The sequence below is a fragment of the Acidipropionibacterium timonense genome, assembly GCF_900605005.1.
GTDB lineage: Bacteria > Actinomycetota > Actinomycetes > Propionibacteriales > Propionibacteriaceae > Cutibacterium > Cutibacterium timonense.
In genome coordinates, this window is the sequence record NZ_LR027558.1 from 1,989,096 (window position 1) to 2,077,244 (window position 88,149).

85 protein-coding genes, 4 tRNA genes and 1 pseudogene are annotated in these 88,149 nt (G+C 68.5%); 16 read left to right on the forward strand and 74 right to left on the reverse strand.

All coding sequences use genetic code 11. The features are described 5' to 3' along the window. Positions 1-139 precede the first annotated feature (139 nt). The 11 genes from rpsD to secY all read right to left on the reverse strand — a co-directional run bounded on the left by rpsD (position 140) and on the right by secY (position 9,721). Positions 140-745 carry a 30S ribosomal protein S4 gene (gene rpsD, locus E0E30_RS09375; protein ID WP_130866042.1) on the reverse strand — a complete coding sequence of 202 codons (606 nt, stop codon included), beginning with the start codon at positions 743-745 and terminating at the stop codon, positions 140-142. 32 nt (positions 746-777) lie between these two features. Further along, entirely contained in the window at positions 778-1,182 is a 405-nt protein-coding gene (gene rpsK, locus E0E30_RS09380; RefSeq protein WP_130866043.1) for a 30S ribosomal protein S11, read from the reverse strand. A gap of 64 nt (positions 1,183-1,246) precedes the next feature. Further along, positions 1,247-1,621 carry a 30S ribosomal protein S13 gene (gene rpsM, locus E0E30_RS09385; RefSeq protein WP_130866044.1) on the reverse strand — a complete coding sequence of 125 codons (375 nt, stop codon included), beginning with the start codon at positions 1,619-1,621 and terminating at the stop codon, positions 1,247-1,249. A 394-nt stretch (positions 1,622-2,015) separates the two neighbouring features. After that, positions 2,016-2,129 (reverse strand): 50S ribosomal protein L36, encoded by a 114-nt coding sequence (gene rpmJ / locus E0E30_RS09390; protein WP_130866045.1) that lies wholly within the window; start codon positions 2,127-2,129, stop codon positions 2,016-2,018. Positions 2,130-2,221: 92 nt separating this feature from the next. Then, positions 2,222-2,443, reverse strand: a complete 222-nt coding sequence (gene infA / locus E0E30_RS09395) for a translation initiation factor IF-1 (RefSeq protein ID WP_002514837.1) — start codon at positions 2,441-2,443, stop codon at positions 2,222-2,224. Positions 2,444-4,078: 1,635 nt separating this feature from the next. Further along, positions 4,079-4,297, reverse strand: coding sequence for a hypothetical protein (locus tag E0E30_RS09405; protein ID WP_130866046.1), 219 nt, complete (start codon positions 4,295-4,297; stop codon positions 4,079-4,081). Then, positions 4,294-4,650, reverse strand: coding sequence for a DUF1707 SHOCT-like domain-containing protein (locus E0E30_RS09410; protein WP_130866047.1), 357 nt, complete (start codon positions 4,648-4,650; stop codon positions 4,294-4,296). The genes E0E30_RS09405 and E0E30_RS09410 overlap by 4 nt, the downstream gene beginning before the upstream one ends. A gap of 39 nt (positions 4,651-4,689) precedes the next feature. Continuing rightward, positions 4,690-6,819, reverse strand: a complete 2,130-nt coding sequence (locus E0E30_RS09415) for a prolyl oligopeptidase family serine peptidase (protein ID WP_130866048.1) — start codon at positions 6,817-6,819, stop codon at positions 4,690-4,692. 166 nt (positions 6,820-6,985) lie between these two features. Next, entirely contained in the window at positions 6,986-7,825 is an 840-nt protein-coding gene (gene map / locus E0E30_RS09420; RefSeq protein ID WP_130866839.1) for a type I methionyl aminopeptidase, read from the reverse strand. Between the two features lie 7 nt (positions 7,826-7,832). Beyond that, on the reverse strand, positions 7,833-8,402 hold the full coding sequence (locus tag E0E30_RS09425; protein ID WP_130866049.1) for an adenylate kinase: 570 nt from the start codon (positions 8,400-8,402) through the stop codon (positions 7,833-7,835). After that, on the reverse strand, positions 8,399-9,721 hold the full coding sequence (gene secY, locus E0E30_RS09430) for a preprotein translocase subunit SecY (protein ID WP_130866050.1): 1,323 nt from the start codon (positions 9,719-9,721) through the stop codon (positions 8,399-8,401). The genes E0E30_RS09425 and secY overlap by 4 nt, the downstream gene beginning before the upstream one ends. Before the next feature lie 151 nt (positions 9,722-9,872). Here secY and E0E30_RS09435 point away from each other — a divergent pair, with 151 nt between their 5' ends. After that, a complete protein-coding gene (locus E0E30_RS09435) occupies positions 9,873-10,460 on the forward strand; it encodes a hypothetical protein (protein WP_130866051.1) in 588 nt (195 codons plus the stop codon). A gap of 160 nt (positions 10,461-10,620) precedes the next feature. On the opposite strand, the gene E0E30_RS09440 is transcribed toward E0E30_RS09435, so the two are convergent. The 14 genes from E0E30_RS09440 to rplN form a co-directional block, all read right to left on the reverse strand. Further along, positions 10,621-12,339, reverse strand: coding sequence for an ABC transporter family substrate-binding protein (locus tag E0E30_RS09440; RefSeq protein ID WP_130866052.1), 1,719 nt, complete (start codon positions 12,337-12,339; stop codon positions 10,621-10,623). Positions 12,340-12,581: 242 nt separating this feature from the next. Continuing rightward, positions 12,582-14,714, reverse strand: a complete 2,133-nt coding sequence (locus E0E30_RS09445; RefSeq protein WP_130866053.1) for an ABC transporter ATP-binding protein — start codon at positions 14,712-14,714, stop codon at positions 12,582-12,584. Continuing rightward, on the reverse strand, positions 14,711-15,724 hold the full coding sequence (locus E0E30_RS09450; RefSeq protein ID WP_130866054.1) for an ABC transporter permease: 1,014 nt from the start codon (positions 15,722-15,724) through the stop codon (positions 14,711-14,713). The genes E0E30_RS09445 and E0E30_RS09450 overlap by 4 nt, the downstream gene beginning before the upstream one ends. A 14-nt stretch (positions 15,725-15,738) precedes the next feature. Continuing rightward, entirely contained in the window at positions 15,739-16,722 is a 984-nt protein-coding gene (locus E0E30_RS09455) for an ABC transporter permease (protein ID WP_130866055.1), read from the reverse strand. 335 nt (positions 16,723-17,057) lie between these two features. Further along, a complete protein-coding gene (rplO, locus tag E0E30_RS09460) occupies positions 17,058-17,498 on the reverse strand; it encodes a 50S ribosomal protein L15 (RefSeq protein WP_130866056.1) in 441 nt (146 codons plus the stop codon). A gap of 2 nt (positions 17,499-17,500) precedes the next feature. Continuing rightward, positions 17,501-17,683, reverse strand: coding sequence for a 50S ribosomal protein L30 (rpmD, locus tag E0E30_RS09465; protein WP_130866057.1), 183 nt, complete (start codon positions 17,681-17,683; stop codon positions 17,501-17,503). Beyond that, positions 17,680-18,330 (reverse strand): 30S ribosomal protein S5, encoded by a 651-nt coding sequence (gene rpsE, locus E0E30_RS09470; RefSeq protein ID WP_130866058.1) that lies wholly within the window; start codon positions 18,328-18,330, stop codon positions 17,680-17,682. Before rpsE ends, rpmD begins: the two co-directional genes overlap by 4 nt. 23 nt (positions 18,331-18,353) lie before the next feature. After that, entirely contained in the window at positions 18,354-18,737 is a 384-nt protein-coding gene (gene rplR / locus E0E30_RS09475; protein WP_130866059.1) for a 50S ribosomal protein L18, read from the reverse strand. A gap of 2 nt (positions 18,738-18,739) precedes the next feature. Continuing rightward, positions 18,740-19,282, reverse strand: coding sequence for a 50S ribosomal protein L6 (gene rplF, locus E0E30_RS09480; protein ID WP_130866060.1), 543 nt, complete (start codon positions 19,280-19,282; stop codon positions 18,740-18,742). A 31-nt stretch (positions 19,283-19,313) separates the two neighbouring features. After that, entirely contained in the window at positions 19,314-19,721 is a 408-nt protein-coding gene (rpsH, locus tag E0E30_RS09485) for a 30S ribosomal protein S8 (RefSeq protein WP_130866061.1), read from the reverse strand. 210 nt (positions 19,722-19,931) lie between these two features. Next, positions 19,932-20,117, reverse strand: coding sequence for a type Z 30S ribosomal protein S14 (locus E0E30_RS09495; protein WP_130866062.1), 186 nt, complete (start codon positions 20,115-20,117; stop codon positions 19,932-19,934). Between the two features lie 7 nt (positions 20,118-20,124). Then, entirely contained in the window at positions 20,125-20,763 is a 639-nt protein-coding gene (rplE, locus tag E0E30_RS09500) for a 50S ribosomal protein L5 (RefSeq protein WP_130866063.1), read from the reverse strand. Continuing rightward, on the reverse strand, positions 20,760-21,128 hold the full coding sequence (gene rplX / locus E0E30_RS09505; RefSeq protein ID WP_130866064.1) for a 50S ribosomal protein L24: 369 nt from the start codon (positions 21,126-21,128) through the stop codon (positions 20,760-20,762). The genes rplE and rplX overlap by 4 nt, the downstream gene beginning before the upstream one ends. After that, positions 21,129-21,497 carry a 50S ribosomal protein L14 gene (gene rplN, locus E0E30_RS09510; protein ID WP_130866065.1) on the reverse strand — a complete coding sequence of 123 codons (369 nt, stop codon included), beginning with the start codon at positions 21,495-21,497 and terminating at the stop codon, positions 21,129-21,131. It abuts the gene before it with no gap. A 937-nt stretch (positions 21,498-22,434) separates the two neighbouring features. Here rplN and E0E30_RS09515 point away from each other — a divergent pair. Next, positions 22,435-23,109 carry a trimeric intracellular cation channel family protein gene (locus E0E30_RS09515; protein ID WP_130866066.1) on the forward strand — a complete coding sequence of 225 codons (675 nt, stop codon included), beginning with the start codon at positions 22,435-22,437 and terminating at the stop codon, positions 23,107-23,109. A 121-nt stretch (positions 23,110-23,230) separates the two neighbouring features. Here E0E30_RS09515 and rpsQ read toward each other — a convergent pair whose 3' ends face one another. The 11 genes from rpsQ to rpsJ are packed head-to-tail and all read right to left on the reverse strand — an operon-like array spanning position 23,231 to position 28,804. Next, positions 23,231-23,503, reverse strand: coding sequence for a 30S ribosomal protein S17 (gene rpsQ, locus E0E30_RS09520; RefSeq protein WP_130866067.1), 273 nt, complete (start codon positions 23,501-23,503; stop codon positions 23,231-23,233). Positions 23,504-23,505: 2 nt separating this feature from the next. Beyond that, positions 23,506-23,739 carry a 50S ribosomal protein L29 gene (gene rpmC / locus E0E30_RS09525; protein WP_130866068.1) on the reverse strand — a complete coding sequence of 78 codons (234 nt, stop codon included), beginning with the start codon at positions 23,737-23,739 and terminating at the stop codon, positions 23,506-23,508. After that, positions 23,739-24,158 (reverse strand): 50S ribosomal protein L16, encoded by a 420-nt coding sequence (gene rplP, locus E0E30_RS09530; RefSeq protein ID WP_130866069.1) that lies wholly within the window; start codon positions 24,156-24,158, stop codon positions 23,739-23,741. The genes rpmC and rplP overlap by 1 nt, the downstream gene beginning before the upstream one ends. Positions 24,159-24,160: 2 nt before the next feature. Beyond that, complete coding sequence (gene rpsC, locus E0E30_RS09535; RefSeq protein ID WP_130866070.1) at positions 24,161-24,976, reverse strand: 30S ribosomal protein S3; 816 nt, start codon at positions 24,974-24,976, stop codon at positions 24,161-24,163. A 1-nt stretch (position 24,977) separates the two neighbouring features. After that, on the reverse strand, positions 24,978-25,442 hold the full coding sequence (rplV, locus tag E0E30_RS09540) for a 50S ribosomal protein L22 (RefSeq protein WP_130866071.1): 465 nt from the start codon (positions 25,440-25,442) through the stop codon (positions 24,978-24,980). 18 nt (positions 25,443-25,460) lie between these two features. Beyond that, positions 25,461-25,742, reverse strand: coding sequence for a 30S ribosomal protein S19 (gene rpsS, locus E0E30_RS09545; protein ID WP_130866072.1), 282 nt, complete (start codon positions 25,740-25,742; stop codon positions 25,461-25,463). 15 nt (positions 25,743-25,757) lie between these two features. Next, entirely contained in the window at positions 25,758-26,594 is an 837-nt protein-coding gene (gene rplB / locus E0E30_RS09550) for a 50S ribosomal protein L2 (protein WP_130866073.1), read from the reverse strand. A gap of 20 nt (positions 26,595-26,614) precedes the next feature. After that, complete coding sequence (gene rplW, locus E0E30_RS09555) at positions 26,615-26,923, reverse strand: 50S ribosomal protein L23 (RefSeq protein ID WP_130866074.1); 309 nt, start codon at positions 26,921-26,923, stop codon at positions 26,615-26,617. Further along, on the reverse strand, positions 26,920-27,813 hold the full coding sequence (rplD, locus tag E0E30_RS09560; RefSeq protein ID WP_130866075.1) for a 50S ribosomal protein L4, sunset domain variant: 894 nt from the start codon (positions 27,811-27,813) through the stop codon (positions 26,920-26,922). The genes rplW and rplD overlap by 4 nt, the downstream gene beginning before the upstream one ends. Continuing rightward, positions 27,810-28,481 carry a 50S ribosomal protein L3 gene (rplC, locus tag E0E30_RS09565; RefSeq protein WP_130866076.1) on the reverse strand — a complete coding sequence of 224 codons (672 nt, stop codon included), beginning with the start codon at positions 28,479-28,481 and terminating at the stop codon, positions 27,810-27,812. The genes rplD and rplC overlap by 4 nt, the downstream gene beginning before the upstream one ends. 11 nt (positions 28,482-28,492) lie before the next feature. After that, positions 28,493-28,804, reverse strand: a complete 312-nt coding sequence (rpsJ, locus tag E0E30_RS09570) for a 30S ribosomal protein S10 (RefSeq protein WP_130866077.1) — start codon at positions 28,802-28,804, stop codon at positions 28,493-28,495. Between the two features lie 677 nt (positions 28,805-29,481). On the opposite strand from rpsJ, the gene E0E30_RS09575 reads away from it, so the two are divergent. Beyond that, complete coding sequence (locus tag E0E30_RS09575) at positions 29,482-29,982, forward strand: hypothetical protein (RefSeq protein ID WP_130866078.1); 501 nt, start codon at positions 29,482-29,484, stop codon at positions 29,980-29,982. Between the two features lie 67 nt (positions 29,983-30,049). Here E0E30_RS09575 and gltX read toward each other — a convergent pair whose 3' ends face one another. Next, complete coding sequence (gene gltX, locus E0E30_RS09580) at positions 30,050-31,453, reverse strand: glutamate--tRNA ligase (RefSeq protein ID WP_245306673.1); 1,404 nt, start codon at positions 31,451-31,453, stop codon at positions 30,050-30,052. Between the two features lie 166 nt (positions 31,454-31,619). On the opposite strand from gltX, the gene E0E30_RS09585 reads away from it, so the two are divergent. From E0E30_RS09585 to E0E30_RS09605, 5 genes are all read left to right on the forward strand, one after another. Continuing rightward, entirely contained in the window at positions 31,620-32,402 is a 783-nt protein-coding gene (locus tag E0E30_RS09585) for a class F sortase (RefSeq protein ID WP_130866080.1), read from the forward strand. 51 nt (positions 32,403-32,453) lie between these two features. Beyond that, positions 32,454-34,136, forward strand: a complete 1,683-nt coding sequence (locus tag E0E30_RS09590) for a glutamine--tRNA ligase/YqeY domain fusion protein (RefSeq protein WP_130866081.1) — start codon at positions 32,454-32,456, stop codon at positions 34,134-34,136. A gap of 116 nt (positions 34,137-34,252) precedes the next feature. Further along, entirely contained in the window at positions 34,253-36,229 is a 1,977-nt protein-coding gene (locus E0E30_RS09595) for a 5'-nucleotidase C-terminal domain-containing protein (protein WP_130866082.1), read from the forward strand. Between the two features lie 86 nt (positions 36,230-36,315). Beyond that, positions 36,316-36,849, forward strand: coding sequence for a mycothiol transferase (locus tag E0E30_RS09600; RefSeq protein WP_130866083.1), 534 nt, complete (start codon positions 36,316-36,318; stop codon positions 36,847-36,849). Positions 36,850-36,868: 19 nt separating this feature from the next. Then, positions 36,869-38,593, forward strand: coding sequence for an alpha/beta hydrolase (locus E0E30_RS09605; RefSeq protein ID WP_459348732.1), 1,725 nt, complete (start codon positions 36,869-36,871; stop codon positions 38,591-38,593). A 158-nt stretch (positions 38,594-38,751) separates the two neighbouring features. Here E0E30_RS09605 and tuf read toward each other — a convergent pair whose 3' ends face one another. The 11 genes from tuf to rplJ form a co-directional block, all read right to left on the reverse strand. Beyond that, positions 38,752-39,945: an elongation factor Tu gene (gene tuf / locus E0E30_RS09610; RefSeq protein WP_130866084.1), complete on the reverse strand. Its 1,194-nt coding sequence runs from the start codon at positions 39,943-39,945 to the stop codon at positions 38,752-38,754. 205 nt (positions 39,946-40,150) lie between these two features. Then, entirely contained in the window at positions 40,151-42,244 is a 2,094-nt protein-coding gene (gene fusA, locus E0E30_RS09615; protein ID WP_130866085.1) for an elongation factor G, read from the reverse strand. A gap of 142 nt (positions 42,245-42,386) precedes the next feature. After that, positions 42,387-42,857, reverse strand: coding sequence for a 30S ribosomal protein S7 (gene rpsG / locus E0E30_RS09620; protein WP_130866086.1), 471 nt, complete (start codon positions 42,855-42,857; stop codon positions 42,387-42,389). A 3-nt stretch (positions 42,858-42,860) separates the two neighbouring features. Continuing rightward, positions 42,861-43,232 (reverse strand): 30S ribosomal protein S12, encoded by a 372-nt coding sequence (rpsL, locus tag E0E30_RS09625; RefSeq protein ID WP_130866087.1) that lies wholly within the window; start codon positions 43,230-43,232, stop codon positions 42,861-42,863. Between the two features lie 333 nt (positions 43,233-43,565). After that, entirely contained in the window at positions 43,566-43,883 is a 318-nt protein-coding gene (locus E0E30_RS09630; protein WP_130866088.1) for a hypothetical protein, read from the reverse strand. 640 nt (positions 43,884-44,523) lie between these two features. Then, complete coding sequence (locus E0E30_RS09635; RefSeq protein WP_130866089.1) at positions 44,524-48,405, reverse strand: DNA-directed RNA polymerase subunit beta'; 3,882 nt, start codon at positions 48,403-48,405, stop codon at positions 44,524-44,526. A 173-nt stretch (positions 48,406-48,578) separates the two neighbouring features. After that, the gene (rpoB, locus tag E0E30_RS09640; RefSeq protein WP_167853925.1) at positions 48,579-52,061 is read right to left on the reverse strand and encodes a DNA-directed RNA polymerase subunit beta; all 3,483 of its coding nucleotides are present in this window, start codon (positions 52,059-52,061) and stop codon (positions 48,579-48,581) included. Positions 52,062-52,244: 183 nt separating this feature from the next. Then, positions 52,245-53,429 (reverse strand): hypothetical protein, encoded by a 1,185-nt coding sequence (locus E0E30_RS09645; RefSeq protein WP_130866091.1) that lies wholly within the window; start codon positions 53,427-53,429, stop codon positions 52,245-52,247. Between the two features lie 4 nt (positions 53,430-53,433). Then, positions 53,434-53,922, reverse strand: coding sequence for a hypothetical protein (locus E0E30_RS09650; RefSeq protein ID WP_130866092.1), 489 nt, complete (start codon positions 53,920-53,922; stop codon positions 53,434-53,436). Between the two features lie 171 nt (positions 53,923-54,093). After that, a complete protein-coding gene (gene rplL / locus E0E30_RS09655; protein ID WP_130866093.1) occupies positions 54,094-54,483 on the reverse strand; it encodes a 50S ribosomal protein L7/L12 in 390 nt (129 codons plus the stop codon). Between the two features lie 13 nt (positions 54,484-54,496). Next, positions 54,497-55,111 (reverse strand): 50S ribosomal protein L10, encoded by a 615-nt coding sequence (gene rplJ, locus E0E30_RS09660; protein WP_130866094.1) that lies wholly within the window; start codon positions 55,109-55,111, stop codon positions 54,497-54,499. A gap of 826 nt (positions 55,112-55,937) precedes the next feature. Here rplJ and E0E30_RS09665 point away from each other — a divergent pair. Then, complete coding sequence (locus tag E0E30_RS09665) at positions 55,938-58,679, forward strand: GNAT family N-acetyltransferase (protein ID WP_130866095.1); 2,742 nt, start codon at positions 55,938-55,940, stop codon at positions 58,677-58,679. A 23-nt stretch (positions 58,680-58,702) separates the two neighbouring features. Beyond that, complete coding sequence (locus E0E30_RS09670) at positions 58,703-59,893, forward strand: acetoin utilization protein AcuC (RefSeq protein ID WP_210115813.1); 1,191 nt, start codon at positions 58,703-58,705, stop codon at positions 59,891-59,893. Between the two features lie 28 nt (positions 59,894-59,921). Here E0E30_RS09670 and E0E30_RS09675 read toward each other — a convergent pair whose 3' ends face one another. Together E0E30_RS09675 and E0E30_RS09680 are read right to left on the reverse strand one after the other, a co-directional pair. Beyond that, positions 59,922-60,695: an SDR family NAD(P)-dependent oxidoreductase gene (locus E0E30_RS09675; protein ID WP_130866096.1), complete on the reverse strand. Its 774-nt coding sequence runs from the start codon at positions 60,693-60,695 to the stop codon at positions 59,922-59,924. Between the two features lie 11 nt (positions 60,696-60,706). Beyond that, positions 60,707-61,906, reverse strand: coding sequence for an acyl-CoA dehydrogenase family protein (locus tag E0E30_RS09680; RefSeq protein WP_130866097.1), 1,200 nt, complete (start codon positions 61,904-61,906; stop codon positions 60,707-60,709). 258 nt (positions 61,907-62,164) lie between these two features. Here E0E30_RS09680 and E0E30_RS09685 point away from each other — a divergent pair, with 258 nt between their 5' ends. From E0E30_RS09685 to E0E30_RS09695, 3 genes are all read left to right on the forward strand, one after another. Continuing rightward, positions 62,165-62,746 (forward strand): TetR/AcrR family transcriptional regulator, encoded by a 582-nt coding sequence (locus tag E0E30_RS09685; protein ID WP_130866098.1) that lies wholly within the window; start codon positions 62,165-62,167, stop codon positions 62,744-62,746. 118 nt (positions 62,747-62,864) lie between these two features. Further along, on the forward strand, positions 62,865-64,598 hold the full coding sequence (locus E0E30_RS09690; protein ID WP_130866099.1) for an AMP-binding protein: 1,734 nt from the start codon (positions 62,865-62,867) through the stop codon (positions 64,596-64,598). 145 nt (positions 64,599-64,743) lie between these two features. Then, a complete protein-coding gene (locus E0E30_RS09695) occupies positions 64,744-65,268 on the forward strand; it encodes a MarR family winged helix-turn-helix transcriptional regulator (protein ID WP_130866100.1) in 525 nt (174 codons plus the stop codon). Positions 65,269-65,330: 62 nt separating this feature from the next. Here E0E30_RS09695 and E0E30_RS09700 read toward each other — a convergent pair whose 3' ends face one another. The 18 genes from E0E30_RS09700 to E0E30_RS09785 all read right to left on the reverse strand — a co-directional run bounded on the left by E0E30_RS09700 (position 65,331) and on the right by E0E30_RS09785 (position 79,972). After that, on the reverse strand, positions 65,331-66,107 hold the full coding sequence (locus tag E0E30_RS09700) for an enoyl-CoA hydratase (protein WP_130866101.1): 777 nt from the start codon (positions 66,105-66,107) through the stop codon (positions 65,331-65,333). Then, a complete protein-coding gene (gene mmsB / locus E0E30_RS09705) occupies positions 66,104-67,000 on the reverse strand; it encodes a 3-hydroxyisobutyrate dehydrogenase (RefSeq protein WP_130866102.1) in 897 nt (298 codons plus the stop codon). The genes E0E30_RS09700 and mmsB overlap by 4 nt, the downstream gene beginning before the upstream one ends. A 26-nt stretch (positions 67,001-67,026) precedes the next feature. After that, a complete protein-coding gene (locus E0E30_RS09710) occupies positions 67,027-68,076 on the reverse strand; it encodes a 3-hydroxyisobutyryl-CoA hydrolase (protein WP_130866103.1) in 1,050 nt (349 codons plus the stop codon). Then, positions 68,073-69,578 carry a CoA-acylating methylmalonate-semialdehyde dehydrogenase gene (locus E0E30_RS09715; RefSeq protein ID WP_130866104.1) on the reverse strand — a complete coding sequence of 502 codons (1,506 nt, stop codon included), beginning with the start codon at positions 69,576-69,578 and terminating at the stop codon, positions 68,073-68,075. The genes E0E30_RS09710 and E0E30_RS09715 overlap by 4 nt, the downstream gene beginning before the upstream one ends. Positions 69,579-69,693: 115 nt before the next feature. Then, a complete protein-coding gene (locus tag E0E30_RS09720; RefSeq protein ID WP_130866105.1) occupies positions 69,694-70,896 on the reverse strand; it encodes an acetyl-CoA C-acyltransferase in 1,203 nt (400 codons plus the stop codon). Positions 70,897-71,540: 644 nt separating this feature from the next. After that, the gene (gene rplA, locus E0E30_RS09725) at positions 71,541-72,239 is read right to left on the reverse strand and encodes a 50S ribosomal protein L1 (protein ID WP_130866106.1); all 699 of its coding nucleotides are present in this window, start codon (positions 72,237-72,239) and stop codon (positions 71,541-71,543) included. A gap of 119 nt (positions 72,240-72,358) precedes the next feature. After that, the gene (rplK, locus tag E0E30_RS09730; RefSeq protein WP_130866107.1) at positions 72,359-72,790 is read right to left on the reverse strand and encodes a 50S ribosomal protein L11; all 432 of its coding nucleotides are present in this window, start codon (positions 72,788-72,790) and stop codon (positions 72,359-72,361) included. Positions 72,791-72,979: 189 nt separating this feature from the next. Then, the gene (gene nusG, locus E0E30_RS09735; protein WP_130866108.1) at positions 72,980-73,888 is read right to left on the reverse strand and encodes a transcription termination/antitermination protein NusG; all 909 of its coding nucleotides are present in this window, start codon (positions 73,886-73,888) and stop codon (positions 72,980-72,982) included. Between the two features lie 24 nt (positions 73,889-73,912). Beyond that, positions 73,913-74,521, reverse strand: coding sequence for a preprotein translocase subunit SecE (gene secE / locus E0E30_RS09740; protein ID WP_130866109.1), 609 nt, complete (start codon positions 74,519-74,521; stop codon positions 73,913-73,915). Between the two features lie 70 nt (positions 74,522-74,591). Beyond that, positions 74,592-74,664: transfer RNA gene (locus E0E30_RS09745), tRNA-Trp, on the reverse strand. Positions 74,665-74,782: 118 nt separating this feature from the next. After that, a complete protein-coding gene (locus E0E30_RS09750; RefSeq protein ID WP_245306563.1) occupies positions 74,783-75,964 on the reverse strand; it encodes an LCP family protein in 1,182 nt (393 codons plus the stop codon). A 120-nt stretch (positions 75,965-76,084) separates the two neighbouring features. Beyond that, positions 76,085-77,356, reverse strand: a complete 1,272-nt coding sequence (locus E0E30_RS09755) for an aminotransferase class I/II-fold pyridoxal phosphate-dependent enzyme (RefSeq protein ID WP_130866110.1) — start codon at positions 77,354-77,356, stop codon at positions 76,085-76,087. A 67-nt stretch (positions 77,357-77,423) separates the two neighbouring features. Beyond that, entirely contained in the window at positions 77,424-78,569 is a 1,146-nt protein-coding gene (locus E0E30_RS09760) for a UDP-N-acetylmuramate dehydrogenase (RefSeq protein WP_130866111.1), read from the reverse strand. Continuing rightward, positions 78,566-78,976, reverse strand: a complete 411-nt coding sequence (locus E0E30_RS09765) for a MaoC family dehydratase (RefSeq protein ID WP_130866112.1) — start codon at positions 78,974-78,976, stop codon at positions 78,566-78,568. Before E0E30_RS09765 ends, E0E30_RS09760 begins: the two co-directional genes overlap by 4 nt. Then, entirely contained in the window at positions 78,973-79,419 is a 447-nt protein-coding gene (locus tag E0E30_RS09770; RefSeq protein ID WP_130866113.1) for an FAS1-like dehydratase domain-containing protein, read from the reverse strand. The genes E0E30_RS09765 and E0E30_RS09770 overlap by 4 nt, the downstream gene beginning before the upstream one ends. A 117-nt stretch (positions 79,420-79,536) precedes the next feature. Further along, positions 79,537-79,707 (reverse strand): 50S ribosomal protein L33, encoded by a 171-nt coding sequence (gene rpmG / locus E0E30_RS09775; RefSeq protein WP_130866114.1) that lies wholly within the window; start codon positions 79,705-79,707, stop codon positions 79,537-79,539. A gap of 55 nt (positions 79,708-79,762) precedes the next feature. Next, positions 79,763-79,837 (reverse strand) — tRNA-Met (locus E0E30_RS09780). Between the two features lie 62 nt (positions 79,838-79,899). Then, positions 79,900-79,972 (reverse strand) — tRNA-Thr (locus E0E30_RS09785). Between the two features lie 140 nt (positions 79,973-80,112). On the opposite strand from E0E30_RS09785, the gene deoD reads away from it, so the two are divergent. Further along, entirely contained in the window at positions 80,113-80,823 is a 711-nt protein-coding gene (gene deoD / locus E0E30_RS09790; RefSeq protein ID WP_130866115.1) for a purine-nucleoside phosphorylase, read from the forward strand. Between the two features lie 71 nt (positions 80,824-80,894). On the opposite strand, the gene E0E30_RS09795 is transcribed toward deoD, so the two are convergent. Together E0E30_RS09795 and E0E30_RS09805 are read right to left on the reverse strand one after the other, a co-directional pair. Then, positions 80,895-80,975: transfer RNA gene (locus tag E0E30_RS09795), tRNA-Tyr, on the reverse strand. A gap of 1,630 nt (positions 80,976-82,605) precedes the next feature. Continuing rightward, entirely contained in the window at positions 82,606-83,574 is a 969-nt protein-coding gene (locus E0E30_RS09805) for a carbamate kinase (protein WP_130866116.1), read from the reverse strand. A 152-nt stretch (positions 83,575-83,726) separates the two neighbouring features. Between E0E30_RS09805 and E0E30_RS09810 the strand changes: the two genes are divergently transcribed. Together E0E30_RS09810 and E0E30_RS09815 are read left to right on the forward strand one after the other, a co-directional pair. Further along, the gene (locus tag E0E30_RS09810) at positions 83,727-84,221 is read left to right on the forward strand and encodes a YajQ family cyclic di-GMP-binding protein (RefSeq protein WP_130866117.1); all 495 of its coding nucleotides are present in this window, start codon (positions 83,727-83,729) and stop codon (positions 84,219-84,221) included. A 183-nt stretch (positions 84,222-84,404) separates the two neighbouring features. Continuing rightward, on the forward strand, positions 84,405-85,292 hold the full coding sequence (locus tag E0E30_RS09815) for an exodeoxyribonuclease III (RefSeq protein ID WP_130866118.1): 888 nt from the start codon (positions 84,405-84,407) through the stop codon (positions 85,290-85,292). A 3-nt stretch (positions 85,293-85,295) separates the two neighbouring features. On the opposite strand, the gene E0E30_RS09820 is transcribed toward E0E30_RS09815, so the two are convergent. The 4 genes and pseudogenes from E0E30_RS09820 to E0E30_RS13935 all read right to left on the reverse strand — a co-directional run. After that, the gene (locus E0E30_RS09820; protein WP_130866119.1) at positions 85,296-86,216 is read right to left on the reverse strand and encodes an enoyl-CoA hydratase/isomerase family protein; all 921 of its coding nucleotides are present in this window, start codon (positions 86,214-86,216) and stop codon (positions 85,296-85,298) included. Between the two features lie 5 nt (positions 86,217-86,221). Then, complete coding sequence (gene mptB / locus E0E30_RS09825) at positions 86,222-87,763, reverse strand: polyprenol phosphomannose-dependent alpha 1,6 mannosyltransferase MptB (RefSeq protein WP_167853967.1); 1,542 nt, start codon at positions 87,761-87,763, stop codon at positions 86,222-86,224. Between the two features lie 23 nt (positions 87,764-87,786). Continuing rightward, positions 87,787-87,951, reverse strand: a complete 165-nt coding sequence (locus E0E30_RS13930; protein WP_411914000.1) for a 4Fe-4S binding protein — start codon at positions 87,949-87,951, stop codon at positions 87,787-87,789. 90 nt (positions 87,952-88,041) lie between these two features. Then, positions 88,042-88,119, reverse strand: a pseudogene (locus E0E30_RS13935) (hypothetical protein); the annotation flags it as partial. Positions 88,120-88,149: the final 30 nt, after the last annotated feature.

The window sequence follows — 88,149 nt, forward strand, 5'->3', positions numbered from 1 at the left end:
CATGGTCTCGAGTGGCGGGGAAAGCCCGCCCATGGTTTCGAGTGGCGGGGAAAGCCCGCCCATGGTCTCGAGTGGCGGGGAACCCCCGCCGGGGGGCTGCTCCGCCCGGCGCCGACATCGCGACGCCGGGCGGCTCAGGTCACTTCGAGTAGAGCTCGACGATGGCCTGCTCGTTGACGTCGATGGTGATCTGCTCACGGGTCGGCAGCTGGTGGACGAGGATGCGGCCCTTGTTGGGACGCACCTCGAGCCAGGCCGGCACCTCGCGGGACTCGAAGGTCTCCCGGGCGACGACGATCGGGTGGAGGTCCTTCGACTTCTCCCGCACGTCGATGATGTCGTGGCCGGAGACCCGGTACGACGGGATGTTGACCTTCTTGCCGTTGACGAGGAAGTGGCCGTGGCTCACGAGCTGGCGGGCCTGACGACGGGTGGAGGCCAGCCCGGCGCGGTACACGACGTTGTCCAGGCGCGACTCGAGGATCTGGAGCAGGACGTCACCGGTCTTGCCCTGGGCGCGGTCGGCCTCCTCGTAGTAGCGACGGAACTGCTTCTCGAGGACGCCGTAGGCGTAACGAGCCTTCTGCTTCTCACGAAGCTGGAGGGAGTACTCGGAGTCCTTGGTGCGACCGCGTCCGTGGACACCCGGGGGGTACGGACGACGCTCGAACGACTTGTCGTTGCCGACGAGGTCGGTCCCGAGGCGACGGGACTTCTTGGTGAGTGGGCCGGTGTAACGGGCCATGATGTATCAGTCCTTTGTGCTCTCGGAGGGGGTCAGACGCGGCGGCGCTTCGGCGGACGGCATCCGTTGTGCGGAACCGGGGTGACGTCGGAGATCGGGCCGATCTCCAAGCCGATGGCCCCGAGAGAACGGATGGCGGTCTCACGGCCGGAGCCCGGACCCTTGACGAAGACGTCGACGCGCTTCATGCCGTGCTCCATGGCACGACGCCCGGCGGCCTCGGCGGCCATCTGGGCGGCGAACGGCGTGGACTTGCGCGAGCCCTTGAAGCCGACGGTGCCGGCGGAGGCCCACGAGATCACCGCACCCGAGGGGTCGGTGATGGCGATGATGGTGTTGTTGAACGTGCTCTTGATGTGCGCCTGGCCGGCGACGACGTTCTTCTTCTCCTTGCGGCGCACCTTCGGTGCGGCGCTCCTGCGGCCTGCAGTAGCCATGTGAATTGCTCCTGGTTGAGTGTGATCTGCACGGAAGGTCAGCGAGGGGCCCGGGGGCCGTCACTCACTTGGCCTTCTTCTTGCCGGCGACAGCCTTCTTCTTGCCCTTGCGGGTGCGGGCGTTGGTCCGGGTGCGCTGACCACGAACAGGCAGACCGCTGCGGTGACGGCGTCCCTGGTAGGAGCCGATCTCGATCTTGCGACGGATGTCGGCCGACACCTCGCGGCGAAGATCACCCTCGACCTGGTAGTTGGCCTCGATGTGGTCACGCAGGGCCACGAGCTGGTCGTCGGTGAGGTCGTGGACGCGGATGTCACCGCTGATCCCGGTGGCCGCGAGGGTCTCCAGGGCGCGGGTGCGTCCGATGCCGTAGATGTAGGTCAGTGCGACCTCGAGGCGCTTGTCGCGCGGCAGGTCCACTCCGATGAGGCGTGCCATGGTGGCATCCCTTCCTGGTTGTCGACCCCGGATGGGGCCGCGAAGGTGTCCGACGTGGAGCGTCCCCATCACCTGGCGGCGCTGGACGGGATCTGCCCGTCCGACGGGGCCCCGGCCTTCGTCCGGGGGTGGTGACCCGAGTCCGTGCTCGATGGGTTCGAGCTGGGTCTCGGGGCGTGCGTCCACATGTGTCCGGTGAACTCGGGTGGCCCCGGTTCGCCGGTGGTGACGATCCATGCGGGTCGTCACCGGTTCTTGAGTTGTTCTTCAGTTGTCGACCGCGCCCACCTGGCTGGTGGGCCTGACGGTGGACCTCAGGGGTCGAACCCCTGCATTCCTGCTGGTCACCCGGTCATGACCGGAGATGGCCTGCGATCCCGTCCGCGGCGAGGGCTCAGCCCTGGCGCTGCTTGTGGCGCGGGTTCTCGCAGATGACCATCACGCGACCGTGGCGACGAATGACCTTGCACTTGTCGCACATCTTCTTGACGCTCGGCTGAACCTTCATCGAGCTTCTCTTTCGCGTAACGGCCCCGTGGAGGGCCTGGATGGTGTCGTCGGGTCATCCCGACGACGTGGTCCGGTGCCGGACGGCGTCGATCACTTGTGGCGATAGACGATGCGGCCGCGGGTCAGGTCATAGGGAGACAGCTCGACGACCACCCGGTCCGACGGCAGGATTCGAATGTAGTGCTGCCGCATCTTGCCGCTGATCGTGGCAAGGACACGGTGTCCGTTCTTCAACTCGACCCGGAACATGGCGTTCGGCAGGGCCTCCACCACGGTTCCCTCGAGCTCGAGAGCTCCCTCTTTCTTGGCCATTGCGTCCAATCCGCTCGACGATCACACCCGCTCCGGGCATGACTGGTCTCCGAACACACGGGACCGAGGGTCAAGATTACCTGTTCGAGCCGGCGTCCCCAAATCGGCGACGAGACTCACGTAAAAGGTCCGGATGCGGCAGCACGTGCCTCAGATGAGGATGTCCGCGTACTGACGGTGTAGGCCCGGGCCATGGATCGGGAGCTGTCGATGGCCGCACGCCGTGAGATCACCAAGAAGTACGCCCACCAGTACCGGGCCGCATCGAAGAAGGACAAGTCGGTGCTGCTGGACTCCCTGACCGCCACCACAGGCTGGACCCGTGACCACGCCCGCCGCGCGATCCGGGCAGCCCTGACGCGGAAAGGTGCCGCGTCCCAGCAGAAGCGCCGGCCCCGGCCCCGCAAGTACTCCTACGACGCCGTGAAGGTCCTCCAGCACGTGTGGAGCGTGACGGGTCAGCCCTCCGGGAAGTACCTGGCCCCCGTGATGGACGACACCCTGAACAGGCTGGAACGCTTCAAGGAGTTCGGGAAAGTCACCCGCCGGGCCACCCCCGCGGTGCTGACCGAACTGCGCTCCATGTCGGCGGCCACCATCGACAGGTACCTGAAACCCTTCAAGGACGCCGCCTACCCGGCCGCCGGCCTGTCAGCCACCCGACCCGCCCCTCACATCCTGCGTGCCGCGGTGCCCCTGCGCACCAGCCTGGACGGGCCGATCACCGATCCCGGGCTGGTAGAGGTCGACACCGTGGCCCACTGCGGCCACACCCTGGTCGGGGAATTCCTGTGGACCTTGTCGGCCACCCTGCCCGTCTCCGGCTACACGGTCCTGACCACGGTCAAGAACAAGGCATTCGTCCACATCGGGGCCGGCATGGACCGGATCGTCGACCAGATGCCCGTGCCCGTGGCGGAGGTCCACGTCGACAACGGGTCGGAGTTCATCAACTGGGGCCTCATCGACTGGGCGAAGGGCCACGACATCGCGATGTCCCGCTCGCGGCCCTACAAGAAGAACGACAACGCCCACGTCGAGCAGCGCAACGGCGACTGGGTCCGCCGCCACGCCTTCAGATACCGCTACGAGACCGCAACCGAGCTTCAGCTGCTCAACCAATTGTGGCCCCTGGTGATGGCNCGGCCCTACAAGAAGAACGACAACGCCCACGTCGAGCAGCGCAACGGCGACTGGGTCCGCCGCCACGCCTTCAGATACCGCTACGAGACCGCAACCGAGCTTCAGCTGCTCAACCAATTGTGGCCCCTGGTGATGGCCCGCAAGAACCACCTACTACCCTGCGTCAAGGCCATCGGCTGGACCACCACCTCCGCGGGGCGCAAGAAGCGGGTCTACGACAAGCCCAAGACCCCTTACCAGCGGCTGGTCGACTCCCGTGTCCTGGACCCCGCCACACGGGCCCGCCTGGCAGCCGAGCACGACAGGCTCAACCCCGCCGATCTGGCCCGGCGGATCACCGACATCCAGAACCAGCTCATCCGCCTAGCCGAACGTCGCACCCAGACCGACCAACCCGCCGCCTGACTCATCTCCATCCGGACATTTCAGCTGAGGCAAGCGCTGCGCTCATCCGGACATCTTGACATGAGGCAAGACGATCGGGCGGACGAGTCAATCGTGGTGGTGCCGGGCCCTCGCGATGACCAGTCCGCCGAGGAACGCGACCACGGTCGCCATGATCCAGATCGGCAGGGGCGACCTCACCCCCGCGAGCACGTCGATGAGCAGGTACGCCCCGGCTGAGAGCGCAGCGAAGACGACGGCGAACCCCAGGGTCCACCCGGCGCGTCCTCGTCCGGTCGTCCCAGCTCCCCTCCCCCACGGACTCATAGGAGGATCGCCAGCAGGACGACGAGGATGACGAGCGCCCCGGCCCCGGCCAGCGCGAAGGGGACGAGGTTGCGCGGCCTGGCCGGCGTCAACTCCCCGGGAGCGACCGGGGCCCGGTCCAACCCGGACGGCTCGGCCGCGGTCGGAGTGGGGAGCTGCTCGACGACCGGGGCGAGATCGCCCAGGCGCGCGGCGGCGAAGACGGCGTCCAGACAGCGCCGGTAGGAGTCGTCGTCGAGCTGACCGGCGGTATAGGCGTCGTTGACCCGGGTCACCAACGCGGTGCGCTCGGCGTCGTCGACCGGGTCGTCACGGCGGGCGACGTACTTGGACGACGGTGGCAGGGCGCGCATGTGTCCAGAGTACGTGGTCGAGCCGCGCTCCGGGACGGATCAGGTGGGGACGACCAACCCCGTGTGATGGGCCGCGAAGGCGAGCTTGTCGGCGATCTCGGCGACCCGCGAGGCCCTGGGGCGTCCCGCCCCGTGCCCGGTCGAGTGGTCGATCCGGGTGAGGACCGGCGCCTCGCCGCCCTGGGCGCGCTGGAGGGTCGCGGTGAACTTGTGGCTGTGCGCCGGGACCACCCGGTCATCGTGGTCGGAGGTGACGACGAGGGTGGCCGGGTAGTGGGCCCCCTCGACGACCCGGTGCAGCGGCGAGTAGGCGAGCTCGACCTCGAAGTCGTGCGGGTCGTCGGGGTCGCCGTAGTCGGAGGCCCAGGCCGCACCGGAGGTGAACCGGTGGAAGCGCAGGATGTCGAGCACCCCGACCTCGGGCAGGGCGCAGCCCAGCAGATCCGGTCGCTGGGTGAGAACGGCTCCGGCCATGAGGCCACCGTTGGAACGGCCCTCGATGGTCAGCTGGTCCGCCCGCGCGTCCCCACGCCGGATGAGGTCCTCGAGGACGCCGATGTGGTCGTCGAAGACGTGCTGCTTGTGGTCCCGGATGCCGTCCTCGTACCAACTGCGGCCGAACTCTCCCCCACCGCGGGCGTTGACGACGGCCACCGCACCGCCGGCCTCGAGCCAGGCCTGGAAGGTGGGGTTCCACGAGTTGGCGACGGGCACGTCGAAGCCGCCGTAGCCGTAGACGAGGGTCGGCAGCGGTCCGGGCTTCCCGGCGGGGCGCATCCACCAGTACGGCACGGCGGTGCCGTCGGCGCTCGTGGCGCGACGGCGTTCCGTGACGATCTCGGTCGCGGCGCGCTCGGGGGACGCCGACCGGGCGGCCGTGGGCAACTCGGTGAGGGTGCAGGTGGCGGTGTCGAGGCGCCAACGATGGAATCGACGAGTGGGATCGGAGGTGCCGATGAAGACCTCCGGGACGGCCGGGTCCTGGGCCGACAGTTCGCACTGGCCTCCGGGGACGTCGAGATCGGCGACCCGGTGACCGGCCAGGTCCCAGACGCTCACCCTCGGTTCGACGTCGATGGTGTGGACGAGGACGAGCCTGCCGCCGGCCAGGGCGGAGCCGGCCAGGTGGCCCTCCTGCGCGGGGACGACCTCGCGCTGCTCGACGTGGCCGGAGCGGGCGGACGTGAGGTCGACGGCGATGATCCGGCCGCGCTCGTCGGTGTCGTCGGTGCGCACGAGGAGCTGGTCCCCGTCGAACCCGACGACCTCGCGCAGGGCGTCGTCGGCCGGGAAGATCTCGAACGGGTCACCGAGCACGGCACGGCCGACCGCGTCCGGGGTGCACCGCCACCCTCTCAGCCGCGCGGTCCTGGCCGTCCCGACCTGGACGGCCGCCACGACCCATCCCGTTCCGGTCGGGCGACCGGAGTCGTCGACGTCGACGCCGACCCACGGCCAGTACATGACCCCGGCGCCGTCCCCGCCCGGGGTGAGGTCGACGGCGGGGGCATCCTCGTCGACCCGACGAACGACGAGGTGCGGGTCCCCCGCCGACTCGACGACGGCACGGTCCCCGGACTCCTCGACGGGGAAGTCGAGGACGAGGAGCGACCGACTGTCGGGCAGCCAAGCGGGGAAGCTGAACTTCGTGCGGATCCCCGGCAGCCACGAGCGGCCGCCCTCGGTGAGGGTCGAGGTGAGGTCGCGGCAGTGGAAGGTCGTCCAGTCCGAACCGGCCTCCGAGACGACCCAGCACAGGGTCGACCCGTCCGGGCTCACCGCCGCGGACTGGAACGACGTCGTGTGATCCTCCGACCAGTGCTGCGGGTCGAGGACGACGACTCCACCGTCGACGACCTCCTGCCAGCTGTCGGCGCCGACGAGGAGGGGCTGGTCGCGCCGACCGTCCTCACGGACCATGAGGTGGCGACCACCGCTTCGACCGGGCAGATGATCGACCGGTTCGGAGAGGATCTCGTCGACCCGAGCGGCGAACCATGAGCGACCGGGCAGGTCGGCGAGGCGAGCCTCGGTGAACGCCCGCTGCTCCTCGACCCAGGCGATCGTCTCGGGCGAGTCGGCGTCCTCGAGCCACCGGTACGGATCGGCGATGAGGTGACCGTGCAGGTTCTCGACGACGTCGTCGCGTCGGGTGTGCGGGTACTCCATGGCCCCACCCTAGTGAGGCGCCAGCCCCGGGACGCCATCAGCGCCCTTCGGTGACCGCAATGTGGCTCGGGACGGCCTCGTCGCCTCGCAAGGACCCGGTGCGCCCCGGTTCGCGCCACATTGCAGTCATGGGACGGGGCCACCACCGCCGTCCCCCGAGCGATGCTCAGTCCAGGGGTGCGAACACCGCCCCGCCGGCCTCGAGCTCCGCCTTGCCGCCGTCGGGCTCGGTGAGCACCCACAGGCCGCCCTCGGTGACGGCCACGGTGTTCTCCCAGTGGCTCGCCCACGACCCGTCGACGGTGCGCACCGTCCAGTCGTCGTCGAGGACGTCGTTCTCCTCGCTGCCGAGGGTGGCCATCGGCTCGACGCACAGGCACATGCCCGTGCTGATCCGCGGTCCCCGCCCCGCTCGGCCCCAGTTGGGCACGTCGGGGTCCATGTGCATCTCGGTGCCGATGCCGTGGCCGGTGTACTCGCGGATGATCCCGTAGGGCCGCTCCCATGACTCCAGCGAGGCCTGCACGGCCGCCGACACGTCGCCGATCCGATGCCCGGGCGCGATCTGCCGGATCCCCGCCCACATCGCCTCCCGGGTCCGCTCCGAGAGCAGCCGGGCCTCCTGCGACACCTCTCCGACGAGGAAGGTCCGCGCCGCGTCCCCGTGCCAACCGTCGACGATCGCCCCGTAGTCGATCGAGACGATGTCCCCGTCCCGGAGTTCACGCTCCCCCGGCATTCCGTGGACGACCACCTCGTTGACACTGATGCAGGCCACCCCCGGGTACGGCTGGATACCCCAGTCGGCGCCGTAGTGGAGGAAGTTCGACGTCGCGCCGTGGCGGGCGAGCACCTGCCGCCCGATCCGGTCGAGATCGCCGGTCGTGGCGCCGGGCACCGCGGCCCGCCCCATCTCCTCGAGTCCCTCCGCAACGACCAGACCCGCACGACGCATCGTGCGGATCTGGTCGGCGGTCTTCAGCTGTATGCGTTGACGACCCAGGATCACGGCATCAGCCCCGGGCGTCCAGGGCGGCGAAGATGCGCTCGCGCACCTCGTCGATCTCGCCGACGCCGTCCACCGACACGAGCAGCCCCGCCTTCTCGTAGTGGCTCAGCAGCGGCTCGGTCTGCTCGGCGTACACCTTCATCCGGTTGCGGATGGTCTCCTCGTTGTCGTCGGTGCGGCCCTCGATCTGGGCCCGCTTGAGCAGCCGCGCGGTGAGCAGCTCGGGGTCGACGTCGAGGCTGACGACGGCATCCAGGGCCAACCCGGAGCCCTTGAGGTAGGCATCGAGGGCGTCGACCTGGTGGAGGTTGCGGGGGTAGCCGTCGAGGAGGAAGCCGGTGGCGGCGTCCGCCTGGCCGAGCCGGTCGACGACGATCTCGTCGGTCACCTCGTCGGGGACGAGGTCGCCGGCGTCCATGATGGCCTTGACCTTCCTGCCGAGCTCGGTGCCGTTCTTGATGTTGGCCCGGAAGATGTCGCCGGTCGAGATCGCCGGGATGCCGTAGTGCTCGGCGATCGATCCGGCCTGAGTTCCCTTGCCGGCGCCCGGGGCGCCCACGATGAGCAGTCTCATGATGTGAGGAATCCTTCGTAGTGTCGTTGCTGCAACTTGCTCTCGATCTGCTTGACCGTGTCCAGCGCCACACCCACGACGATGAGGATGCTCGTGCCACCGAACGGGAAGTTCTGGTTGGCGTGGAGGAAGACGAGGGCCAAGGTCGGAATCATCGAGATGAGACCAAGGTACAGCGATCCCGGCGCCGTGAGGCGCGAGAGCACGTAGGCGAGATAGTCCTCGGTGGGCTTGCCCGCCCGGATGCCGGGGATGAAGCCCCCGTACTTCTTCATGTTGTCGCTCATCTCGACCGGGTCGAAGGTGATGGCCACGTAGAAATAGCAGAAGAAGATGATGAGGAGGAAGTACGCGGCGTTGTAGATCGGGTGGTCACCGCGGATGAAGTACTTGCCGATCCAGACCGCGGCCTTCGTCTGCGGCCGGAAGGTGGCGTAGAGCACCGGCAGGTAGAGGATCGACGAGGCGAAGATCACCGGGATGACGCCGGACTGGTTGACCTTGAGCGGGATGTACGTCGTGGTCCCTCCGAACATGCGCCGCCCGACCATCCTCTTGGCGTACTGGACGGGGATGCGACGCTGTCCCTGCTCGATGAAGATGACCGCCGCCATGACGGCCAGACCGACGACGAGCACGAGGCCGAAGATGAACCATGCGTGGGCCTGGCCGGCGCCATTGCGCGAGACCTTGATCTGCCACAGCGAATCGGGGAAGCGGGCGGCGATCTGGGTGAAGATGAGGATCGACATGCCGTTGCCGACACCGCGGTCGGTGACGAGCTCACCGAGCCACATGACGATGGTCGTGCCGGCGGTCATGGTGAGGATCATGACGATGACCGTGAAGATCGACTTGTCGTAGACGACCGGCAGCGAGCAGCCGCGGAAGAGGGTGCCGGAGACGGCCATCGTCACGAAGGCCGTCGCCTGGAGGATGCCCAGGACGAGGGTGAGGTACCGGGTGTACTGGGTGATGGTGTTCTGCCCGGAGGCCCCCTCCTTCTTGAGGGTCTCGAGCCGCGGGATGACGACGGTGAGCAGCTGCAGGATGATCGACGCCGTGATGTACGGCATGATGCCCAGCGCGAAGATCGCCAGCTGGAGCAGCGCACCGCCCGAGAAGAGGTTGATCATCGAGTACAGGCTGGCCGCCGACCCGGCGGAGGTCTGCGTCTGGCAGGCCCGGATGTTCGCGACGTTGACGTTGGGGACCGGGATGACCGAACCCAACCGGAAGACTGCCAGGATGCCCATCGTGAAGAGGATCTTCCTGCGAAGGTCCGGTGTCCGGAAGGCATTGGCGAAGGCGGAAAGCATCCGAGCCCTCTCCCATCATCTCGTGGTCATGACGCCGGCTGCGCGGGCAGGTCGACTGCGACACACGCGGCGGCTCGGGTAGCCTATCAACTCCGTACGAGCGCGCCACATCCTCGGCCCGCCCGGTTGCGCGTACGACCCAGGAGACATCATGCGTCCGCCCGTCATCATCTCGTCCCACGCCGGTCGGATCGGTTCGACGGTCGTCGCGGTGCTCAGCCTGGGCGTCGTGCTGTGGGACTGCACGAGGATCGGCCTGGGGCCCGGCCTGCGGGCCCTGCCGACGGCCGGACTCTTCGTCTGGCTCGCCTGGCTCTTCTGGGGCCTCTCGTCGGTGCGCATCGATGACGAGGGGGTCCACGTCATCAACCAGCTTCGCATCTGGGACGTCCCCTGGGCGGCGCTCACCGACGTCTCCCCGCGATGGGGGTTGTCGCTCACCGGGAGCGCCGCCGACGGACGGTCGCGCACCGTCTCGGCCTGGGCCGCCGGGGCCCGCGGGTCCATGGGCCGCCTGGCTGCCGGTGGACGGTCGGACGTCCACACCACCCCGGAGATCATCGCGGGGGCGGAGCGCCCGGTCCGGGTGAGCCTCGATGCCGCCGACGCCGCCCACCTCATCGAGCTCGAGAAGCTCGAACGCGTGACGGACGACTCCCCCGCGGCCCTCACCGTGCACCCCAACTGGATGACGATCGGCGTCTCGGTGCTCATCGTCGTCGCGGCCCTTCTCGTCTGATACCCAGGGCCTCGGCCCGATTCCCCCCGACTCGCAGACCCGCTGACTCGCGGACCCGCCGCCTCGCGGCCGACGCTCGGCGACGCCGTCGTCGTCCGACAGGAACGGGGGCGGCCCGGCCGAACCGGACCACCCCCGTCCTCACGTGACGAGCCTCAGATCACTTCTGGAAGCCGATGTCCTCGGTACGGGTATCCTCGAAGGTCGACGAACCGAAGTTCGCGAGGTTCTTCGGGACGGCCACGAACTGGATGCGACGGTACAGCGGGAGGGTCATGACGTTGTCCCAGATGTACTTGTCGGCCTCGTTGGTGAGCTCCTGACGCTTGGCGACGTCCATCTCGCTGTCGATCTGCGGGATGAGCTTCTCGATCCGCGGATCGACGAGCTGGCTGAAGTTCGACTCCGACGGGGTGGTCTTGCCCTCTGCGGAGGCACCGTAGATCTGGCGGACATTGGCCATGGGGTGCGGCGTGCCGACCCAGGTGAAGGCCATGACGCCGAAGGAGTGCGAGGTGAGCACCTTCTGCATCGAATCGGACGGGGTGTTGACGAGGTTGACCTTGACGCCGATCTTCTGCATGTCCTGCTTGAGCAGCGCGCCCTCGTTCTCCGAGGTCGGCACGCCGGTGAGCATCGCGTAGTTGATGGTGAGGGTCTTGCCGTCCTTGACGCGGTAGTCACCGCTCATCTTCCAGCCGGCCTCGTCGAGCTGCTTCTTGGCGGCCTCGGGGTCGTACTTGAAGTCGCCCGAGTTGTCCTTGTAACCGGCCTGGCCGGGCATGAAGAAGTGGTTGCCGAGCATGACGGTGCTCGCGTCGATCGGCAGTCCGGCGAAATCGGAGCGGGCGATGGCCTCACGGTTGATGCCCTTGACGATGGCCTGGCGGACGTTCATGTCCGTGAGGGCGGAGTCCTTCGTGTTGAAGGTGAAGTGACGCCACTGCAGCGAACCGGCCGCGCGGAGCTCGCCATCAGCACGCTTCTTGGCCGACTCGTAGCCGTCCTTGGTGATGATGTTGTTGACGACGTCGATCTCCTTGTTGGCGAAGCCCTTCGTCATGGCGGCGGTGTCCATGGCGCGGAAGGAGGCGGTGTCGAGCTTGGCCTTGTCGCCCCACCACTTGTCGTTGCGCTTGAGGTAGAGGGTCTTCTGCGCCTGGTCGACGTGGTCGAGGGCGAAGGGACCGGTCATCCACTCGTTCTTGTAGGTGTTCCAGCCGGAGTTGAAGGTCTTGGCGTCGGAGCAGCCTTCCTTCGGCATAACCGAATTCCAGGTCGCCGTCCAGTCCGGGTAGGTGGACTTGTACTTGATGACGACGTCGGTGTCCGAGGCACCCTTCTCGATCGAGGTGATCTGGTTGAAGCCGTCGGAGGTGGCGTTCTTGAAGGCCGAGTCGGAACCGTTGTTGGCCTTCCACGTGGCGACGTAGTCGGTGTAGTCGATGGTTCGGCCGTTGTTCCACTTGGCGTTGGGGTTGAGGTGGAGGGTGACGGTCTGCTTCTTGTCGGCGACCTTGACGTCGTAGGACTTGAGGAAGTTCGTGTTGGCCTTCGGCGTGGCGTCCTTGCCGATGTCGACGTTCTTCACGCCGACGAAGGGCCAGATGAGCGAGTTGAGGTCGGCCGTGTTGTTGGCGACGTTCCAGCCGTTCCATGCGGTCGGCAGGGTCTCGATGGTGAACCGGACCGTGCCGCCGTCCTTGACCTGGTCGCGGGACTTGAGGTTGAGGGCCTCCAGCGGGGCGGACGCGCTGGTCTGCGTCCCGGTCGCCGCCTTCGAGGCCTCATTCCCGGACGAGTTCTTCTGCCCACACCCGGTCAGGGCCAGCGAGCCGACTGCCAGCAGTGCGATCGATGCTGATACGGACTTGCGCACCGTTACCTCCGTTTGGTCTCAAGGTCGACCGGACGGCCGACCGTGTCACTCAGATGCTCACAGCCTGACACAGCTTTGACAGGTTGTGACCACGTGGAGCCTCCGGAGCGGGAATTGTTATCGGACCGTGACACAGTCTTGATCGTTCCGAGACCTGACCCGGTGCCCACCGCCCCGATTCCTCACATGACAAGGCCCTGCGGGGCGCATGTGGCGTCCCGCAGGGCCTTGTCGGGTCGAACTCAGAAAACCTCGACGGATTCCGGGTAGTGGCAGGCGACTCGGCGGTCCTTGTCGGCATTCGGGTACCCCAGGTCCGGCCGCGTCTCACGGCACTTGACCTGCTGCTCCGGCGACAGGATCTTGAACTTCTGGCACCTGGTGTGGAAGTGGCACCCGCTCGGCGGGGCCGCCGGCGAGGGCAGGTCCCCCTCGAGGACGATCCGGTTGCGGGCACGCTCCTTCTGCGGATCGGGCACCGGGATGGCCGACAGCAACGCCTGGGTGTAGGGGTGCATCGGGTGGTCGAAGACCTGGCTCACCTCGCCGAGCTCGACGATCCGGCCCAGGTACATGACGGCGACCCGGTTGGCGATGTGCCGCACCACCGACAGGTCGTGCGCGACGAAGAGGTACGACAGCCCGAGCTCCTCGCGCAACTGCTCGAGGAGGTTGAGGACGCCGGCGCGGATCGAGACGTCGAGGGCCGAGACCGGCTCGTCGAGGACGAGGAGCTTGGGCTCCAGGGCCAGCGCCCTGGCGATGCACACGCGCTGCTTCTGACCACCCGAGAAGTTCCGCGGGTAGCGGTTGGCGTGCGCCGGCTCCAGACCGACGAGGTTCATGAGGTACTCGATGCGCTCGTCGATCTTGTCCTTGGGGTACTTGTTGTACTTGAGGGGCTCGGCGAGGATGTCGTGGATCGGCATGCGTGGATCGAGCGACGCCATGGGGTCCTGGAAGACGACCTGGAGGTCCTCACGCACCTTCCTCCGGTCACCGCCCCTGAGCTGGGCGACGTCCTTGCCGAGGACGACGATCCTGCCCGACTCGGGGCTCATGAGCTCGAGGACCGACATGATCGTCGTCGTCTTGCCGCAACCGGACTCACCCACCAGGCCGAGGGTCTCGCCCTCCTTGATCTTGAAGGAGATCCCGTCGACGGCATGGACCGTCCCGACTCGCCTCTTGAAGACCGCCCCCTTCATGAGCGGGTAGGTCTTGACGAGGGAGTCGAGGACGAGGACGTCCTTGAGGGCCTCTCGCTCGGCCAGTTCCAGGGCGCGCTTCGAGCGGAACCGGGCGCCCTCCGGACGCGGGTACACCTCCTCGTAGCGCTTGTCGACCAGATCGCCGACCCGGACGCAGGCCGACACGTGCTGAGGCAGGTCGGTCGGCTCGAGAGGCGGCTCGGCCACGCGGCAGGCGTCCACCGCCATGGGGCAGCGCGGGGCGAAGGGGCAGCCCGGAGGCAGGTTGAGCAGGGAGGGCGGATTGCCCTCGACCGGGGTGAGCGGCTCCTCCTTGTCGAGGTCCGGGCGAGGCAAGGAGCCGAGCAGACCGATCGTGTAGGGATGGCGCGAGTGGTAGAAGATGTCGTTGACGCTGGCGGCCTCGACGATCCGCCCGCCGTACATGACAGCGACCTGGTCGGCCAGTCCCGCCACGACACCGAGGTCGTGGCTGATGAGGACGACGCCGGCGTGGGTCTCACGCTGGGCCACCCGCAGCAGGTCGAGGATCTGGGCCTGGATCGTCACGTCGAGGGCCGTCGTGGGCTCGTCGGCGATGATGAGGTCCGGGTCGTTGGCGATGGCCATGGCGATGACGACGCGCTGGCGCATGCCGCCGGAGAACTCGTGCGGGAAGGCCTTGGCCCGAACCTCCGGGTTGGGGATGCCGACCATGTCGAGCAGCTCGATCGCACGCTTCCAGGCGTCCTTGTCGGACATCTTGTCGTTGTGGATCTGCAGGGCCTCCACGATCTGGTCGCCGACCGTGTACACCGGGGTGAGCGCCGAGAGCGGGTCCTGGAAGACCATGGCGACCTTCGTGCCACGGACGTCGGACATCCAGTTGTCGCTGCGCCCCAGCAGTTCGGTCCCGTGGAGCTTGATCGACCCCTCGACGTGGGCGTTCTCGTCGAGCAGGCCCATGACGGACATCGACGTCACCGACTTGCCCGATCCGGACTCACCCACCAGACCGAGCACCTCGCCGGCCCGGACGGTGAGGTTGACCCCACGAACCGCGTGGACGACGCCGTCTTCGGAGGGGAACCGGACGTTGAGGTCGCGGACCTCGAGGACGGGGACCCCGTCCTTGCGCGAGGGCAACTCGTCCGACTCGAAGGTGACCTTGTTCTTGTTGCTCATGCCTGACCACCAGACTGGGAGGAGGGATCGATGGCGTCACGCAAGGCGTCGCCCAGGAAGTTCACGCTCAGCAGGAGGATGACGAGCACCCCGGCCGGGAAGAGGAAGAGCCAGGGGGACGTCGTCGCAGCCGTCATGCCGTCGGCCAGCAACGTGCCCAGTGAGGTCTCGGGCTTCTGGACGCCGAATCCGAAGAAGGACAGCACGGTCTCACTCATGATCGCCGAGACGACACCGAGGGTGAAGTCGATGATGAGGTAGCTGGCGATGTTCGGCAGGACGTGCTTGACGATGACCGTGAACGGCGGGACCGACATGAACCGCGCCGCGTGGACGTAGTCGAGGTTGACGACCGAGAGGGTCATGGCGCGCACGACGCGGGCCGACAGCATCCAGCTGAACACCGTCAGCAGGATGATGAGGATGATCGTCGAGCTCTTCGAGGCCGCCGAGTGCTGGGCGATGACGGCGATGATGAGGAAGGACGGCACGACGAGCAGCAGGTCGATGAACCAGAGGATGACCTTCTCGGTGATGCCGGAGAAGTAGGCCGCGGCGGCACCGATCATCGCGGCGAGCAGCTCGACGAAGAACGCCACCGAGAAGCCGATGATGAGCGACTTGCGCAGACCTTCGACGGTCATGGCGAAGAGGTCGAACCCACCCTGGCTCGTGCCGAACCAGTGGACCGAGCTCGGAGCGGCCAGGAAGGCGTAGTTGTCGACGACCCAGTAGTCCCAACGGGCCACCATTGGACCGATGAGCGCCAGGAGGATGACGAGCAGCAACCCGACGGTGCCGATCTTGGCACCGGTCGAGCGCCAGAAACGACGGAGGACCAGTTGTCCGCGCGACAAGTGCTTGGCGTCCTTCTGATTGCGACCGACCTTCTTGGCGGCACGCTCGTCGAGAGCGACGGCGGTGCCGGCGTCGGATCCCTGGACGGTGCCGTGGGGGCCGCTGGAGGGGGTGTTGAGTTCGAAACTCGGGTTGTTCGAGGGATCAGTCATGATGGCGGCCTTCCTCACCGCGCCCGGACACGGGGATCGATGATGGCGATGAGAATGTCGGACAACAGTGCGCCGGTGAGCGTGCAGGCCCCGGAGAAGGCGACGACGGCCACCGTTCCGTTGATGTCCTGCTGCTGGATCGACTGCACCGAGTACGACCCCATCCCGTTCCACGCGTAGACCTGCTCGGTGACCGCGGCACCGGTGAAGATGAGGGCGACGCCGAAGGCGAAGTAGGTGGCCATGGGGATGATGGCGTTGCGCAGCGCGTGGTGGCGGACGGCGTTGCCCTTGCGCAGGCCCTTGGCCCGGGCGGTGCGCACGTAGTCGGCGCCGAGGGTGTCGAGCATGAGGTTGCGCTGGTACCGCGAGTAGCTGGCCAGGCTGAGGGCCGACAGCGAGATCGTCGGCAGCAGGAGGTGCTGGGCCCGGCTCAGCAGCGCGGCACCGAAGTAGTCCCCATGGGCACCCGTCTCACCGATGAACTGGAAGAACTGCGTCCCGGTGGCCTGGTTGAAGTTCGTCGCACCCATCTGCAGGAGGACCGCCAACACCATCGTCGGGGTCGAGATGAGCAGGAGGCAGATGAACGAGACGATGCGGTCGGACCACTTGTACTGGCGGACCGCGCACCAGGCGCCGACGAGGACGCCACCGACCATGCCGATGATCGTTCCCAGGGTGACCAGTCGCAGGGACACTCCGATGCGTGTGCTGAGCAGGGAGTTGATGGAGTCACCGTGAGGGGTCCAACCCCAGTTCCAATGGAGGAAGACCATCCGCAGCCAGCGCTCGTAGCGCACCCACATGTTGGTCTCGGGGTTGATGTTGTACTGGGTCAGCGTCTGGTTGACGGCAGCCCAGTTGAGTTTGGGGTTCGTCCGGTCGAAGGCATTGCGCGGGTCCAGTGCAGCGGAAGCGACCAGATAGGCCAGGGACACGGCAATGAAGAGCAACACAACGTAGTTGACCAGACGTCGCAGCAAGTACTTGAGCACGAGCGTCCTTTCTCGGATGTCGGTCTCACCCTGGGGAAGCCCTCACCGCGCCGCTGCAGGCACACTCGGTCGGCTCGTCAACCCCCCCATGGCCCAGGACGCCGACCTTGCCAGCAGGCCCTTGACCGCGGGTGACGCGTCGGATCCGGACGCACCGGACCCAACGTTGGGGCTGATATTACACACGAACTCACCTACGCCTACCGACTGAAACAGAATCGTGACATTCCACGGCAATCCGCGCTCAGATCTTCACGGAAACCGCGGCAGGGCGAGAACTCCTTGTGAGTTCTCGCCCTGCGTGGCGTGTCGCCGAGCTGCCTCGGCGTCACCGGTCAGCGTGCCGTGAGGCTGCCGCCGGCCTTCTCGATCTTCTCCTTGGCCGACTTCGACCAGGCGTCCACGGACACCTCGAGCTTGACGGTGATCTCGCCGGTGCCGAGCACCTTGACGAGCGCGTTGTCACGCACCGCGCCCTTGGCGACGAGGTCATCGACGGTCACCGTGCCACCCTTGGGGTACAGCGCGGCGAGCTTGTCGAGGTTGACGACCTGGTACTCGGTGCGGAACGGGTTCTTGAACCCGCGCAGCTTCGGCATCTGCATGTGCAGAGGCATCTGGCCGCCCTCGAACCACTCGGGCACGTTCTTGCGCGCCCCGGTGCCCTTGGTGCCGCGGCCAGCGGTCTTGCCCTTGGAGCCCTCACCGCGGCCCACGCGGGTGCGGGGACGATTGGCTCCGGGGGCGGGCTTGAGGTCATGCAGCTGAATGGCCATGGTCAGTCCACCTCTTCCATGGTGACGAGATGGCGCACGGCGTTGGCCATGCCCCGGATCTCGGGACGGTCTTCCTTCACGACCGAGTCACCGGGACGACGCAGCCCGAGGGTGCGCAGGGTCTCGCGGTGCTTCGGCTTGGCATTGACGCCGGACTTGTGCAGGGTCACCTTGATCTTGCTCATCGCTGGGCCCCCGCCTTCTCTTCGACGCGGGCGGCCGCGGCGGCCTCGTCGGCCTCCTTGCGGGCACGCAGCAGGGCCGCCGGGGCGACCTGCTCGACCGACATGCCGCGGCGACGGGCGACCTGCTCGGGCTCCTCGAGCTGCTGCAGCGCCTCGACCGTCGCGTGGACGACGTTGATGGCGTTGGACGAGCCGAGGGACTTGGCCAGGACGTCCTGGACGCCGGCGCACTCGAGGACCGCGCGGGCCGAGCCACCGGCGATGACACCGGTACCGGGCGAGGCCGGGCGCAGCAGGACGACGCCGGCGGCCTTCTCACCGATCACCGGGTGGGTGATGGTGCGACCGACCAGCGGCACCTTGAAGAAGTGCTTCTTGGCCTCCTCGACACCCTTGGCGATCGCCGCGGGCACCTCCTTGGCCTTGCCGTAGCCGACACCCACGGTGCCCTCGCCGTCGCCCACCACGACCAGCGCGGTGAAGCTGAAGCGACGTCCACCCTGGACGACCTTGGCGACGCGGTTGATGGCGACGACCCGCTCGAGGTACTGGCTCGCCTCCCGCTCGTTGTTGTTGCGGCCACGACGGTCGTCACGGCCACGACGCTCACCACCTGCACCGCCACCGCGGCGCTGGGTTCCACTCATCGTTGCTCACTTACCTTTCGTGGTCAGAAGTCGAGACCGGCCTCGCGGGCCGCATCGGCCAGCGCTGCGATCCGCCCGTGGTACTGGTTGCCACCCTTGTCGAAGACGACCTTCTCGACGCCGGCAGCCTTGGCCCGCTCCCCGATGAGGGAGCCGACGCGGGCGGCCTTGGCCGACTTGTCCCCGGTCATGGCCCGCAGCTCGGGCTCCATGGTGGAGGCCGAGGCCAGCGTGTGACCGGCGACGTCGTCGATGACCTGGACGAAGACGTGCTTCGCCGAACGGGTGACGACCATGCGGGGACGCTCGACCGATCCGAAGATCTTCTTGCGGCCGCGGGCCTGACGACGCGCACGAGCGGCGGCGCGGGAAGCCAGGTTCTTGCGAACACTCAGGGAGCTTGCCATCGTCACTTACCTGCCTTTCCAACCTTGCGGCGCACGTTCTCGCCGAGATAGCGGACGCCCTTGCCCTTGTACGGCTCGGGCTTGCGGATCTTGCGGATGTTCGCGGCGACCTCGCCCACGGCCTGCTTGTCGATGCCCTGCACCGAGAAGTGGGTCGGGTTCTCCACGACGAAGGTGATGCCCTCGGGGGCGTCGACGATCACCGGGTGCGAGAAGCCGAGGTTGAACTCCAGCTGCTTGGGGCCCTTGGACAGGACGCGGTAGCCGACGCCCTGGATCTCGAGCTTCTTCTCGTAGCCATCGGTGACACCGATGACCATGTTGTTGATGAGGGTGCGGGTGAGCCCGTGCAGCGAGCGGTTCTGGCGCTCGTCGTCGGGGCGGCTCACGACGAGCTGACCCTCCTCGTCCTTGCTCACGGCGATGGGCTTGGCGACGGTGAGGCTGAGGGTGCCCTTGGGACCCTTCACCTCGACGTCCTGCCCATCGAGCTTGACCTCAACACCGGACGGGACGGTGATGGGGAGCCTGCCAATGCGCGACATTACTTACTCCTTACTACTGTCTCGTTGCCGGTCACCAGACGTAGGCGAGGACTTCCCCGCCCACGGACTTCTCATGGGCCTGACGGTCGGTCAGGAGACCCTGGGAGGTCGAGATGATGGCGATGCCCAGCCCACCGAGGACCTTCGGCAGGGCGGTCGACTTCGCGTAGACGCGCAGTCCGGGCTTGCTGATGCGGCGGACGCCAGCGATGGAACGCTCGCGGTTCTCGCCGTACTTGAGCGTGAGGGTGAGGGTCTTGCCGACCTCTCCCTCCTTGGGCTCGCTGACGATGTAGTCGGCGATGTAGCCCTGCTCCTTGAGGATCTCGGCGATTCCGGCCTTGATCTTGGAGTGGGGCATGCTCGTCGACTCGTGGAACGCCGAGTTGGCGTTGCGCAGACGGGTCAGCATGTCTGCGATCGGATCAGTCATGGTCATGGCTGCTTCGGCCTCTTTCTCGCACCGGTTTCCGGCCCCGGCTTCATCCTCCGGGTCGGACCTGGTGCGTCGTACAGGTGTGGGGTGGCGGACGCCGTCCGCCGTGGGCCTGTGGCCCCGGACCGCCGGACCGCTCGCAGCGGTCCCCGGTCCCCGTGGTGGTGGCCACGTGGGTGTCGTCGTCGGGATCGCCCGACGACGACCTGACGATCACCAGGACGACTTGGTGACGCCCGGGAGCTCGCCGGCGTGAGCCATCTCACGCAGGCACACGCGGCACAGACCGAACTTGCGGTAGACCGAGTGCGGGCGCCCGCAGCGCTGGCAGCGGGTGTAGGCGCGCACACCGAACTTCGGGGTGCGGGCCGCCTTGACCTTGAGAGCTGTCTTGGCCATCAGAGCCTCACTTCTTCTTCTTGGCGTAGTAGGCCGGGCCGCGCTTGGCGCGCGCCTTCTTCGGATCGTCCTTGGCCTTGAACGGGAAGCCGAGGTGCTTGAGCAGCGCCTTGCCCTCCTCGTTGGTGGCGGCGGTCGTCACGAAGGTGATGTCCATGCCACGGACGCGGTCGATCTTGTCCTGGTCGATCTCGAGGAACATGACCTGCTCCGACAGACCGAAGGTGTAGTTGCCCTTGCCGTCGAACTGGTTGGAGTTGAGGCCGCGGAAGTCGCGAATACGGGGCAGCGCCAGGGTGAGCAGGCGGTCCGCGAACTCCCACATCCGGTCACCACGGAGGGTGACGTGGCAGCCGATGGGCTGACCCTCGCGCAGCTTGAACTGGGCGATGGACTTGCGAGCCTTGGTGACCTGCGGCTTCTGACCGGTGATGGCCGTGATGTCGCGGATGGCGCCGTCCATGACCTTGGAGTCGTGGGCCGCGTCACCGACACCCATGTTCACGACGATCTTCTCGAGACCGGGGATGAGCATGGGGTTGGCGTACTTGAACTCCTCCTGGAGCGCCGGGACGATCTCCTCGCGGTAGCGCTTCTTGAGGCGGGGCAGCTCGTGCGTCGTCTTCTCGGGGGCGTCGGTGCTCACTTGGACTCCTCCTTCTTGAGGTAACGGACGCTGCGCTGGGCCGCGTACTCGGAGCCGTCGGAGCGACGCTTGGTGACGTCCACGCGGCGATGGCCGACGCGGGTCACGACGTCCTTGCCGTCGATCTTGGTGACGAGCTGGACGTTCGACACGTGGATCGGGGCCTCGGCGCTGATGATGCCGCCCTTGGTGGTGCCACCCTGACCGTTCGGCATGTCACGACGGTGGTGCTTGCGGATGTTGACACCCGAGACGACGACGCGCTGACGGGCCGGGTCGACCGACAGGACCTCACCGATGGTGCCCTTGTCGTTGCCGGCGATGACCTTGACTCGGTCACCCTTGCGGATGTTGAGGGACTTCACTCAGATCACCTCCGGGGCGAGCGAGATGATGCGCATGAACTTGTGGTCGCGCAGCTCACGGGCGATCGGCCCGAAGATGCGGGTGCCGCGGGGCTCGCCGTCGTTCTTGAGAATCACCGCGGCGTTCTCGTCGAAACGGATGTACGAGCCGTCGGGGCGACGGTGCGACTTGACGGTGCGGACGACGACGGCCTTGACGACCTCGCCCTTCTTGACGTTGCCGCCGGGGATGGCGTCCTTGACGGTGCACACGATGGTGTCACCGAGCCCGGCGTAGCGACGCTTGGATCCACCGAGAACACGGATGCACAGAAGTTCCTTCGCACCCGTGTTGTCGGCGACCTTGAGTCGCGTCTCCTGCTGGATCATTGATTTCTCCTTCGTCCCGCTGGTTCCCCGTGGGGCCTGGTGGAACTGTTCGAATCGAACCTCCTGGATTTTGCCAGGAGGCAGCCCGTACCTCGGGGGCACGCGGCATCGCCCGCGAGAGGTCCCACAGCGCGTCAGCAGGAGCGTCAGCGCGGGCACAGTCGCAGGGCAACTTGGTCAGCATACCTCAGATCCGACCTGGGAGCGAATCCTGGGAGGGGTCCCCGGATCACCCTCGAGCGCACCTCACCGGTCTCCCGACGCATCCCCGAGGCGCGGCCCTCATCGGGGCGGGCCGACCGGACACCCCGGCACCCATGGGGACCAGCGGACACCCGGCACCGCTGGCGGCCAGCAGGCATCCCGGCAACATGCGGCCAGCGGAGACCCCGGCACCCAAGCGGCCAGCGGAGACCCCGGCACCGCTGGGAACCGACCTGGCGCCAGGACGTCCACTCCGCTCCGGAAACCACCAACCCCAACCCACCTGGCGCCAGAACCTGCACCCAGCGCCCGAAATACCAGGAGCAACGTGCATCCTCCGGAGCAACGTCACCCCCGAGAGCCCGACGCTGACCGTTTCCGGCGCAACGTCACCCCCGACAGAGGCATGGAGGCCCCCGGGCATCGGGGCGACCCCGAGCATGCAGCCCCCGGTATCGAGGCCACCCCGAGCATGCAGCCCTCGGGTATCGAGGCCCCTGACATGGAGCTCCCGGGCATGGAGGCCACCCCGGACCTGGAGGCCGGCCCGCCCCGGAGACCGGCCCGGGCGTCGAGACCGGACCTGGAGGCCGGCCCGTCCCGAAGCGCCCAGCGTGGAACCAGCCCGTCCGTGGGGACCCGCCCGGACGTACGACCGGCGCGACCGGACGCTCCCCCACCGGCCCTTGTATCCTGCCGACGGCCGCAGACCCAGAACGCCGGGAGGGACGCCATGGACATCGCCGAAGCCATTCGCATCCTCGATCTCGTCGGCGTCTTCGCCAACGCCATCCTCGGCGGGATGATCGCCCGGAAGGAGCGCCTGGACGCCATCGGTTTCCTCACCCTCGGCGTCCTGTCGGGTCTGGGTGGCGGAATGCTGCGCGACGTCCTGCTCCAGCACGGACTCCCCTCGGCCCTGGCCGACCCCACCTACCTCGTCGTGTCCATGGCCGGGTGCCTCCTGTGCTACCTGGCCCGGATCAGCCGGCGTACCTGGGACCTCGTCTGGCCGACGATCGACGCCGTCGCCCTGGGAACCTGGGCGGTGGCGGGAACCTCCAAGGCCCTCGCCCAGGGGCTGCACTGGCTGCCGGCGATCCTCATGGGCACCATCACCGCGGTCGGCGGCGGGGCGATCCGTGACATCGCCGTGCGCCGGGTGCCGAGCGTCTTCGGCGGCAACACCCTCTACGCCACCTGCGCCATCGCCGGCTCGGCCCTCTACGTCGTCATGGCCCGGCTCGGCCTGCCCGGCCCGGCGGTCCTCGTGGCGACGGTCTTCGGCGCCGCCTTCGTCCTCGTCGCCCGCTGGCGCGGCTGGGTCCTCCCCCAGGACTGGCAGGGCTGGGAGGCACGACGGCTGCGCGCAAGGATCCCGGCGAGGGTGCGCCGACGCGACGAGTGAGCGGCCGGGCACCGTCCGGCTTCCAAGGAACACGAACGGCCCGCCCCCGAAGGGACGAGACTGCACACGACGACGAACGGCCCGCCCCCGAAGGGACGGGCCGTGTCGTCAGATCGTCAGATCACTTGGCCTTCTCGACGATCTCGAGCAGACGCCAGCGCTTGGTCGCCGACAGCGGACGGGTCTCCATGACCCGCACGCGGTCGCCGATGCCGGCCTCGTTCTTGTCGTCATGGGCCTTGAGACGGATGGTCTTGGTCATGACCTTGCCGTACAGCGGGTGCTTGACGCGGTCCTCGACCGCCACGACGATCGTCTTGTCCATCTTGTCGGACACGACGACGCCCTCGCGCACCTTGCGGCGGGTCCCCCGCTCAGCAGTGTTCTCGCTCATGGTCACGCCTCCTTCTGGGTGTCAGGGTCGTCGACGATGTTGAGGTTGCGCTCCTGGAGCACGGTGTAGATCCGGGCGATGTCCTTGCGGACCTCGCGCAGACGAGCCGAGTCCTCGAGCTGGCCGGTCGCCGACTGGAAACGCAGCCCGAACAGCTCCTCCTTGAGGTCGCGGACCTTGCCGCGCAGCTCCTCACCGGAGAGCTGACGCAGCTCAGCAGCCTTGAGCTTTGCCATCAGTAGGCACCACCTTCACGAGAGATGAAACGGGTCTTCATCGGCAGCTTGTGGATGGCCAGACGCATGGCCTCACGGGCCACCTCCTCCGGCACACCCGAGAGCTCGAAGAGCACCCGGCCCGGCTTGATGTTCGCGATCCACCACTCAGGCGTGCCCTTGCCCGAACCCATGCGGGACTCGGCGGGGTGCTTGGTCATGGGGCGGTCGGGGTAGATGTCGATCCACACCTTGCCACCACGCTTGATGTAGCGGGTCATGGCGATACGAGCGGCCTCGATCTGACGGTTGGTCAGGTAGCCACCCTCGAGGGCCTGGATCCCGTAATCGCCGAAGGCGAGCTGGGTCCCACCCTTGGCAGCACCGGTCCGCTTGGGGTGGTGCTGCTTGCGGTACTTCACACGACGAGGAATCAGCATTCTCAGGCTCCTGCGTTCTCGGTCTGCGGGGCAGTGGCCTCGGCCTGGCCCTCGGGGCCATGGGCGGCCTCGGTGCGACGGCGTCCTCCGCGATCCGGACGATCGCCGCGACCGCGACGAGCGCCTCCACGGGGACCACGGTTGCCCTGGTTCGCCTGGCGGGCCGCCTTCTGGGCCGCACGCTCGGCGCGGGTCCCGGTGACGTCACCCTTGTAGATCCACACCTTGACGCCGATCCGGCCGAAGGTCGTCCGGGCCTCGAAGAACCCGTAGTCGATGTCGGCACGCAGGGTGTGCAGAGGCACGCGGCCCTCGCGGTAACCCTCGGAACGGCTCATCTCGGCGCCGCCCAGACGGCCGGAGCACTTGATGCGGATGCCCTTGGCACCGGCGCGCATGGCGGACTGCTGAGCCTTGCGCATGGCGCGGCGGAAGGCCACGCGGGCGGCGAGCTGCTCGGCAATGCCCTGGGCGACGAGCTGGGCGTCGGTCTCGGGGTTCTTCACCTCGAGGATGTTGAGCTGGATCTGCTTGCCGGTGAGCTTCTCGAGCTCACCGCGGACCCGCTCGGCCTCGGCACCGTTGCGCCCGATGACGATGCCCGGGCGAGCGGCGTAGAGGAAGATGGTCACGCGCTCGGAGCGACGCTCGATCTCGACGGACGAGATCCCGGCGCGCTCAAGGTTCTTCTTGAGCCACTCGCGGATCTTGACGTCCTCACCCACGAGCTCGGCGTACTGCTTCTCGGCGTACCAGCGGGTCTTGTGATCGGTCGTCACACCGAGACGGAAACCATGGGGGTTGATCTTCTGGCCCATCTCAGGCTCCCTTCTCGGTCTCGGTCTTGACGGTGGTGGCAGGACGGCCCTTCTTCGCCTTCTTGGGCTCGGGGCGGGCGTCCTTGGGCTCGACGACGACAGTGATGTGGCTGCCGCGCTTGAGGATGCGGCTGGCCGATCCCTTGGCGCGGGGCCGGATGCGACGCATGGTCACACCCTCGTCGACGAAGGCCTGGGAGATGTAGAGGTCGTCACCGCGCAGACCCTCGGTCTGCTCGGCGTTGGCCATGGCCGAGGCGATGACCTTGCGGACCGGCTCGGCCGCGGCCTGCGGCGCGAACTTGAGCATGTCGACGGCGTCGGCCGCGTCCATGCCGCGGACCAGGTCGACGACGCGACGGCACTTGGTCGGGCTCATCCGGATGTGACGCGCGATGGCGTACGAACCGGGACGATCCCCGAGCAGGGCGGCGCGACGGCTCGGTCGGCTCTCATTGGTGCTCATGAATCAGCTTCCCTCTCGTCAGCGCCTGCGCGCCTTCTTGTCGTCCTTCACGTGACCCTTGAACGTCCTCGTCGGGGCGAACTCGCCGAGCTTGTGCCCGACCATCGACTCGGTGACGAAGACCGGGACGTGCTTGCGACCGTCGTGCACGCCGATGGTGTGGCCGATCATGTCGGGGGTCACCATGGAGCGGCGCGACCAGGTCTTGATGACGTTCTTCGTGCCCGCCTCGTTCTGCGCATCGACCTTCTTGGCCAGGTGCTCGTCGACGAAGGGGCCCTTCTTCAGACTGCGTGGCATGTCTCAGACTCCCAATCAGCGCTTCTTGCCGGACTTGCGGCGACGCACGATGAGACGGCTGCTCGCCTTGTTCTTGTTGCGGGTGCGGCCCTCGGGCTTGCCCCAGGGGCTCACCGGGTGACGGCCACCGGAGGTGCGACCCTCGCCACCACCGTGCGGGTGGTCGATCGGGTTCATGACGACGCCACGGACGGTCGGGCGGATGCCCTTCCAGCGGCTGCGTCCGGCCTTGCCCCAGTTGATGTTCGAGTACTCGGCGTTGCCGACCTCGCCGATGGTGGCGCGGCAGCGGACGTCGACCATGCGCATCTCACCGGAGGGAAGGCGCAGGGTGGCGTACTTGCCCTCGCGGGCGACAAGCTGGACGGAGGCTCCGGCGGAGCGACCCATCTTGGCCCCGCCACCGGGGCGCAGCTCGACGGCGTGCACCGTGGTGCCGACCGGGATGTTGCGCAGCGGAAGGTTGTTGCCGGGCTTGATGTCGGCCTCGGGGCCTGACTCGACGACGACTCCCTGGGCGATGCCGTTGGGGGCGATGATGTACCGCTTCTCGCCGTCGGCGTAGTGGAGCAGGGCGATGCGCGCGGTCCGGTTGGGGTCGTACTCGATGTGAGCGACCTTGGCCGGCACGCCGTCCTTGTCGTACCGCTTGAAGTCGATGAGACGGTAGGCCTGCTTGTGACCACCACCGATGTGACGGGTGGTGATGCGGCCGGTGTTGTTGCGTCCGCCGGTCTTCGGCTTGGAGACCAGCAGGGACTTCTCAGGCGTGGAGCGGGTGAGCTCCGCGAAGTCCGACACGCTCGAGCCGCGGCGGCCCGGGGTGGTCGGCTTGTGCTTTCGGATAGCCATAGGAATTCCTTGTCTCTCGCTCAGGCGACGGGGCCGGAGAAGATGTCGATCCGGTCACCCTCGGCCACCGTGACGATCGCGCGCTTGGTGTCGGGACGCTTGCCGAGCCCGTAGCGGGTCCGGCGGGTCTTGCCCTTGCGGTTCATCGTGTTCACGGACGTGACCTTGACGCCGAAGATCTCCTCGATGGCGATCTTGATCTCGGTCTTGTTGGCGGTGGGCTTGACCAGGAACGTGTAGGTGTTCTGGTCCAGGAGCCCGTAGCTCTTCTCGGAGACGACCGGGGCGAGGATGATGTCCCGGTGGTCGCGGATCTTCAGCTCGCTCACTTGGCGTCCTCCTTGTCGGAGTCGTTCTTGACGGCGTTGACGAAGCCGGCGGCCTCAGCGGCCTCGGCGGTGCGGAACCAGATCTCCGCGATGGTGCGGCCGTACCAGGGGGACGTCGGGGTGTGGAACTTCATGGAGTCCTCGTTGCCCTTGATGTCGAACCCGGCGGGCGGGTTGTCACCGCGGAAGGAGTCGGCACCGAAGGGGTGCAGCTCGGCGACGTCGGTCTCGGGAACCTCGTCCTCGACGGCGACCTGCGGGGCGTCCCCGAGGAAGGCGTCCAGGGCGGCCTTGGTGAAGACGACCGTGCGGGCGTTGACGACGTCGTAGGTGTTGAGCTGGTCGACCGACAGGACGTGCACCGACGGCAGGTTGCGCACCGACAGCCACGAGGTGACGTCGGAGCGGTCGAGCACGACGAGCAGCTTGGACATGTCGGAGACGGCACCGAGGACGGCCTTGGCGGACTTCGTCGACGGGGTCGTGCCCTCGACCAGGGAGCTCAGGACGACGATCCTGCCGTCACGGGCGCGGTCGGACAGGGCGCTGCGCAGGGCGGCGGCGACCATCTTCTTGGGGGTGCGCTGGGCGTAGGAGCGGGGCTGCGGTCCGTGGACCGTACCGCCACCGACCCACTGCGGGGCGCGCGTGGAGCCCTGGCGGGCACGACCGGTGCCCTTCTGACGCCACGGCTTCTTTCCTCCGCCGGACACGTCGCCGCGGGTCTTCGTCGCATGGGTGCCCTGACGGGCTGCGGCGAGCTGGGCCACGACGACCTGGTGGACGAGCGGGATGTTCATGTCGACGTCGAAGACCTCACCGGGCAGGTCGACCGAGCCGGCCTTCTTGCCCTTGGTGTTGACGACGTCGATGGTCTTGGTCTCGTTCATGCGGCATCCCCATTCTTGGCGGCCTTCTTGGCGGCGCTGCGGACGACGACGAGGGACCCCTTCGGGCCGGGGATGGCACCCCGGACGAGGATGAGCCCGCGCTCGGCGTCGACCGAGTGGACCTCGAGGTTCTGGACGGTGACGCGCTCGGCGCCCATGCGACCGGCCATGCGCAGGCCCTTGATGACCTTGCCTGGCGTGGAGCAGCCGCCGATGGAGCCCGGCGAGCGGTGCTTGCGGTGCACACCGTGGGTGGCGCGCAGACCACCGAAGCCGTGACGCTTCATGACACCGGCGGTGCCCTTGCCCCGGCTGGTGCCGGTGATGTCGACGAAGTCGTCCGCCGCGAAGATGTCGGCGGTGATCTCCTGGCCGAGGGTGTACTCGGAGGCGTCGGCGGTGCGCAGCTCGACGAGGTGACGACGCGGCGTCACGCCCGCCTTGGCGAAGTGCCCGGCCTCGGGCTTGGTGACCTTCTTGGCCTTGACGGCGCCGAAGCCGAGCTGGACGGCGGAGTAGCCGTCGGTCTCGGGGGTGCGCACCTGGGTCACCACGCAGGGACCGGCCTGGATGACGGTCACGGGGACGAGTCGGTTCTGCTCGTCCCAGAGCTGGGTCATGCCGAGCTTGGTGCCCAGCACGCCCTTGACAGTGCGTTCATTGGTCATGGTGCTCAACCTCACGGAAGCTTGATCTCGATGTCGACGCCGGCCGGCAGGTCGAGTCGCATGAGCGAGTCGACCGTCTTGGGGGTCGGGTCGAGGATGTCGATGAGCCGCTTGTGGGTGCGCATCTCGAAGTGCTCGCGGCTGTCCTTGTCCTTGTGGGGCGAACGGATCACACAGAACACGTTCTTCTCGGTCGGCAGCGGCACCGGGCCGGCGACCTTCGCACCCGTCCGGGTCACCGTGTCGACGATCTTGCGCGCCGACGAGTCGATGACCTCGTGGTCGTAGGCCCGCAGCCTGATGCGGATCTTTTGTCCCGCCACAGTTGTTCCTTCTACTCGTCCCTGTCGCATGTCCGAGTCGGGTTCTCCGACCTGGCACGCCCAGAGGGTTCCGGCATGGGCTGCGCGTGGCACGCACCCCGTGTTGTAGATCCACGGTGAACTCCTCGGTCAAGGAATCCACAGGGGCTCCCGTCGCCCCTGCCACCGACCCCCGTGGTCGGGCGTGTCGCACTTCGAGGGCGCCGCAGACCGCAGCTTCACCAGAACCAGACCGTGAACACTGTGGATTTGTCGGCACTGCCGAAGGGACCCCTGCCAGGTGGTCTCCACCGACGCGGATCCGCCGTGGTGGCGGTACCTCGTCGTTGACGTGGTCAGGGCCACGATCCCCCACGTCCGGATCCCGGGGACGGATCCCTGGGGCCGGGGCGCGACGCACCGGTGCCCTGTTCGGAGCAACTGGAACAGTCTGTCACAGATCCTCGGGGCGACCAAATCCCGACGGTGACGAACCCGCGTGGCCCGCCGGCCCGGCGCGCGGGCCGATCCTTCCGGCACCCGGCGCAGCCCGCGGTATGTCCGACGGTCGACTTTGGTGAAATCCCATACGCCTGAGTGAACAGTCGATCACGCCTTGAGATCTTCACTTGGCGTTGTCGCGCCGGCTCCCGTACAGTACGTCACGGATGATTTTCGTTTCCCGTCAGGAGAATCCCATGGTTGATGCCGTCGACAACAATCGCTCCATCTCGCGGCGTACCGTGGCGACCGGGCTCGCTTGGTCGGTCCCGGCGGTCGTGGCCGCCTCGACCTTGCCCGCGTTCGCCGCCTCCACGCCCACCCTTGAGGTCAGTGGCGGCACGAAGAAGGCAAGCGGCAACAACTGGGTGTCCCTGAGCCTCGACTCGTTCACCGCTGTCGTCACTCCGGCCACCGGGACCGTCTCGAACCTCGTCATGACCTTCACCCTTCCGGCCAGCGGGCTGACCATTAGCCGCTACGACACTGCAGCGTGGGTGCTCAGCTCGTCGGGCACCCAGTACTCGTTCACGTATCGGGGCCAGTACACGACCTCCGGCAATATGCAGATCACCGTCACGCCGCTCTCCTTCACGACGAGCCAGTACAAGAGCAAGGACTATGGCACCGACGCCTCGGTGTCGGCCACGGCCGTCGTCGACGGGACGTCGGTGAAGGCCACCGCACAGTCCCTCTGATCCCACAGGCGTCGCACTTGGTCCGGGAGTGGACCGGACCCGTCGGCCGCCTGCTGACCCGGTCATCTCAGCGGGCGGCCAGGACCTCCGCGAACCGACGCATCCTGGCCAGGGTGGAAGGCTTCCCGAGGATCTCCATCGACTCGAACAGCGGCGGCGACACCCGGGAGCCGGTGACGGCGACCCGCACCGGGGCGAAGGCGAACTTCGGCTTGATCCCCATACCCTCGCACAGGCTGGCCCGGAGGGCGGCCTGGACGGCGTCGGCACCGAACTCGTCGAGTCCCTCGAGGGCCTCGATCGCGGCGGCCTGCACCTGTGGGGCGTCCTCCTTGAGCTTGGACACCGAGTCGGCGTCGAACTCCAGCTCGTCGTCGCCGACGAGGAGGTACCGCAGCTTCGGGACGGCCTCCGACAGGAGGGTGAGACGCTCCTGGATGAGCGGGACGCCGGCCCGGATCCGCTCCAGCCCGGCCTCGTCAACGCCGTCGAGCTGGCCGGCGCCACGGGCGTGGTCGATGATCCGGTCGGCCAGATCGTCGACCGACAGAGAGCGGATGTACGTCCTGTTGAGCCAGTCGAGCTTGGTGACGTCGAAGACCGGACCGCCGGTCGAGATGTTCGCCCAGTCGAAGCGCTCGACGAAGGACTCGAAGGACTCGACCTCCTGCCCCTCGGCGACCGGCGGGTAGGCCAGCAGCTGGAGGAAATTGCGCAGCGCCTCGGGCAGGTAGCCCTGTTCGCGGAACCACAGCAGCCTGGCCGCGGGGTTCTTGCGCTTCGAGATCTTCGACTTGTCGGTGTTGCGCAGCAGTGGCATGTGGGCGAACCGGGGGGCCTGCCAGCCGAGCCAGTGGTACAGCAGCAGGTGCTTGGGGGTCGACGAGATCCACTCCTCACCGCGCACCACCGTGTCGATGCCCATGAGGTGATCGTCGACGACGACGGCCAGGTGGTAGGTCGGGAAGCCGTCGGCCTTGAGGATGACCTGGTCATCGGGGTGCGGGGCGTGCATCTGGCCGCGGATGAGATCGTCGAAGGTGAGCTCGACGTCATCGGGGACGAGCATCCGCACCACCGGGGTCGGGGTGAACCCGGGGAGTTCGGCCCGCTCCTGTTCGGTCATGCCCAGGCACAGCCGGTCGTACCCGGTCTCCGGCGACCTGGCCGCCGCCCGCTCGGCACGCAACTGGGCCAGCCGCTCCTGGGAGCACCAGCACCGGTAGGCGTGACCGGACTCGATGAGCCGGTCGACGAAGGGACGGTAGGTGTCGAGCCGCTCCGACTGCGTGTACGGCGCGTACGGCCCGCCGACCAACGGGCTCTCGTCGGCGTCGAGCCCGAGCCAGGCCAGGGTGTCGTAGATCTGCTGCTCGGACCCCTCGACGAGCCGGTTGCGGTCGGTGTCCTCGATCCGCAGGACGAACTGCCCGCCGGTACGACGCGCCCACGCCTTGTCGAAGAGGGCCATGTACGCGGTGCCGACGTGAGGATCACCGGTGGGCGAGGGGGCGACGCGGGTACGGGCGGGGCGAGCTGCGGTGTCAGTCATGATGGCCCAAGACTATCGACGCCGGCCGACACGACGACAGTTCGGTGTGCGGACCATGGCCCCTCCGGCATCTAGGGTGTGCCCCGTGAGCCAGCCCCCACGCCCCACACCGGACCACCGAGACCGTCGCACCGTCGTCGCCACGGTCTCGGCCCTGGCCGTCCTGCTCGTCGTCGGCATCGTCATGGTCTGGGTCCTCGGACGAGGACGCCTCACGACCGCCCAACCCCATTTCCCGGCGACCCCTTCGGCCGCGGCGAGCTTGGCGACGCCCTCGTCCTCCAGCCCGACCCCCAGCCCTGCGAAGGCCTCGTCGACCTCCGGTGCCGGCACCTCGGGGAACGGCGCCTCCGACGGCTCGGGATCCGGGGACTCCGGTTCGACCGCCTCCTGTGCGACGACCGGTGGAGCCCTGACTCCCTCGAGCATCCGCATCCCGTCGATCGGGGTCCATGCCTCCGTCACCCCGGTGGGGCGCGGGTCCGACGGGGCACCCAAGGCTCCCCCGCTGAGCGACAACGAGAACTTCACCTGGTACCGCTCGAGCGCCGCCCCGGGCTCGGGCCAGGGTCTGTCCCTGCTCATGACGCACACCTACCATGCCGGCGGGGCGACGGGGAATGCCATCCATGCCGGGCTGCGCCCGGGCGCCCTCATCCGGGTCTCGGACGGCTCGCGCACCCTCTGCTACCGGGTGAGCGGCACCCGCAAGATCTGGGTCTCCTCCTACTCCAGCGCCGACGAGAACTTCATCTACAGCAGCTCGGGGGCTCCCAGGATCGGGATCCTCATCTGCTGGGACTGGAACCCGCGCACCCGCGAGTGGGACTCCCGCGAGGTCTACACCGCCACGGCGACGTACCACTGAGCCGAACCACCCCCACCTCACCGGCCGTCGAGGTTCGATAGGGTTCGCCCCATGGCAGAGCTGACCGGGTCGGATTTCATTCATGACGTCGTCCGTGAGGACGTCGAGGCGGGAACCTACGGCGGTCGTGTCCAGACCCGCTTCCCACCCGAGCCCAACGGCTACCTGCACATCGGCCACGCCAAGGCCATCGTCACCGACTTCGGCGTCGCGGAGGACTTCGACGGGGTGTGCAACCTGCGCCTCGACGACACGAACCCGGGCACCGAGGAGCCCGAGTTCGTCCGGTCGATCATCGACGACATCGCCTGGCTCGGCTACACCCCCGGTCGCGTCGTGCACGCCTCCGACTACTTCGACCAGCTCTACGCCTGGGCCCGGTACCTCATCGAACAGGGCAAGGCCTACGTCGACGACCAGGACGGCGAGACGATCTCCGCCCAGCGCGGAGGCTACGGCCGGCCCGGCGTCGAGAGCCCCTTCCGCGACCGCCCGGCCGCCGAGTCCCTCGACCTGCTCGAGCGGATGCGCGCCGGCGAGTTCCCGGACGGGTCGCGCTGCCTGCGTGCCCGGATCGACATGCAGAGCGAGAACATGTGGCTGCGCGACCCGGTCATGTACCGCATCCGTCATCTCAGCCACCACGCCACCGGTGACCACTGGTGCATCTACCCCACCTACGACTGGGCCCACGGACAGTCCGACGCCATCGAAGGGGTCACCCACTCCCTGTGCTCGCTGGAGTTCAACAGCCACCGTCCGCTGTACGAGTGGTTCCTCGACCAACTCCCGCTGGAGGGCGCCGCCCCCAAGCAACGTGAGTTCGCCCGCCTCGAACTCACCCACACCATCACCTCGAAGCGCCGACTCAAGAAGCTCGTCGACGACGGCGTCGTCGAGGGGTGGGACGACCCGCGCATGCCCACCCTGCGCGGAATGCGGCGCCGCGGCTACCCGGCCAGCGCCATCCGCGAGTTCTGCACCGCCGTCGGCACGACGAAGAACACCTCGACCAAGGCCATCGAGGAGTTCGAGTCCTTCGTCCGCCGCGACCTCAACGCCACCGCCCAGCGGCGGATGGCCGTGCTCCACCCGCTCCGGCTCGTCCTCGACGGCTGGCCCACCGACGACGAGGGGCAACCCGTCGTCGAGCACTTCGAGCTCACCAACAATCCCGAGAACGAGGCCGACGGCACCCGGAAGGTCCCGTTCAGCGGCACCCTGTGGATCGAGGCCGACGATTTCCGTGAGGTCCCGCCGCCCAAGTACTTCCGACTGTCCCCGGGCCGTGAGGTGAGACTGCGCGGGGCCTACCTCGTCACCGCCACCGACGTCGTCAAGGACGACGAGGGGAGGGTCGTCGAGGTCCACGCCAGTTACGACCCGGAATCCCGCGGCGGCAACGCTCCGGACGGCCGCAAGGTGAAGTCGACTATGCACTGGGTGAGCGCCGGGACCGCGGCCGAGGCGACAGTCGTGCTGTACCAGCGTCTCTTCACCGCCGAGATCCCCGGTCAGCGCACCGGCGAGGCCCTCGACGACCTCAATCCGCACTCCCGCGAGGTGCTGTCGGGTTGTCGGGTCGAGCCCGCGCTCACCGACGCCGCCCCGGGGGAGGTGGTCCAGTTCGAGCGCCTGGGGTACTTCGCCGCCGACCCGACGACGCCGATGCTCTTCCACCAGACGGTGGGGTTGCGTGACGAGTGGGCCCAGCTCCAGAAGCGCAAGGGCTGAGCGTCCACCAAGACGTCACGAGAAACACACCCGATGGTCATGCAGAATGCACCTGTGGGCGCCATGATGAGGGTCGCAGACGTCCGCCTGCACACCCGACTCACAGGAGCCCTCCCATGCGCTTGCGCCACCTGGCCGCCATCGGCGCCGCAGTGGCCATGGGCCTGTCGGCGTCGCCCATGACGTCGACCGCCCAGGCCGCCCCGACCGATTCCGGCGACCTCACGATCCTCTCGACGACCGACATCCACGGCCACGTCTTCAACTGGGACTACTTCAAGGACGCCGCGTTCGCCGACAGCACCAAGGGCTCCAGCTCGGCGCCCCTGGGCATGAGCCGGGTCTCGACCATCGTCAAGGACGTCCGCGCCCAGCGCGGGGCCGATTCCGTCGTCACCCTCGACAACGGCGACATCCTCCAGGGCACCCCGCTGACCTACCTGGCCGCCAAGCAGCCCGACACGCTCGCCTCCGAGGACGTCATGGCGCGCGCCTTCAACCTCATCGGCTACGACGCCGTCAACACCGGCAACCACGAGTTCAACTACGGTCTGGGCCGACTCGATTCCTTCGCCAAGCAGCTCAAGGCTCCTCTGCTGGCGGCCAATGTCGTCGACACCGCCACCGGCAAGCCCCTCGACGGAGCCACGACGATGCTCACCCGCACCGTCGCCGGCCATCAGGTCAAGGTCGGCGTCGTCGGCGTGACGACCCCCGGTTCGGCCGTGTGGGACAAGGCGAACCTCGACGGCAAGGTCGACTTCCTCGACCCGGTGACCACAGCCGACCAGTACGCTGCCTCGCTGCGTGCCGCCGGGGCCGATGTCGTCGTCGTCCTGGCGCACATGGGTCTGGACGAGACCAACCCGTCCCCGATCTACAAGAACCTGCCAGAGAACGCCGCCACCTCGATCGCCCAGAAGGTGCACGGGGTCGACGTCGTCATCGACGGCCACACCCACCAGGACGTCGTCTCGACCGTCGTCGACGGCGCCTCGGGGCACAAGGTCCTCATCACCCAGCCCGACTACTGGGCCCGCTCGGTCTCCGACGTCAGGATCCCGCTGAGCTTCGCCTCCGGCAAGGCCGCCGTCAACTACGGCTCGGTCGCGACCTGGGCCACCGCCAAGTACACCCGGGACGTCGCCGAGGACTCCTCCTTCGCCTCCGACCCGGTCCTCGCGACCGACCACAAGGCGACCGTCTCGTACGTCAACTCGGTCGTCGCGAAGTCGACCACGGCCATGTCGACCGAGAAGTCGATGGTCGAGGACACCCCGATCCTCGACTTCATCGGCTCGGTCGAGGCCAGGACGGTCGCCGACAAGCTCAAGGGCACCAAGTACGAGGGCATCCCGGTCATCGCCCAGGTCTCGCCCTTCTCGCGCACGGCATCGTTCCCGCAGGGCGACGTCAAGATCAAGGACATCGCCGGGCTGTACGTCTTCGACAACACCCTGGCCGGCATCGAGCTCACCGGGGCCCAGCTGCGTGACTACCTCGAGTACTCGGCCCGATACTTCCGTCAGGTGTCCCCCGGCGCCACCGTCAACCCGGCCCCGCAGGCCGACGGCGGCGACACCCAGGCCGTCGTCGACGGCAAGACCATCTGGGACTACAACTACGACGCCGTCACCGGGGTCACGTACTCCATCGACATCTCCAAGCCTGTCGGTCAGCGGATCCTCGGGCTGAGCTGGCAGGGCAAGCCGGTCACCGATGACCAGAAGTTCATCATGGCCATCAACAACTACCGGATGAACGGCGGCGGCGGATACCCGCACGTCACCTCCGCCCCGGTCGTGTGGAACGAGATCCTCGAGATCCGGCAGCTCCTCATCGACTCCGCCTCCAAGGCGGGCACGATCGACCCCAAGGACTTCTTCGTCAAGGACTGGTTCCTCACCACCACCGGCGAGACCTGGCCGGCCGGGGACGGGACGACGCCGACCCCGACGCCGACCAACCCCGGCACCCCGAGCAAGCCCGGCGAGCCCAGCCAGCCCGGAAAGCCCAGCCAGCCCGGAAAGCCCAGCCAGCCCGGAAAGCCCAGCCAGCCCGGAAGGCCCGGACTGCCGCACACCGGCGTCTGAGTCTCCCCTCGGCATCACGACGGGACCCCCGGCCCTCCCCGTGGCCGGGGGTCCCACCCTTTCCCCCGACGTGCGAGCATGAAGCCATGAACGACACCACCATCGTCCTCCAGGACCTCCTGTCACGCCTCGTCAGCTCGGCGAACGAGGTGTGCACGGATCTGTCCGAGGAGACGGCTCGATTCCAGATCGTGCCGGGGACGAACACCATCTGCTGGTTGCTGTGGCACTCGGGCCGCTGCATCGACGCGCAGATCCATGACGCCCTCGGCGGGGAGCAACTGTGGACCCAGTGGGCGCCCAGGCTCCACCTGCCGCTGCCCGTGGGCCGCCTGGGGGCCGGGGCCATCGGCTACGGTCAGGACCCTGCCGACGTCATCCACGTCGTTGCCCCGGTGGCCGACCTGCACGACTACCTGCTGGCCTGTTGCCAGGAACTGGCCACCCTCATCGAACCGCTCACGGACGACGACCTCGCGCGAGTCGTCGACCGACACTGGGATCCCCCGGTCACCCTCCAGGTGCGCATCGTCTCGATCCTCGTCGACTGCCTCGAGCACCTGGGACAGGCAGCGTACCTGCGCGGCGTCGTCGACCGCATGGCCCCGCGCGCGGCCTGAGAGCGGGGAGTCGGTGACCGTGGCGATCGACGAGGCCGGACGACGACGTCCGGCCCACTCGCCGCTGGGACGCGACCTGGCCCAGCGGGTGCTGCGTCATGCCTCCGTCGTGGGGCTCGTCACCGGTCTCTTCGGTCTGTGGACCGCGCTGACCCCGAGCCTCGTGCCACGGACGTGGTGGATGCTCATGCTCAACGTCGCCGGCTCGAGCCTCCTGTTCTACCTGCTCGGCGCCCTCATCGGCGCGCTCTGCCGCTGGTTCGCCGATGTCATCGATCTGCGGGTGAGCGCCTCCCCCGTGGCGGTGCGCCGGCTGCGGTGGACCGGCTACCTCGTCCTGGCGGCGATGACGACGTGGATGTGGTTCTGGAGCATCCAGCAACAGCGAGCCCTCACCCGCACCGTCGGACTACCGCGCGGCGTCTGGTTCGTCCAGACCATCGGTGTCGCCACCGGCCTGGTGTGTCTGGTCGGAATGGTCATGGCCGGCCGCGCCGTCGGCCACGGGGTGCACCGGCTCTACAACGGCGTCCACCGACTCATCGCCCAGCCGATCCTGGCCGGGCTCGTCGTCGTCCTCGCCCTGGCGATCGTGCTGTGGGCGACGAACAACGTCGTCGTGCGCGTGGGCGCCAACGCCGTGGCCCACGAGATGCAACGCATCAACGACACCACCGCACCGGGGCTCGCGGCGCCGACGTCCTCCCTGCGCTCGGGCGGGCCCGGATCCCTGGAGAGCTGGTCCTCCCTGGGCCGTCAGGGTCAGGAGGTTGTCGCCAACGGCCCCACGGCAGCCCAGATCGAGGCGGTGACCGGCCGACCGGCCAAGGAGCCCATCCGGGTCTACGCCGGTCTGGCGTCGGGCCGCAGCTTCACCCAGGAGGCCCACGGGGTCCTGGCCGAGCTGCTGCGCACCGGCGCCTTCGGGCGCAAGGTCCTCGTCGTCCAGAACGGCACCGGGTCGGGCTGGCTCGAGGAGTGGTCGGTGGCGGCCGTCGAGTACCTCACCGACGGCGACTGCGCGACGGCGTCCATGCAGTACAGCTACCTCGGCAGCGTCGGGGCCTTCCTCCTCGACCGTGACTCGCCCCGCGACGGAGCCACCGCGCTCTTCTCCGTCATCCACGACTACTGGGCCACCCTCGACCCGGCGACCCGTCCGAAGCTCTACGTCAGCGGCGTCTCCCTGGGCTCCTACGGGGGTCAGGCCGCCTTCCGGGACGCCGCCGACATGCAGGCGAAGGTCGACGGAGCGGTGTGGGCCGGGACGCCCGGGTTCACCCCGATCTGGCAGAGCCTCACCACCTCCCGACGCCGTGGGTCACCGCAGATCGCCCCGGTCATCGACAACGGCCGGTCGATCCGGTTCGCCACCTCTGCCGACGAACTTTCCCATGACCACTGGGGAGCCCCCTACGCGACGTGGAGCGGCCCACGGATCGCCTATCTCCAGCACGCCTCCGACCCCGTCGTCTGGTGGTCCCCCGACCTCATCTGGGCCGAGCCCGACTGGATCCGCGAACGGGCCGGTGAGGACGTCAACCCGGCCATCTCGTGGACGCCGTGGTCGACCTTCTGGCAGGTCACCGCCGACATGGCGGTGTCGGTGTCGACCGCCGGCGGTCACGGGCACAACTATCACGGGGAGTTCGTCGAGGTCTGGCGTCAGGTCCTCGACATCGACCGCGAGGTGCCGACACAGGCGATCATCGACGCCATCCCACGCACGACCCACGAGCGCTGATCGGCCGGAGCCCATGCCTCCCGGGGGCCCCTCGGACCGGCGCACGCCGCCCGGGCGCGCCCTGCGCACCACGACGGCGGGATGCGCCCCGCTCCCCCGTACAACGTCACAGTGCCCGCCCCTTGCGGGACGGGCACTGTCGCGGATCTCTCAGGACGTCACTTGAGGATCTTGGTGACGCGGCCGGCGCCGACGGTACGGCCACCCTCGCGGATGGCGAACTTCAGCTGCTCCTCCATGGCGATGGGGTGGATGAGGTGAACCGTCATGTCGGTGTTGTCGCCGGGCATGACCATCTCGGTGCCCTCGGGCAGCTCGACGGTGCCGGTGACGTCGGTGGTGCGGAAGTAGAACTGCGGGCTGTAGTGCGAGAAGAACGGCTTGTGGCGGCCGCCCTCCTCCTTCTTCAGCACGTAGACCTGGCCCTCGAAGTCGGTGTGCGGGGTGGTGGAACCCGGCTTGCAGAGGACCATGCCGCGCACGACGTCCTCCTTCTTGGTACCACGCAGCAGGACGCCGACGTTCTCACCGGCGCGACCCTCGTCGAGGATCTTGCGGAACATCTCGACACCGGTGACGGTCGTCTTCTGGGTCTTGTCGTGGATACCGACGATCTCGACCTCCTCGGAGGTGCGGACGACGCCGCGCTCCACACGACCGGTCACGACGGTGCCGCGGCCGGTGATGGTGAAGACGTCCTCGATGGGCATGAGGAACGGCTTGTCGAGGTCACGCTCGGGCTGCGGGATGTACTCGTCGACGGCGTCCATGAGGTCGAGGATCGACTGGGTCCACTTGGGATCGCCCTGGAGGGCCTGGAAGGCCGAGATGCGGACGACGGGGCAGTTGTCGCCGTCGAACTCCTGGGCGGTGAGCAGCTCGCGGACCTCCATCTCGACGAGCTCGATGAGCTCGTCGTCGTCGACCATGTCGCACTTGTTGAGGGCGACGACGATGGCGGGGACGCCCACCTGACGGGCGAGCAGGACGTGCTCACGGGTCTGCGGCATCGGGCCGTCGGTGGCGGCGACCACGAGGATGGCGCCGTCCATCTGGGCAGCACCGGTGATCATGTTCTTCACGTAGTCGGCGTGCCCGGGGCAGTCGACGTGCGCGTAGTGACGCTTCTCGGTCTGGTACTCGATGTGGGCGATCGAGATGGTGATGCCGCGCTGGCGCTCCTCGGGGGCCTTGTCGATCTGGTCGAAAGGCGACTCCTCGTTGAGGTCCGGGAACTTGTCGTGCAGCACCTTGGAGATCGCCGCGGTGAGGGTCGTCTTGCCGTGGTCGATGTGTCCGATGGTGCCGATGTTGCAGTGCGGCTTGGTCCGCTCGAACTTGGCCTTTGCCACTGGGGCTCCTTCTGGAATGTCGCCCGCTGTGCGCGGGGCGCGTCTGTGTGGGAATCCGTGGGTGGATCCCACGGACGTCTTTCTGGACGGCCCCCGACCAGAGGTCAGGGAACTCATCCAAGTTTGCTCATCGGGGCGCCCCCAGTCAAACCGGAGGGCGCCCCGACAGGCTCAGGCCATCACCTCAGGGGTGACGATCCAGGTGTCACTTGCCGCCGTTGGCCTTGGCGATGATCTCCTCGGCGACGTTGGCCGGGCACTCACCGTAGGAGTGGAACTCCATGGAGTACGAGGCCTGCCCGGAGGTCTTCGACCGCAGGTCGCCGACGTAGCCGAACATCTCCGAGAGCGGGACGAGGGCGCGCACGACCTTGTTGCCGTGCTCGTCGGTCATCTCCTGGATCTGTCCACGACGCGAGTTGAGGTCGCCGATGACGGTACCGAGGTAATCCTCGGGGGTCGTCACCTCGACGGCCATGAGGGGCTCCAGCAGGCCGGGGTTGGCCTTGCGGGCAGCCTCCTTGAAGGCCATCGAACCGGCGATCTTGAAGGCCATCTCGGAGGAGTCGACCTCGTGGTAGGCGCCGTCGAGGAGGGTGACCTTGATGTCCTCGACGGGGTACCCGGCCAGGACGCCGAACTGCATGGACTCCTGGACGCCGGCGTCGACCGAGGGGATGTACTCCTTGGGGACGCGGCCGCCGGTGACGGCGTTGACGAACTCGTAGCCGAAACCGGGCTCCTGGGGCTCGATCGCGATGATGACGCGGGCGAACTGGCCGGAACCACCGGTCTGCTTCTTGTGCGTGTACTCGAACTTCTCGACCGGCTTGCGCAGGTTCTCGCGGTAGGCCACCTGGGGCTTGCCGATGTTGGCCTCGACGTGGAACTCACGCTTCATGCGGTCGATGAAGACGTCGAGATGGAGCTCGCCCATGCCGGCGACGATGGTCTGGCCGGTCTCCTCGTCGGTGTGGACGCGGAAGGTCGGGTCCTCCTCGACGAGACGCTGGATGGCGTTGGCCAGCTTCTCCTGGTCGGCCTTCGACTTCGGCTCGATGGCCTGCTCGATGACCGGGGCCGGGAAGGTCATCGACTCGAGGATGATGGGGTTGGCCGGGTCGCACAGGGTCTCACCGGTGGTGGTGTCCTTGAGGCCCATGACGGCGCAGATCATGCCGGCGCCGATGGAGTCGATCTCCTCACGCTTGTTGGCGTGCATCTGGTAGATCTTGCCGATGCGCTCCTTCTTGCCCTTCGTGGCGTTGAGCACCTGGTCGCCGGCGTGCAGGACGCCGGAGTAGATGCGCACGAAGGTGAGCTTGCCCAGGTGCGGGTCAGAGGCGATCTTGAAGGCCAGGATCGACAGCGGCTCCTCGTCGGAGGGATGACGCTCGATGGTCACCGACTCGTCGCCGGGCTTGAAGCCGTCGATGGCGGGCACGTCGAGGGGGGACGGCAGGTAGTCGACGATGGCGTCGAGCAGCGGCTGCACACCCTTGTTCTTGAACGAGGTGCCACAGGTGACGGCGGTGAAGGCCGAGGCGAGGACACCACGACGGATGGCGGCCTTGAGCTGCTCGATGGTCACCGACTCGGGATCCTCGAGGTAGAGCTCCATGAACTCCTCGTCGTTCTCGGCGACGGTCTCGAGCATCTCCGCGCGGGCGGCCTCGGCGGCGTCCTTCATGTCGGCCGGGATGTCCTCGGTCTCATAGTGGGCACCGAGCTCGGTCTCACCGCGCCACAGCTTGGCGTTCATCTCGACGAGGTCGATGATGCCGATGAACTGGTCCTCGGCACCGACCGGCAGCTGCAGCAGCACGGGGATGGCGTGCAGGCGCTCCTTGATCGTCTTGACGCAGTGGTCGAAGGAGGCACCGGTGCGGTCGAGCTTGTTGACGTAGCAGATGCGCGGGACGCCGTACTTGGCCGCCTGACGCCACACGGTCATCGACTGCGGCTCGACACCGGCGACGCCGTCGAACACGGCCACGGCGCCGTCGAGGACGCGCAGCGAGCGCTCCACCTCGACGGTGAAGTCGACGTGCCCGGGGGTGTCGATGATGTTGATCTGGGTGTCGTGCCAGAAGGTCGTCGTCGCGGCGGAGGTGATGGTGATGCCGCGCTCCTGCTCCTGCTCCATCCAGTCCATCGTCGCGGCGCCGTCGTGCACCTCGCCGATCTTGTAGGACTTTCCGGTGTAGTAGAGGATGCGCTCGGTCGTGGTGGTCTTGCCGGCATCGATGTGGGCCATGATGCCGATGTTGCGAACCTTGCTGAGATCAGTGGTGGCCACTGTGTTCAACCTCGAATCTTAGGGTGAGTGGTCTGGGCGGAATGATGCTCCACGTGAATGAACCGCAGGTGAACCAGGTCACCAGGGTTCGGGCTGAGGACATGGTGGAGCCCCCTCGCCACGAGTGGGAGGGGGCTGACGATCACCAGCGGTAGTGCGCGAAGGCGCGGTTCGCCTCGGCCATCTTGTGGGTGTCCTCGCGGCGCTTCACCGAAGCACCGAGGCCGTTCGAGGCGTCGAGGATCTCGTTCATGAGTCGCTCGGCCATCGTCTTCTCGCGGCGATCACGCGAGAAGGAAACGAGCCAGCGCAGGGCCAGGGTGGTCTGACGGGCCGGCTTGACCTCGACCGGAACCTGGTAGGTGGCGCCACCGACGCGGCGGGACTTCACCTCGAGGGAGGGCTTGATGTTGTCGAGAGCGCGCTTGAGGGTCTGCACCGGATCGGTGTTCGTCTTGGCACGGCACCCCTCGAGGGCGGTGTAGACGATGTCCTGGGCAACGGTCTTCTTGCCGTCGAGCAGGATCTTGCTCACGAGCTGGGAGACCAGCGGCGACCCGTAGACGGGGTCGACCATGACTGGGCGCTTGGGCGCGGGTCCCTTACGAGGCATGGATCACTTCTCCTTCTTGGCGCCGTAGTGGCTGCGCGCCTGCTTGCGGTTCTTGACACCCTGGGTGTCGAGGGAGCCGCGGACGATCTTGTAGCGGACACCCGGGAGGTCCTTGACGCGGCCACCGCGCACGAGCACCATCGAGTGCTCCTGGAGGTTGTGCCCGATCCCGGGGATGTAGGCCGTGACCTCGATACCCGAGGACAGACGCACGCGGGCGACCTTCCGCAGAGCCGAGTTCGGCTTCTTCGGGGTCGTCGTGTAGACGCGCGTGCAGACGCCACGGCGCTGCGGGGAGCCCTTGAGGGCAGGCGTCCTGTTCTTGCTCATCTTGTCAGTGCGGCCCTTGCGGACCAGCTGCTGGATTGTAGGCACCGGCTGGTATCTCTTTCCGTCATGTGTGGGTAAGAATCCCTGGCTGCGCACCCACTCGCCCGGCGCCGGGATCACCGCTGTCCCTCGCTCTGGGTGTCATGGGTACCGTGCGAACTCCGCACGGACGGACCGGACTCGCAGCAACTCGAGTGGTCGTGACGCCATGCCAAGGCACGCACAAGTGTCCGGTCGAACCGGACACGCGTTAACAGGGTATCTCCCGGGTTTCAGGGGGTCAAACTCAGCGACGCTGCGAGGAGGCGCACCGGGGGGCGCCACGAAACCCCATGGAGGTCAAACTCCACAGATGAAAAGCGCTGCGTCCGCAGCTCCTCAGGCACCCGTTCGAGGAAGGGCCACCGGGCGAGACACAGGAGCACCCACGCCGCCCGCAGCCAGGAAGCTGCCATGGCCCTTGTCGTTGACCTGTCCACTGATCGTTCCGTTGACGCGAAGGCTGCCCATGGCATGCATGGAGGGGAAGACGATCGGCGGAATGCTCACCGTCCCACCCTCAATCTTCGGCAGGACGATGGGACGTCCACTGACGTCGGGAAGGGCGATCGTCCCGCCCTTGACGGTCGGCAGGATGATGGGGCCAGCGCTGACGTTCGGCAGGTAAACGGTGCCGCCACGAATCTCCGGAGGCACGATGCCGCGATGGTGAGGCGGCAGGCTGACGCCGACACTCACATGCACCGATGCACGATGAGTCGGGCGGGCATCCGCAGTGGCCCGGGATGTCGGAACGGGAACGGGAGCAACCTGGTGCGCACTTGCCCCCGGAGCCGTCCCTACGAAAACGGCCAGTCCCAAGCATGCTGCAACCATCCCCGTCAGAACTGTTCGCTTCATCCCGCTATCCCCTCGTAACACAGCAAGCACCTTAGCAGGCGTACCACCGCAGTCTACGCCTCCAATCACGCCTCGCCAGTCCGTCGTAGTACCACCGAACGGCGCACCGATCCGGCCTGCGCTCCAGACGGCTGATCAGTAAACTTGGCAGCAGCCTGGCCCCTCGACGCCCCCGCCGACTGACCACCATGCTGGCCACCGGCAACCCAGGTGTCAGTCACAGGTTCAGAAACGACGGCCTTGCCAGCGGAGATCGCAGCTTGCCGATCCCCCGCATGAACATGCAGAGATCCTCCCCGGCCCCGTCACCTCGACAAAGTCGAGATCAATAACACCGAAGTCAAGGGCGACGACACCCTGACCTACGTTCAGGCCTCATACAAAAGCCTCTCCTCCCCACGTGGGGAGGAGAGGCTTTCGCAGCCGGGTCCTAGCCTCAGCTCAAATCACCCAGATCCAGATCGTCGAGCGGAACAGCCGCGCCCGACCCCGAACCGAAGTCGTAGTCGAACGGGTCGTAGTTCATCGTGAACGCAGCAGCCTTGGCTTCCGCGGTCGGCTCCACCCTCATGTTGCGGTAGACCTCCAGGCCCGTTCCGGCCGGGATGAGCTTGCCGAGGATGACGTTCTCCTTGAGGCCGACCAAGGTGTCCGTCTTGCCGTTGATGGCGGCATCGGTGAGCACCTTCGTCGTCTCCTGGAAGGAGGCAGCCGACAGCCAGGACTCGGTGGCCAGCGAGGCCTTCGTGATGCCCATGAGCACCGGACGACCCTCAGCCGGGCGACCACCCTCGGCGACCGCCTTGCGGTTGGAGGCCTCGTAGTGCGGCCGGTCGACGAGCTCGCCGGGCATCATCGTCGTGTCGCCCGAGTCGATGACCGTGATACGCCGCAGCATCTGGCGGATGACGATCTCGATGTGCTTCTCGTGGATCGGGGCGCCCTGGGTGGCGTACACCTTCTGCACCTCACCGACGAGGTGCTCCTGCACCTTGCGGACGCCGGAGACACGCAGCACGTCGTGCGGGTCGAGGGTGCCGGCCATGAGCTGCTGACCGGCCTCGACGCGCACCCCGTCCCGGATGACGTGGTGCCTGCCGTCGGCGTCGAACTCGAGGCGGGCACGACGCGGCAGCGGGTACTCGACGTCCTCCTCGCCGTCGTCCCGGACGAGGACGAGCTTGCGACGCGACTCGGAGTCGTCCAGACGCAGGACGCCGGAGGCCTCCGCGATGGGCGACTTGCCCTTGGGCGAGCGAGCCTCGAAGAGCTCGACGACGCGGGGCAGGCCCTGGGTGATGTCGTCCCCGGCCACACCACCGGTGTGGAAGGTACGCATCGTCAGCTGGGTCCCGGGCTCACCGATCGACTGGGCGGCGATGATACCGACCGCCTCGCCGACGTCGACGAGCTTGCCGGTCGACAGGGAGCGGCCGTAGCAGCGGGCGCAGCAGCCCTGGGCGGCGGCGCAGGTGAGCACCGAACGCACCTTGATCTGGGGGATGCCCGCGGCGATCATCGCCTTGATCTGCTCGTCCCCGAGGTCGGAGTTGGCCTCGACGACGACATTGCCCTGGGCGTCGACGGCGTCGGCCGCCAGGCACCGGGCGTAGACCGCGGTCTCGAGGCCGTCGGCCGGCACGAGGGTGCCGGTGCCGTCGTCGACAGCGATGGTCTTGGGCATGCCACGGGTCGTGCCGCAGTCCTCCTCGCGCACGATGACGTCCTGGGAGACGTCGACGAGACGACGGGTGAGGTACCCGGAGTCGGCGGTGCGCAGAGCGGTGTCGGCCTGACCCTTGCGGCCACCGTGGGTCGAGATGAAGTACTCGAGAACGGTGAGGCCCTCACGGAAGTTCGACTTGATGGGTCGGGGGATGATGTCGCCCTTGGGGTCGGCCACGAGGCCTCGCATGGCGGCGATCTGACGCATCTGGGTCATGTTCCCTCGGGCACCCGAGTGGACCATCATGTAGATGGGGTTCGTCTCGGTGAAGTTCGCCTCCATGGCCTCGGTGAGCTCGGCCGTGGCCTCGGTCCAGATCTGGATGAGGTCCTGACGACGCTCCTCCTCGGTCACCGCGCCGCGCTCGTACTCCTTGTCGACCTTCCCGGCCCGCTTCTCGTAACCGGCGAGGATCTGCGGCTTGGTGGGCGGGGTCTGGACGTCGCCGATGGACACGGTGACACCCGACAGCGAACCCCAGCGGTAGCCGATGTCCTTGAGGTTGTCGAGGACGTGGGCCACCTCGAGCTGGCTCATCCGCTCCGACAGGTCGTTGACGATCCGGCCGATCTGCTTCTTGCCGACGAGGTAGTCGACGTACGGGTAGTCGTCCGGCAGGACCTCGTTGAAGAGAGCCTGGCCCAGAGTGGTGTCGAGGATGACCGAGCCGTCGGCGCGCACCGTCTCGCCGTGCGGCGGGACGACCCCGGTCAGACGCAGCTTGATCCTGGCGCCGACCTCGAGCTCGCCCAGATCGTGGGCCATGATCGCCTCGGCCAGGGAGCCGAACGCCCGACCCTCACCCTTGAGGCCGTCGAGGGCCATGGTGAGGAAGTACGCGCCAATGATCATCTCGTGGCTCGGCAGGGCGACCGGGCGGCCGTCGGCGGGCTTGAGGATGTTGTTGGTCGAGAGCATGAGGATGCGGGCCTCGGCCTGGGCCTCGGCGCTCAGCGGCAGGTGCACGGCCATCTGGTCACCGTCGAAGTCGGCGTTGAAGGCCGAGCAGACGAGCGGGTGGAGCTGGATGGCCTTGCCCTCGATGAGCTGCGGCTCGAAGGCCTGGATGCCCAGACGGTGCAGGGTGGGAGCACGGTTGAGCAGGACCGGGTGCTCCTTGATGACCTCCTCGAGGACGTCCCACACGACCGGACGCTGGCGCTCGACCATCCGCTTGGCCGACTTGACGTTCTGGGCGTGCTCGAGGTCGGCCAGGCGCTTCATGACGAAGGGCTTGAAGAGCTCGAGGGCCATGGTCTTGGGCAGACCGCACTGGTGCATCTTGAGCTGCGGGCCGACGACGATGACCGAACGGCCCGAGTAGTCCACGCGCTTGCCGAGGAGGTTCTGGCGGAACCGGCCCTGCTTGCCCTTGAGCATGTCGGACAGCGACTTGAGCGGACGGTTGCCCGGACCGGACACCGGACGGCCACGTCGACCGTTGTCGAAGAGCGAGTCGACGGCCTCCTGGAGCATCCGCTTCTCGTTGTTGACGATGATCTCGGGGGCGCCCAGGTCGAGCAGCCGCTTGAGGCGGTTGTTGCGGTTGATGACGCGACGGTAGAGGTCGTTGAGGTCGGAGGTGGCGAAGCGGCCACCGTCGAGCTGGACCATGGGTCGCAGGTCCGGCGGGATGACCGGGACGGCGTCGAGGACCATGCCCTGCGGGGAGTTGCCCGACTCGAGGAAGGCCTGGACGACCTTGAGCCGTTTGAGGGCGCGGGTCTTCTTCTGGCCGCGGCCGTTCTTGATGACCTCACGGAGGTTCTCCGACTCGGCCTCGAGGTCGAAGTCGGCGAGACGACGCTTGATCGCCTCGGCGCCCATGGAGCCCTCGAAGTACTTGCCGAAGCGGCTGCGCATCTCGCGGTAGAGCACCTCGTCGCCCTCGAGGTCCTGGACCTTGAGGTTCTTGAAGCGGTCCCAGACGGCGTCGAGACGGTCGAGCTGACGCTGCGAGCGCGACTCGATGACCTTGAGTTCCTTCTCGGCCCCGTCCTTGACCTTGCGGCGGGTGTCGGCCTTGGCCCCGTCGGCCTCGAGCTGGGCGAGGTCCTCCTCGAGCTTGGCCCGACGGGCCTCGAGCTCGGAGTCACGACGCTGCGCCAGGTGGGTCTTCTCGGCCTGGATCTTGGCCTCGAGGCTCGGCAGGTCGCGGTGACGGGCCTCCTCGTCGACGGCGGTGATCATGTAGGCGGCGAAGTAGATGACCTTCTCGAGGTCCTTGGGGGCCACGTCGAGCAGGTATCCCAGACGCGAGGGCACCCCCTTGAAGTACCAGATGTGGGTGACCGGGGCGGCCAGCTCGATGTGCCCCATCCGCTCACGACGGACGTTGGAGCGGGTCACCTCGACGCCACAACGCTCGCAGATGATGCCCTTGAAGCGCACCCGCTTGTACTTGCCGCAGTAGCACTCCCAGTCCCTCGTCGGGCCGAAGATCTTCTCGCAGAAGAGTCCGTCGCGCTCGGGCTTGAGCGTGCGGTAGTTGATGGTCTCCGGCTTCTTGACCTCGCCATGGCTCCACTGACGGATCTGGTCGGCGGTCGCCAAGCCGATCTGCAGTCGGTCGTAGTAGTTCGTGTCCAGCACGGTGTGTCTCTTTCCCCCACTACCGGTGGGTGGTAGCCCCTCCCTGCCCAGGAGGAGTTCCAGTCGGGGTCAGCGTGACGGCGGGTTGTCCAGGCCCGTCGTCACCCCCTTCGGTTCAGCTTGTGTGGATGAGTCGTGGAAGGCCCGGCGGCGTCACCGCCGGGCCGCCGTCGTCAGTCGGCCAGGGCGTTGTCGGCACCGGGGCGTCGCGACAGGTCGATGCCCAGGTTGGAACGGGTGTCCTCGTCGGGTTCGCGCAGGTCGATCTCCTGACCCTCCGAGTTGAGCACCTCGACGTTCAGGCAGAGCGACTTCATCTCCTTGACGAGCACCTTGAAGGACTCGGGGATGCCGGGCTCGGGGATGTTCTCGCCCTTGACGATCGCCTCGTACACCTTGACGCGGCCGGGCACGTCGTCCGACTTGATGGTGAGGAGCTCCTGGAGGGCCCAGGCGGCGCCGTACGCCTCCATGGCCCAGACCTCCATCTCACCGAAGCGCTGGCCACCGAACTGCGCCTTGCCGCCCAGGGGCTGCTGGGTGATCATCGAGTACGGGCCGGTCGAGCGGGCGTGGATCTTGTCGTCGACGAGGTGGTGCAGCTTGAGCATGTACATGTAGCCCACGCCGACCTCCTTGGGGAACGGCTCGCCGGTGCGGCCGTCGAAGAGTCGGGCCTTGCCGTCGCTGTTGACCAGACGGTCACCGTCGCGGTTCGGGTGGCCGTTGTTGAGCAGACCCTGGATCTCGGTCTCGGTGGCGCCGTCGAAGACGGGGGTCGCCAGACGCGAGTTCTCGGGGACGTCGACGAGGCCGACCTCACGCAGCCGCTCGGCCCAGTCCCCCTCGACCTGGGTGATGTCCCAGCCGGAGTGGGCGATCCAGCCCAGATGCATCTCGAGCACCTGGCCGACGTTCATGCGCGAGGGCACGCCCAGCGGGTTGAGGATGATGTCGACCGGGGTGCCGTCCTCGAGGAAGGGCATGTCCTCGACGGGCAGGACCTTCGAGATGACGCCCTTGTTGCCGTGACGACCGGCGAGCTTGTCACCGACGGTCACCTTGCGCTTCTGGGCGACGTACACCCGGACCATCTGGTTGACGCCGGGCGAGAGCTCGTCGTCACCGTTCTCGGCGTCGAAGATGCGCACGCCGATGACGACGCCCTCCTCACCGTGGGGCACCTTGAGGGAGGTGTCGCGCACCTCGCGGGCCTTCTCACCGAAGATGGCGCGCAGCAGCCGCTCCTCCGGGGTGAGCTCGGTCTCGCCCTTGGGGGTCACCTTGCCGACGAGGATGTCGCCGGTGCCGACGTGGGCACCGATGCGCACGATGCCGTTCTCGTCGAGGTTGGCGAGCATGTCCTCGGAGACATTGGGGATGTCCCGGGTGATCTCCTCGGCGCCCAGCTTGGTGTCGCGGGCGTCGACCTCGTGCTCCTCGATGTGGATCGAGGTGAGGATGTCGTCGGAGACGATCCGCTGGGAAATGATGATGGCGTCCTCGTAGTTGAGGCCCTGCCACGGCATGAAGGCCGCCAGGACGTTGCGTCCCAGGGCGAGTTCGCCGTGGTCGGTCGAGGGGCCGTCGGCCAGCGGGGTGCCGACCTCGACGCGCTGTCCGGCCTTGACGATCGGGCGCTGGTTGACGCAGGTGCCGGCGTTCGAGCGGCGGAACTTCTCCAGCCGGTAGGTCTGGTAGGTGCCGTCGTCGCAGGCGATGTCGATGAGGTCGGCCGAGACCGACAGCACCGTTCCGGCCTTCTCGGCCAGGGTGACGTCGCCGCCGTCGACCGCGCAGTCGTACTCCATGCCGGTGCCCACGTAGGGGGCCTCGGTACGGATGAGCGGCACGGCCTGACGCTGCATGTTGGCGCCCATGAGGGCTCGGGAGGCGTCGTCGTGCTCGAGGAAGGGGATGAGCGAGGAGCCGACCGACACCATCTGACGCGGGGAGACGTCCATGTAGTCGACCTCTTCGCCGGGCACCTCGTCCGGGTCGCCGTGGCGCTTGCGCACGAGGACGCGAGCATTGGCGAAGTGACCGTCCTCGGTGAGGGCGGCGTTCGCCTGGGCGATGATGTGGCGGTCCTCCTCGTCGGCGGTGAGGTAGTCGACGTCGTCGGTCACCTGGCCGTCGATGACCCGGCGGTACGGGGTCTCGATGAAGCCGAAGGCGTTGACCCGGGCGAACGAGGCCAGGGAGCCGATGAGGCCGATGTTCGGGCCCTCAGGGGTCTCGATCGGGCACATGCGGCCGTAGTGGGACGGGTGGACGTCACGGACCTCCATGCCGGCACGGTCGCGGGACAGACCTCCGGGGCCCAGGGCCGACAGACGACGACGGTGGGTCATCTCGGCCAGCGGGTTGTTCTGGTCCATGAACTGCGACAGCTGGGAGGTTCCGAAGAACTCCTTGATCGCGGCGGTCACCGGGCGGATGTTGATGAGCGTCTGCGGGGTGATGGCCTCGATGTCCTGGGTCGTCATCCGGTCGCGGACGACGCGTTCCATGCGCCCCAGGCCGGTACGCAGCTGGTTCTGGATGAGCTCGCCGACGGTGCGCAGACGACGGTTGCCGAAATGGTCGATGTCGTCGGGCTCGACGATGACGTCCTCACGATCCTCCCGCGGCAGGGTCTCCCGACCCTCGTGGAGGGCGCAGATGTAGTGGATTGCCGCGACGATGTCGTCGATGGTGAGCACCTGCTGGTCGAAGGGCAGCGAAAGGCCGAGCTTCTTGTTGATCTTGTACCGACCGACCTTGGCCAGGTCGTAGCGCTTGGGGTTGAAGTAGTAGTTCTCGAGGAGCTGCTGGGCGGCGTCGCGGGACGGCGGCTCGCCGGGACGAAGCTTCTTGTAGATGTCGAGGAGCGCCTGGTCCTGGGTGTCGACGCCGTGGTCCTTGTCGAGGGTCTGGCGGATCGACTCGTAGTCGCCGAACTCCTCGAGGATGCGGTCGGCGGTCCAGCCGAGGGCCTTGAGGAAGACGGTGACGTTCTGCTTGCGCTTGCGATCGAGGCGGACGCCGACGGTGTCACGCTTGTCGATCTCGAACTCCAGCCAGGCTCCGCGGCTCGGGATGACCTTGCAGGTGTAGACGTCCTTGTCGGAGGTCTTGTCGGGGGTGCGCTCGAAGTAGACGCCCGGGGACCGGACGAGCTGCGAGACGACGACGCGCTCGGTGCCACCGATGATGAAGGTGCCCTTGGGGGTCATGAGCGGGAAGTCGCCGATGAAGACCGTCTGCGACTTGATCTCGCCGGTCTCGTTGTTGGTGAACTCCGCGGTGACGAACAGCGGCGCCGCGTAGGTGCTGTCGCGATCCTTGCACTCGTCGAGGGTGTGCTTGGGATCCTCGAACCGATGATCCCGGAACGACAACGACATCGTCTCCGAGTAGTCCTCGATGGGCGAGATCTCCTCGAAGATCTCCTCCAGACCGGACTTGGTGTTGACGTCGGTGCGCCCCTGGGCCAGGGCCTCCTCGACGTGGGCCTGCCAGATCTCGTTGCCGACGAGCCAGTTGAACGACTCGACCTGCAGATCCAGGAGGTTGGGCACCTCGAGCGGTTCATGAATCTTGGCGAAGGAGATTCGTCCGCTCTGGGGGGAGATGACGTTGGTGTTCTTCGACGCGATGCGCGTGGCGGCCAATGTGCGGTCCTTCCGAGAACTCCTGCTACCGGCCGGGGGATCGACCGGTTCGGGGCATGACGAGCCGCCCATGTCAAGCATGGGCAGTCCGCTGGCTATGGGGCAAGGAGTGAGTCTACGACACTATCACAGACAATGCAACCACGATCAGGGCGACCCAGCCATCGGAGGAAGACGAGGGGCTCACCCGACGAGTTCTCGCCACAGCCCGAGGAGCAACGGATCGACCGGCGTTCCGACGTACGGGTGATACCACCCTTCGATCACATGACCAGCCAAACAGTTATTCCCGACCTGGCGGGGTGTGTCGTCGCCCGGAGCCCACCACAGGGTCGTTGTGATCGGTGCGTCCCCTCTTTCGCGGCGTACCACGGTGGCACTGTGGTACTCTTGGACCCGGTCAGCCGGGCGATGTGCCGGCAGCAATGGGCCATGGTCGATGATGACGAGGTGGTCACCCTCCGCACTGCGATGATGCAAGGAGCGATGAGGACGAGCCGTACTTCCCCACCCAGCAAGGATTTCGGCGTCAGTGACGATGAGAGTCGCACCGGGGTCCAGTTGTGCCCGGCCCTCAGCGGTGGACCTGACGGTGAGCAGTGCACAGGTTGGTAGCGCCGGGGCACGGAGGCGACGCAACTGGCCGTTGACGATCTCAGCCACCGGATCACCGGCCACTTCCCCACACAAGATCTTGGCCCCAGCCACGTCCTCGGTGACGAGGGTGGGATGGCCGACGTGGGTCCGACCCAAGGTCACACCATTCCAACCCTCCGGTAGGCCAATCCCCTCGGGAACGGAGTCGACGGCCTCCAGATCAGCGGGGTCCTGCCACCAGTCATCACAGATGCCGGCACATTCGCGCATGACGACACTGCCGCCTCGACGACCGACGACCAGCAGGTATTCTGCCGGGGCTCCTTGCGGAACCGGGATCGGTAGATGGGCACCGGCCCACTCGGGATCCTCGGGGAGGGTGACCGAACCCTGGTTCTCGGGCAGGTCCTCGGAGGACTCCTGGCACCACTGACTCGGCACGGCACGGATGAGGGCTGCCAGTATCTCCGCGAGCTCCCCCTCGGGTTCGACGACCAGCCACGGCAGGGCCGGGCACCCGGACGGTAGGACCCGCACACCGGATTTGTCCCACACGACGAGGATCGGCCCTTCCCCACCCAGCAGAACTCCCCCACAGCCCAGATTTCCGTCGCTGGACCGCCAGTCGTCCAGCGGGCCAAGGACGACAAGATCTCGGCCACCAGCAGTGACCACCCCAATGGGATCAGCCCCACAGACGCCAGACCCGCGCAGCCAGTCGACCTCAGGGCCACCAGCCCAAGGCCATTGCTCAATCCTTGTCCCGGTCATGACGTCACCCCGCGATCGCGATCATTTTCCCGCGTAGCGGAACACCGCTCGCGGTAACAGACACCACGAGGTCAGACTTACCACGTGGATCACCCTTTTTGACTTTCCACGCGCTGCCACCGTGGCCAGCGGTATCCTTGTCAATCCAGTACTGCTTCTTGGGCTCTTGGTACGCTGTCCGCCCCTTAACCTTGACCGAGAACTTACCAACGTCTACTCGATTAACTTTGCCAGGGACCACCAATCGCATGGGCAAAACAACCGATCCGCCCCCAGCGCATGCCGGAAACACCTGCCCCCGCGTCGATATGGTCCCGGTCCTGGCCACTTCGACCGGTGCTCCAGCCGGATTGCACGGCATCGCCCCAGACGGCACCATCCTCATGGGCTCGCTGTCGATAACCGGAGGCTCGCTGGCTTGAGCCATCGGTATCACTGCTGCGCTCATCGCCAGGACAGCTGTAGCAAGCCCTCCAATAATGGTCTTTCGCATTGTCCCTCCATCGCTTATAGACATCACCGAAGCTCCCTGAGCCGGAGCATCGGTCAGCTTGCTGGGAATACATCCCATCTCGGTCAGGGAGAAGACTAAAATAGGATTGCGCCGCCCCACAAGGGGGCGGCGCAAAGCTTTCAGTCGCCACTTCGGGCGACCCTCACCGGGTCACTTGAGGCTGACGGTGGCGCCGGCGGCCTCGAGGGCCTCCTTGGCCTTCTGGGCATCGTCCTTCTTGGCCTTCTCGAGGATCGGCTTCGGGGCGGCCTCGACGAGGTCCTTGGCATCCTTGAGGCCGAGGCTGGTAAGAGCGCGGACCTCCTTGATGACCTGGATCTTCTTGTCGCCGGCGGACTCGAGAATGACGTCGAACTCGTCCTTCTCCTCCTCCTCGGCGGCGGCCTCGCCACCGGCGGCCGGGGCAGCGGCAGCCACGGCGACGGGGGCGGCGGCGGAGACGTCGAAGGTCTCCTCGAACAGCTTCACGAACTCGGAGAGCTCGATGAGGGTCATCTCCTTGAAGGCGTCAAGGAGCTCTTCGTTGCTGAGCTTCGCCATGATGGGCGTCCTTTCACTCGTTGGTGTTGTCCTGGGCGGCGGACGCCTCAGGGGTCTCGGTTGTCTTGGGCTCCTGGTCGGAAGCCTCTCCAGCTCCACCGATCACGGACGGATCAGCAGCAGCCTTCTCCTGCAGGGCGCCGAGGCCGCGGGCGGCCTTGGACGGCAGGGCGTTGAAGACCACAGCGGCCTTCGTGAGATTGGCCTTGAGGCCACCGGCGAGCTTGGCGAGGAGAACCTCGCGGGACTCGAGATCGGCGAGCTTCTTGACCTCGTCGGCGTCGAGGACTCGTCCGTCCATGACGCCGCCCTTGATGACCAGGAGCGGGTTGTCCTTCGCGAAGTTCTTCAGACCCTTGGCCGCAGCGGCCACGTCACCGTTGATGAAGGTGAGGGCGGTCGGGCCGACGAGCTGCTCGTCGAGTCCCTCGATGCCCGCCTCACGAGCGGCGATCCGGGTCAGGGTGTTCTTCGCAACGGCGTAGGTGGCGTCACTCCCCAGCGAGCGCCGAAGATTCTTCAGCGCAGCCACGGAGAGACCGCGGTACTCGGTCAGCACGGTCGCGTCGGCCGAGGAGATCTTCTCCTTGAGCTCCGCGACCGCGGCTGCCTTGTCAGGCCTAGCCATTGGGTCTCCTTCCCACTTCTCGTACTGAGCGCAGCCGGAGGACCGGCCGCACCGATGCCGCAGACCCTGCACATGAAAAGAGCCCCGGAGCGCAGGCTCGACGGGGCGACCCCTGGGAAGGGGCTCGTTCGTGTCACCTGCGCGGGCCATCACATGGATGCTTGACGGGGAGAACCCGACCAGCGGTCTTCGGCTTGGGCGACTCTACCCGCCGCGACGGCGTCGACCAAATCACGCCGCCGTGAGCACTGCCCGAGAGTGAGCCCCTGCCGAGCTCGCCGACTCCGCCGATGACCGGGCTACCTGTCCCCCCGCGGTCGCCCCCTGACGCCCCGGGGCCATCCCTCGCGCGTCAGAGAGCCAGTCGGAGAGCCAGAGGGCGACCTGGTCGCCGTCCCCGGGGGCCACCCGTCGATGGCGCGGTGAGCGGCACTGGATGCTGCCGCCCTCCCCCACTCGGGGGCCACCCTCAGCGGGCATGGACGTGGCGCCCNCCACCACCAGGGGTATCGTCGGCAGCGTCAGGTGTGTATAAGAGCCACACCCGGGGGCACCTCGCTCCGGAAACGGTCCCGCCGCCACCCCCACCCACGACCACGCTCCGGAAGATCCACCTCGCTCCGGGAATACAGGGCGCCGAGTGCAGGTTCTGGCGCGAAGTCGGACAGGGGCGACGCCGGCCGACGACATCCGGAGCTGGGTGCCTCCCACGGCACAGGGCGCGCACCCACGCTCGACCCGAACCGGCCCATTCGACGCCGCGTTCCCTCGGGCCCCCTCGGTCAATGGCCCCTGCGGCGGGGTCCGGTTCGGGTAGCGTGGACCCATGACAGAGACGTCACCTCCCGACGCCCCTGCGCGTCAGCCCCCGACCGGGTCGCACGGGACCGGGATGCCTGCGTCGTGCGCGAGAGGACCGGCCCACTGGCAGGCCGACGTCGTCCTGTCCGACGGCGGCACCGCCCACCTTCGCCCCCTCGGCCCATCGGACCGGCAGGCCATGGTCGAGCTGTGGTCCCGGGTCTCGGACTCCTCGAAGTACCTGCGCTACTTCGCCGCCCACCCCACCCTGTCGGACGCCGACCTGGACGCCCTCACCGTCCTCGACCATCACGACCACGTCGGCCTGGCCCTCACCCTGGGCCCCCGGATCATCGCGGTCGCCCACTTCGACGTCGTCCCGCAAGCCCCCCAGCGGCCCGGGGAGCGGGTCGGCGTCATCTCCTTCCTCGTCGAGGACGCCCATCAGGGCCGCGGAGCGGCCAACATCCTCCTGGAGCACCTGTCCCAGGTCGGCCGGGAGTGCGGCGTCGATCGGTTCTTCGCCGAGATGCTCACCCAGAACCGCACCATGGTGCAGGTCTTCCTGCGCGGCGGGTACTCACTCACCCGCGAGCTCGAGGACGGCAACATCGTCGTGTCAGTGGAGCTCGACCCCACGGAGCGCTCGCGGGAGGTCATGGAGCAGCGGGAGCACCGTGCCGAGTCGAGCGCCATCGCCGCCCTGGTGAGTCCCTCCTCGATCGCCGTCGTCGGATCAGCCACGCAGATGGCCCCCGTCGTCGGCTCCCTCACCTCGGGCGGGTTCGCCGGACGTCTGGCGGTGAGCCTGCACGGCGCCGACGTCGAGTCCTGCCCCGCCGACGACCTCGCCGCGATCGACGGTGAGGTCGACCTCGTCGTGGCACGGGTCACCGCGGACCAGACGACGCCGCTGCTACGGGCCGCCGCCGATCGCGGGGCCAAGGGCCTGGTGCTGCTGGCCGGGGACTCCTGGGCGCCGTCGGTCGACGACTCCGATCGTGAGCTCATCGGCCTGGCCCGTTCCCTGGGCGTGCGGGTGCTGGGGCCACGGTCCCTCGGCATCGTCAACACCAGTGCCGGGGTACGGCTCAACACGACCCCCATGCCCATGCCGCGCGGAGGGTCGGTCGGCCTCTTGGCACAGTCCTCCGGCGTCGCCACCGTCGTCCTCGGCCTGGCCCTCGACCATGACCTGCCGCTGTCGACCTTCATCGCCACCGGCACCCTCGCCGACGTCACCACCAACGACGTCATGCAGTTCTGGTGCGACAACGAGGCCACCGGGGTCTGCCTGCTGTCGCTGGACTCGGTCGGCAACCCTCGCAAGTTCTTCCGCATCCTGCGGCGGCTGACGTCGGTCAAGCCGGTCGTCGTCTTCACACCGTCACGCGCCCTGGGCTCGGCCCGACCCGACCGCGCGACGGTCCTGCCGCAGGCACCGGCCTCGGCGATCGACCAGGTCATCGGCCGGACCGGGGCCATCGTCGTGGACCGGCGCGGGGCCATGGTCGACGTCGCCTCGATCCTCTCGCGCCAACCGGCCCCGCGCGGGCCGCGCCTGCGGTTCGTGACGAACTCGTCCGGGTTGGCCGAACAGCTCGTCGCCTCGGCCCGGCGCTTCGGCCTGTCGGCTCCCGAGCCCGAGGTCGTCGCCGGACCCCAGGTGCCCGACGGGCTCGCGGCCGCGACCCGCAGGGCGTTGTCCGATCCCGAGGTCCACGCCGTCGTCACCGCCGCCATCGAGGTCGTCGACCCGGTCCTCGACCAGACCAGACCGCTGCTCGAGCAGATCGCCGCGTCGACCGATGGCGTCCCGTTGGTCGCCGTCCTCACCGGGGCACCGTCATCGACCCGCTCGACGTCGGCATCGGCCTCGCGGCTGCCGGTGTTCCACGCCTACGCCGACGCCCTCGAGGCCATCGGGCTCATCGTCGCGGCCGACGCGCGCCGGGGCGATCCACCGGACGGGCCGACCGCGCTGGGCGACGATGTCGCCGGCGCCCGGCGCGTCATCTCGGACCTGCTCGAGGCGGACCCCCGGGGCCGGTTCACGACCCATGAGGAGAGCGCCGCGATCCTGGCGGCCTACGGCGTCGAGCTGCTCGACCGGACCCACGTGTCCAGCCTCGAGGAGGCGGTCTCCGCGGCGGCGGCACTCGGCTGGGACGTCGTCCTCAAGTCGGCGTCGACGATGACCGGTCGGGCCGACACGGTCTTCACCCACATCGAGGACGCCGACTCCATGGCCCATGCCTGGGCCGCCCTGCATCGGGCCGCGGTCGATCTCGGAATGAGCGACGAGGACCCGGCCCGGAGGGATGTCTCCCGGCTCGACGCGTCCCGGCTCGATCCTGTCGTCCAGGCCGTTGTCGGACCGGGAACGGCGCTCACCGTCCGTGCCCTCGAGGACGCCGTCCTGGGACCGATGGTGAGCGTCGGGGTGGCCGGGGCGCCTGCCGAACTGCTCGACGACCTGGCCTGGGCCGTGCCACCCCTGGGACGGCGGGCGGCGATCGACCTGGTGAACTCGCTCGGCGCCGCGCAGGTGCTGCACGGGCACGGCGGCACCCGCCCGGTCGAGGTCGACGCCGTCGCCGACGTCCTCAGCCGGCTGAGCCGGCTCAAGGATGACCTCCCGTCGGTCGTCGACCTGCGACTCGACCCGGTCATCGCCGGGGTCGAGCGGGCCTGGGTGCTCTCCGCGCGGATCCGCGTCGCGCCGCGGCCCGACGAGCGCGACCCTCTCGCCCGCAGGGCGACATGAGCGAGCACGGCACGCAGGGCGACATGAGCGAGCACAGCCCGCAGGGCCACATGACCGCCGCCGCCGGGCCCCCCGCGCGGGCCGTCCTCGTCCACGACGAGATCCTCACCCGCTACAACTTCGGTCCGGCCCACCCCATGGGGCCCGGCAGGGCGCGGTTGTCCATCGAGCTCGCCGCCCAACTCGGACTCCTGGCACACATCGCCATCCGCCCGCCTGCCCGATCCGACCCCGAGCTGCTCGAGGCCGTCCACGCCGGTGGGTACCTGGCAGCCCTCCGGACCGGCGCCGACCATCCCGAGTTCGGTCTGGGGACCGAGGAGAACCCCGTCGTCGCCGGCCAGGCGCAGGTCGCCGAACTCATCGCCGGCGCCACCGTCGAGGCCGCACGCATGGTGTGGTCCGGGTCCACCTCCCGCGCCGTCAACATCTCCGGTGGCCTCCACCACGCCATGCCGTCCTCGGCCTCGGGGTTCTGCCTCATCAACGACGCCGCCGTGGCCATCACCTGGCTCCTCGAGCATGGCGCCCGCCGCGTCGTCTACCTCGATCTCGACGCCCACCACGGAGACGGGGTCGAGAAGATCTTCTGGGACGACCCGCGGGTGTTGACGATCTCGATCCACGAGTCCGGCCTCACCCTCTTTCCCGGCACCGGCTTCTCCCGCGACATCGGCGGCCCGTCAGCGCTGGGGACCGCGGTGAACATCCCCGTCGCACCGGATGTCCCGGACGAGGAGTGGCTGCAGGACCTGCACGCGGTCGTCCCACCGCTGCTCGCGGTCTTCCGACCGCAGATCATCGTCAGTCAGCACGGGGCCGACCCGCACCGGGCCGATCCCCTCACCCATCTCGAGCTGAGCATGGACGTCATGTCCCTGGCCTGCCGCAGTGTCGCCCGCTGGGCCGACGACTTCGCCGGGGGACGGTGGGTGACCCTGGGCGGGGGCGGCTACAACCGCGACTCGACGGCACGCCTGTGGACCCATCTCATCGCGGCTGCGGCGGGGGTCGAGGTGGAGCCGGCCACCCCCACCCCCGCGCTGTGGCGCGAGCAGATCGGGCCGGGGGCGTCGTCAACCATGGGCGACGACGGCGCCCCGGACCTGCGCGACCGGTTCCGACGCGACCGGCTCGTCCCGGACGAGCGCAGTCGTGCCCTCGTCGAGACGAGCCGGGCGGTCTTCCCCTACTGGGGGCTGCAGCCGTTCTGACCAGCAGCCCCCGCACGCGCGGCGGCGGTCAGCGAGGTGGCATCCGCAGGGCGCCGTCGAGCCGGATCGTCGTCCCGTTGAGGTAGTCGTTGCCGACGATGGACACGACGAGGTCCGCGTACTCCGTGGGCCGGGCGAATCGCCTGGGGAAGGGCACGTTGGCGGCGAGCTCGGTGCGGAAGGCCTCGTTGATCCCCTCCATCATGGGGGTCCAGGCGATTCCCGGGGCGATGGCGTTGACGCGCACCCCGGCACGCGCCAGGTCGCGGGCGGCGGTGATGGTGAGAGCGTGCACCCCACCCTTCGACGCCGCATAGGCCGCCTGACCGACCTGGCCCTCGAAGGCGGCCACGGACGCCGTCATGACGACGACACCACGTTGACCGTCCTCGTCCACCGGATCGTGGGCAGCCATGGCCTCGGCCGCCCGTGACAGGACGTTGAAGGTACCGATGAGGTTGATCCCGATGGTTCGGGAGAACAGCGCCGGGTCATGCACCCCGTCGCGGCCGAGAATCCGCGCCGACGGGGCGATGCCGGCGCAGCAGACGGCCACCCGGATCGGCGCGACGGCATCGGCCCGGGACACCGAGCTGGCGACGGCGTCCGGGTCGGTGACGTCGGTGCCGAGGTAGCGGATCCGCGGGTCGGCGTCCGCCCCGAGCCGCTCGATCGCCGCCGGCAGGTCGAGGACGGCGACCGACAGTCCCTCGTCGGCGAGCCGGGCGGCGGTCGCGGCCCCGAGTCCGGAGGCACCTCCGGTGACGAGGGCGCTGGCGGGGGCGATGGAGGACAGGTCCATGGTTCTTCCGATCAGACGAAGGCGGAGACGCCGGTGAGGGCTCGACCGACGATGAGGGAGTTGATGTCGTAGGTGCCCTCGTAGGTGTAGAGCACCTCGGCGTCGTTGAACATCCGGGCCATCCGGTAGTCCGAGACGATGCCGTTGCCACCGAGGATGCTGCGCCCCAGGGCCGCGGACTCGCGGGCCAGCCGGGTCGCCGTCGCCTTGGCCATGGCGGCGTGCGACATCTCCATGCGGCCCTGCTCCTGGAGCCAGGCCACCTGCGCCATGAGCGAGAGGCTGGCCGACGCGTTGGACGCCATCTCGGACAGCTTCTGCTGGACGAGCTGGAACCTCGCCAGTGGCTTGCCGAACTGCACCCGGCTCAGGGCGTAGTCGCGGGCCACCTCGTACATGCCCACCTGGAGACCGGCGGCCTGCCAACCCACCCAGGCCCGGGACTCGCGCAACGCGACGTTGGCCTGGGACCACGAGGTGATCCCGGGCAGGACGTTCTCGTGCGGGACGAGGACGTCGTCCAGGACGATGTCGGCGTTCTGCATGATCCGCAGGCCGGTCTTGCCGGTGATCTTGGAGGCGCTGAACCCCGGCCGGTCGGTCTCGACGATGAGCCCCATGACCCGGCCGTCGGCGGCGTCCCGGGCGAAGACGATGGCGAAGTCGGCGAAGGTGCCGGCGCCGATCCACCTCTTGGAGCCCGAGACGATCCATCCGTCGGCCGTCCGGCGTGCGGTCGTCGCCAGGCCGCCGGCGACGTCGGACCCGTGATCGGGTTCGGTGAGCGCGAAGCAGCCGACCTTGGTGAACCTGCTCAGCCCGGGCAGCCAGGTGGCCTTCTGCTCGGGCGACCCGAAGGCGGCGATCCCGCCGAGGACGAGTTCGTTGTGGATGCCGACGAGGGCTGACAGGCTGACGTCCGCCCGCGTGATCTCGGCCCAGATGAGGCCGCGCAGGAGGCGGTCGTCGGTCGTCGTCATGAGGTCTCCCAGCCCCTGCTCCGCCAGGGCGGGAAGCAGCTGGAAGGGGAACTCCTCGCGATCCCAGTACGGCCCGACGACGGGGACGACGGCGGCGTCGAGGAACTCGCGCAGTCGCTCGAGACGCTCCCGGTGGGCGGCAGGCAGACGATCCGCGACGGACATGAGGTCGCCGGGGAGCTCGGCAGGCAGGTCGACGGCCGGGGCCGTACGATCAACGGTCAGGGTCATGGGAGGTCCTTTCGGTCGCGTGGCCGGTCGCCGGTCGGTCGGCCCGTCCGGTGAGCGGGCCGACGTCGCTTGGTGCGGGCTCCCTCGACCCCCACCGAGTTGAAGAACAGTGGGATCAATCCACGCGGCCGTCGCCGCTGTGAGATTCATCATACAGTACGATCGTAGACACTTTCGTACTTGACCGCCAGAGGTTGACGGAACTTTTTTCGCCATCCCCCGACAGACCCCGGAGCTCCCGGGAGCGCAGGACGTGCCATGACCGAGAACCAGCCCACCCGCCTGACCACCCCGCGACAGCGCGAGGTCTTCACCACCCTCCTCGACGCCTTCCTCGACGAGGGGCTGTCGTGGTTCACCGTCGACGCCGCCGCCGCGCGCCTGCACTGCTCGAAGTCGACCCTCTACGCCCTGGGCCGCACGGGCGACGACATCGTCCGCCGGGTGCTCGTCGCCTTCTTCAAGGACGTCACCCGGCGCACCGAACGCTCACTCAACACCCATCCCGACCCGCTCAACTCACTACTGGCCTACTTCGACGCCATGGGGGCGGCCATGACGCCGGCGTCACCGGCCTTCATGAAGGACGCCGCCTCCATGCCCGTGGCCCGCGAGGTCTACGACACGAACACCCGCGCCGCCGCCCGGACCATCGGCGACCTCATCGCCGCAGCCGTGGAGTCCGGGGAGTTCCGGCCGGTGCCCGTCGACTTCATGACCGGCCTCATCACCGCCGCCCTCGAGCACATCCAGCAAGGAGCCACCGGGTCCCTCGAGGTGTCCCAGGCCTACTCCGAGCTGGGTCGCCTCGTCGTCGACGGCCTGGCCGCCAGGACGTGACCGATCGCTGCCAGAAAAATCCCGCCGGGGCATTCCATTTCGTTTGATGCCAAAGTACAGTGAGTGTGACGAAGTTCACAGTTGACCTTCGACCAGACCCGGAACAGGAGCATCATCGATGACCACCACTGCCTCCGAGAACACCCGGCGCTTCCTGGCGGCGCGTGACGAGCTCGTGCGCTTGCGCACCGACTACGAGGCCGCCCGCAGCCAGTTCGAGTGGCCCCGCTTCGAGCACTTCAACTTCGCCCTCGACTGGTTCGACCATCTGGGCACCGATCCGGCGTCGAAGGACCGGCTCGCCCTCGTCCTCGTCGACGAGGACGGCACGAGGACCACCCGAACCTTCGCCGAGCTGTCGGCCCGCAGCACGCAGATCGTCGCCTGGATGCGGTCGATCGGGGTGCGTCGCGGGGACCGGGTCGCCGTCATGCTCAACAACCAGGTGGAGCTATGGGAGTCGATGCTGGCCTGCATCAAGGGCGGGATGGTCATCGCGCCGACCACTGTCATGCTCGGCCCCGAGGACCTCACCGACCGCACCCAACGGGCCGAGATCTCGTGGGTCATCGTCAACGCCGCCAATGCCGGCAAGTTCGCCGACGTCCCCGGCGAGTTCACCCTCATCCAGGTCGGCGGGCAGGGTCCCGCCCAGTCGACCCACCCGACGATCGACTACGCCGACTCCCACTCCGGCCCCACGGAGTTCACCCCGGAGGCCCCGACCGGCGCCGACGACACCCTCCTGCTCTACTTCACCTCCGGCACGACCTCGCGGGCCAAGCTCGTCGAGCACACCCACACCTCGTACCCGGTCGGCCACCTGTCGACGATGTACTGGATCGGGCTGGAGCCCGAGGACGTCCACATGAACATCGCCGCCCCGGGCTGGGCCAAGCACGCGTGGTCGAACTTCTTCGCCCCCTGGATCGCCGGGGCGACGATCTTCCTCTACAACTACGCCCGCTTCGACGCGATCTCGCTCATGAAACACATGGAGGACAACGGGGTGACGAGCTTCTGCGCCCCGCCCACCGTGTGGCGGATGCTCATCCAGGCCGATCTCACGACGATGACACGGCCCCCTCGCAAGGCCGTCGCCGCCGGCGAACCCCTCGATGCCGAGGTCATCTCGACCGTCGAGAGGGCCTGGGGGCTCACCATCCGCGACGGCTTCGGACAGACCGAGACGAGCGTCCAGGTGGGCAACGCCCCGGGTCAGCCGGTCAAGCCGGGCTCCATGGGACGGCCACTGCCGGGCATGGGCGTCGTCCTCATCGATCCGGTCACCGATGAGCTCGGCGACCAGGGCGAGATCTGCCTGTCCCTCGACCCACGCCCGGTCGGCCTCACCCCCGGCTACTACGGCGACCCGGAGAAGAACGCCGACGCCTTCCGCAACGGCTACTACCACACCGGCGACGTCGCCCGGCGCGACGAGGACGGCTACATCCACTACATCGGACGCAGCGACGACGTCTTCAAGGCCAGCGACTACCGGCTGTCGCCCTTCGAGCTCGAGTCGGTCGTCATCGAGCATCCGGCCGTCGTCGAGGTCGCCGTCGTGCCCTCCCCCGATCCCATCCGGCTGGCCGTGCCCAAGGCCTACGTCAGCCTCGCGGCGGGCTGGGAGCCCACGGCCGAGACGGCCGAGTCGATCCTGCGGCACTGTCGGGAGCGACTGGCGCCGTACAAGCGGATCCGCCGACTCGAGTTCGCCGACCTGCCCAAGACCGTCTCCGGCAAGATCCGTCGGGTCGACCTGCGGGCCCGCGAGAAGGAGCTGCACGCCGCCGACGGTGGGGCCACGACCGTCGGCCAGGAGTTCAGCGACGCCGACATCAAGAGTTGAGACGCTGACATCGGGAGCTCGGCGCGGGCCAACGACGCCGGTGCCGGTCGGGGATGACAGGATGGACCCCCGGCCGGCACCGGCGTCCGGTTCCCGGATGACGCCCGGGAACGGCCCGGGCCCGCCGGCCCGACCCAGGATGACCATGAGGAGGACGCCCGTGACGGTGCTCGAGGACCCCATCGCCGAGGCAAGGAGGCAGTGGGAGGCGCACGGTTGGAGCGACGCCGCCCCCGGCATGGCGGCGGTGACCTCACTGGTGCGCGCCGCCCACCTGGCCCAGGCCAGGGTCGACGAGGCCCTCAAGCAGGTCGACATCACCTTCGCCCGGTTCGAGCTGCTCACCCTCCTCATGTTCAGCCGCCGCGGGGCGATGCCGATGTCGAAGGTGAGCGCCCGACTCCAGGTGCATCCGGCGTCGGTCACCCACGCCGTCAATCGACTCGTCGCCGACGGCCTGGCCGAACGGATCCCGGACCCCACCGATGGGCGCGGCGCCCTCGTCGCCATCACGGACCAGGGGGTGGCCCTCCTGCGCGAGGCCACTCCCCTGCTCAACGACGTCTTCACCAACCTGGGCATGGCGTCCGCCGATCTCGAGCGGATCGTCGGGCTGTGCACGGTGTTCCGACATGCCCAGGGGGACGGGACGGCGGCCCAGCAGCCCTGATCGGCGGCGGACACGGCGGTGCCCCGGACCGTGGTCGGCCCGGGGCACCGCCGTCCGTCAGGTCAGGAATTCGTGAACCGCGGGTCCCGCTTGGCGACGAAGGCCGCCATCCCCTCCTTCTGGTCGTGGGAGGCGAAGAGGGCGTGGAAGAGGCGTCGCTCATGGGTGACGCCCTGGGCCAGGGTCGTCTCGAAGGCGGCGTTGACGGCCTCCTTGGCGGCGATGGCGGCCACCTTGGAGCGGGAGGCGATGGTCGTGGCCACCTCGAGCGCCTGGTCGAAGAGCTCGTCGGCCGGCACGACCCGGGCCACGAGCCCGGCGGCCTCGGCCTCGGCAGCCCCCATCATGCGTCCGGTGAGGCACAGGTCCATGGCCTTGGCCTTGCCGACCGCCCGGGTGAGACGCTGCGACCCGCCCATGCCGGGGATGACGCCGAGGTTGATCTCGGGCTGACCGAAGCGGGCGTCATCGGCGGCGATGATGAGGTCGCACATCATGGCGAGCTCGCAGCCTCCCCCCAGGGCGTACCCGCCGACCGCGGCGATGGTCGGGGTGCGCACCCGGGTGAACTCCTCCCATCCGGCGAACCAGTTCGACAGGTACATGTCGGTGGCGCCTCGCTCGGCCATCTCCTTGATGTCGGCTCCCGCGGCGAAGGCCCTGGCCGACCCGGTGAGCACGATGGCACCGATGGCGGGGTCGGCGTCGAAGGTGCGAGCCGCCTCGCAGACCTCGCGCATGGTGGCGTCGTTGAGGGCGTTGAGGGCACGCGGGCGATGGAGGGTGATGAGGCCGACCCGGCCGCGGGTCTCGACGAGGATGTTCTCGAACTCGCTCACTGCTGGCCTCCCGACCGCTCGCGGATGGACTCGATGATGCCACCGAAGTCGCGTCCGGCCCCCTCACCGGCGGCGTAGTCGCGATACAGCTCGGCGGCCAGTCGACCCATCCGGGCGTCGGTCCCGGTCTGGTCGATGGCCGACAGGGCGAGCCCGAGGTCCTTGGACATGAGGGCGCCGAGGAATCCGGGCGGGGCGAAGCCGCGGTTGGCCGGGCTCGTCTCGACCTGACCGGGCACCGGGCAGTTGGAGTTGAGGGCCCAACAGGAGGCGGTGGCGTGGGAGGCGACATCGAAGAAGACGTCGTCGCTCACGCCGAGCGACTCGGCCAGGACGAAGGCCTCGCTCACGGCGATCATCGTCACCCCGAGGACCATGTTGTTGCACAGCTTGACGGCCTGGCCGGCGCCGACTACTCCGCAGTGGACGATGGTGCGGCCCATGGCCTCGAGGGTCGGGCGGGCCGCCTCGAGGTCCTCGTCGTCGCCGCCGACCATGAAGGTGAGCGTGCCCTGGGTGGCTCCGGTGATGCCCCCGGAGACCGGCGCGTCGACGAACCGGCCGCCGGCTGCCCGGACGAGCTCACCGGCCCGGCGGGCCTGGGCGACGTCGATGGTCGAGGAGTCGATGAAGAGCGCTGACGGTGCCGCCTCGATGAGGCCGCCCTGGTAGGAGTCGAGGAGGATCGCTCCGTTGGGGAACATCGTCACGACGACGTCGGCCCCGGAGGCGGCCTCGGTGCCGCTCGGGCAGATGGTGACCCCGTTGTCGCGAGCCCGTTCCTGGGCGGCCGGGACGGGGTCGAAACCGCGGACGTCGTGGCCGGCGCGCACGAGGTTGGCGGCCATCGGGCCGCCCATGTTGCCCAGGCCGAGGAATGCGATGGTGGACATGGGTGTCTCCTTGGGGTCGGGGCCGGTCAGGGCCGCGGGTCGTCGGCGAGCCGGAGGGGCTCGATGGTGGGGTCGTCAAGGGGGCCGAGGATCGCCTCGACCTGCGCGGGGTCGACGTCGTCGAGGGTCGCCGGGTCCCATCGGGGCTGGCGGTCCTTGTCGACGAGCTGGGCACGGATGCCCTCGGCGAAGTCGCCGCGGCGCTGGAGGTGGAGGGACACCGCGAACTCGGCGTCGAGGGCCGCGGCCAGGTCGAGCCCGGCAGCCCGGCGCACGTGTGCCAGTGTCACGGCCAGTGCCGTCGGGCAGTTGCGTCGCAGGCGCTTGGCGGCGTCGGCGGCCCAGCCGGGGCCGAGACCGTCGAGCCGGGAGAGGATCTCGAGGAGGTCCGCCCCGTCGTAGGTCGCCGCCAGCTCGGTCCGGTCGACCTCGAACGACGGGCTGGCCGCACTCGCGTACCGGCTCACGACGTCGGCGTCCCCGGTGTGGCACAGCTCCTCGACGAGGGAGGACAGGTGCTCACGCGGGACGTGGACGTCGGCCATCCCGGCCTCGATGGTCTCAGCGGGGCCGATGTGCTGACCGGTGAGCGCCAGGTGGAGGCCGAGCGCCCCGGCCCGGGCCAGCAGCCAGGATCCCCCGACGTCGGGGACGAACCCGATCCCGGTCTCGGGCATGCCGGCTCGGGTGTCCTCGGTGACGACGCGGTGCGATCCATGGGCCGACAGGCCGATCCCCCCGCCGAGGACGACGCCGGTCATGAGGGCGACGTAGGGCTTGGGGTACCGGTCGATGGCGAGGTTGAGGGTGTACTCGTCGCGCCAGAAGCCCGCCCCGGCATGGCCGCCGGCCAGCGCGTCGTCGCGCAGGGCGACGACGTCACCTCCGGCGCAGAGTCCACGGTCCCCCGCCCCGGCCAGGACGACGACCTCCACCGAGTCGTCGTCACGCCACCGATCGAGCACCCGCGCGACCTCGAGGGCCATGGGGTGGGTGAGGGCGTTCATGGCCTGCGGCCGGTTGAGGGTGATGACCCCCGCCCGGCCGCGGACCTCGCTGAGGACCTCGTCGGTCATGACTGGTCACCGCGGGGCATGACGAAGGTGGCGCCCGACTTGACCCCGGAGGGCCACCGGGAGGTCACCGTCTTGGTCCGGGTGTAGAAGCGGAAGGCGTCGGGCCCGTGCTGGTTGAGGTCACCGAAACCCGAGGCCTTCCAGCCGCCGAAGGTGTAGTAGCCGATCGGCACCGGGATGGGCACGTTGATGCCGACCATGCCGGTGACGACGCGGTGGGCGAAGTCGCGGGCGGCGTCGCCGTCGCGGGTCATGATGGCGGTTCCGTTGCCGTACTCGTGGTCGCTCACCAGGGCCAGGGCCTCCTCGTAGTCCTTGGCGCGCAGGATCGACAACACCGGGCCGAAGATCTCCTGGGTGTAGATCGACATGTCCCGGGTGACGTGGTCGAAGAGGGTGGCGCCGACGAAGAAGCCGTTCTCGTGTCCGGGAACCGTCTGGCCGCGGCCGTCGACGACGAGCTCGGCCCCCTCGGCGACACCCTGGGCGATGAGCCCCTCGACCCGCTCGACGGCGGCCTTGCTCACCAGCGGCCCGAAGTCGGCCTGCGGATCGGTGGCCACCCCCATGTGCAGCCCGCCGATGCGCTCGGCGAGCTTGGCGACGAGGGCGTCGGCGGTCTCCTCGCCGACCGGCACGGCGACCGAGATGGCCATGCACCGCTCGCCGGCCGAGCCGTAGCCGGCGCCGATGAGGGCATCGGCGACCTGGTCGAGGTCGGCGTCCGGCATGATGACCATGTGGTTCTTGGCGCCGCCGAAGCACTGCGCCCGCTTGCCGTTGGCTGCGGCCCGACCGTAGATGTACTGGGCGATGGGGGTGGAGCCGACGAAGCCGTAGGCCTGGATGCGCGGGTCGTCGAGAAGGGCGTCGACCGCTTCCTTGTCGCCGTTGACGACGTTGAAGATGCCGTCGGGCAGGCCGGCCTCGGTCCACAGCTCGGCCAGCCGCATGGGCACCGATGGGTCGCGCTCGGAGGGCTTGAGGATGAAGGCGTTACCGCAGGCCAGGGCCGGGCCGCACTTCCACAGCGGGATCATGGCCGGGAAGTTGAACGGGGTGATCCCGGCGACGACGCCGAGGGGCTGGCGCATGGAGTAGGTGTCGATGCCGGTCCCGACCGAGTCGGAGAACTCGCCCTTGAGCAGGTGGGGCGCTCCGGCGGCGAACTCGATGACGTCGAGTCCGCGCTCGACGTCGCCGTGGGAGTCGGCGATGGTCTTGCCGTGCTCGCTCGAGAGCATGGCGGCGAGATGGTCGATGTCCTTGCGGCACAGGTCGACGAAGCGGTTGAGCACGCGGGCCCGGCGCTGCGGGTTGGTGTCCCCCCAGGCCGGTTGGGCGGCGGCGGCGATGTCGACGGCGCGGGTCACCTCCTCGGTGCTGGCCAGGGCGACCTGGGCCTGCACCTGGCCGGTCACGGGGTCGTACACGTCGCCGAAGCGGCCTGACGTCCCCTCGACGAGGTGACCGCCGAGGTAGTGGTGGATCTGGGTGGACACGGTGCCTCCTGAGCGTCATCGGTGAGTGTGGCGTTTCTCACACTCTAACTAGTTTGATGTCCAAATACCAGAGGGTCTGACGAGGGATTTCCCCGAACCTTCGTCGCCGCCGGGATCAGGCGCGCAGCAGCAGGGCCTCACCCTGCCCACCGCCGCCACACAGGGCCACCGCCGCATGCTCGCCGACGCCGTCATGGAGCTGATGGGCGACATGGACGGCGACCCGCGAACCCGAGGCACCGATGGGATGGCCCAGGGCGATGGCACCCCCGGCCTCGTTGAGCAGGTCGATCGGCAGGCCGAGGACCCGGGCGGAGTGGATGACGACGGCCGCGAAGGCCTCATTGATCTCGACCAGGTCGAGATCGGCCACATGCCACCCCTGCTTGCCGAGGGCCCGGGAGATGGCCTTGGCCGGGATGGCCTGGAGTGACTCGTCCGCCCCGGCGACCTGGCCGCTGGCCTCGACGGTGGCCAGGACGGGCCAACCCTCCCGATCGGCGCGACGGCGGGTGGTGAGGACGACCGCGCCCGCACCGTCGGAGATGGGTGAGGCGTTGCCGGCCGTGACGGTGCCGGCCGGGTCGAAGACCGGGCGCAGCCGGGAGAGCGTCTCGACGGTGCAGTCCCGGCGCACCCCTTCGTCCTCACGGACGAGTTCCTCGCCGCGGCGTGTCCGCACGGGCACCGGCGCGATCTGGCGAGCCGTGCCGCCCGCGTCGAGGAAGGCCGCGGCGCGCTCGTGGGATCTGGCGGCCAGCTCGTCCTGGTCCCGCCGGCTCACCGGATACCGCTCGGCGAACTGCTCGGTGAGCAGACCCATGGAGATGCCCAGGGCGGCCGAGGTGAGGCCGTCGTCCTGGAGATGGTCGCCGGTACGGAACCCACCGACCTTGGTACCGCCACGGACGGCGGGGCCGGGCAGCAGGAAGGGGGCCTGCGACATCGACTCCATGCCACCGGCGACGCCGACCTCGGCGTCCCCGAGGCGGATGGCGCGGGCGATGTCGATGACGGAGGTGAGGCCGGACAGGCAGACTTTGTTGACGGTCTCGGTGTGGGCCTCACCGGGGATCCCGGCACCGCGGCTGGCCTGCTTCGCCGGGTTCTGACCGACGCCGGCCTGGAGCACCTGCCCCATGACGACCATGTCGACGGCCTCGGGAGCCGCTCCGGCGTCGGCCAGGGCGGCGCGAATGGCGATGGCGCCAAGTTCGGTCGCCGGCACCGAGCCCAGCGAGCCGTTGAGCCGACCGAAGGGGGTGCGTCGGGCTCCGACGATGACGACGTCGTCGGCCCGGTCGAGGGATCGGGGCATGGGTCCTCCCGCATCTGACAGCAGTGACAGTACGAATCTGGTCCGTACTGTACAGATCCGGGCGGACCCGCGCCACGATTGTGTGAGATATCTCTCTCGGCGGACGGGCTGCGGTGTCATGGCCGACCTCGGAGGCCTCATCGCGTGTCGCTGGCTCCGCTCCCCCCCCGGTCGACGGCCCGTCGTCGCGGTCACGACCCTGCTCCGGAAAGCACCGCCTGACCGCGCCGACGAACCACTCAGCGCCAGAACCGTGCACCCTGCTCCCGGAATACAGGGAGCAGGGTGCAGATTGAGGCGCCACGTGGCGATGCGGCCCAACACGGCGACCGTTTCCGGAGCGAAGTGCCGGACGGCGTGGGTGGGAAGCGGCCGGGGCGGCCCGGACACGAGCTGGCCGGAAACGGACGGGGCGGACCTAACACGGGCGGACCTAACACGAGCTGGCCAGAAATGGACAGCGTGGCCCGGCAATCGACGGTGTGGGCCGACAACCGACGAGGCGTCCAGCAACCGACCGGGCAGACCGACAGCGCACGACGCGAACAGGTCACGGACAGCCGGACAGGCCTCGAGCCCCCTCACACGACACCGCGCCCCCGGGCTCCCCCGGGGGCGCGGTGGAGGTCAGCGAGCGACCAGTCTCACTCGGCGGCCTTGACGGCGGCCGGGTCGATCTGGACGCCGGGGCCCATGGTCGACGAGACGGTGATCTTGCGCAGGTAACGGCCCTTCGAGGCGGCCGGCTTGAGACGCAGGATCTCGTCCAGGGCGGCGAAGTAGTTCTCCTGGAGCTTGGCGGCGTCGAAGGAGACCTTGCCGATGAGGAAGTGGAGGTTGGCGTAACGATCGGTGCGGAACTCGATCTTGCCACCCTTGATGTCCTGGACGGCCTTGGCGACGTCCATGGTCACGGTGCCGGTCTTGGGGTTCGGCATGAGGCCACGGGGACCGAGCACGCGGCCCAGGCGTCCGACCTTGCCCATCATGTCCGGGGTGGCCACGACGGAGTCGAAGTCCAGGTAACCGCCCTGCACCTTGGCGATGAGGTCGTCGTCACCGACCTCGTCGGCGCCCGCCGCGCGAGCCGCCTCGGCCTTCTCACCGGTGGCGAAGACGAGGACCCGAGCCGTCTTGCCAGTGCCGTTGGGAAGGTTGACCGTACCGCGGACCATCTGGTCCGCCTTCTTGGGATCGACGCCGAGCCGGATGACCACGTCGACGGTCTCGTCGAACTTGGCCGAGGCTCCGCCCTTGACGAGGTCGAGGGCCTCGGCGGGGGTGTAGAGCTGATCCGGGTTCCGCTTCTCGGCGGCGGCGCGATAAGCCTTGCTGCGCTTCATGTCTGGTTCCTTTCACCAGGTGTGGTCAGGGCTGCGCAAGCCCTCCCACAGGTCGTCGGCGGGTCGTACCCGCCAGTGGGGGCGTCCGGGGGGACGCCGTGGGGGTCACGGCGAGGGGTTCAGCCCTCGACGGTGACGCCCATGGAGCGGGCGGTGCCCTCGACGATCTTCATCGCGGCCTCGACGTCGTTCGCGTTGAGGTCGGGCATCTTGGTCTGGGCGATCTCACGAACCTGGTCGCGGGTGATCCTGCCGACCTTGTGCGTCGCGGGGTTCTCGGTGCCCTTCTTGATACCGGCGGCCTTCTTGATGAGCTCGGCGGCCGGCGGCGTCTTGAGGACGAAGGTGAACGTGCGGTCCTCGTAGATCGTGATCTCGACGGGGACGACGTTGCCGCGCTGGCTCTCGGTCTGCGCGTTGTACGCCTTGCAGAACTCCATGATGTTGACACCATGGGGGCCCAGGGCGGTACCGACCGGCGGGGCCGGGGTGGCCTGGCCGGCGTTGAGGGCGACCTTGACGAGCGCCGCAACCTTCTTCTTGGGAGGCATCTATCGGGTCCTTCGTGTGCTGTGTTCCGGGATGACCGGGGTGGTCACCTCGGGCGTCCTGGTCCGGCGGGCCGGAGGACGCCCGGACGTGACGAACGACCGGGCGCGGACGCACCGGCCCATACTACGCGAAACTCCCCGCGCCTCCCAATCCTGGGCGACGCGGGGAGCTCGGTGGGACCGCGGGTCTCAGACCTTCTCGATCTGGTTGAACTCCAGATCGACCGGGGTCGACCGACCGAGGATCTCGACCGAGGCCTTGATGCGCTGGTTGTTGACGTTGATCTCGGTGATCGTCGCCGGGACGCCGGCGAAGGGTCCATCGGTGATCTGCACCGACTCGCCGACCTCGTAGTCGGCCACCTCGACCTTTCGCTTGGCCTTGGGCGAGGGCGCCTGACCGGCCATGTCGTGGTTGACCTTGGCGATGACCGAGGGGGTGAGCATCGTGACGACCTCGTCCAGGGTGAGCGGGATCGGCGTCGTCGACTGGCCGACGAACCCGGTCACCGACGGGGTGTGCCGCACGATGCCCCAGGAGTCGTCGGTGAGATCCATGCGCACGAGGACGTAACCGGGCAGGTACACCCGGGTGAGCGTCTTGCGGGCGCCGTTGCGGATCTCGACGACCTCCTCGGTGGGGACGACCGTCTCGAAGATGTAGTCCTCCATGTTGAAGTTCTGCACCCGGGCGTCGAGGTTCTGCTTGACCTTGTTCTCCATGCCGGAGTACGTGTGCAGGACGTACCACTGACCGAACTTGTCGGACAGCTCCTCGCGCAGCTTCTCGACGGCGGCGTCGACGGCATCCTGGTTCGTCGCCGTCTGGGACGGCTCCTCGACCTCCTCGGGCTCGTCGACGACCGAGCCGACGCCGAGGTTGCGGGCGATGTCGGCGTCGGCGGTCCCGTCCTCGTCGGACAGGGTGCCCAGATCGATGTCGAGGTCGACGGGAGCCTCTGCGGGTTCGTCTTCGGAGCCGAGGGCGCCGAGGTCGAGCTCGACGTCGTCCTCACGGGGTTCGTCCGGGGCGAGGGCATCGAGGTTGATCTCGACGTCGTCCTTCTCGGGGTCGCTGAAGTTCGCGGTGTCAGTCACCAGTCAATTCTCCGTTGCTTCGTCTCACTGGCCAAACAGCTTGAGCAGCAGCCAGCCGAACAGGACGTCGAGGCCGCTCACGTAGGCGATGACGAGCAGGACGAAGACCAGCACCACGAGGAAGTACTGGCCCAGCTCGTCGCTGTTGAGCCACTTGACCTTGCGCAGCTCCTCGACGGACTGTCGGACGAACTGCGCCGGGGTGGTGCGCTTGTGCGCGGTGGCGGCCTGCGTCTTGCGCGCCGGTGCCTCCCGGCGCACCGGGGCCGTGGTGAGCTTGCGATGGGGAGTACGTCCAGCGCCCTCGGTCGTGGTCGACGAGGTGGCACCCGAGGTGCTCCCCGCCGCGGCGGGACGACGTCGCGGACGGCTGGACCGGGCCGCGGCGGCGGCCAGCTCGGCGTTCGACAACTGCTGGGGATCGTCGATGACGACGTCCTGCGGATCACCGTGGTCGGGGGTGGCGTCGACGGTGTCGTCGGCGTCGATGAGCTCCTCGGCCTCGTCATCGACCACCTCGTAGGAGGGGACGTCCTCGCCGCTGTGGCGAAGGAGCTCCTCGCCCCGAGGATCGAGCCTGTCCTCGGCGGACGGGTCGACCCCGTCGCCGTCAGGTCGTCGCTCGTCGGTCACGCTGGTCCTTCAGGTCGGGTATCGGCCGTGATGGGCCACACGGCTGCATGCGAGAAGGTTTCCCGCCTCGCAGGGCACGAGGGACTTGAACCCCCAACCTGCGGTTTTGGAGACCGCTGCTCTGCCAATTGAGCTAGTGCCCTTCGACGTCCCGACACGAGATCGGGTCGTCAGCACAGGAAGTATAGGGTCACCGAGGCTCGAAGGTCGAATCAACGACCGGGGCAGGTGGGTCGCCCCACCCCGGGGCACGACCTCGGCTCACTGCGGATGGGCCGCGACGTACTGGTCCATGGTGTCGGTGCGCATGGCGTCCGACAGTTCCTGCAGGCCCTTCTCGTCCACGACGTCGTAGGCCTGCCCGTCCTTCGACCGGCCGAACCCCGAGATCGGCGCCTGCACCTGCACGACGCCGTCACCGGAGGAGAAACGCAGGCTCAGGGCGAGCTTGCGGATCTCGGCGTTGGTGAGCTTGTCGTCGACGGTCATCGTGCTGCCGACGAGGGTCGAGACCTCGTTGAACTTCGACGGGTTGGTGAGGACGCCGGCGGTGAGCGTCTTGTGGATGATCGCCGTGAGGACGTCCCGCTGGCGATGGGCACGGTCGAGGTCGCCGTTCTTGAGGTCGTACCGTTCGCGGACGTACTTGAGGGCGTCCGCCCCCTCGATGGTGATGTTGCCGGCCGGGAAGTGGGTCCCGTCGATGGTCGAGTCCTGGCTGTTGTACACCTGCACTCCGCCGAGGGCCGTCGTGAGCTTGGTGAACCCGTTGAAGTCGATGACGGCGGCGTGGTCCATCCGGACATTCGTCAGCTGTTCGAGGGTCTGGATGGTCAGCGGTACCCCGCCCCAGGAGTAGGCGGCGTTGATCTTGGCCTTGCTGGGCCTGGTCACGACGTCGTTGGCCGGGATCGTCACCCACATGTCACGAAGGAAGCTGATGAGGTAGAGGTGCTTCCGATCCGCGGGCAGGTAGGCGACCATGAGCGAGTCGGACCGGCCGCGGTCCCAGCCACGTGAGTCCGAGCCCATGAGGACGAAGGTCTGCGCGTCATCGGCCGCCGCCTTCGGACGGGTCGACTCGTTGGGGACGACGAGCGGCTCACGCTTGATCTGCCCCAGGCCGTCGCTGAGGTTCTTGAGGAAGTACGCCAGCACCCCGACGACCAGAAGGACCAGGGCCATGATGATGGCCAGGAAGATCCGAGGGGCCCGGCGCCGTCGTCTCGACGCCTTCACCGCGCTGGCGGAGTCCTCGGGGGTCGCATCCTCGGCGGCCCCGGTGTCGTACGCCTCGGCGCTCACCCCGCGACGGGGCCGGGCCGGCGAGGAGTCCCGGCCGGGCTCGTCCGTGCCGCGGCCCTCCTCGACGCCCTCGGCACCCGAGGTGTCGGGGGCGTCCTCGTCGTCACCGAAGAGGCTGAACCTGTCGTCGCTGCCCACGCCGGATCTCCTTTGTCATCGGTCTGCCGCCCACCACGCGGGCGCCCCTCCGGGACGCCGTCCCCAGGCAGGCGGACCGTCACCGGCCTCAGGATAGGTGAGGTTGCCCCGCCGGCCCACTCAGGACGCGTCGAGGAGCTTCTCGGCAGCGGCGAGGAGGACGCACGTCGCCACCCCGTCCATGGCCTGGGAGAGCTCCCCCTCGCTGGGGAAGGACGGCGCCAACCGGATCGTTCGGTCGTGCGGGTCGTCGTGGAGTGGGTGCGAGGACCCGGCCGGGGTGAGGGCGATGCCGGCCTCCTTGGCCAGGGCGACGACCCGGGTCGCGGTGCCGTCGAGGACGTCGAGGGTGACGAAGTAGCCGCCCTCCGGATGGGTCCAGCGGGCCACCCCGGCCCCGCCGAGTCGACGCGAGAGGGTCTGCTCGACGATGCGGAACTTCGGCGCGAGGATCTCCCGGTGCCGACGCATGAGCGCCCGGACCCCCTCGGCGTCCTTGAGGTACAGGGCGTGACGCAGCTGGTTGACCTTGTCCGGACCGATCGAGCGGATGCCGGCGTGCTTGAGGTACCAGTCGAGGTTGCCCTTCGAGGAGGCCAGGAAGGCCACCCCGTCACCGGCATGGGTGATCTTCGAGGTCGACGCGAACTCGAGCACCCGGTCGGGGTGCCCGACCTCCTGGGCCAGGTCGAGCACCGGGAGGGGCCGTGGCTCGGCGTCGGTGAGGTGGTGCAGGGCGTAGGCGTTGTCCCACCAGATGCGGAAGTCGGGGGCGGCGTCCATCCGCATGAGGCGCCGGACGGTGGCCTCGTCGTAGACGACGCCATTGGGGTTGGCGTACATCGGCACGACCCACATGCCCTTGACCTGCGGGTCGGCGGCCAGCGCCTCGACGGCATCCATGTCGGGGCCGTGCTCGCCCAGTTCGACCGGGACCATCTCGATGCCCAGGTGCTCGCAGATGGCGAAGTGTCGGTCGTAGCCGGGCACCGGGGCGATGAACTTGATCCGCTGGCGTCCCCAGGGCTCGGTGGCCCCGGGCAGCGGGTGGAGGACCGCGTAGGTGAGGGCGTCATGCATCATCGACAGGCTCGAGTTGTCCCCGGCGATGATGTGGTCGACGTCGACGCCGAGCAGTTCGGCGAAGATCGCCCGGATCTGGACCAGGCCGCGGTCCCCGCCGTAGTTGCGCACATCGACGCCGTCGTCGGTGCGTGCCGGAACATCCATGGTGAGCAGGGCACGGTTGAGGTCGAGCTGACGCGGGGCGGGCTTGCCCCGGGTGAGATTGAGCGAGAGGCCGCGTGCCACGAGCTCCTCGTGGAGGGAGCGCTGTTCGTCGAGAAGGGCGATGAGGTCGTCCCGGGACATCTGGGTCAGCTCAGTGGTCATGGGGTCATTGTCCACCTTCGGCGCACCCGGTCACGACGCGGCCCATCCCCAGCACGCAGGGGCACCGTCACAACGCACACCCGACGAACCTCGGCTCGGGCACCAGCCGGATGCCGTAGGCGGCGTCGACCCCGTCGATGACGGCTCGGGCCAGGTCGACGAGCTCCCGGGCGCTGGCCCCGCCCCGATTGGTGAGGGCCAGGACGTGCTTGGACGACAGCGACGCGTGCGAGGCCGGATCGACGGCGAACCCACGCCCGAAGCCGGCATGGTCGATGAGCCAGGCGGCCGAGGTCTTGACCCGGCCGTCGGGCTGCGGGAAGGCCGGGGCCCCCTCGGGGACGGCGGCGGCGTCGACCAGCGGATTGGTGAAGAAGGACCCAGCACTCCACGTGTCGTGGTCGGCGGGGTCGAGGACCATGCCCTTGCCGCCGCGGATGGCCAGTACGGTCCGACGCACCAGCGAGGTGTCGGCCCGCTGCCCCTGCTCGACGCCCAACCTCCGGGCCAGCTCGGCGTACCTGATGGGCAGCGAGAGGGTGCCGAGGTTGAACTGCATCGACACGTCGAGGACGACGTAGCGATCGGGTTCGGCCTTGAACCGGCTCCAGCGGTAACCGAAGTCGCACTGGTCCGCGGTGTAGGTGTGCTGGGCGTCGTCGAGGCGGTCCCAGGTGCGCACCCGGGCGACGAACTCGCTCACGTCGACCCCGTAGGCCCCGACGTTCTGGATGGGGGTCGAGCCGACGAGACCTGGGATGCCCGAGAGGGCCTCCGGGCCGATCCACTCCTGCCCGATGCAGTGGACGACGAAGTCGTCCCACACCTCGCCGGCGGCGATCGTCGCGAAGGCTCCCCCGCAGGCCGAGACCTCGGCGGAGATGCCCTTCGTCGCGACCCGCACGACGGTCCCGTCGAACCCGGCGTCGCCGACGAGGACGTTCGACCCCCCGCCGAGAACGAGGCAGGGCTCGCCCCGGTGGTCGCAGTCGCGGACGGCCTCGATCAGCTCGGCCTCGGTGCGTGCGACGACGAGCCGACGCGCCGGACCGCCCACTCGCAGTGTCGTGAGAGCGGCCAGCGGGACGTCGTCGCCACTGGCGACCTCGTCGGGGGCGCTGGCCGGGTAGTCGTAGTGGGTGAGGGTGCAGGCCTCGGTGGGGTCGTCGTCCTCGTACGGGCCGATGACGTTGATGAACGGGTTGAGGGTCATGACTGCTCCTGGGAGACGACGACCTCGACGCGGCCCAGCACGGCGACCCCGTCATGGGTGACGTCGACGAGGATGGTGGCGGTGTGCTCGTCGGCGGCGCGGACCGTGCCGGACACCTCGATCGCGGTGCCCTCCTCGTCGTCCGGGACGAGCACGGGGCGGGTGAACCTGGCCTTCTGGGAGCGGACTCGCCCCGGATCACCCACCCAGTCGACGACGACCCCCAGGGCCGCCCCCATGGTCCACATCCCGTGGGCGATGACGCCGTCCATGCCGGCGGCGCGGGCGGCCCGGTCGGACCAGTGGATGGGGTTGAAGTCGGTCGACGCGCCGGCGTACCGCACGATCGTCGACCTGTCGACGGGAACGCGGACCGGGCCGAAGGTCTGACCCTGCGTCATCATCATGAGTCCTCCCCGGGAGCGTGGTCGGAGGTGGTGTGGGTGTGCCACAGGGTGCTGTGGGCGGTGGCCAGGTGTTCTCCGGACGGGGTGTCGAGGGACACGTCGAGCCCCACCATGTCGGTGGCGCCACGGGTACGCACCGAGGCGATCGTCAGGGTGGCGGTCACCTCGTCGTCGACGTGGAGTGGACGGGCCCACTGGAAGGACTGGTCGGCGTGGATGGTGTGGTCGAGGCGCAGATCGAGCTCGGGGTCATCGAAGAGATGCTGCCAGGCCCGGGCGGCGATGACCATGGCGAAGGTCGGCGGGGCGACGGCGTCGTCCCCGTGGTAGGCGGGGGCCTCGTCGTGGAGTGCCGTGGCGAACTCCTCGATCTTGGCCGCGCTCACCCGGTAGGGCTGCGTCGTCGGGTAGCGACGCCCGACGTGCTCTGAACTGATCGGCATGGACATGAGGCTAGCCCAGAGGTCCGACGGTTCAGGGACGGATCGGCCGGCCGGGAGCCGGGAACACCACGACGGGGCCACCCGGATGGGCAGCCCCGTCGATGAGGTCGATGTCGCTCAGCGGGTCTCGCGGTGAGCGGTGTGCTTGCCGCAACGCGGGCAGAACTTCGCGAGCTCCATGCGGTCGGGATCGTTGCGACGGTTCTTCTTGGTGATGTAGTTGCGCTCCTTGCACTCGGTGCAGGCAAGCGTGATCTTCGGGCGGACGTCGCCGGACTTCTTGGCCATGGTTCCTACTTTCGAGCTGTCGAGAGCCTGTGCGGGAAGCCGGGTGGCCCCCCAGTGGTAGCGGAGGCGGGATTCGAACCCGCGACACAGCGATTATGAGCCGCTTGCTCTACCCCTGAGCTACCCCGCCATTGTGCTCACCGACGCCTGAACGGCCGGACCCACTGGGTTATGGGGTCGGATCACACTCAGAGCCCCCAAGCAGAATCGAACTGCTGACCTTCTCCTTACCATGGAGACGCTCTGCCTACTGAGCTATAGGGGCAACGACGTAGAAAGTTACACGCCCGTGAGCGCCGACGCAAGTTGGGGTGGGCCGACCCTCGGGGATCCGCTCCCGGGGCGGATCTGCGGGCCCCGAACCCTCTAGGCTCGGGACGACCACCTCGACCGGAAGGACACCCCATGGCCACCCCGCACAACGCCGCCGAGCCCGGCGACATCGCCCCCCTCGTCCTCATGCCCGGCGATCCCCGTCGAGCCGCACGGATCGCCCGCGACTTCCTCACCGACGCCAGGGTCGTGAGCGAGGTCCGTGGGATCGGGACCTGGACCGGGACCTGGCAGGGCACGCCGATGAGCGTCATGGCCTCGGGGATGGGCATTCCCTCGCTGAGCATCTACGCCACCGAGCTGTACCGGTTCTACGGGGTGCGTCGGATCTGCCGGGTCGGCACCTGCGGTGGCATGTCGCCGGACGTCGACGTGCGTGACGTCGTCATCGCCTCGAGCGCCCACACCAACGACGGCTGCTCGACCCTGCCGGTCCCGGGCGTGACGCTGTCCATGGCGGCGTCCTTCGACATGCTGCGCGCCGCGGTCGACGCCGCCCGCGCCTCCGGGGCCACCACCCACGTGGGTGCGGTCTTCAGCTCCGACACCTTCTACACGACCCGCCCCGAGGTGACCCAGGGGCTCATCGCCATGGGCACCCTGGGGGTCGAGATGGAGGCAGCCGGGCTGTACGGCTGCGCGATGGCCGAGAGGGCCGAGGCGCTGGCCGTCCTCACCGTCTCGGACCACCTCACCAAGGCAGGGTCGGACATGAGCGCCGAGGAGCGGGAGACGTCCTTCGAGTCGGCCCTGGAGATCGCCGCGCGAGCGCTCGTCGCTTGATGCCCGACGCCAGGACCCGACCGACGAGGACATGACGAAACCCCCCGGATCCATCCGATCCGGGGGGCTCGTGGCAGGTGATGGATTCGAACCAACGTAGGCGAACCGACGGTTTTACAGACCGCTCCCTTTGGCCACTCGGGCAACCTGCCGTGCTGGCGTGGGCCAGCGACCCAGAACCATAGCAGGAGCGGACGCCGTCGCGCCACTCGACGACGAGACTCACGTAAAAGGTCCGGATGCGGCAGCACGTGCCTCAGATGAGGATGTCCGCGTACTGACGGTGTAGGCCCGGGCCATGGATCGGGAGCTGTCGATGGCCGCACGCCGTGAGATCACCAAGAAGTACGCCCACCAGTACCGGGCCGCATCGAAGAAGGACAAGTCGGTGCTGCTGGACTCCCTGACCGCCACCACAGGCTGGACCCGTGACCACGCCCGCCGCGCGATCCGGGCAGCCCTGACGCGGAAAGGTGCCGCGTCCCAGCAGAAGCGCCGGCCCCGGCCCCGCAAGTACTCCTACGACGCCGTGAAGGTCCTCCAGCACGTGTGGAGCGTGACGGGTCAGCCCTCCGGGAAGTACCTGGCCCCCGTGATGGACGACACCCTGAACAGGCTGGAACGCTTCAAGGAGTTCGGGAAAGTCACCCGCCGGGCCACCCCCGCGGTGCTGACCGAACTGCGCTCCATGTCGGCGGCCACCATCGACAGATACCTGAAACCCTTCAAGGACGCCGCCTACCCGGCCGCCGGCCTGTCAGCCACCCGACCCGCCCCTCACATCCTGCGTGCCGCGGTGCCCCTGCGCACCAGCCTGGACGGGCCGATCACCGATCCCGGGCTGGTAGAGGTCGACACCGTGGCCCACTGCGGCCACACCCTGGTCGGGGAATTCCTGTGGACCTTGTCGGCCACCCTGCCCGTCTCCGGCTACACGGTCCTGACCACGGTCAAGAACAAGGCATTCGTCCACATCGGGGCCGGCATGGACCGGATCGTCGACCAGATGCCCGTGCCCGTGGCGGAGGTCCACGTCGACAACGGGTCGGAGTTCATCAACTGGGGCCTCATCGACTGGGCGAAGGGCCACGACATCGCGATGTCCCGCTCGCGGCCCTACAAGAAGAACGACAACGCCCACGTCGAGCAGCGCAACGGCGACTGGGTCCGCCGCCACGCCTTCAGATACCGCTACGAGACCGCAACCGAGCTTCAGCTGCTCAACCAATTGTGGCCCCTGGTGATGGCNCGGCCCTACAAGAAGAACGACAACGCCCACGTCGAGCAGCGCAACGGCGACTGGGTCCGCCGCCACGCCTTCAGATACCGCTACGAGACCGCAACCGAGCTTCAGCTGCTCAACCAATTGTGGCCCCTGGTGATGGCCCGCAAGAACCACCTACTGCCCTGCGTCAAGGCCATCGGCTGGACCACCACCTCCGCGGGGCGCAAGAAGCGGGTCTACGACAAGCCCAAGACCCCTTACCAGCGGCTGGTCGACTCCCGTGTCCTGGACCCCGCCACACGGGCCCGCCTGGCAGCCGAGCACGACAGGCTCAACCCCGCCGATCTGGCCCGGCGGATCACCGACATCCAGAACCAGCTCATCCGCCTAGCCGAACGTCGCACCCAGACCGACCAACCCGCCGCCTGACTCATCTCCATCCGGACATTTCAGTTGAGGCAAGCGCTGCGCTCATCCGGACATCTTGACATGAGGCAAGACGCTCGAGATCACCGGGTCACGGCGTCACGCAGCGCCGACGGGTCCACCCGGCACGGTCAGAAGGCCCGCGTCCGCAGGAAGTGTCGTGGGGTGAGGTCCTCGGGACCGCCGTAGTCACCGCCCGGGGTGATGATCGTGCCGGTCGTGCCCTGCAAGAGGGCCGGGGCGTCCTGCAACCGTCCGATGGCGGCCATGTCGCCGGTGAGCTCGACGAAGGTGCAGCATGCCTCGACCTTCGGGCCCATCGAACCGTCCGGGAAGTCCATCCGCCACAGGTCGTCGGGGGTGGCCCGGTTGATCGCCCGGGCATGATCGGTGCCGTAGTCGGCCATGATCGCCGGCACGTCGGTGAGGACGAGGAGCGCGTCGGCGTCGAGCTCGATGGCCAGTCGGGCGGCCGTCCGGTCCTTGTCGAGGACCGCCTCGACCCCGGTGAGCTTGCCGCGCGAGTCGCGGATGACCGGCACTCCCCCGCCGCCGGCGCACACGACGATGACGCCGTCCGACAGCAGTCGACGGATGATCCGGGTCTCGACCACCCGCTGGGGCTTGGGCGAGCCGACGACGCGACGCCAGTGGTTCCCGTCCTGACGCATGGTCCAGCCCTTGTCGGCGGCCACGGCCTCGGCCTCCTCCTTGGTGTAGACCGGCCCGACGTACTTCGTCGGGTTCTCGAAGGCCGGGTCGTGGGCCAGCACGAGGGTCTGGTTGAGCAGGCCGAGCACCTGGCGTCCGGGCAGTTCGTTCTGCAGGGCCTGGACGAGCCAGTACCCGATCATGCCCTGGGTCGCCGCCCCGAGGGTGTCGAACCCGTAGGGCGCCGAGAGGGTCGGGTCGGCCGACGACTCCTGGGCGAGCAGACCCACCTGGGGTCCGTTGCCGTGGGTGATGACGAGCTCGTGCTCCTCGGCCAGCGGCGCCAGGCACCGCACGGCCTCCCGGGCCCTGGCCACCTGCGTGCTCGCATCGGGGCGCTCCCCTCGCTCGAGCAGGGCGTTGCCACCCAGAGCGACGACGATCCTCATGGTCTCTCCTGTTCCTGCTGCTCCCTTGCAGCGCTGGTCCCCACCTGTGGTCACGATCATGACACGATGGAGGTTCCGCACCGAGTCCCGACGCAGACCTTGCCGCCAGGAGGGAGAGCAAGGCACCGGGGACGCCCCGACGAGGAGGAACCATGGCATCGGAGAGCTCGTTCGACGTCGTGAGCAAGGTCGACCACCAGGAGGTCGACAACGCCATCAACCAGGCCGCACGGGAGGTGCGCCAGCGGTTCGACTTCAAGGGCACGGACACCACCGTCGCCTGGGCCGGGGACGCCGGGATCGAGATCGTCAGCCAGACCGAGGAGAAGGTCAAGGCGGCGCTCGACGTCCTGCAGTCCAAGCTCGTGCGCCGCGGGGTGAGCCTCAAGGCAGTCGAGGCCGGGGACCCGCGGGTCTCGGGCAAGACCTGGCACATCAGCTGTGCCATTCACGAGGGGATCACCACCGAGAACGCCAAGAAGGTCTCGAAGCTCGTCCGCGACGAGGGTCCCAAGGGGGTCAAGGCGCAGGTCCAGGGCGACGAGCTGAGGATCAGCTCGAGGAGCCGCGACGATCTCCAGGCGGTGCAGAAGCTCATCCTCGGCGCCGACCTCGACTTCGCGGTGCAGTTCGTCAACTACCGCTGAGGCGGGCCGGTGCGACGCCCGCTGCCCGGGGGTGCCGGGCGGGACGTCAGGAAAATCCCCTGAGCGCGAGGTTGTTCCCCTGGCGGGGAACAACCTCGCGCTGGTGGTGTTTTCCTGACAGCACCCCACCGAGCCGCCCGCCGGCGGGCCCCACCCGGGGCGCCCCGTGGAAGGATGAGGCCCATGCGCATCGCGACCTTCAACGTCAACGGCATCCGGGCGGCCCAGCGGCGCGGCTTCGAGGACTGGCTGCACCACCGCGACTGCGACGTCGTCGCCCTGCAGGAGGTGCGGTGCCGCCCCGACGACCTGCCCGAGGGGGTCTTCGGCGGTTATCACGTCGTCTGGCAACCGGGCACCCGGGCCGGACGCAACGGTGTCGCCCTGCTCACCCGCCATGCCCCGGAGGCGGTGCGCGCCTGGGGAGTCGACCTCGTGACGATGACCCCGAGCGGGGCGCGGACCATCACCGACGGCACCATCGCCGGACTGGCCCGGCGACTCCATCCCTTCGCCCAGGAGGGTCGCTACGTCGAGGTCGACCTGGCCGACGCCCCCCTCACGGTGGCCAGCCTCTACCTTCCCAAGGGGGCGACCCCTGACCCCGCCGATCCGGCGACGCGGACCAAGCAGGACCGCAAGGAGAGCTTCATGGCCGGGTTCGCCCGGCACCTCACGACCGCCCGCCGCCGGGCCGCGGCGCTGGGCCGGGACTTCCTCGTCATGGGCGACTTCAACATCGCCCACGAGAACGTCGACCTGCGCAACTGGCGCTCGAACCGCGGCAACGAGGGATTCCTCCCCCAGGAACGCGCCTGGCTGGGGTCGATCCTCTCCCCGCGCACCCTCGTCGACGTCGTCCGGTCGCTGCATCCCGGCGAGGACGGCCCCTACTCCTGGTGGAGCTGGCGGGGACAGGCCTTCGTCAACGACGCCGGCTGGCGCATCGACTACCACCTGGCGACCCCGCAGCTGGCCAGGGCCGCCACCACCGGCGGCACCGACCGGGACCCCTCCTACGAGGCCCGGATCTCCGACCACGCGCCGGTCGTCGTCGACTACGACCTGTGAACCTCAGTCCGGGTCGAACATCGCCTCGACCTCGGCGCGGGTGACCTCGTCCACCGCGCGGTGGCGCCAGTGGGGCCGCCGGTCCTTGTCGACGAGCTGGGCACGAACCCCCTCGACGAAGTCGGACGACCTCATGAAGGACCGCCCCAGGGCCTCGTCGGTGGCCAGCACCTGGGCCACCCCCGCGGCCTCCTCGGCGCGTACCACGGCCTCGAGGGCCACCGCGACCGACAGCGGCGATCGCGTCGCGATGAGCTCGGCCGCCTCCCGGGCCGGCGCCTCCGGTCGCTCGGCCAACCGCCGGAGCACCTCGACCGGGTCGGTGCTCGCGTAGCACTCCTCGATCCAGTCGGCGTCCCGGGCCAGGTCGCTGCCGTCGGCGTCGGCCCCGCCGTCGACCTCGTCGACCAGACCTGCCCACAGGGCGCTGGCGGCGTCGATGCTGGCCCCGGTCATGGCCAGGTGACGTCCGGCGAACCGCGGCGCCCGCGACAGCTCGAAGCACATGCCGACGTCGGGCCACAGACCGATCCCGGTCTCCGGCATGGCCAGGACGAGATCGGCCGCCGAGACGACGTGCAACCGCGCGGCGAGCCCGAGCCCGCCGCCCATGCTCACGCCGTGGAGGTGCGCCGTCCCGGCCAGCCGCGACACGGCCAGGTCGACGGCGTACTCGCGGGCCAGCCAGTCACCGGCGGCCTGCGGGTCACGCATCGCCAGGGACCGCAGTTCGCGGACGTCCGCCCCGGCACAGTAGCCACGAGGGCCCTCCCCCGACAGCTCGAGGGTGCGCGCTCCGACGACGGCCCCACCGATGGCCTCGAGCATTCCTCCGGTGAGCGAGTTGATGGCCCGGGGCCGGGTGAGGACGACGCGCAGGGCGTCGCCGTCGTGGTCGATGCGCAGGTCGGTGGCTGTGTCCATGCCCCTCACTGTGCCACGTCACCCGAGGGGCCGGGAGCCCCACCGTGCCCGGGGCCGGCCGGCCGATGACGCCGTCGGACCCGTAGTCGGCCCCGGAACGACCATCCCTGCCCGGTCGACCGCTCGTGCCACACGAGATGAGCCGCGAGGAGGACGACGGCCGCCACACCGACCGCGAGCACCCCGTTGCGCCACGAGAGGTTGACGGCGTCGTAGGCGAGCAGGACGACGGTGGCCCAGACGGCGGTCCGGACGAATCGCACCGCTCGGTCGACGAGCGGCAGGAGGATCGCCCCCCACAGGACGTACCACGAGTGGAGGGCCGGGGAGGCCAGGGTGAAGGCGAGATATCCCCAGGCCAGGAAGGCCAGCGGCCTGGTCGGCAGGTACCGCACCGCGAGCACCGCCAGGCCCAGGAATCCCAGGACCATGCCGACGGTGTGCGTCACCGAGATGACCTGGGCCGCCGCGGCATGGGCACCGAGCAGGTTGAGTACCCAGCGGATCGCCAAACCCACGAGGGTCGACGGCGACACCGTCATGACCATGCCGGGCACGTCGACGGCGTGGTACCAGCCGAAGCCCAACCCGGTCACCCACGACAGCAGGCTGAACGACGCCGCCGCGAGCAGCAACGAGACGACCACCCGCCCCAGGGTGACGCCGACCTCGCGCGGGGCCCACCCCCGCATGGTGCGCCGGATGACGGGAAGGGCCAGGGCACCCATGACGGCCGGCTGCTTGATCGCTGCGGCCACCCCCACGACGAGGGCCGCCGGCAGCCAGGCCCACCCGGCCAGGGTGGCCACCCACAGGCCGAGCACGAGCAGACCCATCATGAGCGAGTCGTTGTGTGCCCCGCCGATGAAGTCGATGACGAGGAGGGGGTTGAGGCTGGCGAACCAGGCCGCGAAGTACGGGTCGTGCCCGGTGCGCCGGGCCAGACGCGGCAGCAGCAGCCCGATGAGGATGACGCCGAGCAGGGCCGGCACCCGCATGAGGACGGCCGACCAGTACGGGTTGTCGCAGGTGAGGTGGACGATGAGGTGCTGGATCTGCAGGCTCAACGGACCGTACGGGGTGCGCGTGTAACGCCACTCCTGGGCGACCTGGTCGGCGAAGGCCCCGGGCAGCAGCCCCGGATAGCCGTCGTAGGGGCTGATGCCGTTGACGAGGAGCCAGCCCTGGGCGGCGTAGGAGTAGGCGTCGTGGCTGAAGATCGGCGGCGCCAGCAGCAGCGGCAGGCCCCACACCCCGAGCACCGCCCAGGGGTGCATGCCGGCACGGATTCCGCGCGGGCGTTCCCACTGACGCCCCGGCCGCAGTCGCAACCAGGAGTCGATGAGCAGGCCGACGCCGAGCAGCGCCAGGGCGGTGCCGACGACGCGCCAGGTGGGCCCGACGAGCCCCATCCTGCCCAGTCGCGACCACCACGGCGAGTTGAGCGGAAGGTAGGCGGGGGTGAGCGATCCGGCGGTGATGAGGCCGGTGCCGATGAACCCCTCGAGGACCACCCGGGAGCGCCAGGCCCGTAGGTAGACCGCCATGCCCCGGGCGGTGTGGTGGCGGCTCACCGCTCCCCCTCGCCGGGGGCCCACCGGACGGTGAGGGAGGCCCGGTCCGCGGCCGTCGGCTCGGGGTCGTCGGCCCAGGCGAGAGCGTCATGGGGACAGACGTCGATGCAGATGCCGCACATCATGCACAGGCCCCAGTCGATCGACAGACCGTCCAGCACGGTGACGGTGCGCGGCCGCCGTCCGGTGGGATCGGGCTCGCACCGGGTGTGGGTGTCGAGGTGGATGCACCAAGTGGGGCACTGGCGCGCGCAGACGACGCAGCCGGTGCAGGCGTCGACGTCGAGGTCGAGTCGGGCATGGCCGGCGGGACGGACGGGGTCGGTCAGGGGAACGGGGGCTGGCTCTTATACACATCC

Coding starts and splice junctions, on each gene's coding strand:
- rpsD (WP_130866042.1), bottom strand. CDS start 745: ATGGCCCGTTACACCGGCCCACTCACCAAGAAGTCCCGTCGCCTCGGG.
- rpsK (WP_130866043.1), bottom strand. CDS start 1,182: ATGGCTACTGCAGGCCGCAGGAGCGCCGCACCGAAGGTGCGCCGCAAG.
- rpsM (WP_130866044.1), bottom strand. CDS start 1,621: ATGGCACGCCTCATCGGAGTGGACCTGCCGCGCGACAAGCGCCTCGAG.
- rpmJ (WP_130866045.1), bottom strand. CDS start 2,129: ATGAAGGTTCAGCCGAGCGTCAAGAAGATGTGCGACAAGTGCAAGGTC.
- infA (WP_002514837.1), bottom strand. CDS start 2,443: ATGGCCAAGAAAGAGGGAGCTCTCGAGCTCGAGGGAACCGTGGTGGAG.
- E0E30_RS09405 (WP_130866046.1), bottom strand. CDS start 4,297: ATGAGTCCGTGGGGGAGGGGAGCTGGGACGACCGGACGAGGACGCGCC.
- E0E30_RS09410 (WP_130866047.1), bottom strand. CDS start 4,650: ATGCGCGCCCTGCCACCGTCGTCCAAGTACGTCGCCCGCCGTGACGAC.
- E0E30_RS09415 (WP_130866048.1), bottom strand. CDS start 6,819: ATGGAGTACCCGCACACCCGACGCGACGACGTCGTCGAGAACCTGCAC.
- E0E30_RS09425 (WP_130866049.1), bottom strand. CDS start 8,402: ATGAGACTGCTCATCGTGGGCGCCCCGGGCGCCGGCAAGGGAACTCAG.
- secY (WP_130866050.1), bottom strand. CDS start 9,721: ATGCTTTCCGCCTTCGCCAATGCCTTCCGGACACCGGACCTTCGCAGG.
- E0E30_RS09435 (WP_130866051.1), top strand. CDS start 9,873: ATGCGTCCGCCCGTCATCATCTCGTCCCACGCCGGTCGGATCGGTTCG.
- E0E30_RS09445 (WP_130866053.1), bottom strand. CDS start 14,714: ATGAGCAACAAGAACAAGGTCACCTTCGAGTCGGACGAGTTGCCCTCG.
- E0E30_RS09450 (WP_130866054.1), bottom strand. CDS start 15,724: ATGACTGATCCCTCGAACAACCCGAGTTTCGAACTCAACACCCCCTCC.
- rplO (WP_130866056.1), bottom strand. CDS start 17,498: ATGGCCATTCAGCTGCATGACCTCAAGCCCGCCCCCGGAGCCAATCGT.
- rpmD (WP_130866057.1), bottom strand. CDS start 17,683: ATGAGCAAGATCAAGGTGACCCTGCACAAGTCCGGCGTCAATGCCAAG.
- rpsE (WP_130866058.1), bottom strand. CDS start 18,330: ATGAGTGGAACCCAGCGCCGCGGTGGCGGTGCAGGTGGTGAGCGTCGT.
- rplR (WP_130866059.1), bottom strand. CDS start 18,737: ATGGCAAGCTCCCTGAGTGTTCGCAAGAACCTGGCTTCCCGCGCCGCC.
- rplF (WP_130866060.1), bottom strand. CDS start 19,282: ATGTCGCGCATTGGCAGGCTCCCCATCACCGTCCCGTCCGGTGTTGAG.
- rpsH (WP_130866061.1), bottom strand. CDS start 19,721: ATGACCATGACTGATCCGATCGCAGACATGCTGACCCGTCTGCGCAAC.
- E0E30_RS09495 (WP_130866062.1), bottom strand. CDS start 20,117: ATGGCCAAGACAGCTCTCAAGGTCAAGGCGGCCCGCACCCCGAAGTTC.
- rplN (WP_130866065.1), bottom strand. CDS start 21,497: ATGATCCAGCAGGAGACGCGACTCAAGGTCGCCGACAACACGGGTGCG.
- E0E30_RS09515 (WP_130866066.1), top strand. CDS start 22,435: ATGGACATCGCCGAAGCCATTCGCATCCTCGATCTCGTCGGCGTCTTC.
- rpsQ (WP_130866067.1), bottom strand. CDS start 23,503: ATGAGCGAGAACACTGCTGAGCGGGGGACCCGCCGCAAGGTGCGCGAG.
- rpmC (WP_130866068.1), bottom strand. CDS start 23,739: ATGGCAAAGCTCAAGGCTGCTGAGCTGCGTCAGCTCTCCGGTGAGGAG.
- rplP (WP_130866069.1), bottom strand. CDS start 24,158: ATGCTGATTCCTCGTCGTGTGAAGTACCGCAAGCAGCACCACCCCAAG.
- rpsC (WP_130866070.1), bottom strand. CDS start 24,976: ATGGGCCAGAAGATCAACCCCCATGGTTTCCGTCTCGGTGTGACGACC.
- rplV (WP_130866071.1), bottom strand. CDS start 25,442: ATGAGCACCAATGAGAGCCGACCGAGCCGTCGCGCCGCCCTGCTCGGG.
- rpsS (WP_130866072.1), bottom strand. CDS start 25,742: ATGCCACGCAGTCTGAAGAAGGGCCCCTTCGTCGACGAGCACCTGGCC.
- rplB (WP_130866073.1), bottom strand. CDS start 26,594: ATGGCTATCCGAAAGCACAAGCCGACCACCCCGGGCCGCCGCGGCTCG.
- rplD (WP_130866075.1), bottom strand. CDS start 27,813: ATGAACGAGACCAAGACCATCGACGTCGTCAACACCAAGGGCAAGAAG.
- rplC (WP_130866076.1), bottom strand. CDS start 28,481: ATGACCAATGAACGCACTGTCAAGGGCGTGCTGGGCACCAAGCTCGGC.
- E0E30_RS09575 (WP_130866078.1), top strand. CDS start 29,482: ATGGTTGATGCCGTCGACAACAATCGCTCCATCTCGCGGCGTACCGTG.
- gltX (WP_245306673.1), bottom strand. CDS start 31,453: ATGGCCCTCTTCGACAAGGCGTGGGCGCGTCGTACCGGCGGGCAGTTC.
- E0E30_RS09590 (WP_130866081.1), top strand. CDS start 32,454: ATGGCAGAGCTGACCGGGTCGGATTTCATTCATGACGTCGTCCGTGAG.
- E0E30_RS09595 (WP_130866082.1), top strand. CDS start 34,253: ATGCGCTTGCGCCACCTGGCCGCCATCGGCGCCGCAGTGGCCATGGGC.
- E0E30_RS09600 (WP_130866083.1), top strand. CDS start 36,316: ATGAACGACACCACCATCGTCCTCCAGGACCTCCTGTCACGCCTCGTC.
- rpsG (WP_130866086.1), bottom strand. CDS start 42,857: ATGCCTCGTAAGGGACCCGCGCCCAAGCGCCCAGTCATGGTCGACCCC.
- E0E30_RS09645 (WP_130866091.1), bottom strand. CDS start 53,429: ATGACCGGGACAAGGATTGAGCAATGGCCTTGGGCTGGTGGCCCTGAG.
- E0E30_RS09650 (WP_130866092.1), bottom strand. CDS start 53,922: ATGCGAAAGACCATTATTGGAGGGCTTGCTACAGCTGTCCTGGCGATG.
- rplL (WP_130866093.1), bottom strand. CDS start 54,483: ATGGCGAAGCTCAGCAACGAAGAGCTCCTTGACGCCTTCAAGGAGATG.
- rplJ (WP_130866094.1), bottom strand. CDS start 55,111: ATGGCTAGGCCTGACAAGGCAGCCGCGGTCGCGGAGCTCAAGGAGAAG.
- E0E30_RS09665 (WP_130866095.1), top strand. CDS start 55,938: ATGACAGAGACGTCACCTCCCGACGCCCCTGCGCGTCAGCCCCCGACC.
- E0E30_RS09670 (WP_210115813.1), top strand. CDS start 58,703: ATGAGCGAGCACAGCCCGCAGGGCCACATGACCGCCGCCGCCGGGCCC.
- E0E30_RS09675 (WP_130866096.1), bottom strand. CDS start 60,695: ATGGACCTGTCCTCCATCGCCCCCGCCAGCGCCCTCGTCACCGGAGGT.
- E0E30_RS09680 (WP_130866097.1), bottom strand. CDS start 61,906: ATGACCCTGACCGTTGATCGTACGGCCCCGGCCGTCGACCTGCCTGCC.
- E0E30_RS09685 (WP_130866098.1), top strand. CDS start 62,165: ATGACCGAGAACCAGCCCACCCGCCTGACCACCCCGCGACAGCGCGAG.
- E0E30_RS09690 (WP_130866099.1), top strand. CDS start 62,865: ATGACCACCACTGCCTCCGAGAACACCCGGCGCTTCCTGGCGGCGCGT.
- E0E30_RS09695 (WP_130866100.1), top strand. CDS start 64,744: ATGAGGAGGACGCCCGTGACGGTGCTCGAGGACCCCATCGCCGAGGCA.
- mmsB (WP_130866102.1), bottom strand. CDS start 67,000: ATGTCCACCATCGCATTCCTCGGCCTGGGCAACATGGGCGGCCCGATG.
- E0E30_RS09710 (WP_130866103.1), bottom strand. CDS start 68,076: ATGACCGACGAGGTCCTCAGCGAGGTCCGCGGCCGGGCGGGGGTCATC.
- E0E30_RS09720 (WP_130866105.1), bottom strand. CDS start 70,896: ATGCCCCGATCCCTCGACCGGGCCGACGACGTCGTCATCGTCGGAGCC.
- rplA (WP_130866106.1), bottom strand. CDS start 72,239: ATGAAGCGCAGCAAGGCTTATCGCGCCGCCGCCGAGAAGCGGAACCCG.
- rplK (WP_130866107.1), bottom strand. CDS start 72,790: ATGCCTCCCAAGAAGAAGGTTGCGGCGCTCGTCAAGGTCGCCCTCAAC.
- E0E30_RS09755 (WP_130866110.1), bottom strand. CDS start 77,356: ATGACCACTGAGCTGACCCAGATGTCCCGGGACGACCTCATCGCCCTT.
- E0E30_RS09760 (WP_130866111.1), bottom strand. CDS start 78,569: ATGACCCTCAACCCGTTCATCAACGTCATCGGCCCGTACGAGGACGAC.
- E0E30_RS09765 (WP_130866112.1), bottom strand. CDS start 78,976: ATGATGATGACGCAGGGTCAGACCTTCGGCCCGGTCCGCGTTCCCGTC.
- E0E30_RS09770 (WP_130866113.1), bottom strand. CDS start 79,419: ATGCCGATCAGTTCAGAGCACGTCGGGCGTCGCTACCCGACGACGCAG.
- rpmG (WP_130866114.1), bottom strand. CDS start 79,707: ATGGCCAAGAAGTCCGGCGACGTCCGCCCGAAGATCACGCTTGCCTGC.
- deoD (WP_130866115.1), top strand. CDS start 80,113: ATGGCCACCCCGCACAACGCCGCCGAGCCCGGCGACATCGCCCCCCTC.
- E0E30_RS09805 (WP_130866116.1), bottom strand. CDS start 83,574: ATGAGGATCGTCGTCGCTCTGGGTGGCAACGCCCTGCTCGAGCGAGGG.
- E0E30_RS09810 (WP_130866117.1), top strand. CDS start 83,727: ATGGCATCGGAGAGCTCGTTCGACGTCGTGAGCAAGGTCGACCACCAG.
- E0E30_RS09815 (WP_130866118.1), top strand. CDS start 84,405: ATGCGCATCGCGACCTTCAACGTCAACGGCATCCGGGCGGCCCAGCGG.
- E0E30_RS09820 (WP_130866119.1), bottom strand. CDS start 86,216: ATGGACACAGCCACCGACCTGCGCATCGACCACGACGGCGACGCCCTG.
- mptB (WP_167853967.1), bottom strand. CDS start 87,763: ATGGCGGTCTACCTACGGGCCTGGCGCTCCCGGGTGGTCCTCGAGGGG.